Consider the following 105,974-nt stretch of genomic DNA (forward strand, 5'->3'; position numbering starts at 1 on the left):
TCTCATTGTTGACGACGAGCCGCCCGCTCGTAATATGGTCCGCGAGTACCTGACAGAGGAATATCCCGAGATCGATATTATCGGAGATGCTGGTACCGGCCGCGAGGCTGTGGATCGGATCAATGAAGAGCTTCCCGACCTTGTCTTTCTGGATATCCAGATGCCAGGCCTTGATGGCTTTGACGTGCTGGCTCGCCTGGATGTGCTTCCGTCCCTCATTTTCTCGACGGCCTACGACGAGTATGCCATTCAGGCGTTCGATGCGGGGGCTATAGATTACCTGCTTAAGCCCTACTCACGAGCGCGCTTTCGCAAAGCCGTTGGCCGGGTCCTTCAGCGTGCGCAGCAAGACCAACCAACCGACGACTATGCGGAACAGCTTAACACACTACTCAAGTCAACCAAGGCCAACGACGCCCCCCAACGGCTGTATGTGCGCCATGGCAAAAAAATCATCCCCGTTGACCTTGAAGACGTCATTTACATTGCAGCAGCAGGCGACTATGCTAAGCTACACACTGAAGAAGATACCTATCTCTCAAGCGCAGGCATCGGGGCGCTTGAGAGCCGTCTCGACACAGCGCGCTTTCTGCGTGTGCATCGATCAACCATCGTGGCGCTTCCGGCTATCAAGCATCTGGTAAGCGATGGGTCAGGCGGCTACTGGATTCGACTGTGCAACAACGAGCGTGTGCGCGTGAGTCGGTCGTATGCCGATGAGATTCGGGGCCTTATCGCGTGATAACTGACCTATCAGAAATGTCTTTAGGCGGCGTCATCACTCAACGGGAATCTGCGACCGACGGGCCGTTACATCGGACGCAGAGCGTCCATTCGTCCGTCGCGACGCAGAGGGGCCGAAGGTCATGCCCGTTGTACATCGCGACGAGGACACGCGGGGACTCGCCTCCGGTTGTGTTGTGTATAAGCCGTAGCTCGGAGAAGGATTTAGGGGGAGAGATTCTCTACTCTCAAACGACTCTAACATTGACCTGTGACAAAGCACTACAACCGCTGCGTAATCTGCGGTAAAATCGCGTCTTTCCACGAACGGAATCGGTTTTCTAGAATGGCCTTGCGTGCTTCGCGCATCAGCCAGCAGTAGAACGCCAGGTTCTGCTGCGAGGCAATCTGCAACCCGAGAATCTCATTCGACTTCTGCAGGTGGCGCAAGTACGCCTTCGTAAACGTTTGGGATACATGCGCCTCTAGCCCCGGATCGATGGGCGAGTGGTCGTTGGTCCATTGCGCATTTTTGATGTTGATGCGCCCCTGCGTCGTAAACAGCGTGCCGTTGCGCCCATTGCGCGTGGGCATCACGCAGTCGAACATATCCACGCCGCGTGCAATGTTTTCAAGAAGATTCGCAGGCGTGCCTACCCCCATCAGATAGCGCGGTTTGCTGGTGGGCAAGAGCGGCGTAACCACCTCCACCATGTCGTACATATCTTCGTGCGACTCGCCCACCGAAAGGCCGCCGATGGCATAGCCCGGAAAGTCGAGGTCTACCAGCGCACGGGCCGACTCGCGCCGCACCTCCGGATACGTAACCCCCTGCACAATGCCAAACAGCGCCTGATCGTGTCCGTGGGGCGATGTAGTCTTATCGTAGTGCAGGCGAGCCCGCTCGGCCCAGCGCAGCGTCAGTTCGTTTGACTCGCGTGCATAGGCTTTCGTTACGTCGGCAGCCGGGCACTCGTCGAGCACCATCATGATGTCGGAGCCCAGGGCGCGTTGCGTATCCACGACCGACTCGGGGGTAAACAGATGCGTGGAGCCGTCGATGTGGCTCTGGAACTCGGCTCCTTCCTCTGAGAGGGTACACCGATCGGCCAGGGAAAACACCTGGAATCCGCCTGAATCGGTAAGGATGGGTCCCTTCCATTGGGTAAATTGCTGCAAACCCCCCGCATCGGCAATCACTTCGGTACCTGGGCGCAGGTACAGGTGATAGGTATTGCCCAAAATGATGTCGGCCCGAATATCTTCGCGCAGGGCGGTGGGGGGCACGCCCTTGACGCTACCCAGTGTGCCCACAGGCATGAACGCCGGGGTGCGTACGGATCCATGATCGGTTTGAAGGTCGCCCGCACGGGCGTCGGTGTGAGTGTCGGTGTGGACCAGCTTGAAATCCATAAAACTCAGGGCAGGGATGAAGACAATGAGCGTGCTGCATACGGATGGCCTTGCTAAAGATTCCGCGCGGGCATGGCTAAACAGGCCCTAGCGCTGGGTAGCGGTTCAGCAGGAGAGCGGACTCGACGCAAGCAGAGAGGTCATACCACACTACGAAGCAGACTCCTCGCCTGTTATGCTGTCGCGCATGGAGCCGTACTCGTTGAGCTCCACCGTAAACTCCTCGCGACAGGCCCGGTAGATGGCGACGATGATAGCCGTTGCAGGGACGGCGATGAGCAGGCCAAACACGCCCATGAACGTCCCAAAGGCCAGCAGGGCAAAGACAATGAGCACCGGGTGCAGCCCCATCTGATAGCTCAAGATTTTGGGCGTGAGGAACGACTGCTCTAAGAGCTGCTGCGCCAAGATGACGATGAGCACAATCAGCGCATCCATCCATCCGCCAAACACGAGCGCAATGATGCCACCTAGCACCATGCTTACGATGGCCCCTATCCGCGGTACGAAGTTTAGCACGCCCGCGAGCAGTCCGATAAGGAGCGAAAACGGCACCCCAAAAAGCGCCAGCCCCACCGTAACATTCACCGCTGCGATGAGGCTGATGATGAGTTGCCCACGCAAGTAATTGCCCACAATGCCCCCGGCCTCCACGATGTAGTCGCGGCGTCCGTTCGCGGTGGGAAACAGTTCAATGAGCCCATCGCGAATGGCCGGATAGTCCTTTAGCGTGTAATACAGAATGACCGGCACCAGGGCCAGAATGGTTACCAGGGCAATGACTGACCCGAGCGAGGCCAACACTTCTTCAGCAGCGCTGGGCAGCCGGCGTGCTTGTTGCTGCACAAAATCCGTTAGCTCTCGAATGAGCACCTGACGATCCAGGAGCCCGGCCTCCTCAAGCTCAGCCACAAGCGGTGAGGTGGCCAGCCAGCTGCGCAGCGCCTCCAACGCATTCAACGATTGCCGCGACAGACGATCGATCTCATCCACGATCGTGGGCGCAATAATCAGGATCAGCGCGACAAACACGCCCACAACGACTGTGGTTACGGCCATAGAAGAGACGCTGCGCGGCACGCCATATCGCCGATCAAGCCGTGTAACCACCGGATGTAGCAAATAGGCCAGCAGATACACCGCCACAAACGGAATCAGAATGTTGCTTGCGCGACTCATCGCCCAGAGCACCAACAGCAGTCCGCCGGCAAACAGTAGGGCACGCGCCGTCGACCGATGCCGCACGGGCCAGAGCAGTAATCCCCCGGCTAGCGCCACGAGGGGCGGACTCAGGAACGAGCCCGAGCGCGGAAACTCCATTTCGTAGAGCATCACCAGCAACATCACCAGGCCGCCTACCAACAGCACTGTTTCTTGCGGATGAATCGCTTGCCACCACCTGTCCTCGTCGTTTGAGGTAGCGTCATCGGGAGCAGCACGAGCAGGCGTTGATTCAGCACCCACCGAAGACGATGGCGAAGAGGGAGCATCCGAATCGGAAGGATTGGCAGAGGCCATGGTCGACAGCCATCAAATAAAAACGTACAAAGCGAGCGGCCACAGCGGAGCATCAAGCCGCCGGTGTAGTACATACGATGCGGCACGCATGCAGATGTGCCGCTGCTCTTTTTTCATAGGCCCGCCTTCGTCTTACGCCATGGCCTCCCCCGTGCTCCGTTCGGCAGCTGCGTTGCAGCGTCCGGGTACCGTCTTCCTCGACACGGCCCGCCGTGATAGTGAGAACACCACCACCCGCTACTTTGCGGACCCCGAGCGCGTGCTGTGTGCTGCAACCGGAGCCGAGGTTCTGCCGGCACTGCAAGACAGTCAAGATGCCCTCGATGCAGGATACCACGTTGCAGGGTACGTGACCTATGAAGCGGGATACGCCCTCCACCCCTCGCTTCACACGCTCCTACCCGATCGGGCCGGCCCGCTCCTTTGGCTGGGGGTATACGACGCGCCTCAAACGCTTTCGCCCGAAGAAACCGATGCCCTCTGGGAACAGGTGCCTCCACAGTCCCCAGAATCCGCTACGTTCCAATGGGAAGAACCCGCTTACCGCGAAGCCTTCGAAACCGTCAAGCAGCACATCCGCGAGGGCGATGTGTATCAGATCAACCTTACCGGTCCGGTGGCCCTCACAGGAGCGTCCGATCCGCTCGCCCTCTACGCCCACATGCGTCGGCAGCAGCCCGTACCGTATGGGGCCTACCTGCACACCGGCACGCGTACGATCCTCTCGGCCTCCCCCGAACTATTTATTCGCCGGAGTGGCGACCGGCTGTGGACGCGCCCCATGAAAGGCACTGCGGCGCGTCCGCCCACTCCGCAGGCCGATGAAGCCGCCATGGCACGCCTTCGGGCCGATGCCAAGACACAGGCCGAAAACCTCATGATCGTGGATCTGCTGCGCAACGACTTGTCGGTGTGTTGCACTCCGGGGTCGGTGCGCGTACCCGATCTGTTTACGGTGGAGCGGCATCCCACCGTGTTGCAAATGACCTCGACCGTCGAAGGCACTCTGCAGCCCAACACCACGCTTCCCAAACTCTTCCAGGCGCTCTTTCCATGCGGATCGGTCGTCGGGGCACCGAAGTTGCGTGCCATGCGCATCATCCGTGCGCTCGAACCGGCCCCACGCGGCGTGTACTGCGGCGCCATCGGATATGCGGCCCCCGACGACACAGCCGTCTTCAATGTCGCCATCCGCACCGTAGAGATCGACGACCAAGGGGCTCGGATGGGCACTGGAGGTGGGCTGGTATGGGATTCCAACGCAGAGGCCGAGTATGACGAGTGTGTGCTAAAGTCGCGTTTCTTGGTGGATACCGACGGGCCCCCTCCTCTCGTTCGGCCCACACTCATCGAAACGATGCGGTGGAACGGCACGTCGATTCCACTTCTTGACCGCCACCTGCAGCGGCTCACCACCTCAGCGCAGTACTTCGGCATACCGTTTGACCGAACGGCCATTCGAACGGATATAGAGACAACGTGCAGCGCGTTGCCGCCCACACCGCACATTGTACGGGGCACTCTGGATTTCAAGGGCACGTGGCACACCACCACGCGTCCGCTACAGGACTCCGACGCCCCCTGGCGACTTACTGTCAGTCCGGTGCCTGTGGATCCATCCGATGTACGGCTGCACCACAAAACCACCGCCCGCACGCCCTACGACGAAGCCGCCGCGTTTGCGCAGGCCCACGATTGCGACGAAGCACTGCTGTTATCCACCGAGGGCGTTGTTACTGAGGGGGCACGGAGCAACGTGTTCGTAGAGTGCAACGGCACGCTCTACACGTCGCCCTGCACAGCCGGACTGCTTGGCGGCGTGTACCGTGCGCATGTCATCGACACCCGTCCTGATGTCGAAATCCAGCCGCTCACCCTACACGACCTGCGCACCGCCGATGCCGTCTATTGCTGCAACGCCGTGCGCGGCTGGGTGGAGGCCGTGTATGTAGAGCCGGAGCCGATCGCGGCCTCCTGCAGCGGTTTTCGTTCACCATAACCGCTGCGACCAACCATCCCGAGCCGGTACGTTTTCTTTATGCCTGAACAGACGATGCAGCGATCTGCGAAGGCGGCTCGTCGTACCGTTCGCGGAAGCGATTTGTGAAGTGCGATACACTCTTGAAGCCAACTCCGTATGCGACCTCGCTTACATTGCCTTCGCCGCTCGCAAGCAATCGGTGGGCCTCCTGCAGGCGAACCTCCCAAATCAGATCAGATGGCGAATGCTCGGTTACGTCTTTGATGTCGCGGTATAGCTTTGACCGGCTCATACCAACGGCCTCGGCAAGCGCCTGCACAGTGAACTCCGGATCGCTAAGGCGATCGCGAATGGCCTGGCGGAGATCGGCCAGCAGAGCAGGCGTATCCGTGACAGGGTCAGTCGCGGCTGAAGGCGGCTTGGACTGAAACCGCTCGCGCAGTCGCATCCGCTGTTCGATAAGTGTACGAATGCGCGTGCGGTCAATAGCACAACAGGAATGAAGTCGGTACTCGGCGTTTCACGGATAGCACGCAACATAGCTACCCCGTCCATCACAGGCATCATGACATCCGATACGATGCAGTCCGGTGTGTGGGTACGGGCGTGGGTGAGGCCATCGCCGTATGTACCAGTCCATAGATCGCCGTCAGGGGATTCGTAGATCGCATGTGGACGGGCTGATGGGAAGCCGTTTTCGGGCGTTAAAGACGTAATCGTGCCGTTATGGTAGCGGGCAATTGCTTCTTCGGGAGCGGCCCACACAGTGCTGTTCGGGCCCACGGTAACGGCCCGGATGTAGTCGGCTACCGCAGGATGCGCGTCGGTGAGCGATTCGAACGTGCCGTTGCGGTAACGCACCGGCCCTGCCGATCCACCTTCTGCTTGCTACACGCGACCGCCCGACGACCTGCGTATCGTCGGGCGGTGATGTATTTGGACTGATGTCTCGGTTACCGCACAACTGTTATGCGCTGGGTTTCGACTGGTCCGTTGTCAGTTTCCATCCGCAGGAAGTACGTACCACTCGCCATCCGGCTTACATCAATGGCCTGCTCGTGGCGCCCTCCTAGTTCCTGGTCGGTTACCGTTTGTACGCGGCGGCCCAGCGTGTCGTACAACTGGATGCGCACATGCTGATGCTCTGGCACTGCAAACCGCACCGTCGCCTGACTGGATGTGGGGTTCGGATACGTAGGCAGCAACTCCGCCTCGGTGGGCTGTCGCTCAACGACGACCTCGTCGCTGAACGATTCGGTGCCGTCGGTATCGATCTGGCGGAGACGGTAGGTGAGGCTATCGGCCGCATAGGGCAGATCCGTGTCGTCGAACCGGTAGGACTGCGGCTCGTCGGTGGTGCCCGCCCCGTCTACGTTGGCAATCGTTTGCCATGATTCCCCGGTAGAGACATCCCGGCGGGACGTCTCTACGGAAGCCTCGCGGCGTTGAATCTCAAACCCGGCGTTGTTGGTTTCCGAGATGGTCTCCCAGTGTAACTTCACGAGATCACTATCGGCCCGTTGTGCTTCAAATCGGGATAACTCTACGGGAAGCGGATTGTCGGCTTCATCGCTCGCGATGGCAAACTGGCTAAAGCCAGTTAGATCTTGCACCGCAACCCAGTTTTCGTCTTCATTTAAAACCAGTGTGCCCCCCAGGTCAGTGACCTCATTCCACGTAGCACCATCGTCTTCGGATTTATAAAGACGCAGCGCGTCAAAGTCATCAATACCCGGAATATCACTGGCATCCAGTGCAAGATCGTAGGTTGGGTCCTCGCCCGTCAAGTCAGTGTCGATCGTCCAGGTGAAGGGAGCAACGCTGCCGGGTAGATCGGTACTTTCGGGTGTGGTTTCGTTTCGGTTGAAAGATAAATCGCCACTGGTTGCGTTCCGAAGCAGCACGAGTCCTTCAAAGCCTGCTGGATCTATATACCCTGCCAGATCGATGGCATCCGTAATGCTGGATTCGGTCGTAGCAACCTCGGTATACTCGTGGGCGCCCAGGTCGGGGGCAAGCCCAAATAAACGGTTGTTCCCTAACGCATCGGCGGTGAGGTCTACTGCGACGCCGTCATCTGCAAATGGGGAACGGCTGCCGCGTGCAATGGCAGGTGAGGTGCTGCTCAGGCGCAGGTCACCAACAAGTGGATCCACAAACTGGGGATCGACGTCGAGTATTGCTCCTTCACTCTCGAAGGTGCTATTCTCCGGTCCTCCGTCCACGATGGTGTGCCCAATGAACACAGTGGAATGGCTCCCAAACGTGCGGACCTCTTCATAAACGGCTTCGTCTGCCTCGTCTCCTTTATTATTCCAGAGGATGGAGTTGATCACATTCATCGTGGCTGTGCCCTCGAATCCTGAGACAGAGAGCGAGCTGAACTCCAGTTCATTTTCGGCAACGGTCACATGAGCCAGCGTAAAAGTGCCTGTGCTTTCTTCTTCGGTGCGGATGAAAAAGGTATCGAACCCAACATTACCTCCTGAAAACACATTGCGGGCTACAGGCGAGGCGTCGCCGCCGTCAACAAGGACAGCGGCCCCGGTTCCATGCGTCGCCGTGTTTCCGATGAAGGCAGCGTTTGTGAGTGTGGGGGCAGCAAAAGCGTTATCACCGTCGGTTCTGGTAACAATGCCGCCGCCCCGGCTATCGGCATGATTGCCAAAAGCCACGATATTGCGAAGGGTCGGACTACATGCTCCTTCCTCGGATCCGTAGCAAATGAGTCCGCCGCCGCCCCGGGTTAAATCATCTTCGCCGTTGGCTTGACCAGCGGTAAGAGCCACGCCATCAATCACCGTATCCGCAGTGATGTCTCCATTAGGACGTCCATCAAGCATCAGCACTGTGTAGCTGTTATCTCCCTGAAGGTGGGATGTTGCTTGCGTAGCGACGAAGGGGTCGTCGTTAAGATCAATGTCTCCTGAAAGGGTCGTCCCCGTCGTGGGATCGGTGAGGTCGAGGTTTCGGGTGTTGAGTTGATTCTCAACATCGCTAATGCTACTAAAAGATTCGGTGCCTGTCCAACCGCCGTATATATGCAGCCCGTCTTGAGCCCCTGTGAGCGTAAAGGCGGTGCTTCGCTCTTCATCGGTAACATTGTTGACGTTTGCTGGTGTTACGGGCCGGTAAACTCCAGCGGCAATGACGATCACATCATCTCCGGTCGCTACGGCAAGAGCATCCTGTAGATCTGTGAAGGCATCATCGAACGATGACCCATCCTCAATCCCCATGGCATCAGCCTTCACATGGTAGATGGGACCGTCGTACGTACTTTGAGGCCGTTCATAGGCACCCAGGCTTACGGTGCCATCTTGAATACGATCTTCGCCCAGCAAATCTAATGCGACACCACCTATTGCCTCGTTGGAGCCCGCGTTGAGGGCAGGCGAGCCGGGCTGGAGGCGCAATCCGTCCTGCTTCGTGAAGAAAACAGCATCGTCTCCTGCGGGATTATCCCCCGCTACAAACTGTGGAGCAGCATCAAGATTTGTGCTCTGCTCGAAGTCTACCGCATCACCGTCTTCATCTTTGTAGATTGCCTCGGCGTCGTTTCCTGCTTCGACTCCATCTGGGCCGTTTTCGATCAGCGTGTTCGAGAATACGGGAGCGGCTCCTGTATCCCAACTGCGCACTTGGTCGCCCATGTCGGTGGCGGTGTTGTCATACAGGATCGTGTTGGTGAATACCGGTGCTGAACTGCTTCCACTTCCAGCCCGGTGATACACGGCTCCGCCAAACTCGCCCGTATTGCCGGCAATAGTTGTATTGGTGACTGTTGGACTGCTTGTGCCGCCGTTTCGACCGTTCAATAGAAGCGCGCCGCCCAGTGCCGGGTCATCATTCGGCGTCTCGGCGGTATTGTTGACAAATACGCTGTTTATTAGTGTAGGATTGCTGGCTCCACCGTCTGAGCCGTCCGCATAGAGCGCACCGCCTTCATACGCCAGGTTCTCGGTAAATACTATGCGTTCCAGAAAGGGGCTGCATCCACTGCCGCTGCCCGTTCCTTCGCAAAGCATGCCCCCACCGCGTCCGTTGGATGCACTGCCGGTAGCGGCCCCTCCGGTGACGGTAAAGCCGTCGATGATCGTCTGATCAGTGATAGGTCCTTCAGTCGCACCGTCGAGATATAGTACGTGATAGTTGGTACCTTGCCCGTCAAGTACGGCTGGGTGAGCGCCAGGATCGCGGGTGTTGAGGGCCGCCTCAACGGCCTCTATGGTATCGAACGACTCGCCTCCGCTCCATCCACCGTAGATACGTATGCCATCTTGGGTCCCATCGAGCTTAAACGCATCATCAGCATCTGGACCTGGGGTATACGTACCTGCTCCAACAAGAATGATATCATTCGAACTGGCTACGGCCAATGCATCTTGCAGATCAACAAATGCATTTTCGAATGAGTCCCCTTCTTCATTACCGTCGGCGTTTGCTGCAACATGGTGAATCGAGGTGATCTGATCGCCAGCATCTTGCTCATACGGCCCCATGCTCACGGTACCGTCTTGGATGCGTGCCTCCCCAAGCAAGTCAGTTTCTACATTTGATGGAACAGCCTCATTATCACCGGCATTGAGGGCGGGCGATGATGGGCTCAGACGCAGTCCATCTTTGAGGGTGCCAAAAACGAGATCGCTTCCAGCCGGATTGTCACGGTCTGCGAATAGCGGATCACCATCAAGGGTGCCGTCGCCACAGTCGGTTCCAGAAATAGCTTCGCATCCCCCTTCAACTAGCGAATAGCTGATTGTCGAGGTAGAACTGCTGTTATTAATCTCATCGCCGTTGTCCCAAAAAATAGAGTTGTGTACCTCCGGGCTTGCGCTTTCGTTGTAGAGCGCTCCTCCTGATCCTCTTCCGATGTTTCCGGTGAATGTTGTATTGATGAGGGTGGGACTGCTCGTTCCGCTGCCTCCGTCGTTGTACATGGCTCCGCCCCGCCACGCTTCATTGTTTACGAATACTGCATTGATGAGCGTTGGACTTGCATTGCCGACTGGCCCTTCACTGTATATAGCTCCTCCTCTGCTGGCTTCGTTTCCTGTAAAAACGGCATTAACTACAGTGGGGTTGCTGGTTCCATCAATGCCATTGTTGAACAGAGCTCCTCCTTTACCCCACGCATAGTTCCCCGCAAAGGTAATGTTGGAGAGCGTAGGGCTGCACGTAGAGTTGCTGCGCCCGTTACAAAATACGCCGCCACCGTCGGATGAAGGCTGCATATTGAGCTCTGCTTCCCCTCCCGTGATCGTCACTCCATCGAGTATAGTGCTCGATGTAATCCCCGAGCCTGAGCTGCCATCCAAATAGACTAGGTGTTGTGTATTGTCACCATTGATATCACTGGCGTCCCAGGTGATGCCGTTTTCATCGGTGTTATCGTTGTTGTTAATGTCGCCAGAAAGCACTGTAATGTTAGTTGTCGGGTCGCGCTCAGACCGGCTGGTTTCGGTGCCATCGAATCCACCGTAGATTTCAATTCCGTTTTGACTGGCTGTAATTTCAAAGCTGATTGTTTGATCGGAGCCAGATGTTGGCTTGTAGACGCCTGCAGCAATCCAGACTTCGTTGGTACCCGAGGCGTTTGAAAGCGCTATCCGGAGATTAGTGTACGCATCATCCCATGAAGATCCATCGTTGGCCCCGGTCGCGCCTGCATCTACGTAGATGATAGATTGGGCATGGAGGGTAGGTCCTGCAAACAGGAAAAGTACCAGCAGACAGGTTGCTATGCTCAGGCTTTTTGCTATGCTCAGGCTCTGGATGAAATCATTCGTATCGGTATCAATAAACATGGTAGGCAAAAGGGAATCCAGACAAAATGACGACGATCTGCTCAACAGTCTACGGAAGAAAGCAGACCGTTGCGTTGCGTGAGCGTCCCAAATGTTTGCGTGAGTGTCTCAACAAACGTGAAACTACCCTATTCGGGGTCTTTTTTCGATATGGCATCCTTACTTCTTTCCCAGGTGCTCCTTTTCCCAGCTCCAATGCCGGCACGCCAAATGCATGTTTGTATCTGATGTATCTGATAGACCCATCCCAAGCGCCGGGGGACTGCCTGAACTCACCGTGGCTGATCGTTTTGTGCCCGCCTCGCACTGCTGACAATTAGCCAACACCCTAAATTGGACCACGTTACGTGGTTGTAGATGTCGTTGCGAGCTTGGAGGGCGGCTCGTCGTACCGTTCGCGGAAGCGATTTGTGAAGTGCGATACACTCTTGAAGCCAACTCCGTATGCGACCTCGCTTACATTGCCTTTGCCGCTCGCAAGCAATCGGTGGGCCTCCTGCAGGCGAACCTCCCAAATCAGATCAGATGGCGAATGCTCAGTTACGTCTTTGATGTCGCGGTACAGCTTTGACCGGCTCATACCAACGGCCTCGGCAAGCGCCTGCACAGTGAACTCCGGATCGCTAAGGCGATCGTGAATGGCCTGGCGGAGATCGGCCAAGAGAGGAGGGGTGTCGGGGGTAGTGTCGGTCAGGGGCGTAGGCGGCTCGGACTGAAACCGCTCGCGCAGTCGCATCCGCTGTTCGATAAGCGTGCGAATACGTGTGCGCAACTCGCGCGGACGAAACGGCTTGGTGAGGTAGTCGTCGGCACCGGCCTCCAATCCACTAATCTTATCGTCGAGTTCGGCACGCGCGGTCAGTAGCACAACCGGCAGGAAGTCGGTGGCCGTATCATTTCGAATGGCTTGCAACATAGCTACCCCGTCCATCACAGGCATCATGACATCCGATACGATGCAGTCGGGGGTGTGCGTTCGGGCATGAGCCAATCCCTCTTCTCCGTTTTCCGCCTCTATCACGCGATAATCAGAAGCGAGGTGTCGGCGCATGTAGGCACGGATGTCGGCGTTGTCATCCACCAGAAGCACGGTGGGGCGCGCATCGTCTGTACCGGTTCCGTTTGCAGAGGATGCCGTGCGCGATGGCGTAGCCCACTCCATCGGTAGTAATCCCGAGGGAGCCGCGTCTCCATCGGCCCAGACAACATCCTCGCGGTGATGCAACGCATCGGAATGGCGCGGCCAGCGCACCGTGAAGGTACTGCCGTCCCCTTCACTGCTTTCTACCGACACGTCTCCACCGTGGCGCTCGGTGAGTGCTTTTACCAGCGCCAACCCAATGCCCGTGCCTGTAACCGAGGCGGCGGTGTGAGCCTGCGCAAATCGTTCAAAAATGGCGTCTTGGTCGGCCTCTGAAATACCCGGTCCTGTATCGGCAACGCGCAGGAGGGCCCACTCGGAGGTGGCGTCTAGCGTAAGCCGGATAGATCCGCCCGAGGGTGTGAACTTGAACGCGTTGGAAAGCAGGTTCACAATAACCGTCTCCAGATGCTCGGGGTCGGCGGGCACCTGCAGCGATGCATCATCGAAGCCGTGATACGAGAATGAAAGGGCTTGCTGGTCGGCCAGCGGCTCGAAGGTGCGTGCGATTCGTTTGAGGAAGGGTTGCAGATCCACCTGTTGGACATGCAGCGTAAGCGAATGCGACTCCAGGCGAGCAATATCGAGCAGCTGATTCACCAGGCGCAGCAGTCGGCGGTTTTGCAACAGCACGCGTTTTAGATCGGCCCGAGCCGCGTCAGAGAGGTCGCCCTCGGGAGCCTCGATCCACTCTTCGAGCAGCCCCAGCGCCACTGTAAGAGGCGTTCGAAACTCGTGGCTCACGTTGGCAAAGAACTCGGACTTCGCCTCATTCAGCGCGCTGATCGATTCCTTTTGTTCGGCCACCGTTTCAAGAGCCGCCATCGTACGTTGCTTTTCATCGCGCAGAGCAGCGGTTTGCTCGCTTACGCGTTGTTGGAGCTCCTGCTCGCGCCGTTGCAGGGTGCGGATACGAAGGTGGTAGCCGATTCCGGCAGCCCCTAGCACAAGAAGCCCCAGAATAAAGGCAAATCCCCATGTTTCATAGAAGCGAGAGGGAATGGTAAGCGTCAGCGTGGTTGGCGCACTCCACTGTCCATCTTCGTTTGCCGCTCGTACCTGAAATGTATAAGTGCCCGGTGGAATGTTAGTGTAGAACGCCGTGCGTCGGTCCTCTGCCGATTGCCAGTCGGCGTCAAATCCGTTCAGCTTGTACTGAAACCGCACAGCATCGGGCCGACTTAGGTTGATGCCAGTGTAGCCAATTTCAAAGCTTCGCTGTCCCATTGGAAGGGTGTTTTCGGCATCGGGAAGTGGAAATGTTTCATTTTGATAGCGCACTTCAGTGACATGCGTGGCCGGCGGCTCTTGCCGTGCATAGCTGGCTTCAGGATCAACGACAGCCACCCCCTGCAGCGTTGGAAACCAGATGCGACCGGTAGCATCCGTGTGGGCGGCCGGTTGAAACCCTCCACTGGTTTCGGCGGTGCCCAGCCCTGCCGCTTCGCCATAGCCCACGCTATGGATGGCGTCGGTTGTGCCTTCTATGAATGCTTGAAGCGTGTCGAGGCGTGTTCGGTAGATGCCCCGGTTGCCGCTCATCCACAGGCGGTCTTGCGCATCGGGCACAATAGCCGACACCACGCTGTCGAAGAGGCCATCGGCTTCGGTGATTGGTGTAAACGTGCCGTCGTTATGGTGGATGAGCCCATCGCCGTAGGTGCCGATCCACAGATTGCCGTCGGCATCTTCATGGATGGCCCGTGGACTGGTGGAGGGGAAGCCGTTGTCGGGAGTGAATGCTGTGATCGTATCGTCATGGTACCGAGCCAGTCCCTCGCGGGTAGACAGCCAGAGCGCTCCCGTGTGCTCGGAGCGGTGGATGTACTGCACGCGGTTCGCGGGCAAGCCATCATCCGTCGTATACCGCGCTTCGACCTGAGTGCCACGAAGCCTGTACAGTCCGTAGATGGTGCCCACCCACATCACATCCGGATCCACGGGGTCCTCATAAAGCGCTTTGACAACATCCCCGCGATGGATGCGATGTGTGCGGTCGTAAGGCAGGTCGATCCGAGTGGCTTCGTCGTCGCTTATGCGAACGACGGCGCTGTGCCCAATCCAGAGTGCGCCATCGCGCCCGCCAAGCACGGAATACAGGCAGGCATTATCGGGCACATGGTCATCTACGTAAGGCATTATCGTGCCCTCGTCCCACCGATTCAGTCCACCACAGTTGGTGCCAATCCAAAGCGTGCTGTCTTGGGTTTCGGATACAGAAAGCGCGACATCATACGAGAGGCCCTCCTCGGCGCCATACGTAGAAAAGAGCGGTCGGTGAAACCGAATCAGTCCGCCTCCTTCCGTACCAACCCATACCGTGCCTTCGTGATCTTCAAACAGGGTGCGAATGCGATGGGCTTGTTCGCGCTCGCGGGTGTGCGCAAACACAGTTGACTCATTGTGTTGGGCTGATAATGTTACGCGATCGGCTACCCACGTGTAGCCCGGCTGGGTGTTGAACAGAAACGTGCGTGCCGAGCCTTCATTGAGCCGAAGCGTGTCAACGGCGACGATCCCCGTGGTATCCAGTTTCACCTGATGGCCTGCTTGGGTACCCACTATAGCAGTGGTGTTCTGAACGCCGAGTGCCCGCATGCGACTTTCGGGAAGCCCGTCGTGGGTTGTTGTGTACATGAGAGCGTCGTTGCCTGTATGAACTGCAACGGCGTCGTCAAACGTCATCCACAGATGGCCGCTGGCATCGGCCTGCATATCGGCCACCGCTTCTGGTGGGTGCTGATCGGAGAACTGCTCGGAAGGCAGCGCCTCTACAGTACCCGCCTGGTACTGCACAACGGCTTCTTCGGGAGCAGCCCATACGGTACCGTTTGGCCCTACGGTAACGGCACGGATGTAGCCAGTTACAGCGGGATGGGCGTCGCTGAGCGATTCAAAAGAACCGTCACGATAGCGTGCCAGCCCTCCTGCGGTGCCCACCCAAAGCGTCCCGTCTTCGGCAACAGCCAGGTCGGTGATGTGGTTGTCGGGCAGCCCCGAGGTATGTGACGTGTGATAGGTGGTAAAGGTGTTTCCATCAAAGCGAGCCAGGCCGTCGCGCGTGCCGACCCACAAGTAACGATCGGGGGTTTGTGCAAGGGCATGCACCGAGTTCTGGGGCAGCCCTTCTGAGGAGGTCCATGCAGTCGCCTGCCACTCGGCAGGAGCCGCGTTTTGGGCAGCGTCTGCAATGCTGGGGGGCCCTCCGACCAACCATAGAATGATTACAAGGTACCGAAAAGCACGCTGCACAGCGAAAGAAAATCCATCCCTCAAAAATTATACTGGATATGTAACGAGCCTGTTTGCATATCGGTTCGACATGGATGTCCGCTGGGCGGCCTGTCTACATTGACTTCGGCTTCACCGCATTTATTATTGTGTCCTACTGCGCTATCACACCTAAATGGTATCGTTCAAAATTGTCATCGCGAGGAGGACGCGTGCGACCGACGCGACGCTGTGAGCGCTAGCGAACGAGTACTCCTGGGGTGCGATCTCATGCCGTTGATTAGGCAGCTGTACCCGGCCTGATAGCATGAGATTGCGTCGCTGCGCTCGCAATGACAAGGGTGTGGGTTTTTCTCAGTACGGCCCTCGTCGCGATGCTCTGCGTCGCGACGGACGAATGGACGCTCTGCGTCCGCCCGTCATCCTGATGCCGCTAGTTCTCTGTCACAGCTGAATGTTTGTGTGCGGAGACCGTGCCAAACCCTGTGTCCCAATCCCCTCCCAAAAACCTGTCATGGTGAGCGAAGGCCGACGGAGGAGGCCCATGTAGCCGCCGAATGGCATTCGGTGGAACCATCTCCCCGACGCTCAGCAGGCTCTGATCGATCGAGCAGCCCTGCCCATTTCGAGGGAGATTGTTACTCACTGCCTTCGTCAGTCGCTTCGCTCGTGTCAGACTCCGCACCTGCTAGACGCAGTTGCTCCGCTCAAGATGACAACATAAAAACGAGGTCGTTGCCCACCCGAAGATTGACGTGTGACAGAGTACTATGGTGCATCCACATCTTCCAGATGAGACGCATAGGCGGCGCGATGCTCGGGCTTTCCCCAGGTGTCGTACAATTCGACAAGCCGCTGCAATGTTTGCGTTTTAAGCGTCTCACTGGTATCCGACTCGTGTGCTATAAGCTGTTCATAGGCATTTACAAGCAGCGTCTCCGCCTCATTGTAGCGTCGCAGTTCGATAAGACACGCGCCCAGTATTGTAGCGCCTTCAATACGTTCGGGGTGATGTGCAGGGAAGGCCTCCTCGCGAATGGAAAGGGCCTCCTGCAAGAGCGGCTCGGCCTCGTCGTACTGATCCTGCTCCATGCGGATACGAGCCAACCCGATGGTAGACGTAGCGACAAGCGGATGGCGCTCGCCCATGGTGGCTTGAAACTGAAGGCGTGCGTCGTTAATGTAGGTAACTGCCTGCGCAAGGTGCCCCTGCTTCTCAAGGATATTCCCCAGATTATTGCGCACCATAGCTACACGCGGGTGGTCGTCGCCCAGTGTAGATTCCCGCATCGCCAGCGCCTCACGCATTACCGATTCAGCTTCCGCATATGCACCTTGATCTTGCAAAGCCAGCGCCAGCCCGTTCAACGTTGACGCTGTGCTCGGATGCGCCTCTTCGTATAGCATGCGCTTTACGGCAAGTGCTTCTCGGTAGATCGGCTCAGCGGCTTCTGCATCGCCTTTTTGGCGCACGACCATCGCAAGGTTGTTCAAGCTCATAGCCACCCGGGGATCTGTATCGCCAAGCACATCTTGTCGGATCGTCAATGCCTCGCGTAGCGCCGACTCAGCTGCACGCCATTCGCTGTTATCGCGGTGCACCAATCCCATAATGTTCAGCGTTTCAGCCCGGTCAAGCGGATCCGCTTGCGGGTGGTTGTTTTGCACAGCAAGCGCATCATCAAGCAAGGACTCGGCCTCCTCCAGGTCGCCCTCTACCATGCGGACGCCCGCAAGCAAACTTTGCGTGATGGCCACCTCCGGATGATTGGCGCCATGCAACGCAACCTGTTCGCTAATCACCTCGCGAAATAGCCCCTCTGCCTCTTCGTAGGCCCCCGATCGGCGCAGCACCGAAGCAATGTGACGCTTCGTGGTGGCTGTTTCCGCATGGGGAGACTCAGCAATAGTGGTGCGCAGATCAAGCGATCGCTCTAGAACCCCAAGCGCCTCATCGTACTGTCCGAGTCGCCCATACACCTGCCCGACTACATCGAACATCTCGGCTTGGATCGCCGGCTGCTCGTCAAGTTGCTCGGCGCGTTCTACCCCTCGTTCCATAATCTGACGGGCCGTTATTGAGGCTCCCTCTGCCTCCGATGGATCGTTGGCCTGAAATAGATCCACTAGAAACGCCGTAACCTGCTCCGACTTCTGGGCCTCCTCCTGGGCGCGGTCGAGCGCAGCTTGTGTTTGTTGCGAGTGCCACGTGATGGTTGCTGCGTAGCCGATCACTGCCACCATTACCAGAGCAGCTACCGCCACTCCCCACCGGTGCCGCTGCACAAACTTGCGTGTGCGATACGCCCATGTATCTGGATGCGCAGACACGGGGTGTCCGTTGAGGGTACTGCGCAGATCGTTGGCCAGCTGCTTTACCGATCCATAGCGGCGATCGGGCTCTTTGCGCAGCGCTTTCATGATGATGGTGTCTAGATCGCCGCGAAGGACCTTGCGGCGTTGAGCAATCGATGCTACGTCGCGTCCCCCTTCTTGCATGACCGCCGTGCTGGGCCGGGTGGGCTGCTCCTCACAAATGATGCGCTCCACCTCACTGGGCGTACGGTCTTTTACCTGGTACGGGCGGCATCCGGTGAGCAGTTCGTACAGCACTACCCCCAGCTGATAAATGTCGGAGGCCGTGGTAATCGCTTCGCCCCGCACCTGCTCCGGACTCGCATAGCTCGGCGTCATGGGCAGCAGGCCAGTGCGTGTGCGGGGGGCGGCATCGCCCAACATAGGCTCAGGATCGAGCAGCTTGGCGATACCAAAGTCGAGTAGCTTCACCTGTCCGGCATCCGTCACCAGAATGTTGGAGGGCTTCAGGTCGCGATGGACAATGAGCTGTTGATGCGCATACTGTACGGCCTCGCATACATCGAGCATGCATGCAATGCGCTCACGAATCGAGAGGTCGTGGTCCATGCAGTACGCATCGATCGGCTGGCCCTCGACCACCTCCATAACGAAATAGGGCTGCCCCGCTTCCGATACGCCCCCATCGAGTAAACGAGCAATGTGTGGATGCGTCAGGGTGGCCTGGATTTGCCGTTCAGCCAAGAAGCGGGCGCGGGCTTCCTCGGAAGGAAAGGCCATCCAGAGAAGCTTCAGTGCGACCTCTTGTTCGAATTGGCCATCGGCACGGCGCGCTCGGAAGACGCGCCCCATGCCTCCCTGCCCAAGTTGGTCAACGATCTCATACGGACCGATCCGGTGCCCGGTGAGGCTGCCAGTGGCCTCCAGATGATGCAGCGAGGTGTGCATTTCGTCAAGCACCCGGTCTAGAGGACCCGTGCTGGCGTGGGCCTGCAACAAGGACTGCACCTCGGCACGCAACTCGGCATCCCCTGCGCACGCTTCGTCAAGAAACGCATCATACTCGGACTGATCTCGATTCTGTGCCTCTTCAAAGATGCGTTTGATGGTTTGCCATCGCGATGCATCCATAGTGCTATCCCCCACGCTTGGTGTGCGTGCCATTTGATAGTTCACGATTCAGCCAGGCCCGAGCCACTTTCCAGTCGCGCCCTACGGTGGCTGGAGAAATATCCAGCGCATCGGCGGTCTCCTGAATGGTAAGTCCCCCAAAGAACCGGCATTCGACAACCCGAACCTGCCGCTTGTCGACCTCTTCGAGCCGCTCAAGGGCCTGATGTACAGAAAGAACGCTGTCTAAATCAATCGTAACCTCGGCATCCCCATGCTGTAACGGCAGCGGATCATCGTCCCCACCGCGCTTTTGCGCCTTGCGCTTGACTGCATAATCGACGAGTACGTTACGCATAATTCGTGAGGCCATCGCAAAGAAATGCTGACGGTTTTCCCACGACACCTCGTCTACATTAACCAACTCCAGGTAGGCTTCATGTACCAGCGCCGTTGTTTGGAACGTGTGGTCATTCCGCTCGCCCCGTAGCCGTTGCTGTGCCATGCGCTTTAATTCGTCGTATACGAGCGGAAACAGTGCATCAATGGCCTCCGAATCGCCAGAGGTATGCGCACGCAGCAAGGCGGTGATGTCTCCTGTACTCATGGATGCAGCGGTTCATTGTTATAAAGAGGTAGAAACCAGAAGCAGGTAATAATAGAAAAGCCGATGCATGATACCGTTCACGTGAAGTATACAAACAGCAGATGCACTTTTGCGAATCGGTCTTCCATGCAAAGTAGAGAATGCAAGTAGCGTACGTGAAACGGTTCCATAGTCGGGTCATCGATCCATCCCAAGGCACCCGGTCTATGTGAGCAAACGTGATATTCCGGAGGAATGCGATAACTATGACCCGTTTGGGGGAGAAGCCGAAGGCAGCGCCTCCATAAAGTGTTACATTTCTGTAATTCAGCTTTTATCGTGAGTGTCTACGGGCCGTTTTTTGGCAATACCCTACACGGAAAGGGTCTTCAGGGCCTGCTGCGAAAAGACCCGAGGCATCAAGGATCGCTAGTGATTTTTAACATGTTTATTTGTTCTTATTTCAGGCAGTTATCCTTTGAAGTTCTTCTTTATAACTAAATCTATATTTATCATGATTCGCTACATATGCACCCAGATAGCAATGTTAGGAGGTCTTTTGCTCCTATTGGGCCTCCTCTTCATGCCTATTTCGGACGTTCACGCACAGGATGAACCCGTGACCTGGACCGCGGACGATCCTGATCTGGAGTGGGGACCCTGTCCCGAGTTCATGCCCGAAGGCTGCGGAATTGCCGTCTTGCAGGGAAATCCTGAGGCGCCTAATGCCGACGTGTTCTTCCGGATGGCGCCGGATACGACCGTGCCCGATCATTGGCACACCTCGGCCGAGCGGATGGTGCTCGTCTCCGGCGAAATGCACGTCGACTACGAAGGGCACGATCCGGTCGTGCTCGAGCCCGGCACCTACGCCTACGGCCCGGCTGAGCTGCCCCACGAAACGTACTGTGCCTCTGGGGCGGAGTGCGTCCTATTTATCGCTTTTGAGAAGCCCGTTGACGCAATGCCCACTGAGGAGTGAAGCAGGCGAATTGCCTGGGCTTCGCCCAAAACGAGCTCTGTAGCAACGCTACGAGGCACGTACTAAATATCTTCTGCGGACTCCATGAAGTCACAGCGCTAGGAGCGTAGCGACCAAGTACTTCTGAGGTCCCCTCCAATAGTGCGCAAAAACCCTCATATACCCATGACATACCAAACATTCTTCACGCTTTTACTCGCCCTTTTTCTCTCTATCCAGCTTGCGTGTGCCCAGCACGACGACCACGAAGAGTTAGGGGACGTCCAGTTTGTAATTACGTGCAATGACCAGGCGCAGGAACGCTTCAACGAAGGCCTTGCGCACCTGCATCATATGATGTACGCACGGGCACGATCAACTTTTGAAGATGTAATCGCGGCAGACTCCGAATGCGCGATGGGACACTGGGGGATCGCTATGACGAGCTTCCAACCGCTCTGGGCGCCCACGAGTGATGGTGATCTGCAGCGCGGAAAAGCATCCGTGGATGCCGCACTAAATCTGGACGCTGATACAGAGCGCGAGGCGATGTACCTCGCTGCTGTGGAGGCGTTCTTCACCGATCCGGATCCGCCGGCTGCCGATCGTCCCACCGATCATCAAAAACGCATCGACGCCTGGAAGAAAGCGCAGCGCAACCTGCACGAAGCCTACCCGGACGATGTGGATGCCGCTGCCTTCTACGCATTGGCCGATATCTCGTATGCGATGACGCAGTTCTCGCCCGATGAGGAGCGCGACTTCACGCGCGAGCGACGGGCGGGGGCACTGCTTGAGGAGTATTACGAAAATCATCCCGAGCACCCTGGGCTTTTCCATTACCTGATCCACGCCTATGACAGCGCCGAACTCGCGCATCTGGCCGAGGAGTACGCGCGAGGATACGATCAGCTCGCACCGGATACGCCCCACGCACTGCACATGCCCAGCCACATCTTCGTGCGGATGGGCCTATGGGAGGAAACGGCTGAATGGAACGAGCGATCGGCAGAGGCCGCACTCGAACATCCGTTTAACGGGCTGGTGTCGCTGCATTATCCTCACGCGCTCGATTACATGATGTATGCGTACCTGCAGCTGGGCGAGTATGAGAAGGCAGACGATACACTCAACCGCATCCGCACCATCGAAGACACACAGCCGCACTTTGCCAGCGCGTATGGTGCCGCAGCAGGCCAGGCGCGGTACTTCCTGGAGCAGGGCCTCTGGGAGGAAGCAGCCGACCTTCGCACAGGCTACCCCTCCACCGTCAAGTGGGATGATTACGCGGGTGCTACAGCCATCATACATTATGCTCGCGGCCTCGGCGCCGCGCGAACGGGCGATCTGGAACAGGCTGCCGCTGAACGAGACGCTATCGAAGAACTCGTCGCTTCCATGCGAGACGCTGGAGACGCGTACTGGGCCCACATGACCGAGGCGCTGCAAAAAGCAGTGGGGGCCTGGATTCTGTATGAGGAGGGTAGTACCGAGGAAGCGCTCGCGCAAATGCGTGACGCGGCGGATCTTGAGGACGCCATGGACAAACACCCGATTACGCCCGGCGAAGTCCTGCCCGTCCGCGAGCTCTACGGCGAGCTACTGCTGAATGAAGGGCGCCTCGCAGAGGCGCAGGAGGCCTTCGAAAAATCGCTGGAGCGCACGCCCAACCGCAAGAACGCGCTCGAAGGCATTGAACAGGTGACGGCGGCACGGTAAATCACTGCTTCACCCCTCAAATGCCATTCCGAGAGCTCACAAGCTAACAAAATAAACCAAGCGCTCACGATGAAACGTCCGACTCTTGACCGTCGCCAGTTTCTCCGCCTGAACGGCGCAGCCCTTGCCGGCGCCGCGCTTACACCGGTCGTGTCTTCCGAACAATGGTCACACACTCGGACGTCTCCGCCGGCCGTCAGTGTAGACCGATCGCCCGGATTCTACCGCTTCAGTTTTGGAGAGATGGAGATCACCGTGCTTAGCGACGGATATTTCGATTACTCTCCCGATTTCGTTACAATCGACGACCCGGTCGAAATCCAGGCCTACAATGCAGCCCCAGAGACACGCGAGGAGCACTTTCGCTCGCGCCGGCTTCCCACCGACAATATCCCCCTGCAGGCAAGTCCCGTCGTGATCGATTCGGGCAATCAACGAACGCTGGTCGACTGCGGCATGGGCACGGGGGAGGAGTTGCCGCCAACAGCAGGCCGGCTGGGCCATTCCCTCGAAGCTGCGGGCATTGCTCCCGAGAGCATCGACCACATGCTACTGACGCATGCGCACCCGGACCACATGGGCGGGCTCGTGAACCCGGTTGACGGAGCTCCGGTCTTTCCTGAAGCAGAGGTGGTCATCTCGGAGGCAGAGCACGCGTTCTGGACCGGCGACGATGTCGTATCTGCACAGGAACCACCCTTCGTGTCTGAGATCGCTGAATCCTTTGCAGCGCTGGCCCGCGGGGTCCTTCGGAGCGTGAACGACCGCATCCGCATCGTGCAGGGGGAGGAAGAAGTAACCGACGGAATCTGGAGCATCCCCTCTCCCGGACACACGCCCGGGCACGTCTGCTTCGCCGTCGATAGCGGAGGCGAGCAGCTCCTCCTCACCGGAGACGCGATCGTATTTCCCCATACGTCCTTCGAATATCCGGGATGGCATTTCTTCGGAGACCTCGACCCTGCGGAAGCCGCCCGCAGCCGCAAACGCCTGCTCGACCGCGCCACGACGGACGAGATGTTCATCCTGGGATTCCACTTCCCCTTTCCGGGCCTCGGATACGCTTTCGAGTACGGCGATGCGTACCGATGGCAGCCTGCCGGATGGGTGTTCTGATATGCAAGTACCTTCCGTTCAATCCACGAATCGCAAGAATGATTACTCCTGAGGCTGAGCCCAAATGATTACACCAAAAAGCGACACATCCACATCCCCTTCCATCATTCCACCCGACGGTGGAGAACCGTTTCTCTTCGGAGAGGTCGGCGGGCGCTTTAAAATCCAAGGCGCCTCCACGGAGGAGCGTTTTGCCGTTGCGCAGCTTCCCGAGATACCACCCGGCGTGCTGGCTGCCCCACTACACCGCCACAACAACGAGGACGAGTATACCTACGTGCTCGACGGCACGCTACACACCATGGTGGGAGACGAGGTCGTGACGGCCGAGGCGGGCACCTGGCTCGTCAAGCCGCGCGGGCAGTGGCACACCTTCTGGAATACCGGAGACGATTCCTGCCATGTGATCGAGATCGTTTCGCCGGCAGGATTTGAACGCTATTTCCAGGAGGTGGCCGAGGCCGGAAGCGATCTCGATCGACTTGCTGAGATCAACGAAAAGTATGGGATTGACATGGACTTCGACAGCATCCCCAAGATTTGCGAGCGGTTTGGGCTGACCTTTCCTGAAATGGGCCCGTGAGTGGGCGCCAATTCGCTGCGCAGACCACCCGACGCAATAATATTCACCGAGACGAGGAGCTACCATGGAAGAAGCAACATCAACCGACCTTCAAGTACTGCTGGACAAAGACACGATTAAAGAGCTGGTATACCGATGGGACTATCTTGGCGACGACGGCAAGCCGCTCGACGCCATCGAGCGCTTTTGCACCGAGGACGTCATCTATGACGCCGGACCGCTAGGACGAACCGAAGGCAAGCAGGCCTTCAAAGAGGCCGCTAAGAAGGTCTTCGACGAGGAGTTGCTCTTCACCCAGCACATGCGCCACAATCCTGTCATTCAGGTAAATGGTGACGAGGCCACCGGAAAGTGGTATGCCGAGATCCCCTCGATCACCGGTGACGGTAAAGCCATCTGGCTCCAGGGAACCTACGAGCTCGGCTTTCGCCGGGTCGAGGGCGAGTGGAAAATCTCGAAATACACGTTCGAGTTCACCTATGCCACCCCGTACGAGAAGGGCTGGGTAGAGCAGCCCTTCGTCGAGGGCGTACCCGGCGAGCTCGAGTGGTAGTCGCTTTCGCCAATATCCCATCGTGGTCAACGCCCCCAACGCCTAAGCCACACTGGCTCTCTGGATGCTACCTTCGGCAGATCGTAGTGACAATACGCGACAACCTCCATTCGATACCAAAACATTGACTGATCGACACACGATGACTGAACTGACCCCCGATGACCTTGAGCGCACGGCAGCTACCTACGAAGAACTCATGGTGCCAACCTTGTTCGAACCGTGGGTGCACAAAAAAATAAGCCTTGCTGAGGTACAGCCCAGTGATCGCGTGCTGGATGTAGCCTGTGGCACGGGAGCCGTAGCACGCGCCGCAGCCGATCGCACAGCTATCGACTGGACTGTTTGTGGTCTAGATCCCAACCCGGGCATGCTCGCTGTTGCTGAAGAGAAGGCACCCGGTATCGTGTGGAAAGAGGGAGTTGCCGAAGAGGTGCCTTGTTCAACCAACGCATTTGATGTCGTTTTTTGTCAGTTCGGAATGATGTTTTTCGAGGATCCCACCAAAGCACTTCGGGAGATGAGCCGCGTGCTCGCACCAGGGGGCCGATGCATCGTTTCCGTTTTTGATTCACTCGACTACGTTCCGGGCTATAACGTGCTGACCCGTGTTTTCGAGCAGATTGTTGGCGCCGAAGTTGCCCAAGCGCTTCAACACCCATTTTCAATGGGTAACAAAAACGAACTACAGTCGATCTGCGATGATGCTGAACTTTCATCAGCAAAGATCACGACCCACGAAGCCGCTGCTCATTTTCCTGATGTCCGAACCATGGTGCTGGCTGATGTGAAGGGCTGGTTCCCATTTGCAGGGATTGAGCTAGACGACGAACAGATCGAGCATGTTATTCAGCAAGCCGAGAGCGCACTCGATGCATTTATCGGATCAGATGGGCAGGTATCGTTCCCGGTACGTGCGCACTTCATTATAATCGACGAGAACGAAGTATAAACGTAAAAGAGCAGAAGTGAACTCATCATTCGCTACAGACCATCCATCATAAAAACGCCGGATAGAGCAAACCACTCCGTCCGGCGTTGCAACAAAAACAAGGTACTGGGCACCTACGCGTCGACCGTAAGCACACGATCAATGACATGAATGACGCCATTTTCCGCTTCTAGATCCGTTTGCTGGATCATCGCTCCGCCAATTCGCGGCGCTCCGTCTTTCTTGTCGATTTTCAGTGTACTCCCGTCTAACATCTTCATAGAAGAGGCCGCCAATACATCTTTCGCTGACTTGCGCCCCTTTACAACATGATGCTTCAAGATATTCTGAAGCTTATTCTTGTTCGCCGGTTTCATGAGCATTCCCCATGTTTCGCGCGATAGCTCTTTGAATGCAGCATCGTTGGGCGCAAAAACGGTAAACGGTCCACGCCCTTTTAGCGTATCTACAAGATCAGCCTGTTTGAGGGCGTCAACGAGGGTTGTGAAGTTTTTATCGGAAGCGGCCAGATCAACGATCGTGGCAGCTCTTTTCTTGGCTACAGCCATGGTGACATACGGTTGGAATGATCATACAGTGGATAGATCGCTTCAAGAGGCAAGGTTGCGAGGCAAGTCGTACGGCCGCCGCCAACCCTAGCTTGATTGATCTAAAACATCTGGAACGATCGGGACGGATTTGTACATGCCCTTCAGACGTTCGTGATGCTATGGCATGTAGTGTAGCCTTTCCACGTGTAAGAGACGTACTACTATCACACGTCCTCCCCTTGCCACCAATGGTGGGTCTTGGACTGCTCCAGGTATACACCTCGATATGAGATGGCATGGTTCACTATAGACCGGTAGTGGTTACATTGTACGTGATAGTTGCCGGTCTTGCGGACGGCTCCGCAGGTCATCCTGACGCCGATAGGCGGACCGATCTCGGCGCCGGCCGCTCATGCCTAACGGAGCTCCGCGCGTTGTGGCGTTCCCGTATGCCTGTAATGTAGTCCGCTGAGGCGTCACTGCATTCAGCATGCCCCATGAGAAAAACGGGGGACAAACGCCTTTGGGTAGGCTCCCATGTAACGCTTTGCCACGATCGATTAACCGTTTTCTACCTGCCCGCGCCATCTACCGACACAGTTGACGGGTCCTTTGCTCACTTTCCAATACAGAACTGCGAGAAGATCTGCCCGAGCACATCTTCGTTGGTTACCTCGCCCGTGATAGCGCCAAGCGCATGCAGGGCCTCACGCAGGTCGAGCGTGAGCAGATCGCTCGATACGCCTTGGTCGTAGGCGGTTTGCGCACGCTCCAGCGCGGTTTTCGCTTCTTGCAGATGCTGGCGGTGGCGCTTGTTCATGACGACGGCGGAGGCCTCGGTATCACGCAAGTCGGCATCCACCTGATTGAGAAGCGCCGTGGTGAGGCGGTCGAGCTCCCCTGCGTCGTCGAACGCACGAAGGGCCGAGAAGGAAAGGGAGCGCCCCACATCGAGATCAGGCGTGCGTTCAGCGTCGACTGTGTCCGATTTGTTGGCGACAATTAACGTAGGCACAGCCGGCTCCGCATCCGAGAGCTCCTGAAGGAACGCGCGCTCGGCATCGTCGAGTCCGCGCTGCTGGTCGTAGACGTAGAGCAGCACATCGGCTTCGCGGATGGAGGCTTCGGCACGGCGCACGCCTTCGGCCTCGATCTGGTCGGACGCATCGCGCAGGCCGGCGGTATCCACAAAGCGAAAGAGGAGTCCGTCGATTTCGGCCTCGGCTTCGATTTCATCGCGGGTGGTGCCGGGGGTAGCGCTCACAATGGCGCGGTCGCGGCCCACGAGCGCATTAAGCAGCGTCGATTTGCCTGCGTTGGGGCGTCCGCCAATCACGACGCGCACGCCATCGCGCAAGAGTTCGCCAGTGCGATAGGAATCGAGCAGCGTGGAGACGAGGCGGTGTGCGGTGTCGAGCAGAGTGGTGAGCCGCTCGCGATCGGCAAACTCGACGTCTTCTTCGGAGAAGTCAATTTCCAGCTCCATGAGCGCACACAGATCGAGCAACTCCTCGCGCAAGTTGGATAGCCGATCGGAGTACCGCCCGCGCAGATGTTGCATGGATACGCGGTGCGCCTGCTCGGAAGTGGCATGGATAAGGTCCGCGACGGCTTCGGCTTGGGCCAGGTCGAGCTTTCCATTGAGAAATGCACGCTGAGTGAACTCTCCCGGCTCGGCCATGCGGGCGCCGGCATCCAGAAGGGCATCCAGCACCAGTTGGGGCGCCAGGTCGCCGCCGTGGCACGACACCTCGACAACATCTTCACCGGTGGCTGAACGCGGCCCCTGAAAGACGGTGGCAACCACCTGATCGAGCGCCGCACCGTCCACATCCTCTATGTACCCGACGTGGGCGGTGTGCGAGGGCACCTCTTCAAGGTCGGCGCCCCCAAATCGCTTATTCACGAGCGCCCGCGCCTCGGGGCCCGACACACGGATGATAGCCAGTGCGGCCCGTCCGCGGGCCGTGGCAATGGCGGCGATGGTGTCCGAATCAGAAGCCATAAGCGGCAGCGCATCTGTAGACAAGCCAAGTTACTTGCGCTTCTTCGCCTCCTTTTGTGCCTCCTCAGCCTTCTTAAGGAGCCGCGCAAACCACCCGTCTTTGTCATCGCCGTTTTTGTTGGCTTCGAAGCGCGTATTCGGCTCCTGCTCCTTCTCCTTATCCAACTGCCAGTAGATGTACTTCTGCTGCGCGGCGGTCGTTACGTTGTAGAACAGATAGTACAGACTTAGCGCTGACGCAAATCGGTTGAATATGAAGAAGATAAAGAACGGCAGCACATACATGAACACCTTCGCCTGCGCGCCCGAGCCCGTACTGCTCATTTGGATGCGCATGGTTACGATCATCGAGAGCCCCATCAGCAGCGTGAAACCGGCCACATAATCGCCATAGAACGGGATCGTGAATGGCAAATGCATGATGGGGTCAGGAGCCGACAGGTCAGCAGCCCACAGGAAGCTTTCTTGTCGCAGCTGCACCGACTGCGGGATGTACAGATACAGCGCAATGATGATAGGGTACTGCAAGAACATAGGTAAACACCCACCAATCGGGTTCACCCCCGACTCGCGGTACAGCTTCATCATCTCCTGCTGCTGCTTCTCCATATCGTCCTCGTACTTCTCCTTGATCTTATCCATCTCTGGCTTCAGATCACGCATCTTCGCCATGGAGCGGTACGAGGACTTCGTGAGCGGATACACCGCTACTTTGATTAGGATAGCCAGCAGGATGATGACCAACCCATAGTTGGGCAGCACACCGCCCAGATAGGTAAGGGCCGGGATAAAGATAAAGGTAGCCAGCGGACGGGTCATCCATTCGAAGATGGCCCATCCATAGTTGACCATGCTGTAGAGGTCGCGCCCGTAGGCCGTAAGGTTGTAATAGTCTACCGGCCCCATGTAGAGCGAGAACGAGTCGGTATGCACATCCGAAGAGGTACCCGGGAAGAACATACGGGCCGATGTGCCCTGTCCACCCAATTCATTGGAGGCCGCGCCTTCTTCGCGAACCAGCTCAGCGCCCTCAACGCTGCCCTCATCGTCGGGCATGAGCACCGCAGTAAAATACTTGCTCCGGTGCGCAATCCAGCTTACCGATCCCGACAGACGCGTTTCCGCGTACTCATCGTCATCCAGTAAGAGGCTTTCGAGCGTGCCCCCCGAGTACGCATACACGCCCGAGTCCACGCGTTCGCCTTCTGGATCATCTTCGGTAAACGGCACCCCTCGATCCCATACCAAATCATAGCCATCGGCGGTAGCAAACTGACGCGGGTTCTGCTGCGTGATTTGCAGGTCAAGGTCGTACGGGTCGGGGGTAAACGTGTATGTTAGGCTGAGGGAAGCATCCCCGTCTTCGCCCAGCGTTGCGGTAAAGGTGATTGAAGGGCTTTCGTTACGATCGACGCGAAGTGTATCGGGGGCGTCGGTTTCGAAGTAGAGCGCGCGGGTATCGGCCAGCCGGCTAGAAGGCGTCGTGAAGCTGATGCTAGGCACACCAGCGCCCGTCGTATCAACCAATTCGACGGGGGTCTCGCGGTCAAACTTCACGAACTCATTGAGCGTGAAGCGCTCAATGGTCCCTCCTCGGGTAGAAAACTTCGCCGTGTACTGGTCCGACTCAACAACGATGATCCGCTCTTCGCCTTCTTCAGCGAGTTGGGTTGCCGGATCGGCTGGCGCTTCGATTGGCTCCGGATCGTCCAACGCGGGCTCATCATCGTCTGTCTCTGCCACATCCGGGTCGGCCACATCCGGGTCATCATCAGGTTCTTCACCAGGCGGCAGGCGTTCGGCATCGGTTGTGTCGCCCTCCTCGCCCTCGGCCTGGGTAACGGTTTCGTCTTCAACGGGCTCTTGGGGGGGCTCCGGCCCAAAGAAGGCCAGCCAGCCAAACATGATAACGCCAAAAAGGACCGTGGCAATCAGGATATTGCGCTGGTCTTCGGCAGTGGGTTGATTACGCAGCGTAGACAAGGCAGCCGAGGCAGTTTGAAAGTAAAACAGTCAGAACAACCATACCGGTCCCTCCTGTTACAGGTTTTGCACAGAGGGTGAAGGCGAACGGCCCCGGTGATTCGAGTTCGGGTTAGACGTAGTGCCTTCTACAGGGATGGTCGGGCAGCATCAGTGGGGGCAGTATGGGGCGGCAAGAGATGCGCTATGTTCTCTAACACACGAGGGAGATGACGCGGAATGCAGCGGGCAGCCTGATCGGAGGCCCCCCGAAATACGAGCATGACAATCAAGGGAGGCGCGTCGGGCGGTAGAGCGTCGCGCAGCGTGTGCTGATGTTGACGGTAGGTTTCGCGCAAGTGCCGCCGTACTTGTGTGCGTTGTACATTGGTAGGGTGGCCCCGTCCAGGAGCGAACCCGACCTGCACGGGCACATCGTGGCCGGTCTCTTTCTGAGAAGACCACCGATACAACGCCCGAACACACCCGTGTGCAGTGGTATGCACATCGGGCCGCGAGCGGTCAAAAAGCGACCGGATGAGCCGCTGTCGTTTCAACCGGTGCGTGCGCGGAAACGTGTAGCGATTCGAAGAAACCCTCATAGGACAGCGGCACGAACCCGGTGCGTATACGCTACACTGGTTTTCCAGACGACTTATCGCTCACCGTCAGGTTTTTGCGTCCTTTTTTGCGACGCCGCTTCAGGATCTTGCGTCCGTCTTTGGTTTTCATTCGCTTGCGGAAGCCGTGCTTGTTCTTCCGCTTCTTACGACTCGGTTGGTAAGTGCGCTTTGGCATAGGTCGAAGGCTGTTTGATGATCGCTACAATGATAAGCGACATGTCCTAACGAGGGCTATGCATAGTTGTTTTCCACCACCCGTGCGAAGACGCCGCCAATTTGAGATAGAATTGGTATGGAAACACTTGGAACCTATCGATTCCACTTGACATTTTACAGAATCGCAGTGCATACTATCGATGCACAAATGAGACATATGGGTCCTTAGCTCAGTTGGTTTAGAGCGCCTGCCTTACAAGCAGGAGGTCCCTGGTTCGAATCCAGGAGGACCCACTATATATTTTCACAAGCCTCTGTTATGCAGGGGTTTGTTAGTTTAGTGGTACAACGTAGGTACAACAATCTCGCCTCTTCACCCACACACTATATCTTTTCTGTGAGGGTTTTGGTAACTTGGCGGTATGGGTAACCGCTTTCGTCTTCTCTCCTTATCGGGCTGTTGAGGCCTATGGCAAATAACGATATTACTGAACAAGAAACGCGCACTCGATATATCACCCCAGCTCTGCAAAACGCTGGATGGCCGCCCAAGCGTATCCGTGAGGAGTATACGTTTACTGCCGGACGTATCATCGAGCATGGAAACGCATACACGCGCGGTCCGCAGAAAACCGCGGATTACGTGCTGGAGTACAAGCCCAACATCCCGCTTGCGGTAATAGAGGCCAAACGCAATAAAAAGCCACTGGGCACGGGCATGCAGCAGGGTGTTGACTATGCGGCTGCTCTGGAGCATGCGACCCAAATGGATATCCCGTTTGTCTATTGCTCAAACGGCGATGGATTCATCGAGCACGATCGCACAAAGACAGAAGGGGAACGCGAGCGTTTTCTCCCAATGGACGCATTTCCAAGCCCTGACTCGCTCTGGAAGCGGTACCGTGAGGCCAAAGGGTTCGATGATAAGCAAGAAGAAGTTTTCCTCCAAGACTACTACACTGAGATTGAGGGGAAAACGCCTCGCTACTACCAGCAGGTAGCCATTAACCGCGCTGTGGAGGCCTATGTCAAGGGGCAAAACCGCATGCTGCTGACGATGGCCACCGGTACGGGCAAGACGTTTACCGCCTTCCAGATCATCTGGCGCTTGTGGAAAGCGGGCGAAGCGGAGCGTATTCTTTTCCTGGCCGACCGAAATATCCTGGCCGATCAGGCCATGGTCAACGACTTTCGACCCTTCGGACAGGTGATGACAAAGATCACGAACCACGAGGCTCCCAAGTCGCATGAGGTGTACCTGGCTCTCTACCAGGCGCTGACAGGCGATAAAAACACATCTGACGTCTACACGGAGTACTCGCCAGACTTCTTCGACCTGGTCGTAATTGATGAGTGCCACCGTGGAAGTGCACGCGATGACTCAGAGTGGCGCAAAATCCTGGAGCATTTCGATGCCGCCACGCATCTGGGGCTTACCGCAACGCCAAAGGAAACCACAGACGTCTCCAATCAGCACTACTTCGGGGAACCCATTTACACGTACACCCTGAAGCAGGGCATCAACGATGGTTTCCTGGCGCCGTACCGCGTTGTTCGGATAAACCTGGACAAAGATGTCGATGGCTATCGCCCTACGAAGGGGAAACGAGACCGCTTCGGGCGAGAGATTGAGGACCGTGAGTACACGCAACGCGACTTCGACCGCAACCTGGTCATCTCCGACCGAACAAAGATTGTCGCACGCAAGATAACGGAGTATCTGGAAGAGACCGATCCGTACGCTAAAACCATTGTTTTCTGCGAAGATGTGGAGCACGCAGAGCGTATGCGCCGGGCCCTCGTGAATGAGAATCCCGCTCGCGTGGACAAGGACTGGCGCTACGTGATGCGCATTACTGGGGATAGCGACGAGGGGAAACGTGAGCTCGACAACTTCATCGACCCGGAGGAGCGCTACCCGGTCATTGCTACCACTTCCCGCATGCTCACGACGGGCGTCGATGCGCAGACGTGCAAGCTCATCGTGCTGGACGTTAACATCCGGTCGATGACGGACTTCAAGCAGATCATTGGGCGGGGTACGCGTATCCAGGAAGACTATGGGAAGCGTAGCTTCACCATTATGGACTTCCGGGGCGTCTCACGCAAGTTTGCAGATCCTGACTTCGACGGGCGTCCGGAACAGGTCTATGAGACAGACGCCGACGATTCGCCCGTCCCTCCAGATCCTGACGGAAGCGATCCGCTCCCAACTGATGAAGACGAATTCGGGGGTATGGGCGATGGTTTGCCTGATGATGAGCCTGCAGAGCCGGGCAACCCGCGTAAGTACTACGTAGATGACGTGCCTGTGCACGTTGTCCACGAGCAGATCAAGTACTACGACAAAGATGGGCGTCTTGTCACAGAAAGCCTGAAAGACTATACCCGGAAACGCATTCGCGAAGAGTACGACTCACTCGATGATTTCCTGAAGCGGTGGTCTAACGCCGAACGTAAGACCGCTATCCTGAAGGAGATGAAAGAGCAGGGCATCTTTCTCTCTGAACTTCAGAAGGAAGTAGGCACCGAGTACGATCCGTTCGATCTGGTTTGCCATGTGGCGTTCGATAAGGAGCCGCTCACGCGGAGCGAACGCGCACGCAAGGTGCGCCAGGATACCTATTTCGACCGCTACGGCGAAGACGCCCGTGAAGTGCTCGATGCACTGCTCGATAAGTATGCCGATGACGGTCTGGAAAACATCGAACGCCGCGATGTGCTCACCGTGAAACCTCTCTCCGAACTCGGCGGACCGCTCGATATCGCACGACGTTTCGGAAGTACAGATGACTACCAAACGGCTGTCCGTGAACTGGAGGCGCGCCTGTACGAGACTGCTTAACTAAGCCTGCATTCTACAACACTCGTTCTACGTTTTTCCACTACTGCACTCCCCCTTCATGGCTACCCGCTCCATCATCAAATCCATTCAAGACATCATGCGCAAAGACGTCGGTGTCGACGGCGATGCGCAGCGCATCGCACAGCTTGGGTGGATGATCTTCCTGAAGCTCTTCGACGCAAGCGATCAGGAACTGGAGTTTATGAAGCCGGAGTACGCCTCGCCCATTCCAGAGCGCCTGCAATGGCGCAACTGGGCCGCCGACGATGAAGGGATAACCGGAGATGAGCTCATCACTTTTATAGAAGATGACCTGTTCCCCAGCCTCCAGGAGCTTGAGACCGGCGATGACCGCCGCGCGCTCATCGTTCGCAGTGTGTTTGAGGACACGTACAACTACATGAAGTCGGGCACACTGCTCCGGCAGGTTATCAACAAGCTGGACGAGATCAACTTTATCTCGCAGGAGGAGCGGCACGTCTTCAACGACGTGTACGAGAATATCCTTCAGGATCTACAGAGCGCGGGCAATGCAGCCGAGTACTACACGCCTCGGGCGGTAACGCGCTTCATGACAGAGATGGTAGATCCCGAACTGGGCGAGACGGTGCTCGACCCGGCATGCGGTACCGGCGGGTTCCTGTCGGATGCGATTCAGCATCTGGAGCGCAAAGGCGTAACGAACGTCCACGAACTCGACCAGCTCCAGGAAACCATTCGCGGCATCGAGAAGAAGCCGCTTCCGCACAGCCTGGCGCTTACGAACCTGATCTTGCACGGTATTGAAGCGCCCGCTATCCGGCGCGCCAACTCGCTGGCTACACCGCTGCGTAGCTACAGCAAAAGCGACCGAGTAGACGTCATTTTGACCAACCCGCCGTTTGGAGGCACCGAGGAAGATGGCATTAAGGTGAACTTCCCGAAGCAGTACCGAACCAGCGAGACGGCGGATCTTTTCCTGGCCCTGGTCTTCCGTCGCCTCAAGAACGAAGGCGGACGCGCAGCTATTGTGCTGCCTGATGGGTTTCTCTTTGGCGAGAGCGTCAAGACACGCCTGAAGGAGACGCTGCTCGACGACTTCAACCTGCACACGATCGTGCGGCTCCCAAAAGGCGTGTTCGCGCCGTACACCGATATCAACACGAACCTGCTGTTCTTCGATGCGGACGGGCCGACCGACACTCTCTGGTACTACGAGCACCCGCTTCCAGAAGGATACAAACAGTACACGAAGACCAAACCGATCCGCTTCTCGGAGTTTGAGACGGAAATGGAGTGGTGGACAAGCCGCGAGGAAACCGCACAGGCCTGGGAGGTCTCGCGTGAAGAGATCATCGAGCGCGATTACAACCTGGATATCGACAACCCGAACGATAGTGAAGACAAACTGGAAGACCCTGATGTCCTCTTGCGGCGCTACGAGAAGCTGCGCGAGGAAGCAGATGAGCTTCGTGCAGAGCTGAAAGCCGAACTCGGCCATGCGCTTGCTCGAAGCCTCTAACGTCGTTCGCTCTTCCTCACATAGACCTGACAAGTCTCCGAGACCTGCCAGGTCTGGATTCGCCCCCTTCGCTCCAGACGCCCGCTGTGCCCGTGACGCTCTCCGATCTCCTCGATCGCTTCGATCTCCTGCTCGATACGACCAACGCCATTCCCCAACTCCGCCAGTTCATCCTCCAACTTGCTGTTCAGGGCCACCTGACGGAGCAAGATCCCGACGACGAACCGGCGGAGGTGCTTCTTGAGCGGATTCAGACGGAAAAGCAGCGCCTGTACGATGCGGGAGAGATCCGGAAGCCGAAGACGTTTCCAAATATCGGGGTAGAAGATTTCAGGTTTCACATCCCAGAAAACTGGGTCGGAGTGAGACTTGGAGCAGTAATAGATCTGATCTCTGGTCGGCATATCAAATCATCAGATTATAGTGACAGTGAGGGAGAGCACCCTTACCTAACCGGTCCGTCTGACTTCGGAACCGTCAATCCTGTTTTTTCAAAGTGGACGGACGCTCCACGAACTTTTGCAGACGCTGGCGACATTTTAGTTACGGTCAAAGGATCTGGGGTTGGAAGCACCAATGTTTTGCACAAGAATCGTGTGGCAATAAGTCGCCAGTTGAAGGCAGTTCGTCCAATCCTCGTCGAGGGGCTGTTTCTATACAGAGTTCTGACCTCACAATTTGAACACTTTCAAGAGGTCAGTGACGGCACCACCGTGCCTGGCCTTAAAAATAAAGATCTGCTTAACCTTCCGCTCGCTCTCCCCCCACTCGAAGAACAAAAACGCATCGTCGAAACGGTCGATCGGCTGATGGACGAATGCGACGTGTTGGAGGCCACCCAGGCGCAGATGCGCGAGACACAGTCCGCCGCCACCGTCTCAGCCACGCACACCCTGCGCACCGCGCCCGACACCGACGCCCTCCGCACCGCCTGGAACCGCGTCGCCACGCACTTCGACACCCTCACCGCCACGCCCGACGCCGTGGATGAACTGCGGCAAACCATCCTCCAACTTGCCGTGCAGGGCCGCCTGACGGAGCAAGATCCAGATGATGAACCGGCAGAAGATAGGGTTGAACGCTCAAAAATGGAGATTCAACGCTTATACAACGACGGTAAGATTACAAGGCCCTCAAAGCGTCCAGTAGTACAAGAGGAGGAAAAGGTTTTTGATGTGCCTTCTGGATGGATGTGGGCACGTCTGGGTAATGTACTGGCACCAGTAAATGGGCGTGCATACAAGAAAGAGGAATTGCTTGAGACAGGTACACCCGTGATACGGATTCAAAATCTTGGAGGAGGAGGCTCTTGGTATTATTCCGACCTTGAGCTGGACGATAAAAAGTACTGCAAGGAAGGTGACCTGCTTTATGCATGGTCAGGTACCTTTGGGCCATATATCTGGGAGGGACCACGAGCCATTTTCCATTATCACATCTGGCGAATAGAACTGACAGAAGCTCTAAATAAAAGGTTCGCGTACTATTTGCTAAAAGCAATATCAGGCGACATAGAAGAAGGGGCTCATGGAATCATGCTCCCGCACATGACAAAAGGTGGTATGGAGAAGCACGTGGTTCCTCTTCCCCCTGTGGAAGAACAGCAACGCATTGCCGAATCTCTCGACCGATTGATGAACATGTGTAATCAGTTGACTGCACAGCTGGAAGAGTCTCAAACCACTGGTGAACAGTGGGTAAAAGCAGCACTCAGGGAAGCTGCAGTAATACGTGAAGTACCAGCAGCCGCGTAACAGCAGGCATAGCCGCTATCCATTCTCAGTATCAAGAAAATGCGAAACACCTCGCGGTCGGGGTGGGTCGGGGTCGGTACGATATTGTACTTTGTCGATGAGATAAACCATCGACCGGTTCGCTGCGAGACAACTCGTAGTGGGTTGGAGTGCCTCACGCGTTTGAGAACTGTAGATTTAGGTCGAGGTGTGAGAGGAGTTCTGTTTGGTTCTGGTAATTGTGTGAATATGGGCAGAAAGTAGTCAATGGCGGCCAAGATGCAGCGAACGATTACAACGCTGATGGTCAAGGTTGAACTCTTCTGGCTGAGCATGTCATACATAGGCAAGATGATTCTTGTTAAAGGAACTAACAGTTGAGTAGCTAACAATGCTACCTCGCAGTTAGATAAGCAGGGAGCAATGCGGGCTTTCATGGAGATCGCTTGCTTACTAATGTGCAAACGCACGGCTGCGCCGGGGCCCGATAGAGACGCCTGTGTGTGTCTGGGCCTCGGCCTTAACTGTTTTGTATCCATTTCCCATTTCTCAGGCCTATGCACACAGATGCAAAAGACGATGCTCCGGAATGGTATCGTTATCGGCCCTACCCCCACTTCGATTGGCCTACTCCTAAAGAGAAAGCAAAAAAGGTTGTTGAAAACGCCAAACGGGTGGCTCGACACGACTTCTATCCGTTCATCAAACGGATCGACCAGGAGAGACGCTACAAAGTACTAAGTGAGCCAACACGCGGAAAAAAGGGGGACGTGACAAACAAGTCGCGCCGCATCTGCTATGCTTCGCACCTGGATGCGCATGTGTATGCGTATTACGCTCAGCTTCTCTCCGAAAAGTACGAGACGCACATTGCCTCGCAGGACTTCAATAAGAGCGTTGTTGCCTATCGTCGGTTTGATGAGCCAAAGTGCAATATCCACTTTGCCCGCGATGTTTTTGCTCACATCTACGAAAAATGCACTCCGGCAGAGTCCCTGGCTGCTCTGGCCTTTGATGTGAAAGGCTTTTTTGATAACCTTAGCCATGACATTCTGAAACGAGAATGGGGACGCGTCTTGGGCGATGAGCGTCTTCCAGCGGACCATTATCAGCTATTCCGGTCGTTGACCAAGTTTGCATACGTTAAGGAGCGACGTCTTCGGCAGATCTTCCCAGACTTCTATGCCCAGTCGCACAATCAGCGCTCCGGCAAGCAGATTTGCTCCCCTTACGAATTCAGGGAAGAGGTGCGAGGCAAAGGGCACTTGATTGTTAATCCGCATTCGTATGGAATCCCGCAAGGCACTCCCATAAGTGCCCTTTTATCAAACATATACATGCGCCCTTTCGATCATGCCGTACACCAAAAGGTTAACGCCTTGGGAGGCATGTATCGACGATACAGCGATGATCTGGTGACTGTCGTCCCTGATAGCAAACGAGAGGAAGTGAAGCAGTTCGTAATGGAAAAGATCTCCGATCTCAAACTTGTTATTCAGGAGAGAAAGACAGAGAGCTACCTCTTTTCGCATGACGGACAAGAGATAGGTTGCCAGAAACTTAGCGGCGATGAACAAACAGAAGCCATTGAAGATAACCAACTACAGTATTTGGGATTTGTCTTCGACGGCAAAAACATACGGATTCGCCCCTCAAGCCTCACGCGCTTCTATCGCCGCATGAATGGAGCTTTGAAGGTCGAGGCTAACCACGCTTTAAAGAACGCCAACGACGCACAGGACTACACTATCCGGCGTAGTCGTCTGTACGAGCGATTCAGCCACAAGGGAAACCGCAACTTCGTCCAGTACGCGTACCGTGCTGCCGATTTGATGAAACCCGTTACCGGTAGAGACAAGATTCGACCTCAGGTGGCAAGACACTGGAAGGTGCTACATGACCGAATTGACCAGTGGGAGTCTTGGGTACACGTTCGACTTGTATCGGAGAGTTGGGCCAAGTCTCTGAACGATAAAAAGCGCCGAATCGCCAGGCAATGGGCCAAAGCACTCAACGAAACCTGACTTTCTCCTATTTGACATGGCAGAGCCTAATATACCTCAGAAAGAAGCCATCGCCCTCATCCAGATGGAAAAGCAGTATCAGGGTGAACAAACTCATAGCTTCCCGCAACCGGGTGAGAAGCTAAAAATGGAATGCGAGTCGCCCAGCAGCGGCGAACGGTTTTATCTGGATATATTCCGGGGATCCATTGATTTGAAGAAAGTGAATCACAATTTTCGTGCTCGGACCTCGATACCACTGTTGCGACTCGACGTCAATACTGCGCCGCATCGCAATCCAGATGGCGAAAAGGTAGGGCGAACCCATTTGCACGTATACCGGGAAGGGTACGGCGATGCTTGGGCCTATGATCTGTCTGACGATCTGCCCGAAGGTATACCTCCTCTTGAGATCGGAGACTTAACCGATCTGACCCGTACAGTACATGACTTCATGGAATACTGCAACATAAACAACCAGCCAACCATCAACCCCGTCTTGTTATGACGATGCCCATACTTGATAATCGGCTGGATGCCTACTGGACGTGGCTTCAGGACGAGACGGAGACACGTCCAATTGAAGGGAGTGATTATATTGAGATCACAACCCCATTCCTGGACCGCCACAACGACTACCTTCAGATCTATGCCCGCTTAAAAGGCGACCGGTGGTACCTTACAGACGACGGATACACCCTCGTTGATCTTGAAGCATCGGGATGCGACGTATCCACCGAAAAGCGGAGCAAGCTCCTCACAACGATCTTGAACCGTTTGGGCGTCGAGAAAGAAGGCAACGCACTCACCGTGCGTGCAGATGCCGCTTCCTTCCCCCAGAAGAAGCACGATCTCGTGCAGGCGATGCTTGCGGTGGGAGACCTTTTCCACACATCCCGCGCAACAGTCATTGGTCTCTTCCTTGAAGAGGTTTCAGCGTGGCTGCGCGAGCAGCATGTTCGCTTTACCGAGAGCGTAAAGTTCACGGGCGAGTCGGGATACGATCACCACTTCGACTTTGTCGTCCCAGGTTTTCATGATGCACCCGAGCGTGTGCTTCAGGCCATCAACCGTCCCGGTCGGGCTACCGTTGAGCGGCTGATTATGGCATGGGAAGACACGCGGGAAAACCGTCCCACCGAATCAGAAGCCATAGCCATTCTAAACGATGTAGAGCATACCGTGCCTTCATCAAGCATGGAAGCCCTGAACCGCTACAACATCCGCCCAATGCCATGGTCATCCCGCGAAGATCACCTGGACATGCTGGGGGTGTAGTGTTTTGTCATACCTGAATGTTAGGGTACGCATGTGTCTCCTAACGTACTGAGAACGCGTTGTGCTATACATGTATCTGCCGTTGAACGTGCAGAAACGTGGTTATGCCCCTACACGGTCATCCCAGACGGAGCGTAGCGACGATCTGGGATCCATCCCCCAATAGCCCAATAGATAGGTGCGTGCCGGACGTAAAGGCAGCCTTCAACCGGCGGAATGGATTACTTCGTGCGTCGCTTCGCTCGGCTCCGGATCAGCGGCGCCAGGGGCGCCTTGTCTGGGATGACAGGACGATGGGGAGCGCTGCGCCTTCTGAACCCATAGCACAATCCGTACTGAAAAAAATCTACAATCATGTCATTGCGAGCGCAGCGAAGCGCCCCGACCGCAGGGAGAAAGTGCTCCTGGGGTGCAATCTCATGCTATCAGACCGGATGCAGCTGCCCAACCAACGGCACGAGATCGCCACGTCGGTCGCAGGCTCCCTCCTCGCGATGACAATTTCGGACCAAACAATCACGTGTGACACAGCAGTAGGTGTCTTTTGAAACCGCTTTTCAACCACTTGGCTTTGTAGGGAATACTTATCTTTTCAAGTCTCCTTCCCTCATCTCCCATTTCTTGAACCTAGCTCCTGCCTATCTATTGGCGAGAGTGGACAGAATACCTGCTGATCCCTATTATTAGGAAACAGAAGCCCACACTCTATCCACCACCGTTAACCCCCCGCCCATTACGTGGCTAGCTGCATGGCATATCGCAATAATTCAGATCGGTTGCACGCCTTGCACAGCTACACCCTGCTTGGTGCCCAATCGGCCTCATCGCAGTGGCAACGGGTTGTAGCGCTAGCAGCCCGCACGCTCAACATGTCCACAGCCATTGCCACCCTGGTGGATGCCACCCAAGTGCATATCCAAGTAAATGAGGGTCCACTCGATGCCACCTTATACCGACAGCACGGGTTCTGTGCCGAGGTGGTAAACAGCCAGCAAGCGCTCGTGGTGAACGACCTCCGGCAAGATGACCGGTTTGCAGACCACCCCCTTGTCTCGGGTGAAACAGCACTTCAGTCGTACGCAGGAATCCCTCTTACAACACCCAGTGAACATGTTATTGGCACATTAGCCGTCATGGATGGGCGTCCGCACACATTCACCGACAACGACCGACAAACATTGCGCGACCTGGCGGCTCTTGGACAGGCTCAACAACACCCGGCTCCTGCTGCCACATCTCCCCAAGACATCTTGGAAAGCATCACCGATGCGTTTTTTGCACTCGACTCCCAGTGGCAGTTCACGTATGTAAACAAACAAGCAGAAACGGTACTCCAACGGACACGGCATGAATTGATTGGAGCGAACGTATGGGATGAATTTCCTGAAGCTGTAGACTTAGCCTTCTACGAGGAATACCATCGTGCCGTACGTACCCAAGAAAGCACCCAATTCGAAGCCTACTTTCCCCCACTCAATACCTGGTTTCGCGTTAATGCTTACCCGTTTGAAGGCGGGTTATCGGTGTATTTTGATGACATCACCGAACATCGACGCCTCCAAGCGCAGTTACGGGACGAAAAGCGGCAAGCACAGATGCTCTTTGCCGATAATCCCGTGCCTATGTTTGTCTATTCACCTGATACGCTGCGCTTTCTCGACGCAAATGAGGCAGCGATCCGGCAGTATGGCTACACGCGCCATGAGCTGTTGGATATGGAGATTACCGACATTCGCCCTGCGCATGAAGCCGATCAATTACGCAACTACCTGCAGCAAGACCGTCCGCACCTACGCACACCACCGGGGACTTGGACTCACCTACACGCGGATGGCACAGCAATACACGTAGAGGCAACCTCCTCCGAGATCACATATGAAGGCGCCCCAGCTGTCCTTGTTGCTGTAAACGACGTAACCGAGCAGCATGAGGCCCAGCAGGCACTTCGCAAACGTGAGGCGCTGCTGCGATCTATCAATAACCATATTACAGAGGGCATTTATCGAGCCACACCTGAAGAGGGGCTCGTTTATGTAAACGACGCGTTTGTCGATATTTTTGGGTATCCCAGTCGTGAGGATTTACTTAGACTCGAATCGCTAGACGCGTTGTATGCGACACCAGAACAGCGTGATGTGCTGGTTCAGGAATCTCATGAAACAGGGCATATTCAAAATCGCGAGGTAGAGTTCAGGCGTACCGATGGAACGACCTTCTGGGGACTGCTCAGCGCAACGGCTGTTCGAGATGAAAACGGGGCTATACTACACCGCGATGGGGCCGTGCTCGACATTTCGACCCGCAAAGAAGCAGAGCGTGAACTCAAAGCCCATGAAGAGTACTTGGCCGTTACGCTCAACTCCATCGGCGATGGCGTCATTGCCACCGATCCGCAGGGACACATCACAGAAATGAATCAGGTTGCGCAGGACCTTACAGGGTGGCCTATTGCCGAAGCTGAAGGGCGGCTCCTGACTGAGGTCTTTCCCATTCACAATGTACATACCAAAGCTCCCGTTGAAAATCCGGTTGACAAGGTCTTGCGCGAAGATGGAATTGTAGGCATGGCGAACCATACCGTGCTTACCGACCGAACGGGCGCTACCATCCACATTGCCGATAGTGCCGCTCCTATTCGCGATGACGACGACCAACTCTTGGGTGTTGTTCTGGTGTTTCGCGATGTGACCGACGAATATGAACAGCAAGCGGCTCTAGAAGCCGAACGAAAACGCCTCGAACTTGCTTTGCGCGGCGGCGACCTGGGACTTTGGGATTGGAATCTGAAAACGGGCGAGGTGTACTATAACGACCGATGGGGCGAAATGCTGGGATACGAACCCCACGAGATCGAAAACACCGTTGACATGTTCGAAAAAGCAGCCCACCCGGAAGATAAAGAACGAACGTTTCAAGAGATAGAGCGCCACCTCAACGGGGAAATTCCCCATGTCGATCTCGAGATTCGCATGTACACCAAGCAGGGAGACGTACGGTGGATTCTGGATCGGGGCCAAATCGTTGAACGAGACGAGGACGGAACGCCACTACGCGTCGCTGGAACTCACCTCGACATCACCGAACGCAAGCAGGCGACCGAAGAGCTGGCTCGGCAAAAGCGTTTGCTTGATAGCGCCATCGATAGTCTGCCTGGCATTTTCTATCTGGTTGAAGAAGAAGGCCCAATCCTTCGGTGGAATGACAATTTAGAGCACGTTATTGAGTACAGCGCTGAAGAAATTGATACCCTCGCTCCGCTTGAAGATCTTTTTGAAGGTGACGATCAGGCGCGAGTACGCTACGCTGTACGAACCGCCTTCCAAGAAGGGCACGCCACCGTGCAAGCCACCATCGTGAGCAAATCCGGAGAGCGCACTCCGTATTTCTTTTCAGGACGCAGCATCGTGATAGAAGACACGCCCTGCATCATTGGGGTGGGCGTTGACATTACGGAACGCAAAAAAGCCGAAGCGGCCTTGCAAGCGCGTGAGAGGCGTCTAGAGACCTTTTACGATGCCATGAGCCGCTTAGCGCAAGCCGAAACCCCTGAGGTCTTGGCCCAGCAGGTGTGCGACTTGATTACCGATACGCTCGAGTATCCCATCTGTGCAATGCGCTACGTCCAAAACGGCGAACTTGTCCCCGTGGCCGTATCCGACGCCTGTACGAAGTTGATGGAAGGCGAACGCCCCGCGTATGATTTGGATGGGCCCGGTGGCGTTGTGAAAGCCTATCGTACACAGTCCACTGTTCGCTATCGCGAATCAAACGGATCCGAAGCTATTCACATCTTAGAACAGGGCAACGTGCAGTCATCCGTGTATGTACCGATTCGCCGCTACGGTACCATCTCTGTAGCCAGTACTGATCCAGAGGGTATTGACCCATTCGATGTGAACTTGCTCGACATCTTGGCGCACAACATGGCAAGTGTACTGGACCGCATTGCACGCGAGCGTGAGTTGCGCGACGCCCGCGACGAGGCCAAAGAAATGAACCGACTCAAGTCGGCATTCTTGGCCAATATGAGTCACGAAATCCGCACGCCGCTGACCTCCATCATCGGGTTCTCAGAGATTCTTGCTGACGAGGCGGACGACTCCACCCAGCATTTTGCCGAGCTCATTCAAAACAGCAGCCAGCGACTCATGGAAACGCTGCGCTCGGTGCTCGACCTGTCGAAGCTCGAAGCCGGTGCAATGGAGTTGGAGCCTCATCAGATACGAATCGATCGCGTGGTGCAAGAAACCGTCGATCTGTTTCAGGCCCGCGCCGAATCAGATGGCATTACGCTGGCCGTGCATGGTATAGATCAGCCGGTGAATGCCTCTGTTGACCGTGGCGCCTTGCATCGTATCTTGAGCAACGTGCTCAGCAACGCCATCAAGTTCACGCCCGCTGACGGACAGGTAACGCTTCGCCTTCGCACCACGCCTGATGTGTTGACATTAGACATCGAAGATACCGGGGTTGGCATTGACGAAGATTTTCTGCCGCACTTGTTTGACGCATTCAGACAAGAGTCGACTGGTGACACGCGCGCCTACGAAGGAAGCGGACTCGGGCTTACCATCACGAAGCGCCTGGTGGAGATGATGAACGGCACGATTGAGGTGCAAAGCACAAAAGGGGAAGGCACGACGTTTACCGTGCGCCTTCCCCGGAATGTGCCTGAATCATTGTCAGAGGATGACTCAGAGTAGCCTGGTGCACCATCACACCTGGATGGGGTCGCTCGGAGCTATCATCGCAAGGCGACCAAGTCATGTGACGAAAGGGGGCGCATCATCAAGCAGTGCACCTCACTCAGCCTCAGTAACTTCGAGGGACTGTTGCGTCAAAACGCTGTCTTCCTCGGCCCAGACATACCGGAGTTCGTATGATCCTGGCGTGTTTGGCGCAAACACGGTTGCAGGAGAACCCGCCCGGCTGCGGGCGCGGCTCTTATAGGTATCTGGATCCGCATCGGGAGAGGCAATGGCGATAAAATCAGATGGACCGTTAGGGCCAATCCAGGAAACATCAATGCCTGTCCCCCGCTCAACGCTGTCTGGAGCTTCTAAACGAGCCTGAAGTGGAAGGACAACGACGTCCTTCCGCTCAATAACATGATCTTCTTGCCCCATTATGTAGCGCAATTCGTATTCGCCAGGCTGTTCGGGCATCCGCAACGTAAGAGGATGCCCGCCTCTGTCTGTTCTTCGGCTTGTGACGGTCTCATCATCACGTGAGCCGGGTTCGGCTAATGAAATATAATCGCGATGGTTATCCGGCCCTTCCCAATCAATATCTACAGGGGTATCGACCATCAGCGTATCCGCAACGTCAAACGAGGCGGTCGCCTCTGTAATGGTAATCGGCGAGCGGGCAATCACACGATCTGATTGATACATGACGTACCGAATCTCATACTCTTCCCCACTTGGTGTATCCGGTGCGCGGACACTGAGTGGATTGCCGCCCCGACTGGTTCTACGCGTGTCAACAGAGGAGCCGTCACTACTGCCTTGCTCGGCCAGACTGATGTAGTCACGCGGATTGTCGGGGCCTGTCCACGTCACTGAAATATGCGAGCCCGCCCCGACCTCGCTGGGCACATCAAGGTCAGCGTCTACCTCAGTCACCTCAATCGAAGCGGACGCTTGAATTTCGTCATCGTCGTTTTGCACATATCGGACCTCATACATCCCGGGATGATCGGGAGCTCTCAGTGTGAGGGGATCTCCCCCTCGGTCGGTTCTGCGACTGTTGATGGTAGATCCACCGGAGGTCCCTTCTTCTGCGATTGAAATGTAATTGCGCGACTCTTCAGCGCCATCCCAGCCTACCTCGAAGCGAGCACCCGCATGTACCGACGCTGGAAGTGTGAGACGAATTTCATTATCCTCGACCGTTTGTGTTTCAGTGTCGCCGTTAAGGTCATCCTCTGAATCCGGCCCACATGCAGGAAGTCCGATCAAACACAGAATGAGAACAAGGAATCCGATATGATACGTGCGTTTAGCGTAGGTATACATGACGGTTATAGGTACACGCTATGGTAAGATGGGGTACAGGAGATTTACAGGCACCCATCCACATTGGCGTGAGGACGACGCCCGAGTGTGAAGATGAGCCAAAGTCAATGTATAAAAGCCTGCTCCCCAATCGCAAGTGTACAGGGCCACGCAGCGTTTACTCTGCTGTCAGCACCACAAAGTCGCCTTGGCCGGTGTGCGCGTCGTCATCAAATGTGCTCGGATCTGCTACCGCATCAAAGTAGACAACGAGTTGAGGCGTGCCGGGGCGGTAGTGCGCAAGCGTTTCGGGAGTGCCGGTACGTTCGGCGATGTGGAAGCGCCCGGTGAGGTGCATGACAACGGCCTCCGGTGTGTGCAGCAGGTGTTCGGCAATGGTGTACGCCATCGTGGCATCCCACAGCATTTGCGCATCCAGCAGGTGGGCCATGCCGCTGTCGTATTCGTGGGGCGAGGCCGTCTCGTCGGTGTCGGTCGTATCCGAAGGGGCGTGGTTGGTGGGATGGGCGCCGCCGTGCATCTGCGCAAGAAAGCGCTCGCGGTACGCCTCACTGGCTTCGGGATACGGAAGCGGAGGCAGCCAATGGAGGGCGGAGGCGGGCAGGTCATCGAGGGCTGCGCGTCCCTCACGGGCTACACGGTTTACATATCGGCGGGGCGCGTTGGCTGCAAGTACGGGAGCGTTATGGGTGCGCGCCGAATCCACCAGCGCATGATAGTCGCGCTCATAACTTGACCACGGGCGACTGGCCTGCAGGAAGTGATCCTCGGGAATGAGTCCGGCCAGATACTCATCGAGCACGGGTTGCACATCGCGCTCAAACATTTCGAGAGAGAGCGTGGCCGGACGCTCATGAGTTAGCAGGCGCTGCCATAGTGAATCTTGCAACGCGTGAATGGGCGCATGACCGTGGATTTCGCCCAGAAGCACCACCTCCACCGTATCAAACGCGGCCTCAATCGCGTCCAGGGACGCCGGTTCGCCTGTTGCCGTGTACACGCGGTAGTCAGTCGTATCCGCGTATGCGCTGGATGGCATCGCCTGAGCCGTATGCCCTACGGCTCCGATAAGAAAGGTGGCGAGAAGACCCGCGAGCAGAGAGAGGCGCACAGCATTTACAGAGGGTTAGTCGTCAGAGTCTTCGTCTTGGTTCAGGATTTCGTCGATATCCACGGTCTCATCGATGAGATGTGCGAGTAACTCAGGGTGCTCGTCGGCCAGGCGCTTCGCCAGCGGCAGAAAGCGCTGCACAGCGGCCCGGTTGTGCCCACTGTTGTAGTGTGTGCGCAGCTGTTTGGTGGCCTCTTCGAGCGGATCGAGGGGGAGCTCAGCGCGCTCTATGTCGATGTCGTAGGCTTTAGCCATACGGATGAGCTCAAACTCATCTTCGTGGGTGGCCAGCACAATGGTGGTTCCTTTCTTGCCTGCACGCGCCGTACGCCCCGACCGATGAATAAGATACTCGCGGTCTTGCGGCACATCGTAAATGAAGACATGGCTTAGTGCCGAAATGTCGATACCGCGTGCCGCTACATCGGTCGCCACAAGCATACGCACTTCGCCATCGCGGAGCCGGTCAATTGCCTCTTCGCGCTTGCGTTGCGACAGATCGCCCGACATTTCGTCGATGTTGTACCCGGCGTTGCCCAAGAACTTGCGCAGGTAACTGACTTCTCGCTTCGTGTTCGCAAAGATGAGCGCCGACTCGGGCTCCTCCATTTCAATGAGCTTGTGCAGCACGCGGTCTTTTTCCATCGGCTGCGTAAGGTAGTAGCGATACGAAATTGCATCCACACTTACGTGGCCGGAGCTCAGCGACAGGAAGTCGGGATCCGATAGGAACTCGCGCGCGACCGAGCGGACTTTCGGCGGCATGGTTGCGCTAAACATGCACGATTGCCGGTCGGGCTTGAGGTAGTCGCGAATCTCCTTCATGTCGGGGTAGAACCCCATAGAGAGCATCTCGTCGGCTTCGTCCAGAATGAAAAAGTGGACGGTTTCGGCCTTGAAGTTGTCGCGTTTCAGGTGGTCGAGTACGCGTCCAGGCGTGCCGATAATGACCTGCGCGCCGTCTTTGAGCGCTTTGATCTGCGGGGCATAGCTCACACCACCATAGATGAGCGCTGCACTGAGTTCGTTGGTGGCGGGGGTGGCAATCTTCATCCGCTCAAACTCTTCGTGCACCTGCCGCGCCAGTTCGCGTGTAGGGGTGAGAATCAGAGCCTGCGCTTCTTTTCGTGCCGGATCAAGCACATCAAATAGGGGGAGCAGAAAGGCGCCTGTTTTGCCCGACCCGGTGCGCGACTGTACGATAAGGTCGCGATTGGCAATTAGATACGGAAGGGCTTTGCGTTGCACCTCCATAAGATCATCCCATCCGGCGGCCCGCATGGCTTGCTCCACATTGTCGGGGAGCCCATCGGCTGTGATCTCGTCCAGAGGAGCATCAGGCTCCTGCAGTTCCCCGACCTCGGCTTGACGCTTTTTGCGCTGTGCCTTGGAGGTCAGGTCAATGACGTTGGTGTAGGACGGTGTGTTGGGCGAATCCACCATTACGGACGAGTACACTTAGCGAGGATGAGAGACAACCAAAGCGCAGTTAATTGCGCTCACAACACGCCTGTACGACAGCGTGTCGTTAAACGATCCATAGACTGTGGGGCGTGCTCGCGGATGTTGACACCCCTTTACAACCCGACTGATGCGAAGAGCAGCCAATACGGTGCCTGAACTGCAGCGTTACATAGCAAGGCCGCCATCGACTTGCAGCACCTGTCCGGTGATGTAGCTAGCGGTGGGGCTGGCCAAGAAGAGCACCGCCTGCGCGACATCGTCAGGGCTAGCAGGGCGCCCAAGCGGAACGGCATCGAGCATGGCTTGCTGAGCGTCGTCGCTCATGGCTTCGGTCATGTCGGTATCCACATATCCAGGAGCCACCACATTCGCCCGCACACCGCGACCGCTCAGTTCTTTTGCCAGGCTTTTGGTGAATCCAATGATGCCTGCTTTGGAGGCCGCGTAGTTGGTTTGCCCGGGGTTTCCAATGATTCCTACAACGGAGGCGATATTGATCACTACACCGCTGCGCTGCCGCATAAATGGACGATAAGCTGCTTTGCAGAAGTTGAAGACGCCTTTCAAGTTGGTGTTGAGCACCGCATCCCAGTCGTCGGCATCCAGGCGGAGCATGAGCCCGTCGCGCGTGATCCCGGCGTTGTTGACAAGCACATCGAGGCTGCCCCAGGCATCGGTAACGGCGGTAACGGCTTCCTGCGCTGACTCGGGATTGGCCACATCGCCTTGCAAGGCCATGGCGTCGGTGCCTTGCTCGGTAAGCGTTTCTACGATAGCCTCCGCGGCCTCCGTAGACGAACGGTAGGTAAAGGCCACACGAGCACCGGCTTTGGCAAAGGCATCGACAATGGCACGACCAATGCCGCGCGTGCCGCCAGTGATGAGAACAGATTTATCGGTGAGGTCCATAGCCACGAAAAAAAGGATTTAGGATAAGGAAGATCGTACGGCGCTTATGCCGCGTCGAGTAGATCCGCAAGATCGTCAGCGGTGTCGGCACTGTGGCGCTGGGTATCGCGGCCCAGCGTGCGCTTCACCAGTCCCTGTAACACGGTGCCTGCGCCCACTTCTACAAACCGGTCGGCGCCGTCGGCTTCGATGGCCTGAAGCAGCTGGGCCCACCGTACGGGGGCTTGCAATTGTTCAATTAGGCGCTGCCGGATTTCGTCGGGGTCGGTTGTGGGGGCGGCGGTCACGTTCAGGTAAACGGGACACGTAGGGGGCTGAATCGAAACAGCTTCCAGCGCTTCGGTAAGCCCTTCGCGCGCATACGCCATCAGCGGCGAGTGAAACGCCCCGCTTACAGATAGTGGAAGCGTGCGCGCCTCGATTACATCGCAGGCCCGCTCTACGGCCTTCACATCTCCTGAGATGACGATTTGACCGGGCGCGTTAAAGTTGGCGGGCTGCACCACCCCCGTTCCGGTTTCTGTGATTTGTGAGCAGATCGATTCAACGGTCTCGTCGTCGGCGCCAAGTACGGCGGCCATGGTACCAGGACGCACATCACCAGCCTCGGCCATTAGTTCGCCCCGGCGGCGCACCAGGCGCAGTCCGTCTTCAAACGAGAGGGCTCCCGCGGCAGCCAACGCGCTGTATTCACCCAGGCTGTGCCCCGCAACCATGTCCGGCGCCCGATTGTGGGCGTTGAGCACCGCCATGGCGGCCAGGCTGTGCGTGTAGAGCGCGGGTTGGGTGATCTGTGTTTCGGTGAGGGCCGCCTCGGCATCCTCGACATCGGCGGTGCCAAACATCAGCGCCCGCAGATCAACCCCAAGAATGTCGTTGGCCGCATCGATGCGCGCCGCGGCATCGGGATAGGCGTTGTAGAGCGATTGGGCCATGCCCACATACTGGGCACCCTGGCCCGGAAAGAGATAGGCCGTAGAAGCCATAACAGTCAAAAGCAGATTCAGAGATCAGTACGATAAGGAGAGTTACACCGCCGATCCATCGTAGGCCCACGTCAGATACGAGGCGCCCCAGGTGAGTCCGCCCCCGAATGTGGTGAGCACGAGCTGATCGCCTTCGCGGAGGTCGGTCTCCCAGTCGTGTAAGCAGAGCGGAACGGTAGCAGCAGTGGTGTTACCATACCGGTGAATGTTGATCATCACCTTGTCGGGATCGAGCCCCATGCGGTTGGCCGTGGCATCAATGATGCGTTTGTTGGCCTGGTGAGGCACAAGATAATCCACATCATCCGCCGAAAGGTTATTGCGCTCCATAATCTCCACACACACGTCAGCCATACCCGTCACCGCGTGGCGAAACACGGGGCGTCCGTCTTGCTGCAGGTAGTGCTGGCGGTTTTCGACGGTGTCGTGAGAGGCCGGGCGCAAGCTGCCGCCGGCAGGCATTTTGAGAAGGTTGGCTTGGCTGCCATCAGAGTAATGCACGGTGTCTTGGAGGCCGTGGGTATCGTGTGCCTCAAGTAGAACAGCGCCTGCGGCATCGCCAAAGAGGATGCAGGTGCTCCGGTCAGAGTAGTCGGTGATTGCGGTCATCTTGTCAGCACCTACAACAAGGACCCGCGCTGCGCGACCGCTTTCAATGAAGCTGGCCCCCGTGGTAAGGGCGAACAGAAATCCGCTGCATGCCGCCGAGAGGTCGAATGCCCATGCGTTGGTCGCTCCAATGGCATCTTGGACAAGGCACGCAGTCGCAGGAAAAAACATATCGGGCGTTACCGTAGCCACCACGATAATGTCGATGGTGGCCGGATCGACGTTGTGTCGATCAATAATTTCTTGGGCGGCCTGTGCCCCCATGTAGGCCGAGGCCTGGTCCGCATCCTCTAGAATGCGGCGCTCCTCAATGCCTGTGCGCGTTCGAATCCACTCGTCGGAGGTATCAACAATCTCTTCCAGGTCTGCATTTGTAAGCCGGCGGTCGGGCAAGAAGTGACCAACGGCGGTAATTGCAGCCTGAGACGGAGGGGAAGCAGAAGCAGCCATGCGAACAGGGGCAAAAGCAAAAAATACAATGGAACCGAAAGCCTGTACGGGCAAGCAGGGGCTATAGGTTGCACGCAGCCAGGCCTGCCCGTTCTGCGGCTATGCAGTCTGCGGGCTAAACGCCGACCGAAGCGCATCAACAACATCTGTCTCCGCAAGGTCTGAAGCGGAGTGGATGCCTTGCGCAATGGCTCGGGCCGATGAACGACCATGCCCAATAAAAACGGAGCCGTTGACACCGATAAGAGGGGCCCCACCTCGGTTTTCATGGTCGAAGCCCTTTTGCACGTTACCCAGTACATTTGCTACCAGGGCACGCTCTTCGTGCGACAACTCTTGGCGCTCCATTTCTTGCTCGGTCATTGTGGAGAGCACGGTCGTCATGGACTCGCCAAACTTGAGCAGCACATTGCCCATAAAGCCGTCGCAAATGAGCACATCAGCGGCGTAGTGAAGCAGGTCGCCCCCCTCCACATTGCCCGCAAAGTGGATCGCGTCGTCATCGTCGAGCAGAGCGTGAGCAGCCTTGACCTGTTCGTTACCCTTGGTCTTTTCCTCGCCAATGTTGATGAGGCCAACCGACGGTGTATCCATGTCAAGGACATGCCGCGCGTACACTGTGCCCATGCGCGCGAACTGAAGCAAGTGGGAGGGCTTGCAATCGACATTGGTGCCAATATCGATCACGATCGAAAAGTCGCCGCGTAGCGTTGGAAAGAAGCCAACAATAGAGGGTCGCTCCAGTCCCTCAATCCGCCCTAGGATAAACATGGATGCTGCCATGATGGCGCCCGTATTGCCCGCGCTAATGAAGGCATCGGCAGCACCGCTTTTGTGTGCTTTCAGCCCCAGATGAATGGATGACTGCCGCTTCGTTTTGAGCGCAGCAGCAGGCGCCTCCTCCATCGTAACGACATCAGGAGCATCGTGGATGGTAAGAGGGAGCGAGTCGGCTTCGGGATGAGCACGAAGCGCCTCTTTCACGCGTTGTTCTGGCCCGTACAGGGTAACATGGAGATCTGCATCAGGCCGCTTCAACGCGTTCACGGCTCCTTCGACCACGGCATCAGGGGCGTGGTCTCCTCCCATAGCGTCAACGGCAATGTGGCTAGGCATGTGCAACCGGCATATCTGTCAAGGGACTTGCGAAGGGATCGTAACGTACAATCCACATCGCCTTAAGTAAACAGCCTGAACATTAAAATGCACGTTTTGCCCTCCACCTTTCATGGTAAAGCACAAAACGTGCACCAAATTGGGTGCCTTAGCGTGCCTAATCAAACGGCAGACAACCCATAGCAGGCAGGCCCGGGGCGCCAACAAGAGCTGATGGGGCACCTTATCCGAGCAGTTCTTCTGTTGGCTCAACAACCTGACGACCGCGATAGTGGCCGCAATACTTGCAAGCCCGATGCATAATTTTGGGGTTGCCGCAGTTGTTGCACTCCATCAGTTGTGGAGCTTTCAAGCTATTGTAGTATCGGGAGCGGCGTTTGCGCGAACGCGATTTCGAATGACGGCGCTTAGGAACAGCCATGACAAACAGTCAACGTAATGGTCTAAAAGGTCAAGAGGTAGGAAGTCACGGGGCCAACCGTAGCAAGCAGTGACCTTCCTGGTGCCACTGGCAGCCTGCAACTGTACAATGATTCGGGCTGCATGGCGATGTACATAAGGCACAAGCCACCTACAACGTAGGTGCATGCCCCCCAATCGGATTCATACGCAACGGGACTACAGTGCCATTTTGCGCAGAATTAGTATTGGATGTACAACGGTGGTGATTTTGGATTACGAGGCTGGGTCGTCAGTGTCGTCGTCGCGGAGCTGTTTGAGCTTCTCCCAGCGCGGGTCGATATCATCTGTGGCTTCCTCCTCGGGCTCATCAGGAGCACCGTACTGTAGCTGTAGTTCGGCATCTTCGGCTCCCGGCGCAACGACCCGCTGCGGAATAGCCAGCTTTAACGTATCGTGCACAATGTCGGTAAGGTCAAGCTCCTTATCGGTGGGCGCCATAGGGCGCACCTCATCGTATGCCTCGTGGTCATCGTCGGCCTCGGCCAGGTGGTCGGGGCCAAACAGCACCACGTATTCGTTCTGAATCGGGTGCCAAAACCGTTCGAGCGTTCGGTCGCACGTCAGGTGCGCCTCTGCCCGCAATTCCATCGTAATGAGGATGCGATCGCGCTGACACTGCAGATGCATCGACACATCGAGGCTGCGAAAGGCGTCTTCCTCCAGGTCAACCGTTTCGGGGTCGGGTTCGAGCGTGACGTGGTGCACCCCCGACCGAAACGGGGTGATGTCTAACGTCAACATAACGATTTGGAGAGACCGAGCAAAAGTTTAAAAGGAGGCGTTGGTATCACTCGTGAAAGCCGGGTGTTCCACAACGTGTCCCGGCATGTCTCAACCATGCAGTTCGCTGAAGACAAGATACCATTCCACGAGTAGGTGGGCAGAAGCTTACGTTATCGCAACGCCTTCGACTCTTTGCAGATTCTGTACTTGACCTTCCTTGCTGCAGTTGTTATGCTCTGTATTCCGTTTGTTTCAGCAAAGGCTGTCGGCCCAAAATGCCATGCTCGCTCGCATGTGCATAGAATGTGGATAAGTTGGTCATGCATGCTGAGTGTGCACTCTCAATCCAGTTTTCCACACCAGTATGTGGAAAACTATGTCTCTCAGCATCCCCAAATGTCCGTAACCTCCTAACAAAAAGGGGGTTACGAATTGTGGATAACTTGTGGAAAAAGTGTGGATAACTTTGGCCGCACGTGCCATATCTTCATTTTTCCCAAGGGGGAATCACAAGGGGTGTGGATAACTTGTGGGGACAGCATGCCACGTTGGCCTTGCCTCAAGCTGTAGGTGCCTTACCTCGGCGAGTGGAGCGTCTAGGTTTTGCATGACAAACAGTTGGCGGAAACGACGTACGGGGAAGCCATTCCTTCTGTCCTAGGAGGTAACTCAAAAGAAATATATTTACACCTTGTCATCGCGAGGAAGGAGCCTGCGACTGACGTGGCGATCTCATGCCCCCGACCTGGACGGTGCTGCCCGGCTTGATGGCACAAGATTGCCGCGTCGCTAGCGCTCCTCGCAATGACATAATCAAAGATACTTTTGTGGGTCTACTTAGTTTGCAGGCTTCTCGTTTTGTCGAAAGCTGCTTCTATCTTTGCAAAAGACGCGGGTTGTATTGCCATGTGACGCGGAACGCTCGTGCAGAGCATGGCTTGAAAAGGATGGTACAACGACGCCTTGTGTATGCGTAGAGTTTGGTTCAGAGAAGTTTCCACTCTTCTACGTGTGGCTCGCATGGCTTCATTTAATTTTGTCGCTCGCCGTGGGCTGCACCTATTGCTGCAGTGAACGCGGCCCAATCAACACGCTGGGGTATGAATCAGTCTGCTGAAGAAGTATGGGAGGCATGCCTCGATCATATTCGTGAGCATGTAAGCCGCCAGAGCTTCAAGACATGGTTTGAACCCCTCACAGCGCAGTCGATCGAAAACGAAGACGATCTGCGCAAGTTGACAATTCAGCTGCCCAGTCGGTTTTACTATGAATGGCTGGAGGAGCACTACTTCTCTCTTCTCCGCAAGACGGTAACCCAGGTACTGGGGGATGACGGGCGCTTGTTTTACGACATCCAGAAGTCGTCAGACACGGACTCGTCCAGCGCGGTCGCCTCGGCGTCAGCCTCGTCCGGTTCTGAGACGAGCCCATCAGCTCCCCCTGAGCGCTCGGCGGCATCGCAGGCACCGCGTTCTGCTACACAAGCCGCAGGAGGGGCTCCCCCTGAAACCGAGACAGACGATTTGGATCCGGTGCGCAATCCATTTGCTATTCCGGGCATTCAAAAGGCTACGATCGATAGCCAACTGAACAGCAATTACACTTTCGGGCGTTTTATTGAAGGGGATTGCAACCGCTTGGCACGCAGTGCTGCCTGGGCCATTGCCCAGGAACCCGGTGGTACGAGCTTTAACCCATTTCTGATTTATGGCGGGGTAGGGCTTGGCAAAACGCACCTGATTCAGTCAATTGGAAATCAGGCAAAAGACGACGGAACTGCTGAAACCGTACTGTATGTGTCGAGCGAACGCTTCACAACCGAATTTGTGCAGTCGATTCAGCGGAATCGGATCAGCGAGTTCTCGATGTTCTACCGGCAAATTGACCTGCTCATCGTTGATGATGTGCAGTTCTTTAGTGGCAAGGAAAAAACGCAAGAAGAGTTTTTCCACATCTTCAATGCGCTGCATCAATCAGGACGCCAGATCGTCCTCTCCGCTGATCGCCCCCCTCGCGAAATTGATGGCATTGAAGAACGTTTGTTGTCCCGATTTCAGTGGGGACTCTCCGCTGATGTGCAACCCCCAGGACTTGAGACGCGCATCGCTATTTTGCAACGCAAGGCCGAAGACGACGGCGTAGACCTTGACCAGGAGGTTATCGAGTTTATTGCGCATAACATCAAAAGCAACATTCGCGAACTCGAAGGAGCGCTCATTCGTCTGCTGGCTCATGCCAGCCTGCACCAACGTGAACTCGATTTGGGGCTGGCCAAAGAGGTGCTTCGCGACCTGATGCAAGACGTACAGGTCAACCTAACCATCGAAGAAATTCAGCGCATCGTGTGTGAGTACATGGAGATTGACGAAAACCTTGTGCGCGACAAAACCCGGAAGCGCGAGGTGGTGCGCGCCCGGCAGATCGCCATGTACTTCTGTAAAGAGATGACTCAACATTCGCTCAAAACGATTGGGTTACACTTTGGCGGGCGCGACCATTCTACCGTCATACATGCTGTAAAGAGCGTAGAAGATCAAATTGACACCGACAAACAATTCCGCGACCTTGTTCAACAGGTTGGGCGCAAGATCGAGTTACGCTCTCGCTAACCCCTTGTACATCTCTCTAAAACTTGGGACGGCTTTTGCACCCGACCACGCGAAAGCCGGATCTGTTCAGTCTACACACCGTACACACCGTTCCGAATCTTCCGCGATCTCACGCCGACGTCGCCATGAAATTTTCTGCGTCCAGTTCCGACTTACTTGAAGCCCTGAATACCGTGAAGGGGGCCGTGCCTTCAAAGAGCACGATGCCCATTTTGGAGTCTGTGCTGTTTGAACAGAGCGAAGATGGGTCAGCACTCACATTGAGCGCTACCGACCTTGAAATATCGATCGTCCGTAACGTGGCGGTGCAGTTTGCCAGCAACGGAACAGCTACGCCGCAACAAATTGCGGTGCCTGCCAAGCGACTCATCGATACGCTGCGTGCACTACCCGACCAGCCCATCTCGTTTGCCGCTGACAGCGACTTCGAGATCCGGATGGAAACCGATCAGGGGCACTACAAAATGGTAGGTCACGATGGCGACGACTTCCCCGATCTACCTGAGGTGGATGCCAACCACGAAATTGCAGCCGAGGGGAGCGTTATCAGCGATGCAATCGGCAAAACCAACTTTGCTGTGAGCAAAGATGCCTTACGCCCAGCCATGATGGGCATTTACTTTCAGCTGAATGCCGATACCAGTCGTATTGTAGCTACCGATGGACATCGGTTGGTCAAACTTGACCGTTCTGATTTAGCGACTGATGGCGAAGAGGTATCCTTTATTGTACCGGAAAAAGCGACAAAGCTGGTACAGCGTATTTTAGATGACGATCTGCTGTGCACGATCGGCGTAAGCGACGGGCACGTAAGCTTCGCCATTGACAATGCCCGCGTGATTGCCCGGCTCATTGACGAAACCTACCCAAACTACCAGGCCGTCATTCCCGACGGAAATGATCGTGAGTTAGTAGTCAATCGTGAAGCTATGCTCAATGCCGTGAAGCGCGTCGGGCTCTACTCCAGTAGCATGACGAATCAAATCCGACTGGCGCTCACAGCAAGCGAAGTTACCATTTCCGCTGAAGACATCGAGCGCTCCAGTGAAGCAAAAGAGGTTGTACGCTGTGAGTATGACAACGACCCAATGGAGATTGGCTTCAACTCGGAATACCTGACTGAGGTGCTCGGTAACATTACCAGCGAAGAGGTGTTGTTTCGTCTTGGCTCGCCCAACCGAGCCGGCATCGTAGTTCCCCATGGCACCGAAGACCCCGACATCCTAATGCTCATTATGCCGGTGATGCTGAACACGTACGCCTAGCCGTTAGCGGGCTCTCACCTTGTTGCTGCCAACGTGAAAAAGGCCGCTTGTGCTTTCAAGCGGCCTTTTCTATATCGTTGGAATCCTGCTGTACGAAAATCTTTTGATACCAAATCTGGTTGCACGTTCTGGACTCGCTTCTCTGCACGACACCGTATGGACGCCTCTCACCATCCATACGTCCATACATCAACAGCGCATGCGGAGTTGATATGATAGGCTCCCTACAACTGGACATCATCGGGAAGGCTTTCGGGGACCTCCATTGGGTAGTGCGTTTGTATCTCTTCTAGAAGGGCAGATGCCTCATCGGCACGGGCCCCTTCACCAATGACTACGTACCGGAACGCGTCGCGTGCGGCTTCAACCTCTCCTTGGGCTAGGTACGTTTTACCCAGAAAGAAACGTGCTTCAAGCTGCAGAAACGAGCCAGAAGGCTCCGAATCAACGAGCGCCTCGAAATGCTCTTGAGCAGTCGTAAGCTTGGCCTCGTCGAAGCGCGGAAAAAGCCCGAGCGTGGTTACGTAGGAGCGCTCCAGCGTTTCTAATGCCAGCAAGAACGTCTCGTCATTGCTTTGTGGCACAGCCTCTACGCTACGAGTAGTAATTTCGTAGCCTTCAACGTTCATCTGCTCGCTGTCGAGCGCCGCCATCCGTTCAGTGGGCGACTGCATCATAAGGCTGATGACAAAAAGAACTCCGTAGAGTATCAGCATGGCTCCTGCCCCTGCCAAGCTGTACGTCACATATTGTGGGATCTTCGCAATACGATCGACCAAGCCCGGCTCGGTCGAACCGTTCGTTGTAGAAGAGGAGCCGGAAGGTGATACGGCAGGCGCTGTTCCCGTATCATGATCTGATATGGCCTCAAAGTGGCGAACAGGGTCTACACTCGTTTCCGTTTCAGAAAACCGCTTGCGCATCTTGGCTACACGAGTACGCAAATCGCTATTATGCTCAAGATGAGCCTCCACCTCTGCAAAGGCCTGCTGCATAGCCGGGCTCCAGGTGTCAAGCAGCTCGTGCTCGGTGCGTACGACGTACAAGGCCAGCAGCGCATTGGGCAATGGGTGAGGAGCCTCTGACTCTGGAGGCAGCTCGAGATGATGAAGTCGCTGATCAAGCGCCTTCACCTCAGCTAGCAAACTGCGAAGCGATTCTTGATCCGGATGGCTGCGAATGGCCTCTTCCAGTTTAGCTTGCTCAGCCGAAGACAGATCAGGATACCGAAAAATACGTTCTTTAATCGAAACCATTACTTCACGATGTGATATTCATATCAGGAAAGCTACGCACAAGGAGTTAATTTCGCTTAGTTCAACTTCGCTTAGTTTGAATGCCTATTATAGGTGGAGACTGCCTGCAAACGCTATAAGAGCACGTTTCTGCTTCGAAGTTGGCATATGGGTAGCTTTTCAAACACAACTTGGCATGTGTAGGGCACATAAAAGACCGAATCATAACGTAGGGTGTGCGGGATCAACCAGTTTTTTACGATCACTCAAACGCCGCTTTCACATTGAACACATGATACAAGCAGAGAATGTACCAAATGATGAAAGCGCCGCCCCATCAAGAACTGGAGTCGGAGTAGTCATAAACCACTGCCAATGCGTCATGAAGCCGTTCGTCTTCGTTTAGCACTTTAATCGCACGCGATCGATAGGTGCGAATCGTTGCCGGCGACTTATCAAGGCGTTCTGCGATTTCTCCGTATGTTAGTTGGTCAAAGTAATACAGTTTAACGACACGACGCAGATATGGGGGAAGCCGGCCAAGCGCCTGCTGTACTAGTATGCTCTGGAAGCCGACCGAGTCGTCGAGTCGTTTTTCTGCTTCCGGTTCTCGGATTTGCGGAGTGTACTCGCCATCAACCGGGACGGTGTCTACACGTCGTCGATTTACATAATTCAAAAACACATTTTTTGCCAACCGACTTACCCAGGGAGCATATTTGCTCGGTTCTTTAATCTGGTGTCGGTTTTCTATCACCTTCTCATATGATGTAGAAATAAGATCTGACATGTCAGCCGGAGAACGAACGTCGCCGCGGACGTGCTTTTTAGTAAAGTACACATATAGATAGGCGTACGTCCACATATCTACCACTTTCGCATCATTTGCCTCGGCCTCCCTACAACGTCTAAAAGCAGCACCAATCGCCTGCGAATCATCAAGGGCAAAGGGAAGACGGTCCGTAATCGCTTTCAGCTTAGAAGAGGCAGACATAAAACCTAAAGCAAGTTTGCTTTTGCAAAGCTATTGGAGCACTGCTTGATCGTTGAGCAACGTGGAGAGGTCCCTTTGCATAGCGGATCAAATATGCAACAGCCTACATGACTGACGGGGTCCACCAAAAATCACGTTTACAACGGGTTATCGAAAGAAGGTGATTTTACATAATTGCTTAGCTGTTCAAGATCTATCGAACGCAAAAGGAATCCCGCATGCTTGTGCATTGTCCTATTTGCGGGTAAATGCTATACTGTCATTTGTAACATAGTAAAGCCACTCTCTAGTTCGAAGAGAAAGCCGCTCACTTTCCACAAAATCAGCACAAAGCGTCCCCGTTTTTCTTCAAGTCGCATACGCGCTCTCTTGCCCTATCCCATTGATAGCGATTGTTTGGGGAAAGCGCCTCTCGGAAAAGCACCGGACGATAGAAGCATACAACCAACAGAGTGCCGGGTGCAGCCTATATACTCTAAAGCTGCGAGCCTCACAACACCATTTTATCAATGCTACAAATCAAACGGCTTGAGATCGCACCGTGCGCATCTTGTCGCTCTACAGAATTACCATTCACGCTGCACTGCTATGCCAGCGGCACACAAAATAGACGAATGGCACCCACATAATTTTTAGTTCATACGTTTTCTAATGACTAAATTAGCTATTCGTTCACATTACTTGAAAAATCAAGCAGCATAACGTATAATGAACGGTGGAAAAATCGACACCTTGACGTCAGCCGCACCTTATCCTGCTTACGCATCACAACGAACAAAAAGATTATGCCGAGTCTTTTACGAAGTATCCCAGGATTGTATAGCGTAGCACTCCTCATACTGATGGTTGTCCTAAGTGGCTGTTTTGGAATGGAAGCCACGCTACAAATCAACCCTGATGGCAGTGGCACCCTTACCGAAAGCGCCCAGTTTAGCCCGATAGGCGCCGAAATGATGCAGTCAATGGCCCAAAGCATGGACGAGGAGGAAGACTCCCGTTTCCAGGTGTTTACAGAAGAGGAATTGCGATCTGAAATCGATGATGAGGAAGCGCTTGAGATTACCAGTCTGACGATAGAGGGGCAGTACGGAGAGCGATATGAACGCATCTCTCACTTTGAAAACATAAACGATGTTGCGTTCGGACTAGACCCTGATGAGGCACTGCCTGACGATACCGAAGACATGGGGAATGGGGAGGTTAGCACCCCAGGGGCATCGATCTTTGATGATATCACGTTTACGTTTGAACCGGGCACCCCCGCTACCCTCACCGTGCAGATGCCCCCTTCTGAGCCAAGCGAAGCCGAAGAGGCTCCCATGATGGGTGAGGAGATGGAAGGGGATCCTCAAATGGAGCAAATGATGCAGATGATGTCGCAAGATATGCGGTTTCGTCTCGCAATCGACGTAAATGGGACGATCGTAGACACAAATGCCCGCCACGTTCAGGAAAACGTGGTGACGCTTCTTGATATTGATATAGAAGCGCTTGTCAATGCAGATGCTATGGAAGAGGCTATGGAAGCCATCCAAGCCCTCGATCGCTATGAAACGGGCGAGGAGCGCCTCAACTCCGAAGAGATGCAGTTGTTAGACGAACTGGACGTGCGCATTGAGACTGAGGATACCATTCGTATTACATTTGAGTAAGCAGTCGGATGTTGCTGACGTTGTGGATGTGATGCAAAGATATGCCTTTTCAGAACACGGGAACGCTTCTCGAAAATATAGTCGTGCTAGAGGCTGCTCGTCAGTTGCTTGAGCAGACAACAGGACCCATCGATTGGGCCAGCGCATTTTCGATGCCTCCGCTTACGGTGTGGCGACGTGCCGAGCGATATGCGCGTGAGGATTCGTCCTTCTCGATACAAGAGCTCAACCGCCTCGCTTCGAACCCGCCCCCGCGTGCACCCAACGGATACGCGGCGTTTTTGCATCGATGTTTACAGCACAGCCGTGTGAATGGACCAAACGCAACTCTGCTCGTGGGCCTGCTTGCCCAGCAAAAAGAGCGTTCGTTGCGCGCCTGGGTGGAGGACGTACCGGTCCCTACATCACACTACGGTCCAACTCAAGCTCCACTGGACGCACTGGGGACGTATGTGTCGGTGATCGGATACAAAGCCCATAGCCCGTTCGACCGCCTCAGCGTATGCTCACAAATGTATCCAGACTGCATTGCTTCATTAGGCGATACGCTCCAGCACTGGAGTGAAGCACACACAACCCCAGCTGCTCGCCTGGGCTATCTTGATCCCAATGTCTATGTACCAGACACACGCGCCGGTCCTCAAACAAGCGCCCCCGACCACCGTCAGTGGTTAAGGGCGCTATCACGCGGTACTGTACCGTGGAGCGTATCGGTGCACTTCAGCTCCAACCGAAATCAAGAGGCGCTTGTAGCGGGACTTCGTGCCATGCGTGTTGATGGGAATGCCTGCGGCTACCAACAGACCACAAGCTATGTCCATCATACCCATAGCACAACCGTATCGGTGACAGCCCCCTCTGCTGAAGAAGCTAGTGCATACACGCAAGCAACAGAAGACCGGATACAAGACGCGTGGTCCTCGTGGATGGCAGCCTGTTCGCAGAACGCCTCGCCTCGCCCGCTGTATCGCTATCGCTTTGTTTCAACAGATGCCCCCTCCATTCTGGTGGAAGGCCACCCGGAATGATTATAAGCCAGTAGCTTTCAGAGCCCAATACAAAGCGCTGTGCATCAAGATTAAAGGAATACCTACTCACCCTCAAAACTTGCGTTGGGCTCCATCCGTGCAGTTACGCCTGTAGTATGAATGCGGAGCATCTGTGCCTGGTACAGGTGCCCATAGCATACATGCGCACGGTTTGAAGCTGCGTCTGGCAGTGGGCCTGCGTTATGAACTGGTCAGCACAGCCCATCTCGATGATGCCTCATTAGATCCAGGACTGTGCAATCGATCCGCGTTCTATGCCTGCTGTGCCAGGCACCCCCAATTTAGTATGCCTTTTACGTGGCCATGCCCTTTAAAAAGGGTACGGGCTGCCGCCTTCACTCTCCGGATCCGAGCGTTTTGCAGACGGACGATACCTATGAATACCCAAAGTTTTAAGACCTATAGCGCCAAACCGCGTGATATTGAGCGCGACTGGCATCTTGTAGACGCCGCCGGTGTCCCGGTGGGCCGCATTGCCTCGCGCATTGCCCATGTGCTGCGTGGCAAGCACAAACCCATGTACACGCCGCACCTAGACACTGGCGATTTTGTGGTTGTGGTGAACGCCGAAAAGGCGGTCTTTACCGGCCAAAAAGAGACCCAGAAAACCTACCGCACGTATAGCGGCTATCCGGGCGGCGAAAAAGAACTCACGCCAGCAGAAGTGCGCGAAGCTCATCCTACGCGTATTGTAGAACAAGCTGTGCGTGGCATGCTGCCCAAAAACAAGTTGGGCCGCAAGATGCTGAAAAAGCTTAAAGTGCATGTGGGGCCCGACCACCCGCATGAAGCGCAGCAACCCACGCCGCTGGAGTGGTAACCCCACCCCAATGCGCAAGCAGCGCATAGTAATGTACATGCTTCCCCTTGTATTGACCACCAACCCTTTCTGTTATGGCTTCTGTTAAACAGTTCAATGCGGTGGGGCGTCGAAAAACGTCTACCGCTCGTGTGTACCTTCGCCCCGGCGATGGCACCACCTTTACCGTAAACGGCAAAGATGCATCGGACTACTTCCCCGTCTCGTGGCGGCGGCGTGAGCTCGATCAGCCGTTTGTGGTGACCGACCTTGTAGGTAAGTTCGACGTGATCGTGAACGCCTCAGGCGGCGGTCTTACCGGACAAGCCGAAGCGGCCCGGCTCGGCATTGCCCGCGCACTCGTTGAGTTCGACGAGGAGTTGCGCCCTGCCCTTCGCAGCGCCGGCTACCTGACCCGTGACGACCGCATGGTCGAGCGCAAAAAGTACGGACAGCCCAAAGCACGGAAAAAGAGCCAGTACTCCAAGCGTTAAACGCTATGCTGGCCAGCAGAACAACATGCGCGACGCAGCGCCCCTGGCGTTGTCTCGCACAGTCTCTGCCTACCAACTATCAACCATACGGCCCGATGCCGCGTGGGTTGACCGCACCGTAGTGTGCTGCAATGCAACACACCATCCCGGTTTCGCGCGTCAAACGACGGTCGTAGTCGCATAAACCCGTTCTCTTATCGTATAAAACGACCCTATGGCTACCCCCGAATCTACCGAGGCCGAGTCGCAAGACACGCCCGAGACGAAAACACCCACCGAAGACACCCCCGATACTGCTGACGAAGCATCTGCTGCTGAAGCATCTGCCGACGAAGCATCCGACGAAGCGTCTTCCAGCGCCGATGAAGCCACGGCCGCAGACGATGCCAACGACGATGCCGAAGCGGTGGCCGAAGACGCAGACGACACGGCCGATGAAGCCGAGGATACCGATGATTCCGACGAGTCGAGCACAGATGTCGCCAACGCAGGCGAACCGGCCCACCGCGTTACGATCGAACAACTGCTGAAGGCCGGCTCCCACTTCGGGCACCTTACCAGCCGGTGGAATCCGCGTATGGAGTCATACATCTTCATGGAGCGGAATAACATCCACATCATCGACCTCATGCAGACGCAGGCGATGCTTGATAAGGCTGCCGATGCGGCCCGCCGCTTTGCCAGTAAAGGCCGCGACATCCTGTTTGCAGGCACCAAGAAACAGGCTCAGGACATTGTGCGCGAGCACGCGGAGTCGGTAGATATGCCGCACATGGTGAACCGCTGGTTGGGCGGCACCATGACGAACTTCGATACCATCCGTAAAAGCATCTTTCGGATGGAAGAAATTGAAAAGATGGAGCGCGACGGTACGCTCGACAAGTTAAAGAAAAAAGAGAAGCTGATGCGCCTGCGCGAGCATGAGAAGCTCGAAACGGTACTGGGCGGTATTCGCGATATGCCCAGCATTCCTGGTGCTATCTTTATCGTCGATGTAAAACGGGAAAGCATTGCCGTAAAGGAAGCCCTCAAGCTGGGCATCCCCATTATTGCTATGGTCGATACCAACGGCGACCCCACCGACATCGACTACCCGGTGCCCGCTAATGACGATGCGCTAAGCTCCATTGAGCTTATCACCTCCACTATTACCGAGGCCATTAAGGAAGGTCAGGAGGAGCGCTCCATGAAGAAAAAAGCGAAGCAAAAGCAACGCTCCTAACGCCTCGGGCCGAATCGCCCTCCATTCGATTCGGCCCCTCTTTTCGCACCACCCTCTCGTTTGCCCAGACGCTTACGTTTATCCCATGAGTATCTCTGCCCAAGACGTCAAAAAACTGCGCGACGCCACTGGCGTTGGCATGATGGACTGCAAAAAAGCCCTCGAAGAAGCCAATGGCGACTTCGATGAGGCTGTTGACCTGCTCCGGAAGAAAGGCCAAAAGGTGGCTGATAAACGCGCCGACCGCGAAGCGGAAGAAGGCCTCGTCGTAACCACCCTCTCCGATGACGGAACGGCGGGCGCCATTGCTGAAGTCAATTGCGAAACTGACTTTGTAGCGCGTAACGATGACTTCCAAACATTTGCGGCACGCATCGTTGAGCTCGTGCTTGACGAGCGCCCCGCCGATCTCGACGAGCTCAAGGCGCTCGATTATAGTGGCGAACGCACCGTGCAAGAAGAGCTCGTGCGCATGACCGGACGCATTGGCGAGAAGCTCGCCATCCGCCGTTTCGATGTGGTAGAGACGGAAGACGGTGAAATCGTCTCTTACATCCACCCCGGCTCCAAGCTCGGCGTACTCGTTAACGTAACAGGCGAAGACGACCAAGCCCAGCTCGATGTGGCCATGCAGATTGCTGCACTCAACCCCGTCGCCGTTTCGCGCGACGATGTGCCTCAAGAGCGGCAAGAGAAAGAAAAAGAAATTGCACGCGAGGCCGCCATCAACGATGGCAAGCCCGAGCACATTATCGACAACATTGTTGAGGGCAAGCTAAACCGCTACTTTCAAGACAATGTATTGCTGGAGCAGGACTTCGTAAAAGACGCTTCGGTTTCCGTCCAAGAAATGCTCGACGAGGCCGGGGTTTCCATCCACGGCTTCGTGCGGTATGCACTTGGCAACTAACCTGCCCCACAGCCCCCGCAGCCCAACCGGCTCCGGGGGCTGATGTGTACTGCATAGCAGCTAGCACTGTGCCCATCCAACGCTCTTGCTCTTGATATCTGCCATGCCTACTTCCACCCCGGACGCCTACACACGCATCCTCCTCAAGCTTAGTGGAGAAGCCCTGTTGGGGCCCGACCGGGACTTTGGAATCGACGAAACGGTCATCCGCAACTATGCGCGAGAGATACGCACCGCGGTAGAAAACGGAGCCGAAATTGCAATTGTAATTGGCGGTGGTAACATTTTTCGGGGGGTACAGAACGCCATGCAAGGCATGACCCGCGCCCACGCCGATTACATGGGGATGCTTGCCACCATGATTAATGGCATGGCCCTGCAAGATGCGCTAGAGCAAGAAGGCCTCGTAACCCGGTTACAGTCAAGCATCAAGATGGAAGAGATTGCCGAGCCGTTTATCCGACGGCGCGCCATTCGCCACCTTGAGAAAGGGCGCGTCGTTATCTTTGGCGCCGGCACCGGCAATCCGTACTTTACCACCGACACCGCAGCCGCACTGCGCGGCCTTGAAATCGACGCGGAAGTGATTCTGAAAGGCACGCGTGTCGATGGGGTTTTCACTGCAGATCCGGAACAAGATCCTGCAGCCGAACGCTTTATCAGCATCCACGGCGATGAGGTGATTCGCCGCGACTTGCAGGTCATGGACATGACAGCGATTACCCTGTGCCGCGAGTCGACAATGCCGCTGCACATTTTCGATATGGGTACGCCCGGCAACCTGAACGACCTGCTCCAAGGCCAAGCGGTAGGCACAAAGGTCCACTGGAAGGACGAAGCCGAACCGCTTGTGGTGGAACCCAACCAATGACCCCCGTGCGGATGCGCACTGCCATCCGCTCTTCCCATACTCTTTTGCATATTGAGTTGTGCCTCCTATGTCTGACGACCCGATTCAAGATCAGTTAGATGCTGCTGACAAGCAGATGCAGGAAACGGTACAGTACCTGCGCAACGAACTCAAAACCATTCGTGTAGGCCGTGCTACACCCGCTATGTTGAGCGGGGTGAAAGTGGACTACTACGGCAGCCAAACGCCCCTGAATCAGGTGGCCAGTGTAAGCGCCCCCCAGGCCGACTTGCTGATCGTACAGCCGTTTGATAACAACGCCATCGATGACATTGAGCGGGGCATCATGACGGCGAACCTGGGCCTGAACCCCTCAAACGACGGCACCAATATTCGCGTCCCCGTTCCGCCGCTCTCTGAAGAACGCCGTAAAGAGCTCGCTGAAACGGCCCGTGAGCGCGCTGAAGAGGCCAAGATCTCGATTCGCAACATCCGCCGCGAAACAAAAGACGAAATTCAGCGCACCGTCAAGGCAGAGAATCTGTCTGAAGACGTGCGGTACGGGGCCGAAGAAGAGTTGCAAGAACTGACCGACAAATACGTAGAACGCATTGACACCCTGCAGGAACGGAAAGCCGGTGAAATCATGGAAGTGTAGTAACTTTCGTTCGCCGCGCGCTTACACATAGATGCGCTGATACATATTAGGAGGGGTGCCCGAGCGGTCGAAGGGGCTCGCCTGGAAAGCGAGTGTACCGTTTACGCGGTACCGGGGGTTCGAATCCCTCCCTCTCCGCATCATTTTGTCTTCCTTGAGCCGGGCTGCCCTGCATATGCACAGCCCGGCTTTTGTATATCGGTCAGATGGGCCGCATCTGGCGCCAGCCGGTATCCGCCTCGCTACGCTTTTAGGATGGGTTGTTTGTCTTATGATTCATAGCATGACCGGATTTGGCCGAGGACAGGCCTCCACCGACGCTGCCGCTGCCGTAGTGGAGGTGCGCTCCGTGAACAAACGCCACCTCGACATCTCTATACGCGGTCCCCAACGCCTGGGCGAGCGAGAGCTGGCAATCAAACAGCACATCAAAGATCAATTTACACGCGGTCAGTTTCGCGTATCAGTGGATGTGCAGGCCGGTGCCTCCTCAACGCTTGCCCTTACGCCCGACCAAGTCCGCCAGGTTGCGAATGAGTTACGTACCCTGCGTGAGGCAGCTGGCCTCACCGCCTCCTTGCGATTGCGCGACGTGCTCGACGCCGCCTACCGACTGCAAGATAACGAACCGGATCCACAAGCCAATGCCCCCCTCCCCGAGGCCACCTGGACGGTCGTGGAAACAGCCCTCATCCAGGCGCTTGACGGCGTTGAAACGATGCGGGCTGAAGAAGGCAAAGCTCTCCTCACAGATCTTACCGACCACCTGGATGCCCTCGCCGACCATCTAGAGCGCATTGAGCAGCGCGCTCCGGTACGGGTCGATGAAGCGCAATCGCTACTGCAAACCCGACTAAGCGACCTGCTGGCCGATGACCGACTCGACCGCGACCGCCTCGAAACAGAAATCGCCCTGCTCGCCGACAAACTCGATGTGCACGAAGAGTGTGTTCGCCTGAAATCGCACTTGCACCAGTTCCGCGAAGCCTTAACCGACGACGAGCCCGCCGGGCGACGCCTCAAGTTTATCATGCAGGAAGTGCTGCGCGAGGTGAATACCATCGGAGCCAAAGCAAACGACCCCACCATCTCCGAGCACGCGGTTCAGATGAAAGAGCGCATCGAGCAACTGCGCGAGCAAATTCGTAACGTTGAATAACGGACGCCCCTTATGTCGCAACGCGCCATCATTGTGCTGACCGCCCCCAGTGGAGCAGGTAAAACAACCATTGCCCACCGCGTGCTTGATGCGATCGACACGCTCCGCTTCTCTGTCTCGGCCACCACGCGCGCCCCGCGCCCGCATGAGACCGATGGTTCCGACTACCACTTTCTAACACCCAACGCCTTCCGCCAAAAAATCGATGCGGGCGAATTGTTGGAGTACGAAGAGGTGTATCCCAACCAGTTTTACGGGACGCTCAAGCAAGAGATCGACCAATCGAGCCCCGACGCCCCTGTGCTTCTCGATATCGATGTACGGGGCGCTACCACTGTCAAAGAAACGTACGGCGATGAAGCGCTAGTACTCTTTATTGCGCCCCCCTCATTCGAGGTACTCAAAGAGCGTCTTACCGGACGCGGCACAGAATCCTCCGACGCCGTACGCAGCCGACTCGAACGCGCCCAGACCGAAATGACGCGTGCTAACGATTTCGATGCAATTGTCGTAAACGACGATCTCGACACCGCTGTCGAAGAAACTTTAACGCACATCCAGGCATTTATCCAAAGCTAAGCCGGTGCGCTCTGGTGGCGTTATACCCAGAGTCGTGCGTACCGAACGCAATCGCATAGTCTCTCTCAGGTGGACCCGGCCTCTTATGGCTATCAAAACGCTCGACGTTGACAAGCTTGCCGAACAAACTGGCAACATCTACGAATCTGTAGCTATCCTCGCCAAGCGCGCCCGGCAAATCTCGTCGGATGAGCGCTCTGAGCTCGACGATAAACTCCAGTATTTCGAGGGCTTTGGCCCTGACATGGAGGATGCCCGCATGCAGGAAGAGCAGGAAAAAGTCTCCATCGAGTACGAGCTCAAGCCCGAGCCTACAGAGATGGCGATTGACGACTTCGTAAACGACCGGCTCTACTTCCGGAAGCCGGAGTAGATTCAGCTGTTCGCTGCCTCCCATCTGCTATGCCGTTGTGCCCATGGCTGCACTCTCCTCGCTTGATGGCCGCCGAATCGTACTGGGCGTAACAGGCAGCATCGCAGCTTACAAAGCAGCACTGCTGGTGCGTCTGCTCAAAAAAGCGGGGGCCGAGGTGCGGGTGCTCATGACATCGGATGCCGAGCGGTTCATCTCGCCCCTTACCTTGGGCACCCTTTCCGACGACACCGTGCGCTCCGATATTTTTCCGGAGCACGACCCAGATCAGTGGACCGAACACGTGTCGCTGGGCTTGTGGGCCGATCTGTTTGTGGTAGCACCCGCCACGGCACAGACCATCGCCAAACTGGCTCACGGCTTCAGCGACAACATGCTCACCGCCACCGCGCTCTCGGCTCGGTGCCCCTTGCTGGTATGTCCGGCCATGGATCTAGACATGTACCAGCACCCGGCAACGCAGGCCAATTTCGAACACCTCAAGCGCTACGGCTACCACGTTATGCCCGCCGCCCACGGCGAGCTTGCTAGCGGACTCGAAGGACAGGGCCGGTTGCCGGAGCCCGAGGAAATCGCCTCGTACATGGTAACGTGCCTTCAGGAAAACTCCCGTCCTTCACTTCCTCAAGATCTGGCTGGATACGAGGTTCTCGTAACCGCAGGCCCCACCGAGGAGCCTATTGACCCGGTACGGATGCTTACCAACCCGTCTACCGGCACCATGGGATTTGCGCTAGCCCAGGCAGCTGCCGAACGCGGCGCAGACGTTACACTCATCAGCGGCCCCACAACGCTCGACACGCCCCCCGGCGTAACTCGGTTTGATGTGCGCACCGCTGCAGAGATGCATGAGGCCGTACAGGCGCGCCGCAATGCCACCGACTTGGTATTCATGGCCGCGGCAGTATCCGACTACACCCCCGCCCACCCGTCGGATACGAAGCAAAAAAAGAACGACGGCCCGTTTACACTCACCCTAGAGCGCACCCCCGATATTCTCAAAACACTGGGTGAACATAAGCACGACGGGCAGGTGCTTGTTGGGTTTGCCCTCGAAACGCACGACGGCCCCAAGCACGCGCAAGAAAAACGTCGTCGCAAAAATCTCGACTGGATTATCCTAAACAACGCCACCGAACCCGGTAGCGGATTTGGGCCCGACACCAACACGTGCACTCTCTTCGGCCCGGATGCCTATGTCCATCGCATTAGCCAGGCCCCTAAACTAGACGTGGCCCGCGCCATTGTAGCCGAGGTGCTGCAACACACCCCCGCGTTAGCATCCACCGCATCCTCCCCATCATGACCAACGCCGACCTCCGCACGTTGCGCGAAGCGCTCCGCCATGAGCGCACCCTCTTTGGCCGATTCATCCCCTTGCCCGACGCCCCCCGTTCTGCTATGCCCAACTACGACCTGTTTGGCAACGCCGTCGATCCTGCTGAAGACCCCGCGCTTCCCCCTTCTGAGCGCATCACCGCACTTATTCCGGATACGCCGCCGTATGACGAATTGGCCGCGCTTGACACGCTTGAGGAGGTGGAGGCATTCGCTACCAATCACATGCTCATTGAGCTTGATGAGACGCGCGAAAACCCTGTGTTTGGCGTGGGCGACCCAAATGCCGACCTGGTCGTAATTGGCGAAGCACCCGGTCGCGATGAAGACAAGGAAGGCGAACCGTTCGTGGGGCGCTCGGGGCAACTCCTCGACAAAATCCTCGAAGCCATTCACTTCTCGCGCGAGGACATCTACATCACCAACATCATGAAAAGTCGTCCCCCTCGCAACCGCGACCCCGAGGCTGAAGAGGTGGAGGCACACATCCCCATTCTGTACAAGCAAATTGCCCTCATCCAGCCCAAAATCATGCTGTGTGTAGGAAAGGTGGCGGCAAACACCCTGCTTGATCGCCGGTCGTCCCTCTCATCGATGCGTGGTAGCGAGCACGACTTTTACGGGATCCCAGTCATGGCCACGTACCATCCGGCAGCCCTGCTGCGCAACCCTAACTGGAAACGCCCCACCTGGGAAGACGTGCAACTGCTTCGCACCCGCTACGACGAACTCACCGCGTAGTCATCTCCGCGGCCTGCAACTCTACACAATTCCTTCCCGTTTAGGTGTAATGCGCTCATTTGCATGTGCAAGGCCGTGGGCGCCATCTACAGTAGCGGCTCTGCCTCCACCAACCTGTGTGCTCCATGCCCAACAACGCGTCCGATAAACCCCGCTTCAATATCGACCCCGACGGAGCCGGTCAGCCGTCGTATCCACTCGATAAGATGCGAGGCCAAGACCGGAATAAGGGGCGTGCTCGTAACGAAGCCATGCACAAGAAGGCCGGACGCGTACCGCCCCAGGCCACCGAGGTTGAAAAGTCGGTGCTGGGGGCCATGCTCCTTGAGCGCGAGGCGATCCCAAAAGCCATTCAGGTGCTTACCCCCGATGCGTTCTATAGCGGCAAACACGAAAAAATCTATGTCGCTATGCTCAACCTGTTTGAACAGGGCGACCCCGTGGACCTTGTCACGCTCACCAACGAACTGAAACGGCGCGAGCAGCTCGACGATGTTGGGGGCGGCTATTATCTTTCCGAACTCACCACCGAAGTCGCCTCTGCGGCCAATGTCGAATATCACGCCCGCATCATTGCGGAGAAATCGCTCCTCCGTAAGATGATCGAAACCATGACCGATCTGGTGGGCCAAGCCTACGAGCCCGGTGCCGATGCGTTTGAGTTGCTTGACGACGCCGAGGGACAAATTTTTCAGATCTCCGATAACCAATTGCGTAAAGCGGCCTCGCCGATTAACGAGGTGGTGAAAGACACGCTCGAACAGTTGGAGTCCATTCACGGACAAGAGGGCGGCATCACCGGTGTACCCAGCGGCTTTCGCAAACTCGATGACCTCACCAGCGGATGGCAGCCGTCGGATCTGATCATCGTCGCGGCGCGGCCCTCCATGGGAAAATGTCTGGGACGAGGCACCCCAGTCATGATGTATGACGGCACGGTCAAACCCGTAGAAACCATTACAGTTGGCGACCGGCTCATGGGCGACGATGGGGAGCCGCGCACTGTGAATTCACTTGCGCGCGGTCGCGAGCCGATGTACTGGGTTCGCCAGAAGCGAGGCATGGACTATCGGGTGAATGAAAGCCACATCCTGTCGCTCAAAAAGAGTCACCGTGGCGACAAGCGCGCGCGAGGTAGCGTGACAGACATCTCGGTGCGTGAATACCTGAACACATCCGATAAGTGGAAAAACGACAACAAGGGATTCAAGGTATCGGCTGATTTTGAGGAGCGTTCTGTTCCACTCGATCCGTACTTCCTTGGACTCTGGTTGGGCGACGGAAAATCTGACAATGCACGCATTTACACGACGGATGACGAAGTCGTCAGCTATCTCCAAACCTTTGCAAAAGAGCGAGGCGATACGGTAAGCACACATGATGTAGACCGCGCATGCCCGGTTTATCTCGTGAAGAGTGGCGAGCGCGGCACAGTGGCCACCCGTAGCGCTATTCAGGCGACGCTGCGTGATCTGGACCTCCTCAACAACAAGCACATTCCGCAGATTTATCTGGGCAACTCGCGTACGAAGCGCCTCCGCCTGCTGGCCGGCCTCATCGACAGCGATGGCCATTTGAACCGTAGCCATGGAGGCACCTACGAAATCACGCAGTCGAGCAAGCAGCTGGCCCATCAGATCAAGTTCTTGTGCGACACACTTGGCTATCGCACATCAATTACTGCGAAAACGGCTCATATTGCATCGACCGGTTATTCCTCGGAAGTCTACCGGGTGCGCTTCAACGGCAATGTGGATGAGATCCCGGTGCGCATCTCGCGTAAGCAAGCTACGCCCTGGACCGACGGGCGCAACTGGCAGGTGACAGGTATTGAGGTGGAACCCGACGGCGTCGGCGAATACTACGGCTTTACCCTCGATGGGAATGGTCGCTTTCTGCTCGCTGACGGCACCGTCACGCATAACACGGCCTTTTCGCTTGCCTGCGGACTCAACGCAGCCACGCATCCGGAGCGGCCTACGAGTGTCGCGATTTTCTCGCTGGAGATGGGGTCAAAGCAGCTGGCTCAGCGTCTCTTAACCTCCGAAGCGCGCGTAGATGCTCAGCGGGCACGTACCGGGCGCATGAAAGATGAGGACTGGCAAAACCTGGCCCGCGCCGCCGGAAAGCTCTCCGATGCCGAACTGTTCATTGATGACACGCCTGGCCTCTCGGTGCTGGAACTGCGTGCCAAATGCCGCCGCCTAAAAGCCGAACACGGGTTGGGCCTCGTGGTGGTGGATTACCTACAGTTGATGCAGGCATCGTCCGTGCGCAACAACTCGAACCGAGAACAAGAAATTGCCCATATCTCGCGTTCTCTCAAGGGGCTGGCGAAAGAGCTGGACGTACCCGTGATTGCACTCTCCCAGTTGAACCGAGGTGTCGAAAACCGGGGTGGCGACAAACGCCCACAGCTGTCGGACTTGAGAGAGTCGGGATGTTTAACAGGCGATACGCTTGTACCATTGGCCGATACCGGTGAGTGCGTTCCCATGCGCGAACTCTGCGGCAGGAAAGGGTTCAAGGTGTGGTCGGTAAATCCCAAGACGTATGAGCTCGAGAAACAGACCGTAAGCAATGCATTCTGTACAGGAACGAAGCCGGTATATCGACTGGAAACTCAATTAGGACGTCAAGTGCGCGCCACGGGAAATCATAAGTTTCTGACGGTGGATGGATGGAAGCGCCTCGATGAGTTGGAGAAAGGAGAACGGATCGCTCTGCCTCGGCACCTACCCGCCTCTGAAAATCAAACAATTGGTGATGATGAGTTAGCCCTACTTGGTCATCTTATTGGAGACGGGTGCACGTTACCTACCCATGCCATCCAATATACTACTCGCGAACTGGATCTTGCGGAAAAGGTGGTGCAGCTTGCTAAGTCAGTTTTTGGAGACAAGGTTGCTCCACGAATTGTCAAGGAGAAGAACTGGTACCAGGTCTATCTCACCTCAACGCGTTCTCACACGCATGGCGTTCGAAGCGCTGTAGGTGAGTGGCTTGAGGAGTTAGGTGTTTGGGGGTTGCGTTCTCATGAAAAGCAGGTGCCATCGCAAGTTTTCCAGCAATCTACTGATGCTATTGCCACATTTCTAAGTCATCTATGGGCTACAGATGGATGTATTCGGATGCGCGGAGGCAAATCCCCGTATCCAGCCGTTTATTATTCGACGAGCAGCAAACAACTTGCTCTTAATGTACAGTCTCTTCTTGTACGTCTTGGTATTAATGCTCGTCGTCGGTTTGTGGATCAGAAAGACACAGGACGGCCTCAGTACCATGTTATTGTGAGTGGTGCAGAAGACCTTACAAACTTTGCTGTATTGATTGGTGCACAGGGAGCGTACAAAAAAGAATCCCTTTCCAAGATTGAGGACTACCTTGATAACAAGACATCAAATACAAATAGGGACATTGTACCAAAAGCCACTTGGCGTTCTCTTGTGGTCCCTGCGATGAAGAAGAAAAAAATGACAGCCCGCCAGATGCAGTCGGCATTAGGAATGTCATACTGTGGCACATCGCTTTACAGGTCAAACATGAGCCGAGAGCGTGCTTCCCGAGTTGCAAACGTTGTGTCGTCAGAACCGCTGCGCCGTCTTGCAGAAAGTGACATATATTGGGATGAAGTAGCCGTGCTTGAGCCCGATGGGGTTGAGCAGGTTTACGACCTCACCGTTCCAGGATTGCAAAACTTTGTGGCAAACGACATTGTAGTCCACAACTCTATTGAGCAAGACGCGGACGTGGTCGCGTTTATCTACCGGGCGGAGCGGTACGGTATTACGGTTGACGATCAGGGCAATTCCACCGAAGGCATCGCTGAGATCATCATTGGAAAGCAGCGGAATGGCCCCATTGGCACCGTCGAACTAGCCTTTGTCGATCGGTATGCTCGATTTGAGAACCTCACCACCCGCTATGAGAACTCCGGTTCAGGAGGCGGAGGACACATGGGTGGAGGCGGAATGGAATCCTCCTCTGATGACGGATCTCAGCACGGAAACGAACTCCCTCCGTTTGGTGGCGACAGCGGCAGCGGAACCATCCCGCCCCCTCCGCCCGATGACGCCGACGCTCCGTTTTAGATGTCCCATTTTGACTGAATACGGAAAGGACCCACAATACCTACCATCACACGAAGTGAAACCGAAACGCCTCTTGTTATTACAAGAGAAGCAAGAAGACGTCACATAAAAAAGCCTGACCCCCCACCAGAGGTCAGGCTCAAGAGAAGTGGATCCTCCCCGGAAGTGCACATACACGACCCCAGCAGATGTCCATCATAACGTGGTGCAGAGATTCGTTACATTTGTTGCCTTGACATTTGTTGCCTTGGTAGAGGTTAAAACGTTAAATAACAACCTCTCCAAACGTCTTCTTACCCGCATTTTCCGTCTGGCTGCGTCAGGATGACGTGCGGGCCTCTTTTCGAGACGAGCGGAGGTCACTCATACGTTAACCGCTACTATTACCTTCCGTCCTACTCGCTAATGTCTGATTCTGCTTCAAAGCATATCCCGTCTCCTTCCACAGGCGCTCAGATTTGGCGATGGGTGCGCGATTACTGGCACTGGCCTGTGCTAGCTGGCGTTACCCTCTACATCGTATTTCAATTCTGGCAGCCGCTGTTAGAGTTGGATCCGCCGGGCGAAGAGGCTCCCGTCTTTTCACATCAGACGATAGAAGGCACCACGTTTGATACCGAAGCTTATTCCGACCACGTACTGGTCGTGAACGTATGGGCCACCTGGTGCCCCCCGTGTCGCATCGAGCTGCCCGGGTTCGTCGACTTGCAAGAGGAATGGGAGGGCTCGGTACAGTTTGTAGGTATTGCAATCGACCAGCAAGGCGCCGATGTGGTGCAGCCGTTTGCCGATGACAAGGGGCTTAACTATCCGCAAATCGCATCCATGCAGTTGGCCGCACGCCACTTTCCAGGCGAAGCCGTCCCGCGTACGTACGTTATCGACCGGAATGGAGACATCCGGTATACTCACACCGGCTTCTTACCAAAGTCAACGCTCAACCGGGTGTTACGCCGTCTCGCTTAAACCGGGATTAGGCATCCGCTGGTTCAATTTCTTCGACCGGACGCACATCCCACATCAGCATCATTTCAATGTCGGCGTACTCTTCTTCGCCTTGGTCGTCAATAAACCGGTAATCTCCGTACGTGCTGCGCTGAAAGGCCGGTACGCGGTGCCACTCGGTGCCCTCAGCATCTACGAAGTGATCGGGGTAAGGGCTTTGGATCGTATACGACGGATGATACGAGTTGTACGTCTTCTCTGCTTCATAAATGGCTGCACGCCGAGCCCCCGCTTTTGATAGGCTTTCGCCTTGCACTTTAAACGGAGAGATGGAAATGGTAGCAAGGACATAACCATCGTCTTTCTCATGATACGATGGACGCATCACTTTGAAGTCGCTTGGTTCTGGATATGCGCTGTGTTCGGCAGCCATAGTAAACAGGGGGAGTTCGTGAAAAGACACTGGGCTTTTCCCAACGAATGGAAAGGAAGGGAGATTCCCGACATGGCTTTTGGGAACGCCGTCCGCTGTGTATTTTAGGTGCGCATTGTAGACACGCATGGCTTATCCCGCAATAGACGTGCGCCAAAAACGCATCGATAGACGGAGGTGCGGAGCGTGTGCAGATCCAATAGCGCTCCGATCTTGCAACTGTGAAGAACGATTTACAGATCCAGCACAGGTTTCGTGAAATCGAACGAAGCTTGTTGGAATGGAAACCTGGCGTTTTGTGATGCGTCGATGCCTCACAATGAAAATCTGCTCTCGTGATAGACACACGGTGCATTACACAGCCCGGTGGCGTTCTTTACGCTCGCAGATGTAGACCTAAACACCAATAGACCTATGCTTTACGAAGACACTTTTGCCGACTCGGTCGATGAAACGCTAGACCGGTTCAACGATCCTTTTGCGCACGACCCCAATACCGACGCCTTTTTCGAAGACGATGCGCTCTTCGATGAAGAGTTCGATGCCTTCGACGACTTCGACGATCGTTTCGACGACGAAGACGATGTCGAGGATGATGTATACGACTACGACGATGATTACTACGAGGACTTTGACGGTGTCTTTTAACACGCCGTTTACGTGTGCGTCTCGTATTTCTCCTCGTTGTTAAATCACTTGTTGTATGCAACACACATTCTTGATTATTCCCCCAGAAAGGGATGTGCCGTTGTAGAATGGCCATCCCTTTTTGGTTTGGAACGGGGCGCTACGCAACCACCATCTCAATTACTCGTCGTATCGGCTTACTGGATTGCTAAAGGTGCGTACCCGCTTCAGAATGCGTCGCTCGGCCGTGAACTGGCCTTCATACCGGTCGAGCCCATCTTGCCGAAACCGATCCGCATGCTCGTCTAGATACGTATTCAACGTGTCCTTATCGCGGATAAAGTATTGCACCGTCCAGTACCGTTCGCCCTCTGGAGCGGTCTCTTCAGGGATGGAGGCACTGTCTTCCGTCCGACGATACCAGGTAGCGCCTTCAAAGCCATCCAACTCCAACAACTCGCGCACATGCTCACGGAGCCATGTGCTATATTCGGTAGCAATGTCAGCGTCAACGGTCAGGTTCACTTCGTAAATGAGCATGAGGCATAAGAGTAGGTTCGCAAATCAAGTACGCAAATCAGCAACGAGCCACCGAGCGATATGTTGAGCGCGCAGATGACCGGGATTCGAGATGCCTTACCATCCTGTATTGTGGTCCATCACCAGATGCATAACGCCTCCTATCATGCTCACAGCAAACCCACATGCCGCACTGATGATGATGCATAGCGCCAGGTCTACAAGCAATGAACCAGTAGTGTGAATGACGGTCGGGTTTGCAAAGAACACCGCCGCCCCGACCATACCGCCAACCGGAACCAGCGTGCGATGATGCTGATGCAGTACCTTGTGCTTGTTTGCGAGCCCATTGATACGACTCGACATGGCTCCCATCCACACCTTGGCATTGGGCGACTCCTCGCGGCGCCACGACTCGGCAAATCGTCCGTTCCGGGTCCGCCGTGCATAACGATCGCCGCGCGCTCGGGCCTTATGAGTTGCTCGGGAGGAGGCTGACTGTGAACGACCCGAACGGGCAGACTGCCTATGTCGCCGACCTGACCGGCGCGACCGACGAGGGGAGCGGCCCTGGTTGCGCCGCCAGGCATCGTACTGTTTGCGCTCGTGGGGGTCACTGAGCACATCAAAAGCTTCACGGAGCCGTACAAATTCGTCGGCAGAGGCCTCATCTTCTCCCGCGGCAGCACGGTCGGGGTGGCACTCAAGCGCACGCTTCCGAAAGGCCCGCTTGATAGCCCGCTGGCTGGCTCCCGGAGGAACACCCAGCACACGATAATAATCGGGAGCGTAGGAGCGACGAGAACGAGAAGAACGCATGGGGAACCGGACTAACTTCGCGGGAACGTCCAGGTGTTGCAGCCGAAAACGAGCACTGCACCCAATCTTAACGGAGGCTCACCCCAGGAGATCCCAGCCACCATCTGGAACCCCTCCCTGTGTTTCCATAAACCCAACAACATACTTGCCCAGCATGTCAAACTCCAGGTTCACCGCGGCCCCCTTGCTCCAGACATCCGACACAATGGTATGCTCGTAGGTGTGCGGAATGATGGCTACGGTGAGCGTCCCCTCGCCAATGCGTGCCACTGTTAAGCTGATTCCATCAATAGTAATAGACCCCACAGGGATCAGATACCGCTGAAAGCGTTCAGGAAAAGACACCGTGTAGAGCCAATCGGTATCCTCCTGATCGACCTGCACGATCGTACCTGTTGCATCTACATGGCCCTGAACAAAATGGCCATCCAGGCGCCCTCCAGCTTTGAGCGGGCGCTCTAAGTTCACGGGGTCGCCTACAGACAAGGTGCTGAACGTGGTCTTACGTAGCGTTTCCTCAATCGAATCCACCACGAACGTTTCTTCATCTGCCGCCACCACCGTTTGGCAGGCCCCGTTTACGGCGATACTTTCATCCACGGTCAGGGCAGAGGCAAACCGGCTATGAATTGTAAACCGCAGGCCTCCACCGAGGTCGTCAATCTGTGCGATGCGGCCAACGTCCTTGATAATGCCAGTAAACATACGTACGGGGCTGTAGGGGTAGGAAGATGCGAATTATAGACATCCATGCTACGCCTACAGCCCCAGAGAGATCACTTCGGCTTCAACGATAGTGTGAACTCGTCAGCCATGCAGCTCTGTAATGGACTGCTGGTTATGCCGCTTGCATCTGCCAGTTGGGAAACGGGTCGGTGAGTGTGAGGTCGCCCGCAAGGAGTTGCTCCATCTCTGATTCGGTGAGCAGGCACGCATCCAACTGTTCACGCAAAGTTGCCTCGGGCATGTTTACTCCAATGAACACGAGCTCTTGACGTCGATCTCCAATGTCGGGCTCCCATCGGGCTTCGATGTCGGCACGCAAATCTGGATTGTTGGGCCAGCGCTCCTCGGGCACGGCCGCCCACCAATAGCCGGCCGGACGAAAGTCGCGGAGGCGCCCGGCTTGCGAAAGCTCACCTACGTGCTGCATCCGCGTAGCCAACCAGAAAAAGCCTTTGGCGCGGATAACGCCTGGCCAGGATCCATTCAGGGTGTCCCAGAACCGCTGTGGATGAAACGGACGCCGCGCCCGGTACACAAAGCTGCTGATGCCATACTCCTCGGTCTCCGGAATATGCTCGCCGTGCAGCTCTTTGAGCCACCCGGGCATTTCCTGGGCCGCCTCTAGATCGAACTCACCGGTATCGAGCACTCGTTCGAGGGGCACCTGACTATGCGTAGTGGGAATGATCTCTGCATCCGGATTTAAACTGCGAAGCACACCTGTAAGGTATTCGATTTGCTCTGCATCAACCAGGTCGGTCTTGTTGAGCAGAATGACGTTAGCAAACTCTACCTGATCCACAAGCAGATCGACGATAGAACGGGTATCGTCGGCATCTACCTCCTGATCGCGGTCGCGCAGTCGGTCGGTCGAGTTGAAGTCGCGTGGAAAACGCTCTGCATCTACAACCGTGACCATCGTGTCGAGACGAGCAAACGACGAGAGGGCTTCGCCGTGCTCATCCGTAAAATCGAACGTCACGGCCACCGGCATCGGCTCCGAAATTCCGCTCGACTCTACAACCAGGTAGTCAAAATGCCCGTTTTGAGCAAGTTGCTTCACCTCCACCAACAGATCTTCGCGCAAGGTGCAGCAGATACACCCGTTTGACATCTCGACCAGGTTGGCATCGGCGCGGGTCACGCCAACATCGTCACCCTCAACCAGTGCAGCATCGACGTTCACCTCAGACATGTCGTTTACGATCACGGCAATGCGCTTGCCATGATCGCCATGCAAGATGTGGTGAAGTAGCGTAGTTTTTCCAGCACCGAGGTATCCAGACAGAACGGTGACGGGCAATCGTGACATAGGCAAGGGACGGGGCGACTGTGATTAAAAAAGTAAATCTTTAGGTCAAAATACACACTAAATGTGTACGAGTGTGAGCTTTTCGGGTTTCGGCTGGAGAAAGAAGGCGGCTATTGACGGGTTCTTTCAGCCAAATGTTGTATATGGGCTCATTTTTTGCGAAGATGTGTATGCAGACTGCCGTATCTCTGGCTGCACCCTGAATTCGGTGTGCGGCTGGCTGCTAGGCACTGATTTCGTTCCCTCGCTTTGCGTGCTTTACGTGGCACGTTGCTCATTCTACCGTCATCGCATGCCCACAATCTACTATGACCGACGTTACTTCCAAGCCGTTGTCAGATCAGCAGGCTGAGCTACAGCAGGTTCGAGATAAGATTGCTCAGTTGCGCGAAGAGAAAGACGAACTCGACGATGGAGCATACAAGTCGCAGCTATCAACGTACAAAGAGAAGCAAAAGTCGCTCGAAGAAACCTTGGAAGCGTTTCGTGCCAAAGATGTATCCGACCAGCTCTGGATTTGTCTTGGAGTAGAAGACGAGGGCACCTGGGCTGAGGCCTCGCCCGGCAAGGCGATGTGGGACGGTGTTGACTGGCCTATGCTCGATAACGTAGTGGCCACCCACAACGATGAGGCCGCCTCGCTACTCGAAAAAGGACCTATTTCCGACGCCCTAGAGCCTGCCATTGCAGCAAATGCCCCCGCGGTGTGCGCTGTTGTGCTGAAGCAGACCAACACGATTAACCGCACCGACGACCGTGGACGCACGCTGTTGCATCGGGCGGCTCAACAGAACGCAGCCCAAGTGATCCCTGTGCTCATTGAGCACGAGGTGGACACACGCCAGCATGACAACGATGGCAAAACGGCACTCCACCTAGCTATTGAGGCCGATGCCGCCGATGCTACAGCGGCTTTGATTGAGTACATTGACGATGTAGAGGCCCTTGACGATGACGGTCGAACGCCATTGCATATTGCTGTTGATGCTGAAGCGGTTGAGGTGATTGCAATGCTCTTGGAGCAAGGGGCAGATCCACATACCAACGACAGTGAGGGGCGCTCGCCATTGCATCGAGCCGTTGAGTCTGAGACTACAAAGTCGATCGTTGCGCTATTCGATGGTGGTGTCGATCCGTATGGGCGCGATGACACGGGGCGTACAGCAATGCATTTGGCTGCCGACATGAACGCGCCAAAGTCGGTGCGTGCACTTCTTGACTACGGGCTGGATCCGCACCGCCGCGACAACGAAGATCGTACGGCGCTGCACCGTGCTGTCGAAGCCGATGCCGCCGACGTAGTTCGGGTGCTGCTTGAAGGGGATGCAGATCCTTATGCAACCGATGACGCCGACCGATCGGTTTTGCACCTGGCCATTGAGCGCGACGCTACTAAATCGATTGCTGTGCTACTTGAGCACGATGTAGACCCGCACCGGCGCGACAATCATGGGCGCACAGCGCTTCACCGGGCCGTGCAACGGAAGTCAACAGCTACCATTACCGCACTTCTCAAGGCAGGAGCCGATCCTGCGACCCGAAATAGTGAAGGGCAAACGCCTATCCATGCCGCTTCACAGACTGATGCCGTAGATGCTGTAAAAGCATTGCTCGATCATGATGGCGACCCAAACGCAAGAGATCGGGTGGGAAATGTACCACTTCATGCTGCTGCCTGGGGCAATGCCGAGGAAACCATTTATCTGCTGCTTGAACGGGGTGCTGACGCTACGCTGGAAAATGAGAAAGGGCTACAGCCGATTCATGTGGCTGCCCGTGCCGACTCTCCCAAAGCAATTGAAGCATTTATCGAAAAGGGAGCCGATCCGAATGCCACCGATGCGGACGGCAAAACCCCTCTGCACGCAGCAGCCCAGGCGAATGCAGCGATTGCTATAAGCACGTTGCTCGCCCACGACGCCGACCACAGCACAAAAAGCCGCAATGGGTGGGCACCGGTGCATATGGCTGCTGGTGCCAATGCGGAAGCTGCACTTGAAGCCCTCATTGTTGGGGGGGCCAACCCCGCAGCAGGCCCTCGCACGCCCCTCCACCTTGCTGCTCATCAGAATGCTGGCGAGGCTATTTCCGTCTTGTTTGAAGCAGCAGCCTCTCCCAACGCCCAAGATGAAGCAGGCCAGACTCCGCTTCATGGAGCCGCGATCAACAACGCATCGGATGCTGTAAAAGCACTCATGCGGCACGATAACATTGATCCCAACCATATTGCCTCAGAAAGCAAGCGGGCTCCTGTGCACGAAGCGATATGGCATAACGCAACCGCAGCGCTGCAGGCCCTGCTTGATGGAGGAGCCGATCCCGATGTAAAAGACCGCGAGCATGGTCGCACTGCTCTGCATCTGGCAGCCATCCATAACGCTGAAGCCGCTGCCTTCAAGCTCATCGACCATCCCGCCAACCAAGAACTGCTGGACGAGCACGGGCGCCCGGCCATCCACCTGGCGGTCTCGAATGAGTCGATGGATGTGCTTCGGCTGCTGCTCGACAGCGATGTATCGCCAGACCTTACCGATAAGGAAGGGCGCACAGCCTTACACATGGCCGTAGGACGTAATGCCCTTGACCCGGTGAATGCATTGCTAGAGGCAGGCGCCAACCCTAATATCCTTGACAAAGAAGGACACACTCCACTCCATAAAGCCGCTTACAACAACGCTATAGACGCCGCCAAAGCACTACTTGAGGCCGACGCCGACCCCAATCAGGCTGACGAGGAATCGGGGCGCACGCCGCTTTACAGTGCCATTTGGAACGACGCCGCAGAAATGGTTCCGCTCCTACTTGATGCTGGAGCCAACCCGAACACCCCCGAACGTGCCTTCGGACGCCCTCCTCTGCATGTGGCCGCTAGTAACAACGCTACAGACATCATCAAGCAGCTGCTTGATGCAGGCGCTGATGTCGATGCGCAAGAAGAAGACGGACGCACAGCACTTCACTTAGCAGCCATCAACAACGCGCCCGATGCCGCTCGAATGCTGCTTGACCACGGGGCCGACCCAGATGCTCGCGAAATGGAGCAACGCACTCCGCTGCACATGGCCGCAAGCAATAACTCGACTGCGGTCGAAGAGGCCCTTTTTGACGCCGGAGCCAACGCCAGCGCGTACGACGATGAAAATCAGACTCCGCTGCACGTCGCAGCCTGGAATGGCGCCACCGCCGCCATTAAGCTACTTCTGGAAAAAGAAGCCGATCCGGATATCAAAGACGCAATGTTCGGGCGCACCCCTCTGCATATTGCTGTGTGGAGTGGCGACACTGAAACCATTAACTTGCTGCTTGATGCGGACGCCGATCCATCTATAACCGATAAGGAAGGCCGTACAGTCCTTGATATTGCCGAGTCGGAGGATCTCCCTAAAGCAGTAAAGCGTCGCTTGAAGAAAGCAGCCAAGTAATTGCTTCCGCACGTTGCGCATCAGCCCTCTAACACGAAGGCAAAGCAACATTGTGCTGAATAGCTCCGCCCCTGGCTCCACGCTGGGGGCGGATGTGTTTCAGGCAGCGCAGGCGACGTGCCGCTGATGCATCACGATGAGGGAGTGTGCGACACGTTAGCCCTCGCCTCACGACTGACCTGTGACACAGCACTACTCAAACAACGCGTCAAGGTCAAGCGCAAACCCCTCAAGCAGTGCTGAAGTAGCCGTTCCCGTTTCAACCTGGCGGATGTGTTGCGTGAACCCTTGCCCGGCGGCTGTATACACCTCCACCGTTTCTGATGCCGGATCGACAATCCAGTACTCGTGCACGCCGTGCACCTCATAAAGCCGCTTCTTCGTGGTCAAGTCATGATAGGCGGTCGAGGACGAAAGCACCTCCACCAACAGATCGGGCGCACCGTTGATGGCCTGCTCCCCGATGATATCCGCACGCGCTTCGGCGACAAACACCAGATCTGGCTGCAGCACGTCGGTTTCGGACAGCTTCACATCGACGGGGGCGAAGAGCACCTCGCCCTGATTTGACGCATGCGCATCCAGCTCACGAAAGAGATGACGAAGGATCCGTTGGTGGTAGGGCGTGGGTGCGGGCGACATGATAAGCGATCCGTCGATGAGCTGGCAGAGCGTCCCTTCCGGCAACTGCTGAACATCGGAGTAGGTGTAGCGCTCTCTTTCAGGCAACGTCTCCGGTGGGGACAGCGTCGTGGATTCCATAGCTCCATTACCCTGTGATGAAGGAAGTCTCCGTTTGGTACGCTACGTCTGGTGGATGTGTCCCGCCCTTCTACGCCCCGGCACCCCGAGACGGAACCGAAAGCTACGGATGCAACGAAAAGCCCCCTCTGGCATCACACAGAGCGCACAAAGCCCTTGAACAGCATGTCATCGCCCACGGTCATCCACTGCTGATCAGCGAAGGTCAGGGCTTCATCCATGCGGCGGATGCCCAAGTCGCGAACGCTTGGCATACCGGCGCCCACCACCTTTGGCGCAAGGAAGCAAAAGAAGCGATCCACCAGATCCTGACGGAAGAGCGCCGTGGCCAGTCCCGGTCCGGCCTCTACAAGAAGGGATTGCACCGGACGCGCAGTGGGGCCGTCGGGGGCCCCCAGGTGGGATAGCAACGCGTTCAGATCGAGATGGTCTGCTTCCGTTTCGAGGATACGCACTACCTGTCCGCCCCGGTCGGTGAGTGCCTGCGCATACGGGGGAGCCGCACGGTCTGCACCTAAAACGGCCAGGGTGGAGCCCGCATGATCGTCCGTGAACAGATGCAGATCTGCTGGCAGTGTGCCGGTGCGGTCAAGCACGATCCGATGCGGCTGCGGGCCCTCGACATGGCGCACCGTTAAGCGCGGATTGTCGGCTGCTGCGGTGCCGCTTCCAACAAGCACCCCGTCGAGCTCAGCGCGCCACCGGTGCACCTGCGTGCGCGACTCCGCGCCCGAGATCCACTGGCTGTGTCCGGTGGTTGTGGCGATGCGTCCGTCGAGCGTCTGCGCAATCTTGAGCGTGACGAGCGGGCGTCCGGTCGTTACATGATGAAAGAACGCCTCGTTGAGCCGCTTGCATGCATCTTGCTCTACGCCAACTGTTACGTCGATGCCATGAGCGCGCATTCGCTCGATGCCACGCCCGGCCACTTCCGGATACGGATCAACCGTACCCACGACTACGCGCGGAATGCCCACATCAACGATCAGGTTGCTGCACGGCGGCGTTTTGCCATGGTGACTGCATGGCTCCAGGTTCACGTAGAGCGTCGCGTTGCGCAGGGCATCGGGGCCATGTTTGCCGAGGGCGGTGTGGATGGCCCGCGCTTCAGCGTGCGCCTTGCCGTATTCTGCATGCCAGCCTTCGGCGAGCACCGAGCCATCCGCATCGACTAGAACGGCCCCCACCATCGGATTAGGACTTACCGAGCCAGCGCCGCGCTGCGCCAGGGCAATGCACCGGCGCATCCACCTGGATGCTTCTGCTTCCTCTTCGGGGTCAGCACCTACACTTCCTGGATGTAGCTCGGCAGCGAAGCCTGGTTCAGTTGCCATTGCTCAAAGTAGAATTTGGATTCGGAGCGCGCCTTCTGAAACGGAAGCACAAAACAGCGTACCGTGTCGGTAGAAACGTGGGTGCGTAGCGCATCGGTAAGGGCGTCGCGTACGGGTACCGGGCTAAAAAAGCTCCAATCGAAACCGTCGTGGGCGGGCTCGCTGAAGAAGACGGTGGCGCCTGCTTCGATGAGCGTGCGGAGCGCCGCCGAGGCCTCGCGCCGGGCGCTCTGTGCGACAGCATGCAGAGGTGCCGGATCAACCGGCTGATCTGCAAGAAGCAGTACGCGCTCGCCTTGGGGCTGTATCCATCGGGTGTGAACAGCCTGCATATCCAGATTGGATTCGAGGGTGCCCTCCGGATCTACACCCAGCGCGTGGGGGCGCGCAAACACGTCGGACAGCGCGTGCGCAATCGCCTCCATGCGTTGGAGCGTGGTGAGGCCCACGCGATCGGTATTTAGGTCGGTTCCAGCGAGATAGCCCCGATAGGCTTTGGACGGGTTGAGCAACGCACGCAGGGTCTCGGGATCGGGCTGGGTGCGGGTGTCGGCAGAGCGCTGCGCCTGCTGCCGCGCATCGGGGTCAGCGTTGTCCGTCACGGCTTCCAGCAGAGCGGGCTCTTCAAAAAAGTACTTGACAATGGGCATGGACGGCGGAGGAAAGCACGCAACAAATATGGGTGGAACGTACGATGCCTACGTACTACGGGTTTTCGGTGGGGAGCGTGGATGCATCGCTAGAAGCGGAAGCGCGTTCTGCACTCGCCTCGATTGCCTCTAGTTGCTCACGATGCGCTTCGTATGAGGCGTCGGAGCCGCCGGCAGCATGGCGGACCTGCGCTCGCTGACGGGGTAGCAACATATCGACACGGTCTACGGTGCCCATCCAGACCTTCAGCGCACTTGTGCTACGCTGGGCGCGTCGCTGCACCGTAGGGGGAAGTGCTACCCCAATGGAGCAGCCGGGCGGCAACACCACATCCACCGGATGGGTCCAATCGCGTAGCTCCAACCGGTCGATGTAGAACATGCGAGCCCCGTTGTTGGTGACGCCCAGTCGTCCATTGGTGAGCGCAATTTCTTGATGCGGAAGACGGGCATCGTGCATGTCATAGGCATCCAGATCGAGCGGTTCAGCACGCGAGGTATTGGCATACGCATCCAGTATCTCGATGAAGTCGCTGGTGTAGTCTTTCAGCCAACCGCAGTAGCTGCGCACCTCTCCACCGGCGACGGTCACCTCAACAACGACCTGCGAAAACAGATGGCGCTCTAGCAGCGGGTCAAATGCGTTGCCGGTGTGCTGCACCACCTCGGTCGAGATAGACTGCACCTGCGCATCGTGCCGCCCGATGAGTCCGCCTGCGGGTGCCTTGGCTTTGGCCACCCCAATGATCATGCCGATGGACTGTAGCAACGCATCGCGCACCATACCCATCCAATTGCGAAGCCACCGCCATACCCGTCGGAGGAGACTCGGATGCTGCGTGCGCTCGATGAGCGTTTCGCGGCGCTCCAAGTTTTTTTCGGTGAGGCCTTCCGGACACCGGTAGAGCGCATGCAAGGAGGCATACTGCTCCTTATACATGATCGTCGACCGTTCCATGTGCCCCTCACGGGCCACTACCGGTTCGGGATACGTAAGCTCCAGCCCCGTCGAGCGGATGTCGGCAGTGCCCCACGTAGCGTCGTTTGCCTGCGTAACGAGGGTAACCGGAAAGCCGTCAAACGCTTTCAGGCAGCGGTCGCGCCGGCGCGTGCGAACGAGTGCGAGCACCGTAGCCACCAGCAAGACGACGAAGATAGTCAGTAGCGTAGAGCCATCCACAGGCTACCGGAGGTTACGTGAGGCAGTTATTGACCGTTTGCAGGCACCGACTGACGCTGGCGGTAGGTTACATACGACACCGCTAAAATGGCCAAAGCGATAACGGGAGGCATAATGTCGCTAATCGGATCGCCAACTGCAACATGAGCGATAAATGCCGACACAAACGACACGATAAAGCCAAAGTACGCCCATTCCTTCAGAAAGCGAGGCAGTGGCGTCACCAATGCTACTGCCCCAGCTAATTTGGCAATGCCCAACTGCACCAAAAAGTAGTCGGGAAATCCGAGAGCGGCAAACGTCTCGGCAGGAGCGTCTGATACCAAATAGAAAATGCCTGATGCAAACTGCATGAAAGCGAGGAGCCCCGTACTTCCCCAGTATACGTAATCGCGTTTGGTCATGGTATTTTGAAGCCACTTAAAGAGTTCTTATGAACTTATGTGTCGTAACGCGCACTATGTTACACCGTTTGCCCGCGAATGTATGAACCCTGGAAAGAGGGGCTCCGTTGAGGCAATCCGCTAATTTGCGAAAATCGACCGTGGAAATACAGGTGCTGCCATGCGCGAACTCGTGCTTTCCATGTGGGTGTGGTCCTCCACTGCGCTTTTAATTGTGATTTGGGTGCCGCTGATGGCCGTTGTCCGGCTGTTTGATCGTGATCCCGCACGATACCGCACGGGGTACATGCTTCGCCGGCTAGGGCGACTCATGACGCGTCTCAATCCGTTCTGGGATGTGCAGGTTGAAGGTCCATATCCCGACGATCCGCGGCGTCCGTATGTGGTGGTGAGCAACCACCTGTCACATGGCGATCCGCCCGTCATTTCTCATTTGCCATGGGAGATGAAATGGGTCGCCAAAAAGGAGCTGTTCGACTTGCCCGTGGCCGGACGGCTGCTGCGACTCTCGGGCGATATTTGCGTGGATCGTGCGGATCCCGAAAGCCGAAGCAAAGTGCTCGACACGGCTCGGGATTATCTGGATCACAAGTGCAGCGTGATGTTCTTTCCCGAAGGCACCCGCTCGCGCGATGGCCGGGTGCATTCGTTTGCTAATGGCGCCTTTCGTCTCGCTATAGAGGCGGGCGTTCCCGTGTTGCCGCTTGCACTGGATGGCACCCGCAACGCCCTTCCTAAGCACAGTCTTCGATTCCACGCCAACCCAGACCCTATTCGGTTGAAAGTGCTGCCGCCGGTTGATCCCGAGCAGGAAGGATACACCGACGCCGATGCGCTGCGCGATGCCGTACGCGAACGCATTTTAGAGCAAATCGCCCGTTGGCGCAACACGTCCGTGGCCGCCGTTGATGGCACCCGCTCTAATGCATAGCAACATCTGAACGATTTTCCCCATGGTGCGTGCGACATACGCTCTGCCGTTGTATCACCACTGTTAAGCCCTCCATGCCCACCTCGTTGCGCCCCCTGGTTCACGATCGTCCGTACGCTGCTATACTCGAACGCATTGGGGAGGTCGCGCAGCATGAAGAGATCGAGGCGTACGCGGTGGGCGGCATGGTGCGCGATTTACTTCTCGACCGCGCTACAACCGACCTCGACTTTGTTACGGTAGGCGAAGGAACGGGCATTGCGCTGGCCGAGGCGCTAGCTGCCGACCTGGGCGGAACCAAGGCCCATGTCTACCCCAACTTTGGCACCGCTGCCCTTCGATTGCCCGCCCCGTGGGGCCCCGGCGTGCCTGAAAACGCCGACCCGCTTGTGCTGGAGTTTGTTGCCGCTCGCAAAGAAAGCTACCGGCGCTCCTCGCGCAAGCCAATCGTGGAAGACGGCACGCTCGAAGACGACCAGCACCGGCGCGACTTCACCATCAATGCCATGGCGATGCATCTGCATCCCGATCGCTTCGGACGGCTTATCGATCCGTTCGACGGGCAACAGGACCTCGACCGGCGCACCATCGACACGCCGCTCGACCCGGTCGAGACGTTTGACGATGATCCGCTTCGCATGATACGGGCGGCCCGCTTTGCGGCTCAACTCGAGTTCCGCGTATCCGACCGGGTGTTCCAGGCGATGAACGACCGAGCCGACCGGGTCGAGATTCTAAGTCAGGAGCGCATCACTGAGGAGCTCAACAAAATGCTGATGGCCGACCAGCCCTCCATCGGGTTTAAGATTTTGGAGGCGACCGGGCTGCTTGCTCACCTGATGCCTCGCGTGCAGCGCCTGAAGGGCATAGAACGACGCAATGGACGCGGCCACAAAGACAACTTTTACCACACCCTGAAGGTCGTCGACAATCTGGCTGAGCGCACCGCCGACCAGCCACCCGAAGATACGTTGTGGCTGCGATGGGCAGCGCTTTTTCACGACATCGCGAAGCCGGATACGAAGCGCTACTCCGAACACGATGGCTGGACCTTCCACGGACACGAGGACCGGGGCGCTCGCATGATTCCGGATCTGTTTCGTCGGCTTAAGCTCCCCATGGATGAGCGTATGAAATACGTACAGAAGCTTATCCGACTGCACCACCGCCCCATTGCCCTGGTTGATGACGATGTGACGGATTCGGCAGTGCGCCGCTTGCTCTACGAAGCAGGCGACGATATCGACGACCTGATGACGCTCGTACGTAGCGACGTAACCTCGGGCAATCCGCACCGACGACGGCGCTACCTTAAGGCGTTTGACGGGGTCGAAGAGAAAATGGCCACGGTCGAAGAAAAGGACCGCTTGCGCAACTTCGAACCCCCCGTTGATGGGTACGAGATCATGGAAACGCTTGGCATTGATGAGGGCGTGGCCGTAGGCATTGCCAAAACGTGGATTCGCGAGGCCATTTTGGACGGTGAGATTCCTAACGAGTACGACGCCGCATTTGACTATCTCATGCAGATCAAAGACGAGGCGCTACGCCGCGGCGAACTGTTTGAGACGATGCTGCATCGGCTGGAAGGCCCCGAACGTCGCGCAACCGGTGCCATCAAAGAGGCCGTTTTTGAGCACGACCTGCCCGAGGAGACCGACCCAGCGCTGGCCTATCTAGACACCGTCAAAGAGCAAACCCTACCGCCTGATGCTACTCACGAGTCGGCAGCGTAGCACAACTGCGTCCCAGCGGACGATGGCAACGCAGAGGGGCGCAGCTGTGAGAACGCATTCTTTTGATCACCGCTGTTTGGTATGTCATATATTGCTGTAAAGCCGGAGGTTGAAGAACTCATTGACGCCCGGGACTGGACCGCGCTTCGCGAAGCCCTGGTCGATTGGCCTGCCGCCGAAATATCGAATCTGCTGATGAGCCTCGACTCGGTAGAGCGCGTGGTGGTGTTTCGGGCTTTGGCCCGGCGCAAAGCTGCAGAGGTGTTTAGCTGGATGGATCGCGACCAGCAGGAGGCGCTCCTCTACAACCTACAGGAGGACGACACACGCAAGCTGCTAGCCAATCTGGCGCCCGATGATCGTACCCAGCTGCTAGAAGAGCTTCCCGCAAGCGTTACGCAGCGGATGCTCAACCTGCTTAGCAAAGAAGACTTGGCCGAGGCCCGCGAGCTCCTGGGCTATCCAGAAGAGAGCGTAGGCCGCCTCATGACCCCCGATGTGGTGGCCATCCAGCCCAGCTGGACCGTTGGCGAGGCCCTCACGCATATCCGCAAGCAAGGCAAAGACAGCGAAACGCTCAACGTCATTTACGTGGTTAACGACGACGGAAGCCTCGTTGATGACTTCCGGGTGCGGCAACTGCTACTGGCCGACCCGGAAACCAACGTGCGCGACCTGATGGACGAGGCGTTTGTTGCGCTCCAGGCCAGTGCCGACCAGGAAGACGCCATCCAGGTCTTTCGCGACTACGACCGCGTTGCTCTGCCCGTAACCGATTCGGAAGGCGTGCTTTTGGGCATCGTCACGGTTGATGATGTGCTCGATGTAGCCCGCGAAGAAGCCACCGAAGACTTCCACAAAGGGGCAGCAGTGAGTCCGCTGCGGCAGGGCTACCGCGAGTCGAGCATCTGGTCGCTTTTTGGAAGCCGCGTGGGCTGGCTCTCCATTCTCATCCTGGTCAACCTGGTCTCCTCGGGCGTGATTGCGGCATACGAGGAAACCCTGGAGGCCGCTATCGCACTGGCGTTCTTCATTCCGCTCTTGATTGACAGTGGCGGGAATGCGGGTGCCCAGTCGGCGACCCTCATGGTACGTGCTATTGCGACAAAGAATGTAGAGATGTCGCAGTGGGCCAAAGCCTTCGGTAAAGAGATTAGCGTTGGTCTGCTTCTTGGTGTGGTCATGGGGCTTCTTAGTGCCGTTTTGGGCATCTTTCGGGGCGGGCCTGAAATCGGACTTATCGTAGGCCTTGCGATGGTTGGCATTATCTTGGTTGCCAACCTGGTGGGTACGATCTTACCGTTCATTCTCACGTACTTTGACCTGGATCCTGCGGTCGCCAGTGCGCCGCTCATCACCACTATTGCGGATGCAGCAGGCCTGCTGATCTACTTCTCGATTGCCGCTGCCGTGCTTGGCTCTATATAGATCTTCACTGCCCCTAAGGGTTACCTCTTATGGCTACCTCCGAATCATCGCTGTCGGACGCGTCTACGGCCACCCAGGCCTACACGTTATCGCACCTTGCCATGCGCCTTACGCAGAGCGTGGGCTGGTTCACCGTGGCATCGGCCGTTTTGGGCGTAGGCAGTTGGTGGGTGCTCTTTGGCGGATGGCCTACGTACGCCGTGCTCCAGTTCCTGGCGTTAGTATTTGGAATTGCGCTGCTACTTCCCGCTGCTATCCTGGCTCTTTTCTATCAGGGATTGCGCGATTTGGTGGCCCTTCCTAAGCGCATCCGCGACCAAATCGAAGCGGATAAGGAGGCCGCGCAGGAGGCTGCCGGTGTGGTCCTTCCTGATAAGAAAAAGCAAAAGTCGCGGGGACGCCTCTGGCGCTTTGTTAAGGGCATGTGGGCACTGCGCAAAGCCATCACCGATAGCAAGGGCCTGCTCATCCGCTACGGGGCTATGATCCGTTTTATCACGCCGTTTTCTATTCTTGCAGTGCTTGCCGCAACAGCATTCACCTTTTTCATGGGTGCGTTTGTCGTCGTTGGCGGTACGCTACGGCTGCTGCTGGGGTAATGTCGTGTTGATCGTCATTGTGCGGAGGGCGCGTGTTCGGGATGCCAAAGTCGAACCCATCTCTCGGCCGTTCAGCAGGGCTTTCGAGAGGGTGGTCCTGCTCACCTCGCAGGAGATCTTTCGGCTGTGCTCAAGATGACATCATTTGTGCGGTGTTATGGTGAACGCTTCACGTCTGGAGCACGCCAAACCAATCTCCCCGGCGTTCAGCAGATGCCTTTCGGGCAGACGCTATCCCGTTCTTGATAGTGGCACTGCGTGGCCTGTCTGCACCACACCCGTCTGTAGGGACACGGCGCGCCGTGTCCCTACCGGCCGTTCGCCGGGCGCTGTGCTCGTGTTATGACTCCGGCCGCACGCGGTGCGTTGCTGTTGCGCGGTACGGGTCGTCGGGCCAGTAGTGCCTGGGGTAGCGGCCCTTCATCTCCTTCTTGACCTCGAAGTACGTTTCGTCCCCAAAGTGCGCCAGGTCCTGCGTGATCTGCACCGGACGCTGGGCCGTTACGAGAACAGTTGGAAGACGGAGCCATGAGCTGTGAAGCCGTAGCTCCAGGGAAATAAGACATAGGAGCACCCCTACCCTATCTGTTGAAATGGGCTTGTATTTAAAAACGGATATTGAGCAATTTTATTTCCCCATCCTCTTGCTCATAAAACACATAAAACAAAGATCCCTCAGCAAATAAGTCGTCAGGGTCAAACTTTGGAAAATCTTTACGAAAATAATAATTACCTGCTGTGTAAAAATATCTATAATGATCGTTTGCTTCAAGAGGGCGCCCAATCTCCTCACAGGCAACGGGATCCTGTTCATTCGTCATGACCCGTACTGAATCAGTGGGGGGCGGCACTAGCTGTTCAGAGCTAGGCGCTATCTCGACAAATCTATCCCATTGGTCTGTAATAAGCTCGTAAACAGAGGATTTTGTAGAGCTATGCTCAACTCCGTGACACCCAGTCTCTTGGGCACTTGACACAGGAACAAGTACATGAGTGAAAAAAATGAAAAATGTAGCAATAAAAGCTATTTTGGGGGCTATCATAGGATTGTTTTGAAGCTCTATCAGTTATCAGATAGTTTTTTTCTTAGTAACCACACCTTTGGTAAGCAGTGCTGCTTTTTTTGTCATCATCCAACTCAGGTTCATCATCACTTACTTCTCCGTCGTATTGGTATTCATACACTTTATCGTTATCTATTACAATATGATATAGCTCTTCTCCCATTTCGGCTGAATTTAAATAATCAGCTTCACTTGGGCCGCCTGGATAAAAAGCATTTGGGGCTGAAGAGGGGTCTATAATATTTTCCATTCCCTTCTCTTCGACAAACTCTTCTGGCACCCTTCGCTCAATAATATCCTCACTTGTGTAGACCTCATCAACTTCAAATGGGTGTGTATGGAACGTTCCAACTACGTTTTCAGGAATATCGGCTGAAGATACTCCTGAAACACTAGTCGGATAGTAAGTAATATTGGATGGTGCTTCATAACTGTATTCCCCATCTTCCTCTTCAGTGACAAAATAGAATTGCTCCTGTCGATCTCCCTGGTCATCAACATCTGGATTAGAGTCTTCCCAAGCATCACTCATAATTTCTTCTTCGAGCGCTTCCATTATTTCTTGAAGGTCGCCATCCTCAAAGTCTACGTCCTCGCATGGCGTAACATCCTCATCCTCGTCGTCATCACAAGCTTCGGGCGGGTTAGACCCATCACAGGGGTCGAGCGGTTCACAGTCTGATCCGGGGTCCGGATTGTCGATCGTGCACTCATTGCCTTCGCCGGGATCGCCGTCACCGGGGTCGCCTCCTCCTGGTCCATCACCGGGATCGGGAAAGTCTCCCGGTCCGCTTCCCGATCCACCTCCACCATGACAAAACAAATACGTGTTCTCTTCAAACGTGCAGGTTTCTAAGGGCCCGTCGCTCGGCCCAGCGCACGTCACCTCGACCACGGTGATCATATCACAGGTGGTTTTCGAGGAAGCCTCGTTGGCTTGAACCGCTTCATAGGCTGCATCTTCAAAGCCCGCCTCCAGAATCTGCTCACGTGCCAGCTGTTCGGCCTCATCGGTATCTGGAATCACGCAGTTCATATAGCGGACCCCGACCGCATCAGTTGACGCATTTGATTCAAGCCCCGCCTCCCTGCTCCAGGCCACCTGCCGTGTTGCTGGCCCTGCCTCCTCAACCACCGACTCTGGAAAGTGCAGATATTTGCTATGAAAGGCCACCTCATCCGAGTAAGGGCGCGAGGCTAAGTAGCAGCCGTAGGCCGAAGCCTGCGCATTATCCTTCGGCGCAGGCTCTCCGGGCGCAAGCAACGTGGCTCCCGTTGGCATCGGATCCAACGTCAGATCCAGTGAGTCTGCCAGCACCGGACCGCTAGACCGCGAGTCATCCTCATCCAAAGCACTCATGGTATGATCGCATCCTGTGACCATAAACACAAGGAGGATGACCCCAAGCAGCGAGACGGTGTTCAGAGAAAAAGGACGCGTACAGTGAGAGTTAATACAACGACTTAGATTAGGCCAAGTGCGGGCTGTCGAATCTCGGTCCACACCCGAACCGGATTGGGATGTCATGAGAATAAAAATTAAACCTGACGAGCACGATAAGAAAGGCGCCCTGGTGGTGAGTATGCTCCTTATATAATGAATGGAGCACCACCGAAAAGCTGTATCGCCTCGTACAGACGACGATCAAGAACAGCACACATACAGAAGAGCGGTGTCAAAACGCACCTATAGCATAACCCCCCCCCCCCCTCAGATCTGCAAGCTATTTGCGTGCAATTATCGTAAAGATAAGCATTTCAAAATACACGCTCCCTCCAACCGGTGGGGTAAAGAACTGATAGGCGACGCGAAATCGGGAAGAGACCACGTCCGGTCATACCGGCAAGAAGCAGGTTCTATTCTGGCCGCACGCGGTGGGTGGCTGTTGCGCGATAGGGATCATCGGGCCAGTAGTGCTTGGGGTAGCGACCCTTCATCTCCTTCTTGACCTCGAAGTACGTCTCGTCCCAGAAGTGCGCCAGGTCTTGGGTGATCTGCACCGGACGCTGCGCCGGGGACAGCAGATGTAGCGTAAGCGGTACGCGTCCGCCTGCGAGGCGCGGGGTGTCGGTGGCGCCGAACATCTCCTGCAGACGCACCTTGAGCGCAGGGGCCTCCGGATCGCTGTAGTCGATGGGGCGGTTCTGTCCGCTGGGCACGGTGAGATGCGTGGGGGCCAGGTCGTCGAGCTTCTCGCGCTGCTCCCACGACAGGCGCTGCTTGAGCAGCTCGTGCAGGTTGAGACGGTTCAGGTCGCCCGTGCGCCGCATGCCGTACAGGTGCGGCATCAGCCAGTCGTCGAGCGTGTTGAGCAGGTGGGCATCCGAGGCGTCGGGCCAGTCGTCGAGATGGTGGTGCGCAAACACGAGCCGCTGCTGCAGGCGACGGGCTCCCTTGCTCCACGGCAAGATGTCGAGCTCGGTATCCGCCACCGCGTCGCACAACGCCTGGGCGAGCTGGTCGGCAGGCGGGTCGGCGAGCGGACCGTCTTTGAGCGTCAGGGCGCCCAGGTTGTGCTGCCTGCGTGCAATGACACGACGGGCCTGCGCATCCCACTGAACCACGGTGTCGTGACTGATGAGGGCGTCGAAGAAGGTGGTGAGGTCATCGGCTGAGATGGGCGCCGCCAGGCGAATCTGTGCGGTGCGGTCGCGCCCGGCTACGTGAGCGCAGGCCAAGTAGTCGGATTCGGAGAGCAACTGGGCATGCGGCAGCGCGGCGGCCTGTCCGTTGGCAAGGCGAAAGCGATCGGATGGCCCGTCGTGTCGCTCGGCGATGCGGTCGGGGTAGGCGAACGCGGTGAGCAGGCCGCAGGCCGTGGCGTCGCTGCGCGCGTTGCGGGGCACCCCCAGGCGACGGCGCCAGTGCCCGGCCATCTTCTGCACGCGGCGGAGCGTGCCACGCGCCAGACGACTCTGGCGCAGCGCGTTCGGCAGGCCCGTACGGCCCTCGCGGGCGCGCTGCAGGATATCGAGACGCAGACGCAGATCGGCATCGGGAGCCTCACCGCGTCCGCGAACGATGTCACGCTCGCTCAAGAGCGCAGCCACATCGCAGGCAGCGGCCTCGTAGCCCAGGTCTTGCGCCCGGCAGAGCATGTGCGCCAGCCGCGGATGAATCCCCATCGCGGCCATCTCGCGTCCGTGGGATGTGATGGTGCCGTCGTCGTTGAGCGCGCCAAGGCGCTGAAGCAGATCAACGGCTTGCTGCATGGTGCCTGATGGCGGCGGCGAAAGCCAGCTTAGCTCGTTCGGATCGGTGGTCCCCCACGCGGCCAACTCCAGCGCAAGCGGCGCCAGATCGGCGTGCGCAATCTCGGGCGGGGTGTGTTCGGTGCGATGCATGTGCGTGTGGCGCGTCCACAGCCGGAAGCACACGCCCGGCGCCGTGCGTCCGGCCCGTCCGGCGCGCTGATCGGCGGAGGCTTTCGAGATAGGCACCGTCTTGAGTTGCGTCATGCCGCTGTTCGGATCGAACTGGGGCGTGCGGCGCTTGCCGCTGTCGATGACCACGCGCACCCCGTCGATCGTGAGGCTGGTTTCGGCGATGGGTGTGCTGAGTACGATCTTGCGTTCGCCCGCCTCGCTCGGCGCAATGGCGCGGTCTTGCTCATCATGCGGCAGATTGCCGAAGAGCGGATAGACGTTGACATGCGGGGGCAGTCCGCGCTGCTTGATCTGCCGCTCTACGCGCTTAATCGAGGCGGCTCCAGGCAGAAAAACGAGCATGTCGCCCTCGGTATCGGGCAGCACCTCCATGATTTTGTCGGATACGTGCGGTTCGATGTACCCCTCGGGACGCCGGTCGGCATAGTGGATGTCAACCGGATAGGTGCGTCCTTCGCTGGTGATGCGCGGCGCATCCCCCAGAAGCTCGGCCACGGGCCCGACGTCGAGGGTGGCCGACATAACGAGGAGTCGCAGATCGGACCGCAGCGACTTGTGCACGTCAAGGGCCAGGGCGAGTCCAAGGTCGGCGTGCAGACTGCGCTCGTGGAACTCGTCGAAGATGATGGCGGCGACGTCTTCAAGAAACGGGTCGTCCTGAATCATGCGCGTGAGCACGCCTTCGGTGACGACCTCCACGCGCGTCTGGCGACTCACCTGCGTATCCATACGCACACGGTAGCCGATGGTCTGTCCGACGGATTCGCCCCGCTCCTGCGCCATGCGACGGGCGGCGGCACGAGCGGCCAGGCGGCGCGGTTCGAGCATGAGGATGCGCTGATCGCCCAGCCAGTCGGCCTCAAGCAGTGCGGGTGGCACGCGGGTAGTTTTTCCGGCGCCGGTGGGGGCTTCGAGCACAGCGCGGGGCGTATCACGCAGCGAAGCGCGCAGTTCGGGCAGCACATCGTCGATGGGGAGGGGCGTCATGCGTGGCGGCAACCGTTCGTTCGAAGTCCAGATGGCCTGCTTAAACGGGGGAGAAACGCAATTTGTTGGGGCCCCCTTTAGAAGCGCACCCCCACCATCACAAACAAGCGCCGTCCGGGCAAGGAACGGTTCATGCGTTCGGCAGGGGCTGTCGTGGGGTCCAGAAACTGATCGAAGGCATTGGCACGATCCAGCACATTCACCAGTTGCGTGCGTGCTTCGAGGGTGACGCCTCCAACCCGTTGCTCAGTACGCAGCCCCAGATCGAGGCGCGAAAACGGATCGAGACGCTGGTCGTCAGGACGGGTTAAGTCAATGGGGAGCGTCTCGGCCTCATCGGTCTGAGCCAGGTAGTCATAATACGCACGCCGCAGGGCCCAGGGGCGCCCCCAGATGCCTTCCCAGCTTCCCACAGCATACACATCGGCAGTCAGGTGAATGTCTAGGTTGGTGGCAACGCGCACTGGTTGCGCCCAGGGCGGCGAGACGAGTTGGCCGTTAAAGCGATTGGGGTAGCGGCGTTTGGTCTGGCTGAACTCGGCGGTGACATCCCCCGAGATCCGTTCGGCATCCCGCTGCACCCGCACGGCAATGCCATACGCATGCCCGTCTCCGGCAGCGAGCAGATCGTCCTGTCGGTTGAGGGTGCGCAGAGACGCCTCGCCGACATGATCGAGCGGCATACTGTGCACTTGATTGGCATAATCCACATCGAGCGTCCGTGCAATTCGCTTGTAGTAGGTTTCGAGACGGAGCGTCCAGCTACGTGCAGGGGCGAGCAGCAAATCGGCGGCGGTGTGGTACGTTCGTGGCGGCGCTACGGTAGCATCGAGCGGCATCCAAAACCGCATGGCCGGCACGATGTCGAGCGGACCGTCGTTGCTCACTTCAGATTGCACCACGTACTGGCGATAGAGCCCCGTAGCCAACCGCAGCGACACATCGCCCACAGGGGTTGTAAGGCCATCGTGACGTAGTGAGGCGCGCGGCTCGGCATAGACTGACTGCCGGGCTGCCAGGTAGGTGAGCCGGGTGCCCGCCGTAAGCGTTGTACCGACTCCCAAATGAGCATTGGCTTGCACATGACTCCCCACCTGCCATGTTGATACCCGGTGATCCAGCGATCCCAGAAAGCGATTTCGAGCATGAACGCGACCCTGCAGGTAATGGGGCTCAATCGAGGCACTGAGTAGAACGTTCGGGGTGAGGCTCACATCAGCCTCGGCATGGGCGCCCCATTCGTTCAGCGTGTTCTCTTCGGCGGTATGGTCGATACGTTCTGCATCAGACAGATCGACTTCGTTGCTTGCAGCCGGGTCTTCCGATTCGTGAAATCCAAAAAAGGTATCGGAGGCATGCAGGGTTCCATACACCTGCAGGTGCCCGGCTATGCGACTGCTGAACACCCCATCGTAGCGTGCCTGCATCATGGTATTTCTCCACGCGGTGTGGGTATGGCCCGCCAGATGACGGGACGCGGTGTTTGCCCCTAATGCACGGCCAACCGTGGTTTCAAGGTGGTCGGAGTTATGATACGCGGAGGCAGACACCTGGTGAAAAGCCGACACGTCTTGCTCTACAGCGGCATGCACATCAATAGATCGCACATCCGGCTGTGTGGTTTGAATAGGTGCTTCCGACGCCCCTGTTACCGGATTGCTCCATGTGGCAAGTAGTGCAGGATCGGGGTGGGTCCAGGTCGAAAGAATATGCCGAAGAGCCGGATCTTGGTATAGATCCCATGTGCTTGCACGCAGCGTCGCCATGCCGCGTCCGGTTCGGGGTCCAGTTCGGGGTCCGGATCTACCCCAAGTGTGCTCGGCCCGCGCGTTGATATTGCTTTGGTCGCCTGTGGCTGCGGCATACCGCGTGTTTGTATGGGAGAGGTTATGCTCCAACTCGACAATGCCTGCGGTATAGCTGCCATGTTGCGCATCAAACCCGGCCTTGTGGACGGTCATACGGCGCAGGGCTTCGGGGCTAAAGGCAGAAATGAGACCGCCTAAGTTCACAGGGTTCCGAATCGGTACGCCGTCGAGGCGGGTGGCGTGGTCGCCCTCATTGCTGCCTTGCACGTGGAGGGTAGCCCGCGGACGGTTTAGTGCAACGCCGGCGGTGCGACCCAGACTGTGCATCACGTCGAGCGAGCCTACGCCAATGGCATGATCAAGGGGAGCGTATTCTTTTTCGGTGCGACCTAACTGGCTGCTTGGAAAACGCTGCTGCACGCCATCAACAATGAGGGGGGCATTGGCAACGGGTGCCGGAGTGAGGTGCACTTGGATGGTCTCGGTTTCATCTGGGTCAACCCATACGCTATCTACTGCTGTTCGATAGCCCACATACGTGACGACCAGCCGGTGGGGGCCCGATTGCACGCCCGATACATTGAACTGACCGGCCCGATTCGTAGCCGCGCCGGCAGACGCATCGGCGAGCAGTACGTTAGCATGTGGAAGTGGCTCGCCGGTGGCGGCATCGAGCACGGTTCCCACAATGCGTCCCTTGGCGTGGGGCGACTCAGCAGCACGAACGAGCAGAAAGGTACCGCCCGAGGTGCGTACGTAGTCCAGAGGGGTTTCGTGGAGAATGCACTGCAGCAAAGCCTCTGGAGAGGCCTCTCGGATGCGGCAGTACGTGCGATGGCCATACACCAAATCATCGGAGTAGGCGATATCGGCGCCGGTGCGTTCGATAAACGCTTGCAGGGCGTCATCGAGGGAGACGTTGCGTAGAGCAACGGTATGGGTGTCCGTTGTGTCGGAGGCTTGTCCGTACAGGGGTCCTGTGCCGACGAGGAGAAGGGCCATCCCGATGCTAAGAAGCCGGAGCATCATATCCCCCAAGCAAGTTGGTGATGGGTACAAGTAGAAACGCATGGGTGCGAGGATGGTCTACGCCGCGGCTGTAATGGTTATTCAGCAGGATACAGTTCGTATCCACGTGTCAGTTCGCGGTACTGTAGGCCCTGTAAGAGTGCAATGTCTTCTAAAACCTCTTCTGCGGTGATGCCCGTTGCATAGTGTACGGTTAGGGTGTCGGAGGCTGTGATGGCCTCGTTAAGCTGAACGGGCGTTCCAAATCGGTATTCGATTTCCTGAAGCAGTTGGGGCAATGGCATGCTTCGCGCTGCAAATCCACCTGTGCGCCAGGCAAATGCGTGGGTTGTGTCTTGGATGGTAGGAGCCGTAGGCGATGCCTGGTCAACTACACGGCTTTCGTGCCCGGCCTCTGAGAGCGTAACGGCGTCGTCAACATCAGCGCGTGTTTGAAGCTGTACACGGCCTGATTGGAGGGTGACGGCGGTGGTCACAGGACCGTCGGCATCGGCGCGGGTGCGAACGCGGAAGGCGGTTCCCAGCACCTCTACCTGGGCGTTTTCGGTGTGTACCTGAAAGGGGCGCGCTTCGGGTTCAACAGCAAAGAAGGCTTCACCGCTGAGGTCAACGGTGCGTTGCGAGGCGTCTAGGCCTGGCCATGTGGCAAAGCCCCGCGCATACGACAGGGTGGATGCTCCGTTGAGATGGGCGGTTGATCCATCGGGAAGGGATACGGTGGTTTGTTCGCCTGCAGCTGTATGCACGGTTACCGGCTGGTTCCACCAGAACAGCATCCCGATCAGCGCGACAGCAACCACAGCCAGCGCCGTAGCCCCCCGTCGAATCCACGTAGCTCGGGCCTTTCGACGAAGTGGACGGGGGGCGGCTGCCTCGCGAGAGGGTGATGCTGGTTCTGAACTGTCCGCTACAACATCGGACGTGGGCTCCAAGGTGGACTCGGTGTCTAGAACCTCGCTTTGCAGAGTATCCCACATAGCCTCTTCAGAAAATGAGGCGTCGGTGGCAGCATCCGATTGTTGGAGCAGTTGCCACAGCGTTTCGTACTCCTGGAGCGTGCTGGGATCCTCTCCAGCATCTACCAACTGCTCTCTCAGATCTGGAGGCAGAGCAGAATCATCATCATCCATGTTGGGAGGTTGGGCATCCGTATCCATGGGACGTAGCGCGTCATGCGGGGTGGGTTAAGTCGCCATTTATGGCGCTGAAGTAAGGGTGTAAACTACGAGAGCAAATCGGGACGGTGCGTGCGCAAGTGCTCGCGCAGTTGCTTAAGGGCGCGGGTTAGGTGATTGTTCACTGTGCTCGGTGCAATATCCATCGTCTCGGCAATGTCGGTATGGCTTAGCCCCTTAATGCGCCGCAAGGTGAGTACTTCGCGTTGACGCGGCGGCAAGTCGTCTATCCACGTATCAAGCAGTGTCCGAAGCAGTTCAGCGTCTAGTTCGTCTTCCGGTGACGGCGGATTCGTATTGTGGACTTCTCCAGGCGCTTCGGTTTCATAGGAGCGCCGGGTATTGGCGTCTCGTTGCGCGTTGTACACGCGGTGGCGGGCCATCTTAAAAATGTAGGGCGTTAATGCGTCTACTTCATCCAGCTGATCCCGTCGCTTCCACAGAGCAGCAAACGTATCTTGCGTGATGTCGTGGGCTTTGGCGTCGTCGGCAATCATACCCCGCACAAACCGGAATATGCGTGGTGAGAGGCGACGGAATATCTGTTCAAAAGCCGCCTGGTCGGACTCACAAAGCCGTTCGCCAAGAACTTCAACGTATTCGTAGTCTCCGTTTGAAGACGAGGAGGACCCATCGGGCAGGTTCTCGTTATCTGACCCAGTACGGTGATCGGGAGCATCCATAGAGGGAGAATCCGACATCGCAATTGGGGACATAGGCACGAAACGCCATGACAGCGTCTTGAGAGATATTGTCTCTACAACGGCGGCTGCAGAAGTGCGCCTGGTGGAGACCGTTCCTGCAATTATACCGCCTAACACTAACAGCACACATCTGCTTCAATCAAAGCGCACCGAGCGCCTCCAGCGGAGTACGCCCGGCGCGCATGTTTGGCCGCGAATTGGCATAGCTATCACGCGGATAGCATGCACGTACTGATTCGCAGTGCGCATTACTGAACGCTCAGCGATCCGCGCATGCTCCCAGCATGACTGACGCAGTAGTACTCGCCAAGCTCATTGGCCAGTTCGTCAGTGAGGGTAAATGCAAAGCCCCCTTCGCCATCAGTTTGAAGGTCCACATCTGCATCACCTGCAAATGTGCCGTCGCCGTCGTGCGTGAGAAGGTTGGTACCGTTCCCGTCGTCAATAGCAAACGGATGTGGTCCACCGTTCACAATGTCGAAGGTGTAGCGCGTGCCCACTTCGAGCGTAATCGGCGCGTTGTTTTCGTTCAGTTCAACAACGTCTTCGGCGTCTGCACCGTCAACGGCTGTTGCAAAGTACGCGCTTGCGCCGTCGTTATCCAGCGTGATTGTGACCGCAGCATCGTCTTCTTCCGTAAAGCTGGGCGGCAGCAGCAGCCCGTCAATCACGTGAATGATGCCATTCGATGCGAAGTAGTCAAGCTCAGCAACGTCGAGCGTGGCCTGATCTTCGTTGAACACGACCTGTTCACCGTCCAGTGCGATAGTCAGATCTTCGCCTTGGGCGGTTTCGATCTCGATTTCGCCGTCGTTCTCATCGAGCAACGCCAGCAGGCTGCCCGAGTCTACGATGTCGTCAGCGAATACGTGATACTGCAGAATCTCCTGGATTTCCTCTTCTGAGAATCCGCTGAGGTCGGCTTCTTCGAACGTGGCGTTGTTGGGTCCGAAGACGGTCCAATCGTCTGCATTCACGAACGCATCGGCCAATCCGAAGTCAACAACCGCGTTGTACAGCTCGAACGTTTCATCCACGAACCAGGCGGTGTTGGACAGATTCTGGTTGCCGAGCAGCGTGCGGTCGAGCACATGGATGATGCCGTTGTCAGCCTCGATGTCCGTTTCAATTACCTGCGACCCTTCAATAAAGACGTCGCCGTTCTCTACAGTGACGATGAGTTCATCACCTGAAAGCGTTTCAACAGGATTGTCGCCTTCGTTCAGGTCGGCAGCAGCGATTTCAGCATCAGGGATCACGTGGTAGCCGATCACATCGCCCAGTTCGGGCTGCGCAAGCAGCACATCGGTGTTGATGGGCACGAAGCCGTCGTTGTTGGGCGCGAAGACGGTGAAGGTGGCCTCTTCATCAGCCAGCGAATTCACCAGGTCGGCTTCTTCGAGTGCAGCCAACAAGGTCGAGAAATCGTCAGCATCCGCAACAATGTCGGCGATCGTCGGCTCAGGCATTTCGCCCATACTCGGCGGAAGAAGGATGCCATCAATCACATGGATAATCCCGTTCGACGCGAAGTAGTCGAGGTTGTTAGCGTCGAGGGTTGCCTGTGGGCCGTTTTCGCCATCGTTGAACACAACCTGGTCGCCCTCGAGCGCGATCGTGAGGGGTTCACCCTGTGCGGTTTCTAGCTCCACTTCGCCTTCACTTTCCAGCAGGTCGAGCAGGGAGGCAGCGTCGGTTGTTTGGCCGACAAGTACGTGGTACTGCAAGATCCCCTGGATCTCTTCGTCAGAGAATCCGCTGAGGTCAGCTGCATCAAAGGCC

78 protein-coding genes, 2 tRNA genes and 2 pseudogenes (2 of these 82 only partly in view) are annotated in these 105,974 nt (G+C 56.5%); 40 read left to right on the plus strand and 42 right to left on the minus strand.

All coding sequences use genetic code 11. The features are described 5' to 3' along the window. On the plus strand, nucleotides 1-742 hold the 3' portion of the coding sequence (locus ACZ5AL_RS13540; RefSeq protein ID WP_464511051.1) for a LytR/AlgR family response regulator transcription factor. 8 nt of this gene lie to the left of the window's left edge; only the last 742 of its 750 coding nucleotides appear in the window; the start codon falls outside the window, past its left edge; its stop codon occupies nucleotides 740-742. Between the two features lie 263 nt (nucleotides 743-1,005). On the opposite strand, the gene tgt is transcribed toward ACZ5AL_RS13540, so the two are convergent. Together tgt and ACZ5AL_RS13550 are read right to left on the minus strand one after the other, a co-directional pair. Continuing rightward, on the minus strand, nucleotides 1,006-2,136 hold the full coding sequence (gene tgt, locus ACZ5AL_RS13545) for a tRNA guanosine(34) transglycosylase Tgt (RefSeq protein ID WP_464511052.1): 1,131 nt from the start codon (nucleotides 2,134-2,136) through the stop codon (nucleotides 1,006-1,008). Between the two features lie 150 nt (nucleotides 2,137-2,286). Next, the gene (locus tag ACZ5AL_RS13550) at nucleotides 2,287-3,654 is read right to left on the minus strand and encodes an AI-2E family transporter (RefSeq protein ID WP_464511054.1); all 1,368 of its coding nucleotides are present in this window, start codon (nucleotides 3,652-3,654) and stop codon (nucleotides 2,287-2,289) included. Nucleotides 3,655-3,793: 139 nt separating this feature from the next. Here ACZ5AL_RS13550 and pabB point away from each other — a divergent pair, with 139 nt between their 5' ends. Beyond that, entirely contained in the window at nucleotides 3,794-5,653 is a 1,860-nt protein-coding gene (gene pabB / locus ACZ5AL_RS13555) for an aminodeoxychorismate synthase component I (protein WP_464511055.1), read from the plus strand. Between the two features lie 37 nt (nucleotides 5,654-5,690). Here the strand turns inward: pabB and ACZ5AL_RS13560 are convergent, their stop codons facing one another. The 6 genes and pseudogenes from ACZ5AL_RS13560 to ACZ5AL_RS13585 all read right to left on the minus strand — a co-directional run bounded on the left by ACZ5AL_RS13560 (nucleotide 5,691) and on the right by ACZ5AL_RS13585 (nucleotide 19,847). Beyond that, nucleotides 5,691-6,083 (minus strand): helix-turn-helix domain-containing protein, encoded by a 393-nt coding sequence (locus ACZ5AL_RS13560; protein WP_464511056.1) that lies wholly within the window; start codon nucleotides 6,081-6,083, stop codon nucleotides 5,691-5,693. A 35-nt stretch (nucleotides 6,084-6,118) separates the two neighbouring features. Beyond that, a pseudogene (locus ACZ5AL_RS13565) lies at nucleotides 6,119-6,496 on the minus strand (response regulator); the annotation flags it as partial. A gap of 92 nt (nucleotides 6,497-6,588) precedes the next feature. Beyond that, nucleotides 6,589-11,442 (minus strand): T9SS type A sorting domain-containing protein, encoded by a 4,854-nt coding sequence (locus tag ACZ5AL_RS13570; protein WP_464511058.1) that lies wholly within the window; start codon nucleotides 11,440-11,442, stop codon nucleotides 6,589-6,591. A 343-nt stretch (nucleotides 11,443-11,785) separates the two neighbouring features. Continuing rightward, on the minus strand, nucleotides 11,786-15,835 hold the full coding sequence (locus ACZ5AL_RS13575) for a two-component regulator propeller domain-containing protein (protein ID WP_464511059.1): 4,050 nt from the start codon (nucleotides 15,833-15,835) through the stop codon (nucleotides 11,786-11,788). 747 nt (nucleotides 15,836-16,582) lie between these two features. Further along, the gene (locus ACZ5AL_RS13580; protein ID WP_464511061.1) at nucleotides 16,583-19,261 is read right to left on the minus strand and encodes a tetratricopeptide repeat protein; all 2,679 of its coding nucleotides are present in this window, start codon (nucleotides 19,259-19,261) and stop codon (nucleotides 16,583-16,585) included. Between the two features lie 4 nt (nucleotides 19,262-19,265). Continuing rightward, nucleotides 19,266-19,847, minus strand: coding sequence for a sigma-70 family RNA polymerase sigma factor (locus ACZ5AL_RS13585; RefSeq protein ID WP_464511062.1), 582 nt, complete (start codon nucleotides 19,845-19,847; stop codon nucleotides 19,266-19,268). A gap of 562 nt (nucleotides 19,848-20,409) precedes the next feature. Here ACZ5AL_RS13585 and ACZ5AL_RS13590 point away from each other — a divergent pair. The 6 genes from ACZ5AL_RS13590 to ACZ5AL_RS13615 all read left to right on the plus strand — a co-directional run bounded on the left by ACZ5AL_RS13590 (nucleotide 20,410) and on the right by ACZ5AL_RS13615 (nucleotide 25,710). After that, complete coding sequence (locus tag ACZ5AL_RS13590; protein ID WP_464511063.1) at nucleotides 20,410-20,808, plus strand: cupin domain-containing protein; 399 nt, start codon at nucleotides 20,410-20,412, stop codon at nucleotides 20,806-20,808. A 165-nt stretch (nucleotides 20,809-20,973) separates the two neighbouring features. Continuing rightward, nucleotides 20,974-22,506, plus strand: coding sequence for a tetratricopeptide repeat protein (locus tag ACZ5AL_RS13595; RefSeq protein ID WP_464511064.1), 1,533 nt, complete (start codon nucleotides 20,974-20,976; stop codon nucleotides 22,504-22,506). 69 nt (nucleotides 22,507-22,575) lie between these two features. After that, nucleotides 22,576-23,622 (plus strand): MBL fold metallo-hydrolase, encoded by a 1,047-nt coding sequence (locus ACZ5AL_RS13600; protein WP_464511066.1) that lies wholly within the window; start codon nucleotides 22,576-22,578, stop codon nucleotides 23,620-23,622. A gap of 64 nt (nucleotides 23,623-23,686) precedes the next feature. Further along, nucleotides 23,687-24,205, plus strand: a complete 519-nt coding sequence (locus ACZ5AL_RS13605) for a cupin domain-containing protein (protein WP_464511067.1) — start codon at nucleotides 23,687-23,689, stop codon at nucleotides 24,203-24,205. A 64-nt stretch (nucleotides 24,206-24,269) separates the two neighbouring features. After that, nucleotides 24,270-24,758, plus strand: a complete 489-nt coding sequence (locus ACZ5AL_RS13610; RefSeq protein ID WP_464511068.1) for a nuclear transport factor 2 family protein — start codon at nucleotides 24,270-24,272, stop codon at nucleotides 24,756-24,758. Nucleotides 24,759-24,900: 142 nt separating this feature from the next. Continuing rightward, complete coding sequence (locus tag ACZ5AL_RS13615) at nucleotides 24,901-25,710, plus strand: class I SAM-dependent methyltransferase (protein ID WP_464511070.1); 810 nt, start codon at nucleotides 24,901-24,903, stop codon at nucleotides 25,708-25,710. Nucleotides 25,711-25,823: 113 nt separating this feature from the next. Here the strand turns inward: ACZ5AL_RS13615 and ACZ5AL_RS13620 are convergent, their stop codons facing one another. The 5 genes from ACZ5AL_RS13620 to rpmH form a co-directional block, all read right to left on the minus strand. Continuing rightward, nucleotides 25,824-26,258 carry a fasciclin domain-containing protein gene (locus ACZ5AL_RS13620; RefSeq protein WP_464511071.1) on the minus strand — a complete coding sequence of 145 codons (435 nt, stop codon included), beginning with the start codon at nucleotides 26,256-26,258 and terminating at the stop codon, nucleotides 25,824-25,826. A 598-nt stretch (nucleotides 26,259-26,856) separates the two neighbouring features. Further along, nucleotides 26,857-28,245: a tRNA uridine-5-carboxymethylaminomethyl(34) synthesis GTPase MnmE gene (gene mnmE, locus ACZ5AL_RS13625; protein ID WP_464511072.1), complete on the minus strand. Its 1,389-nt coding sequence runs from the start codon at nucleotides 28,243-28,245 to the stop codon at nucleotides 26,857-26,859. 30 nt (nucleotides 28,246-28,275) lie between these two features. Beyond that, nucleotides 28,276-30,228 carry a membrane protein insertase YidC gene (gene yidC, locus ACZ5AL_RS13630; protein ID WP_464511073.1) on the minus strand — a complete coding sequence of 651 codons (1,953 nt, stop codon included), beginning with the start codon at nucleotides 30,226-30,228 and terminating at the stop codon, nucleotides 28,276-28,278. A 128-nt stretch (nucleotides 30,229-30,356) separates the two neighbouring features. Further along, entirely contained in the window at nucleotides 30,357-30,809 is a 453-nt protein-coding gene (locus ACZ5AL_RS13635; RefSeq protein ID WP_464511074.1) for a ribonuclease P protein component, read from the minus strand. Between the two features lie 31 nt (nucleotides 30,810-30,840). Next, the gene (gene rpmH / locus ACZ5AL_RS13640) at nucleotides 30,841-31,005 is read right to left on the minus strand and encodes a 50S ribosomal protein L34 (protein ID WP_464511075.1); all 165 of its coding nucleotides are present in this window, start codon (nucleotides 31,003-31,005) and stop codon (nucleotides 30,841-30,843) included. 200 nt (nucleotides 31,006-31,205) lie between these two features. Here rpmH and ACZ5AL_RS13645 point away from each other — a divergent pair. The 8 genes from ACZ5AL_RS13645 (at nucleotide 31,206) to ACZ5AL_RS13680 (ending at nucleotide 45,049) form a co-directional block, all read left to right on the plus strand. After that, nucleotides 31,206-31,280: transfer RNA gene (locus ACZ5AL_RS13645), tRNA-Val, on the plus strand. Nucleotides 31,281-31,455: 175 nt separating this feature from the next. Beyond that, nucleotides 31,456-33,831, plus strand: a complete 2,376-nt coding sequence (gene hsdR / locus ACZ5AL_RS13650; protein WP_464511076.1) for an EcoAI/FtnUII family type I restriction enzme subunit R — start codon at nucleotides 31,456-31,458, stop codon at nucleotides 33,829-33,831. A gap of 58 nt (nucleotides 33,832-33,889) precedes the next feature. Next, nucleotides 33,890-35,332: a type I restriction-modification system subunit M gene (locus tag ACZ5AL_RS13655; protein WP_464511077.1), complete on the plus strand. Its 1,443-nt coding sequence runs from the start codon at nucleotides 33,890-33,892 to the stop codon at nucleotides 35,330-35,332. Between the two features lie 92 nt (nucleotides 35,333-35,424). After that, on the plus strand, nucleotides 35,425-37,086 hold the full coding sequence (locus ACZ5AL_RS13660; protein WP_464511078.1) for a restriction endonuclease subunit S: 1,662 nt from the start codon (nucleotides 35,425-35,427) through the stop codon (nucleotides 37,084-37,086). Between the two features lie 536 nt (nucleotides 37,087-37,622). Continuing rightward, nucleotides 37,623-39,089, plus strand: coding sequence for an antiviral reverse transcriptase Drt2 (drt2, locus tag ACZ5AL_RS13665; protein WP_464511079.1), 1,467 nt, complete (start codon nucleotides 37,623-37,625; stop codon nucleotides 39,087-39,089). Nucleotides 39,090-39,105: 16 nt separating this feature from the next. Continuing rightward, nucleotides 39,106-39,576, plus strand: coding sequence for a DUF6978 family protein (locus ACZ5AL_RS13670; protein ID WP_464511081.1), 471 nt, complete (start codon nucleotides 39,106-39,108; stop codon nucleotides 39,574-39,576). Then, nucleotides 39,573-40,346, plus strand: a complete 774-nt coding sequence (locus ACZ5AL_RS13675) for a DUF1828 domain-containing protein (protein ID WP_464511082.1) — start codon at nucleotides 39,573-39,575, stop codon at nucleotides 40,344-40,346. The genes ACZ5AL_RS13670 and ACZ5AL_RS13675 overlap by 4 nt, the downstream gene beginning before the upstream one ends. Nucleotides 40,347-41,095: 749 nt before the next feature. Next, nucleotides 41,096-45,049, plus strand: a complete 3,954-nt coding sequence (locus tag ACZ5AL_RS13680) for a PAS domain S-box protein (protein WP_464511083.1) — start codon at nucleotides 41,096-41,098, stop codon at nucleotides 45,047-45,049. Between the two features lie 99 nt (nucleotides 45,050-45,148). On the opposite strand, the gene ACZ5AL_RS13685 is transcribed toward ACZ5AL_RS13680, so the two are convergent. The 9 genes from ACZ5AL_RS13685 to ACZ5AL_RS13725 all read right to left on the minus strand — a co-directional run bounded on the left by ACZ5AL_RS13685 (nucleotide 45,149) and on the right by ACZ5AL_RS13725 (nucleotide 54,211). After that, nucleotides 45,149-46,363, minus strand: coding sequence for a hypothetical protein (locus tag ACZ5AL_RS13685; protein ID WP_464511085.1), 1,215 nt, complete (start codon nucleotides 46,361-46,363; stop codon nucleotides 45,149-45,151). A gap of 157 nt (nucleotides 46,364-46,520) precedes the next feature. After that, nucleotides 46,521-47,474 (minus strand): ChaN family lipoprotein, encoded by a 954-nt coding sequence (locus tag ACZ5AL_RS13690; protein WP_464511086.1) that lies wholly within the window; start codon nucleotides 47,472-47,474, stop codon nucleotides 46,521-46,523. 15 nt (nucleotides 47,475-47,489) lie between these two features. Then, a complete protein-coding gene (locus tag ACZ5AL_RS13695; protein ID WP_464511087.1) occupies nucleotides 47,490-48,917 on the minus strand; it encodes a DEAD/DEAH box helicase in 1,428 nt (475 codons plus the stop codon). A 186-nt stretch (nucleotides 48,918-49,103) separates the two neighbouring features. After that, nucleotides 49,104-49,847, minus strand: coding sequence for a 3-oxoacyl-[acyl-carrier-protein] reductase (fabG, locus tag ACZ5AL_RS13700; protein WP_464511088.1), 744 nt, complete (start codon nucleotides 49,845-49,847; stop codon nucleotides 49,104-49,106). Nucleotides 49,848-49,891: 44 nt separating this feature from the next. Next, complete coding sequence (fabD, locus tag ACZ5AL_RS13705; RefSeq protein ID WP_464511089.1) at nucleotides 49,892-50,833, minus strand: ACP S-malonyltransferase; 942 nt, start codon at nucleotides 50,831-50,833, stop codon at nucleotides 49,892-49,894. 42 nt (nucleotides 50,834-50,875) lie between these two features. Next, complete coding sequence (locus tag ACZ5AL_RS13710) at nucleotides 50,876-51,892, minus strand: beta-ketoacyl-ACP synthase III (RefSeq protein ID WP_464511091.1); 1,017 nt, start codon at nucleotides 51,890-51,892, stop codon at nucleotides 50,876-50,878. Between the two features lie 99 nt (nucleotides 51,893-51,991). Continuing rightward, nucleotides 51,992-53,008, minus strand: coding sequence for a phosphate acyltransferase PlsX (gene plsX, locus ACZ5AL_RS13715; RefSeq protein WP_464511092.1), 1,017 nt, complete (start codon nucleotides 53,006-53,008; stop codon nucleotides 51,992-51,994). A gap of 223 nt (nucleotides 53,009-53,231) precedes the next feature. After that, entirely contained in the window at nucleotides 53,232-53,429 is a 198-nt protein-coding gene (gene rpmF, locus ACZ5AL_RS13720) for a 50S ribosomal protein L32 (protein ID WP_464511093.1), read from the minus strand. 254 nt (nucleotides 53,430-53,683) lie between these two features. Next, nucleotides 53,684-54,211: a YceD family protein gene (locus tag ACZ5AL_RS13725; RefSeq protein WP_464511095.1), complete on the minus strand. Its 528-nt coding sequence runs from the start codon at nucleotides 54,209-54,211 to the stop codon at nucleotides 53,684-53,686. A 1,082-nt stretch (nucleotides 54,212-55,293) separates the two neighbouring features. On the opposite strand from ACZ5AL_RS13725, the gene dnaA reads away from it, so the two are divergent. Then, complete coding sequence (gene dnaA, locus ACZ5AL_RS13730) at nucleotides 55,294-56,802, plus strand: chromosomal replication initiator protein DnaA (protein WP_464511096.1); 1,509 nt, start codon at nucleotides 55,294-55,296, stop codon at nucleotides 56,800-56,802. A 125-nt stretch (nucleotides 56,803-56,927) separates the two neighbouring features. Next, nucleotides 56,928-58,067, plus strand: coding sequence for a DNA polymerase III subunit beta (gene dnaN / locus ACZ5AL_RS13735; RefSeq protein ID WP_464511097.1), 1,140 nt, complete (start codon nucleotides 56,928-56,930; stop codon nucleotides 58,065-58,067). Between the two features lie 224 nt (nucleotides 58,068-58,291). On the opposite strand, the gene ACZ5AL_RS13740 is transcribed toward dnaN, so the two are convergent. Both ACZ5AL_RS13740 and ACZ5AL_RS13745 read right to left on the minus strand, forming a co-directional pair. Next, nucleotides 58,292-59,323, minus strand: coding sequence for a tetratricopeptide repeat protein (locus ACZ5AL_RS13740; protein ID WP_464511099.1), 1,032 nt, complete (start codon nucleotides 59,321-59,323; stop codon nucleotides 58,292-58,294). A 316-nt stretch (nucleotides 59,324-59,639) separates the two neighbouring features. Further along, nucleotides 59,640-60,296: an RNA polymerase sigma factor gene (locus ACZ5AL_RS13745; RefSeq protein WP_464511100.1), complete on the minus strand. Its 657-nt coding sequence runs from the start codon at nucleotides 60,294-60,296 to the stop codon at nucleotides 59,640-59,642. A gap of 842 nt (nucleotides 60,297-61,138) precedes the next feature. On the opposite strand from ACZ5AL_RS13745, the gene ACZ5AL_RS13750 reads away from it, so the two are divergent. The 16 genes from ACZ5AL_RS13750 to ACZ5AL_RS13825 all read left to right on the plus strand — a co-directional run bounded on the left by ACZ5AL_RS13750 (nucleotide 61,139) and on the right by ACZ5AL_RS13825 (nucleotide 77,177). Next, nucleotides 61,139-61,948 carry a hypothetical protein gene (locus ACZ5AL_RS13750; protein WP_464511101.1) on the plus strand — a complete coding sequence of 270 codons (810 nt, stop codon included), beginning with the start codon at nucleotides 61,139-61,141 and terminating at the stop codon, nucleotides 61,946-61,948. Between the two features lie 41 nt (nucleotides 61,949-61,989). Next, nucleotides 61,990-62,976 (plus strand): hypothetical protein, encoded by a 987-nt coding sequence (locus ACZ5AL_RS13755; RefSeq protein WP_464511103.1) that lies wholly within the window; start codon nucleotides 61,990-61,992, stop codon nucleotides 62,974-62,976. Nucleotides 62,977-63,373: 397 nt separating this feature from the next. Then, on the plus strand, nucleotides 63,374-63,817 hold the full coding sequence (rplM, locus tag ACZ5AL_RS13760) for a 50S ribosomal protein L13 (protein ID WP_464511104.1): 444 nt from the start codon (nucleotides 63,374-63,376) through the stop codon (nucleotides 63,815-63,817). Between the two features lie 74 nt (nucleotides 63,818-63,891). Further along, nucleotides 63,892-64,290, plus strand: a complete 399-nt coding sequence (gene rpsI, locus ACZ5AL_RS13765) for a 30S ribosomal protein S9 (protein WP_464511105.1) — start codon at nucleotides 63,892-63,894, stop codon at nucleotides 64,288-64,290. A 214-nt stretch (nucleotides 64,291-64,504) separates the two neighbouring features. After that, nucleotides 64,505-65,512 (plus strand): 30S ribosomal protein S2, encoded by a 1,008-nt coding sequence (rpsB, locus tag ACZ5AL_RS13770; RefSeq protein ID WP_464511107.1) that lies wholly within the window; start codon nucleotides 64,505-64,507, stop codon nucleotides 65,510-65,512. Between the two features lie 85 nt (nucleotides 65,513-65,597). Next, nucleotides 65,598-66,422, plus strand: a complete 825-nt coding sequence (gene tsf, locus ACZ5AL_RS13775; RefSeq protein WP_464511108.1) for a translation elongation factor Ts — start codon at nucleotides 65,598-65,600, stop codon at nucleotides 66,420-66,422. 103 nt (nucleotides 66,423-66,525) lie between these two features. Continuing rightward, nucleotides 66,526-67,293, plus strand: a complete 768-nt coding sequence (pyrH, locus tag ACZ5AL_RS13780; RefSeq protein ID WP_464511110.1) for a UMP kinase — start codon at nucleotides 66,526-66,528, stop codon at nucleotides 67,291-67,293. 67 nt (nucleotides 67,294-67,360) lie between these two features. Then, entirely contained in the window at nucleotides 67,361-67,930 is a 570-nt protein-coding gene (gene frr, locus ACZ5AL_RS13785; protein ID WP_464511111.1) for a ribosome recycling factor, read from the plus strand. A gap of 49 nt (nucleotides 67,931-67,979) precedes the next feature. After that, nucleotides 67,980-68,068 (plus strand) — tRNA-Ser (locus ACZ5AL_RS13790). A 37-nt stretch (nucleotides 68,069-68,105) separates the two neighbouring features. After that, complete coding sequence (locus ACZ5AL_RS13795) at nucleotides 68,106-69,089, plus strand: YicC/YloC family endoribonuclease (RefSeq protein WP_464511112.1); 984 nt, start codon at nucleotides 68,106-68,108, stop codon at nucleotides 69,087-69,089. A 12-nt stretch (nucleotides 69,090-69,101) separates the two neighbouring features. After that, the gene (gene gmk / locus ACZ5AL_RS13800; protein ID WP_464511114.1) at nucleotides 69,102-69,668 is read left to right on the plus strand and encodes a guanylate kinase; all 567 of its coding nucleotides are present in this window, start codon (nucleotides 69,102-69,104) and stop codon (nucleotides 69,666-69,668) included. Between the two features lie 85 nt (nucleotides 69,669-69,753). Beyond that, entirely contained in the window at nucleotides 69,754-70,041 is a 288-nt protein-coding gene (locus ACZ5AL_RS13805; protein ID WP_464511115.1) for a DNA-directed RNA polymerase subunit omega, read from the plus strand. A gap of 43 nt (nucleotides 70,042-70,084) precedes the next feature. Then, nucleotides 70,085-71,347 (plus strand): bifunctional phosphopantothenoylcysteine decarboxylase/phosphopantothenate--cysteine ligase CoaBC, encoded by a 1,263-nt coding sequence (gene coaBC, locus ACZ5AL_RS13810; protein WP_464511116.1) that lies wholly within the window; start codon nucleotides 70,085-70,087, stop codon nucleotides 71,345-71,347. Continuing rightward, nucleotides 71,344-72,120 carry a uracil-DNA glycosylase gene (locus ACZ5AL_RS13815; RefSeq protein WP_464511118.1) on the plus strand — a complete coding sequence of 259 codons (777 nt, stop codon included), beginning with the start codon at nucleotides 71,344-71,346 and terminating at the stop codon, nucleotides 72,118-72,120. Before coaBC ends, ACZ5AL_RS13815 begins: the two co-directional genes overlap by 4 nt. 125 nt (nucleotides 72,121-72,245) lie before the next feature. Then, a complete protein-coding gene (locus ACZ5AL_RS13820) occupies nucleotides 72,246-76,211 on the plus strand; it encodes a replicative DNA helicase (protein WP_464511119.1) in 3,966 nt (1,321 codons plus the stop codon). Between the two features lie 405 nt (nucleotides 76,212-76,616). Continuing rightward, nucleotides 76,617-77,177, plus strand: a complete 561-nt coding sequence (locus ACZ5AL_RS13825; RefSeq protein ID WP_464511120.1) for a TlpA family protein disulfide reductase — start codon at nucleotides 76,617-76,619, stop codon at nucleotides 77,175-77,177. A 7-nt stretch (nucleotides 77,178-77,184) separates the two neighbouring features. Here ACZ5AL_RS13825 and ACZ5AL_RS13830 read toward each other — a convergent pair whose 3' ends face one another. Further along, complete coding sequence (locus ACZ5AL_RS13830) at nucleotides 77,185-77,589, minus strand: hypothetical protein (protein WP_464511122.1); 405 nt, start codon at nucleotides 77,587-77,589, stop codon at nucleotides 77,185-77,187. 414 nt (nucleotides 77,590-78,003) lie between these two features. Here ACZ5AL_RS13830 and ACZ5AL_RS13835 point away from each other — a divergent pair, with 414 nt between their 5' ends. Further along, the gene (locus ACZ5AL_RS13835) at nucleotides 78,004-78,237 is read left to right on the plus strand and encodes a hypothetical protein (RefSeq protein ID WP_464511123.1); all 234 of its coding nucleotides are present in this window, start codon (nucleotides 78,004-78,006) and stop codon (nucleotides 78,235-78,237) included. 159 nt (nucleotides 78,238-78,396) lie between these two features. On the opposite strand, the gene ACZ5AL_RS13840 is transcribed toward ACZ5AL_RS13835, so the two are convergent. The 4 genes from ACZ5AL_RS13840 to zigA all read right to left on the minus strand — a co-directional run bounded on the left by ACZ5AL_RS13840 (nucleotide 78,397) and on the right by zigA (nucleotide 81,592). Further along, on the minus strand, nucleotides 78,397-78,756 hold the full coding sequence (locus tag ACZ5AL_RS13840) for a DUF4286 family protein (protein WP_464511124.1): 360 nt from the start codon (nucleotides 78,754-78,756) through the stop codon (nucleotides 78,397-78,399). Between the two features lie 96 nt (nucleotides 78,757-78,852). Beyond that, complete coding sequence (locus ACZ5AL_RS13845) at nucleotides 78,853-79,554, minus strand: J domain-containing protein (protein WP_464511125.1); 702 nt, start codon at nucleotides 79,552-79,554, stop codon at nucleotides 78,853-78,855. A 78-nt stretch (nucleotides 79,555-79,632) separates the two neighbouring features. Continuing rightward, a complete protein-coding gene (locus tag ACZ5AL_RS13850) occupies nucleotides 79,633-80,259 on the minus strand; it encodes a riboflavin synthase (RefSeq protein WP_464511127.1) in 627 nt (208 codons plus the stop codon). A gap of 133 nt (nucleotides 80,260-80,392) precedes the next feature. After that, the gene (gene zigA, locus ACZ5AL_RS13855) at nucleotides 80,393-81,592 is read right to left on the minus strand and encodes a zinc metallochaperone GTPase ZigA (protein WP_464511128.1); all 1,200 of its coding nucleotides are present in this window, start codon (nucleotides 81,590-81,592) and stop codon (nucleotides 80,393-80,395) included. Between the two features lie 308 nt (nucleotides 81,593-81,900). On the opposite strand from zigA, the gene ACZ5AL_RS13860 reads away from it, so the two are divergent. Beyond that, nucleotides 81,901-85,014 carry an ankyrin repeat domain-containing protein gene (locus ACZ5AL_RS13860; RefSeq protein ID WP_464511129.1) on the plus strand — a complete coding sequence of 1,038 codons (3,114 nt, stop codon included), beginning with the start codon at nucleotides 81,901-81,903 and terminating at the stop codon, nucleotides 85,012-85,014. 192 nt (nucleotides 85,015-85,206) lie between these two features. Here the strand turns inward: ACZ5AL_RS13860 and ACZ5AL_RS13865 are convergent, their stop codons facing one another. The 5 genes from ACZ5AL_RS13865 to ACZ5AL_RS13885 all read right to left on the minus strand — a co-directional run bounded on the left by ACZ5AL_RS13865 (nucleotide 85,207) and on the right by ACZ5AL_RS13885 (nucleotide 89,344). Next, a complete protein-coding gene (locus tag ACZ5AL_RS13865; RefSeq protein WP_464511131.1) occupies nucleotides 85,207-85,776 on the minus strand; it encodes a Uma2 family endonuclease in 570 nt (189 codons plus the stop codon). Nucleotides 85,777-85,910: 134 nt separating this feature from the next. Then, nucleotides 85,911-87,110, minus strand: a complete 1,200-nt coding sequence (gene ribD / locus ACZ5AL_RS13870) for a bifunctional diaminohydroxyphosphoribosylaminopyrimidine deaminase/5-amino-6-(5-phosphoribosylamino)uracil reductase RibD (RefSeq protein ID WP_464511132.1) — start codon at nucleotides 87,108-87,110, stop codon at nucleotides 85,911-85,913. After that, nucleotides 87,062-87,760: a hypothetical protein gene (locus ACZ5AL_RS13875; RefSeq protein ID WP_464511133.1), complete on the minus strand. Its 699-nt coding sequence runs from the start codon at nucleotides 87,758-87,760 to the stop codon at nucleotides 87,062-87,064. The genes ribD and ACZ5AL_RS13875 overlap by 49 nt, the downstream gene beginning before the upstream one ends. Before the next feature lie 55 nt (nucleotides 87,761-87,815). After that, on the minus strand, nucleotides 87,816-88,940 hold the full coding sequence (locus ACZ5AL_RS13880; RefSeq protein WP_464511135.1) for a hypothetical protein: 1,125 nt from the start codon (nucleotides 88,938-88,940) through the stop codon (nucleotides 87,816-87,818). 26 nt (nucleotides 88,941-88,966) lie between these two features. Further along, nucleotides 88,967-89,344: a DoxX family protein gene (locus tag ACZ5AL_RS13885; RefSeq protein ID WP_464511136.1), complete on the minus strand. Its 378-nt coding sequence runs from the start codon at nucleotides 89,342-89,344 to the stop codon at nucleotides 88,967-88,969. A 160-nt stretch (nucleotides 89,345-89,504) separates the two neighbouring features. On the opposite strand from ACZ5AL_RS13885, the gene ACZ5AL_RS13890 reads away from it, so the two are divergent. The 4 genes from ACZ5AL_RS13890 (at nucleotide 89,505) to ACZ5AL_RS13905 (ending at nucleotide 94,038) form a co-directional block, all read left to right on the plus strand. Continuing rightward, entirely contained in the window at nucleotides 89,505-90,275 is a 771-nt protein-coding gene (locus tag ACZ5AL_RS13890; RefSeq protein WP_464511137.1) for a lysophospholipid acyltransferase family protein, read from the plus strand. Nucleotides 90,276-90,349: 74 nt separating this feature from the next. Beyond that, a complete protein-coding gene (locus tag ACZ5AL_RS13895) occupies nucleotides 90,350-92,011 on the plus strand; it encodes a CCA tRNA nucleotidyltransferase (RefSeq protein ID WP_464511138.1) in 1,662 nt (553 codons plus the stop codon). 81 nt (nucleotides 92,012-92,092) lie between these two features. Next, the gene (gene mgtE, locus ACZ5AL_RS13900) at nucleotides 92,093-93,439 is read left to right on the plus strand and encodes a magnesium transporter (protein ID WP_464511140.1); all 1,347 of its coding nucleotides are present in this window, start codon (nucleotides 92,093-92,095) and stop codon (nucleotides 93,437-93,439) included. Between the two features lie 29 nt (nucleotides 93,440-93,468). Then, a complete protein-coding gene (locus ACZ5AL_RS13905) occupies nucleotides 93,469-94,038 on the plus strand; it encodes a hypothetical protein (protein WP_464511141.1) in 570 nt (189 codons plus the stop codon). A gap of 340 nt (nucleotides 94,039-94,378) precedes the next feature. Here ACZ5AL_RS13905 and ACZ5AL_RS13910 read toward each other — a convergent pair. The 8 genes and pseudogenes from ACZ5AL_RS13910 to ACZ5AL_RS13945 all read right to left on the minus strand — a co-directional run. Next, nucleotides 94,379-94,561, minus strand: a pseudogene (locus ACZ5AL_RS13910) (ATP-dependent helicase C-terminal domain-containing protein); the annotation flags it as partial. A gap of 82 nt (nucleotides 94,562-94,643) precedes the next feature. Continuing rightward, entirely contained in the window at nucleotides 94,644-95,081 is a 438-nt protein-coding gene (locus tag ACZ5AL_RS13915; RefSeq protein ID WP_464511142.1) for a hypothetical protein, read from the minus strand. 43 nt (nucleotides 95,082-95,124) lie between these two features. Further along, nucleotides 95,125-96,462: a hypothetical protein gene (locus tag ACZ5AL_RS13920; protein ID WP_464511144.1), complete on the minus strand. Its 1,338-nt coding sequence runs from the start codon at nucleotides 96,460-96,462 to the stop codon at nucleotides 95,125-95,127. A gap of 497 nt (nucleotides 96,463-96,959) precedes the next feature. After that, on the minus strand, nucleotides 96,960-99,476 hold the full coding sequence (gene hrpB, locus ACZ5AL_RS13925; protein ID WP_464511145.1) for an ATP-dependent helicase HrpB: 2,517 nt from the start codon (nucleotides 99,474-99,476) through the stop codon (nucleotides 96,960-96,962). 77 nt (nucleotides 99,477-99,553) lie between these two features. After that, a complete protein-coding gene (locus ACZ5AL_RS13930; protein WP_464511146.1) occupies nucleotides 99,554-102,313 on the minus strand; it encodes a carboxypeptidase regulatory-like domain-containing protein in 2,760 nt (919 codons plus the stop codon). A gap of 77 nt (nucleotides 102,314-102,390) precedes the next feature. Continuing rightward, the gene (locus ACZ5AL_RS13935) at nucleotides 102,391-103,470 is read right to left on the minus strand and encodes a FecR family protein (RefSeq protein WP_464511147.1); all 1,080 of its coding nucleotides are present in this window, start codon (nucleotides 103,468-103,470) and stop codon (nucleotides 102,391-102,393) included. 65 nt (nucleotides 103,471-103,535) lie between these two features. Beyond that, nucleotides 103,536-104,189 carry an RNA polymerase sigma factor gene (locus ACZ5AL_RS13940; protein ID WP_464511149.1) on the minus strand — a complete coding sequence of 218 codons (654 nt, stop codon included), beginning with the start codon at nucleotides 104,187-104,189 and terminating at the stop codon, nucleotides 103,536-103,538. 251 nt (nucleotides 104,190-104,440) lie between these two features. Continuing rightward, a protein-coding gene (locus ACZ5AL_RS13945) for a fasciclin domain-containing protein (RefSeq protein ID WP_464511150.1) crosses the window boundary here: on the minus strand, nucleotides 104,441-105,974 show its 3' portion. 653 nt of this gene lie beyond the right edge of the window; only the last 1,534 of its 2,187 coding nucleotides appear in the window; its start codon lies off the right edge, out of view; it ends in the stop codon at nucleotides 104,441-104,443.

This window comes from Natronotalea proteinilytica, from assembly GCF_055379935.1.

Bases quoted from the DNA above. Each gene is read 5' to 3' on its own strand.
- rpmF (WP_464511093.1), bottom strand. From the start codon at position 53,429: ATGGCTGTTCCTAAGCGCCGTCATTCGAAATCGCGTTCGCGCAAACGC.
- gmk (WP_464511114.1), top strand. From the start codon at position 69,102: ATGTCGCAACGCGCCATCATTGTGCTGACCGCCCCCAGTGGAGCAGGT.
- ACZ5AL_RS13745 (WP_464511100.1), bottom strand. From the start codon at position 60,296: ATGTCTGCCTCTTCTAAGCTGAAAGCGATTACGGACCGTCTTCCCTTT.
- ACZ5AL_RS13895 (WP_464511138.1), top strand. From the start codon at position 90,350: ATGCCCACCTCGTTGCGCCCCCTGGTTCACGATCGTCCGTACGCTGCT.
- ACZ5AL_RS13940 (WP_464511149.1), bottom strand. From the start codon at position 104,189: ATGTCGGATTCTCCCTCTATGGATGCTCCCGATCACCGTACTGGGTCA.
- ACZ5AL_RS13595 (WP_464511064.1), top strand. From the start codon at position 20,974: ATGACATACCAAACATTCTTCACGCTTTTACTCGCCCTTTTTCTCTCT.
- ACZ5AL_RS13750 (WP_464511101.1), top strand. From the start codon at position 61,139: ATGGTTGTCCTAAGTGGCTGTTTTGGAATGGAAGCCACGCTACAAATC.
- ACZ5AL_RS13675 (WP_464511082.1), top strand. From the start codon at position 39,573: ATGACGATGCCCATACTTGATAATCGGCTGGATGCCTACTGGACGTGG.
- zigA (WP_464511128.1), bottom strand. From the start codon at position 81,592: ATGTCACGATTGCCCGTCACCGTTCTGTCTGGATACCTCGGTGCTGGA.
- ACZ5AL_RS13755 (WP_464511103.1), top strand. From the start codon at position 61,990: ATGCCTTTTCAGAACACGGGAACGCTTCTCGAAAATATAGTCGTGCTA.
- ACZ5AL_RS13825 (WP_464511120.1), top strand. From the start codon at position 76,617: ATGTCTGATTCTGCTTCAAAGCATATCCCGTCTCCTTCCACAGGCGCT.
- ACZ5AL_RS13830 (WP_464511122.1), bottom strand. From the start codon at position 77,589: ATGGCTGCCGAACACAGCGCATATCCAGAACCAAGCGACTTCAAAGTG.
- ACZ5AL_RS13605 (WP_464511067.1), top strand. From the start codon at position 23,687: ATGATTACACCAAAAAGCGACACATCCACATCCCCTTCCATCATTCCA.
- fabG (WP_464511088.1), bottom strand. From the start codon at position 49,847: ATGGACCTCACCGATAAATCTGTTCTCATCACTGGCGGCACGCGCGGC.
- ACZ5AL_RS13725 (WP_464511095.1), bottom strand. From the start codon at position 54,211: ATGTTGACGTTAGACATCACCCCGTTTCGGTCGGGGGTGCACCACGTC.
- ACZ5AL_RS13820 (WP_464511119.1), top strand. From the start codon at position 72,246: ATGCCCAACAACGCGTCCGATAAACCCCGCTTCAATATCGACCCCGAC.
- ACZ5AL_RS13845 (WP_464511125.1), bottom strand. From the start codon at position 79,554: ATGCGTTCTTCTCGTTCTCGTCGCTCCTACGCTCCCGATTATTATCGT.
- ACZ5AL_RS13815 (WP_464511118.1), top strand. From the start codon at position 71,344: ATGACCAACGCCGACCTCCGCACGTTGCGCGAAGCGCTCCGCCATGAG.
- dnaA (WP_464511096.1), top strand. From the start codon at position 55,294: ATGAATCAGTCTGCTGAAGAAGTATGGGAGGCATGCCTCGATCATATT.
- ACZ5AL_RS13585 (WP_464511062.1), bottom strand. From the start codon at position 19,847: ATGAGTACAGGAGACATCACCGCCTTGCTGCGTGCGCATACCTCTGGC.
- dnaN (WP_464511097.1), top strand. From the start codon at position 56,928: ATGAAATTTTCTGCGTCCAGTTCCGACTTACTTGAAGCCCTGAATACC.
- ACZ5AL_RS13655 (WP_464511077.1), top strand. From the start codon at position 33,890: ATGGCTACCCGCTCCATCATCAAATCCATTCAAGACATCATGCGCAAA.
- pyrH (WP_464511110.1), top strand. From the start codon at position 66,526: ATGCCTACTTCCACCCCGGACGCCTACACACGCATCCTCCTCAAGCTT.
- tgt (WP_464511052.1), bottom strand. From the start codon at position 2,136: ATGGATTTCAAGCTGGTCCACACCGACACTCACACCGACGCCCGTGCG.
- coaBC (WP_464511116.1), top strand. From the start codon at position 70,085: ATGGCTGCACTCTCCTCGCTTGATGGCCGCCGAATCGTACTGGGCGTA.
- ACZ5AL_RS13695 (WP_464511087.1), bottom strand. From the start codon at position 48,917: ATGGTGGATTCGCCCAACACACCGTCCTACACCAACGTCATTGACCTG.
- ACZ5AL_RS13550 (WP_464511054.1), bottom strand. From the start codon at position 3,654: ATGGCCTCTGCCAATCCTTCCGATTCGGATGCTCCCTCTTCGCCATCG.
- ACZ5AL_RS13860 (WP_464511129.1), top strand. From the start codon at position 81,901: ATGACCGACGTTACTTCCAAGCCGTTGTCAGATCAGCAGGCTGAGCTA.
- ACZ5AL_RS13875 (WP_464511133.1), bottom strand. From the start codon at position 87,760: ATGCCCATTGTCAAGTACTTTTTTGAAGAGCCCGCTCTGCTGGAAGCC.
- ACZ5AL_RS13580 (WP_464511061.1), bottom strand. From the start codon at position 19,261: ATGGATGCATCGCGATGGCAAACCATCAAACGCATCTTTGAAGAGGCA.
- hrpB (WP_464511145.1), bottom strand. From the start codon at position 99,476: ATGACGCCCCTCCCCATCGACGATGTGCTGCCCGAACTGCGCGCTTCG.
- ACZ5AL_RS13915 (WP_464511142.1), bottom strand. From the start codon at position 95,081: ATGATAGCCCCCAAAATAGCTTTTATTGCTACATTTTTCATTTTTTTC.
- ACZ5AL_RS13835 (WP_464511123.1), top strand. From the start codon at position 78,004: ATGCTTTACGAAGACACTTTTGCCGACTCGGTCGATGAAACGCTAGAC.
- ACZ5AL_RS13560 (WP_464511056.1), bottom strand. From the start codon at position 6,083: ATGCGACTGCGCGAGCGGTTTCAGTCCAAGCCGCCTTCAGCCGCGACT.
- ACZ5AL_RS13710 (WP_464511091.1), bottom strand. From the start codon at position 51,892: ATGGCTGCTTCTGCTTCCCCTCCGTCTCAGGCTGCAATTACCGCCGTT.
- ACZ5AL_RS13840 (WP_464511124.1), bottom strand. From the start codon at position 78,756: ATGCTCATTTACGAAGTGAACCTGACCGTTGACGCTGACATTGCTACC.
- mgtE (WP_464511140.1), top strand. From the start codon at position 92,093: ATGTCATATATTGCTGTAAAGCCGGAGGTTGAAGAACTCATTGACGCC.
- ACZ5AL_RS13670 (WP_464511081.1), top strand. From the start codon at position 39,106: ATGGCAGAGCCTAATATACCTCAGAAAGAAGCCATCGCCCTCATCCAG.
- ACZ5AL_RS13600 (WP_464511066.1), top strand. From the start codon at position 22,576: ATGAAACGTCCGACTCTTGACCGTCGCCAGTTTCTCCGCCTGAACGGC.
- drt2 (WP_464511079.1), top strand. From the start codon at position 37,623: ATGCACACAGATGCAAAAGACGATGCTCCGGAATGGTATCGTTATCGG.
- ACZ5AL_RS13935 (WP_464511147.1), bottom strand. From the start codon at position 103,470: ATGGATACGGATGCCCAACCTCCCAACATGGATGATGATGATTCTGCT.
- ACZ5AL_RS13590 (WP_464511063.1), top strand. From the start codon at position 20,410: ATGCCTATTTCGGACGTTCACGCACAGGATGAACCCGTGACCTGGACC.
- tsf (WP_464511108.1), top strand. From the start codon at position 65,598: ATGAGTATCTCTGCCCAAGACGTCAAAAAACTGCGCGACGCCACTGGC.
- rplM (WP_464511104.1), top strand. From the start codon at position 63,374: ATGAATACCCAAAGTTTTAAGACCTATAGCGCCAAACCGCGTGATATT.
- rpsB (WP_464511107.1), top strand. From the start codon at position 64,505: ATGGCTACCCCCGAATCTACCGAGGCCGAGTCGCAAGACACGCCCGAG.
- ribD (WP_464511132.1), bottom strand. From the start codon at position 87,110: ATGGCAACTGAACCAGGCTTCGCTGCCGAGCTACATCCAGGAAGTGTA.
- ACZ5AL_RS13680 (WP_464511083.1), top strand. From the start codon at position 41,096: ATGGCATATCGCAATAATTCAGATCGGTTGCACGCCTTGCACAGCTAC.
- ACZ5AL_RS13930 (WP_464511146.1), bottom strand. From the start codon at position 102,313: ATGATGCTCCGGCTTCTTAGCATCGGGATGGCCCTTCTCCTCGTCGGC.
- ACZ5AL_RS13890 (WP_464511137.1), top strand. From the start codon at position 89,505: ATGCGCGAACTCGTGCTTTCCATGTGGGTGTGGTCCTCCACTGCGCTT.
- plsX (WP_464511092.1), bottom strand. From the start codon at position 53,008: ATGCCTAGCCACATTGCCGTTGACGCTATGGGAGGAGACCACGCCCCT.
- ACZ5AL_RS13615 (WP_464511070.1), top strand. From the start codon at position 24,901: ATGACTGAACTGACCCCCGATGACCTTGAGCGCACGGCAGCTACCTAC.
- rpmH (WP_464511075.1), bottom strand. From the start codon at position 31,005: ATGCCAAAGCGCACTTACCAACCGAGTCGTAAGAAGCGGAAGAACAAG.
- ACZ5AL_RS13795 (WP_464511112.1), top strand. From the start codon at position 68,106: ATGCACAGCCCGGCTTTTGTATATCGGTCAGATGGGCCGCATCTGGCG.
- ACZ5AL_RS13905 (WP_464511141.1), top strand. From the start codon at position 93,469: ATGGCTACCTCCGAATCATCGCTGTCGGACGCGTCTACGGCCACCCAG.
- ACZ5AL_RS13920 (WP_464511144.1), bottom strand. From the start codon at position 96,462: ATGAGTGCTTTGGATGAGGATGACTCGCGGTCTAGCGGTCCGGTGCTG.
- frr (WP_464511111.1), top strand. From the start codon at position 67,361: ATGTCTGACGACCCGATTCAAGATCAGTTAGATGCTGCTGACAAGCAG.
- ACZ5AL_RS13635 (WP_464511074.1), bottom strand. From the start codon at position 30,809: ATGAGGGTTTCTTCGAATCGCTACACGTTTCCGCGCACGCACCGGTTG.
- mnmE (WP_464511072.1), bottom strand. From the start codon at position 28,245: ATGGCTTCTGATTCGGACACCATCGCCGCCATTGCCACGGCCCGCGGA.
- ACZ5AL_RS13685 (WP_464511085.1), bottom strand. From the start codon at position 46,363: ATGTATACCTACGCTAAACGCACGTATCATATCGGATTCCTTGTTCTC.
- ACZ5AL_RS13885 (WP_464511136.1), bottom strand. From the start codon at position 89,344: ATGACCAAACGCGATTACGTATACTGGGGAAGTACGGGGCTCCTCGCT.
- ACZ5AL_RS13850 (WP_464511127.1), bottom strand. From the start codon at position 80,259: ATGTTTACTGGCATTATCAAGGACGTTGGCCGCATCGCACAGATTGAC.
- ACZ5AL_RS13865 (WP_464511131.1), bottom strand. From the start codon at position 85,776: ATGGAATCCACGACGCTGTCCCCACCGGAGACGTTGCCTGAAAGAGAG.
- ACZ5AL_RS13805 (WP_464511115.1), top strand. From the start codon at position 69,754: ATGGCTATCAAAACGCTCGACGTTGACAAGCTTGCCGAACAAACTGGC.
- ACZ5AL_RS13740 (WP_464511099.1), bottom strand. From the start codon at position 59,323: ATGGTTTCGATTAAAGAACGTATTTTTCGGTATCCTGATCTGTCTTCG.
- pabB (WP_464511055.1), top strand. From the start codon at position 3,794: ATGGCCTCCCCCGTGCTCCGTTCGGCAGCTGCGTTGCAGCGTCCGGGT.
- fabD (WP_464511089.1), bottom strand. From the start codon at position 50,833: ATGGCTTCTACGGCCTATCTCTTTCCGGGCCAGGGTGCCCAGTATGTG.
- ACZ5AL_RS13570 (WP_464511058.1), bottom strand. From the start codon at position 11,442: ATGTTTATTGATACCGATACGAATGATTTCATCCAGAGCCTGAGCATA.
- ACZ5AL_RS13620 (WP_464511071.1), bottom strand. From the start codon at position 26,258: ATGGCTGTAGCCAAGAAAAGAGCTGCCACGATCGTTGATCTGGCCGCT.
- ACZ5AL_RS13610 (WP_464511068.1), top strand. From the start codon at position 24,270: ATGGAAGAAGCAACATCAACCGACCTTCAAGTACTGCTGGACAAAGAC.
- rpsI (WP_464511105.1), top strand. From the start codon at position 63,892: ATGGCTTCTGTTAAACAGTTCAATGCGGTGGGGCGTCGAAAAACGTCT.
- hsdR (WP_464511076.1), top strand. From the start codon at position 31,456: ATGGCAAATAACGATATTACTGAACAAGAAACGCGCACTCGATATATC.